The 115,343-nt window shown below is 56.4% G+C and carries 95 protein-coding genes, 3 tRNA genes and 1 riboswitch (1 of these 99 running past the window's edge); of the genes, 45 read left to right on the top strand and 53 right to left on the bottom strand.

Annotated features, from left to right (window positions below; translation table 11 throughout):
- Positions 1 to 545, bottom strand: partial view of an NmrA/HSCARG family protein gene (locus OSH04_RS17645; RefSeq protein WP_266108955.1) — the 5' portion only. It extends 331 nt beyond the left edge of the window; the window shows 545 of its 876 coding nt (coding positions 1–545); its start codon is at positions 543 to 545; its stop codon lies off the left edge, out of view.
- 90 nt (positions 546 to 635) lie between these two features.
- Here OSH04_RS17645 and OSH04_RS17640 point away from each other — a divergent pair, with 90 nt between their 5' ends.
- Together OSH04_RS17640 and OSH04_RS17635 are read left to right on the top strand one after the other, a co-directional pair.
- Positions 636 to 1,049, top strand: a complete 414-nt coding sequence (locus tag OSH04_RS17640) for a winged helix-turn-helix transcriptional regulator (protein WP_266108954.1) — start codon at positions 636 to 638, stop codon at positions 1,047 to 1,049.
- 245 nt (positions 1,050 to 1,294) lie between these two features.
- A complete protein-coding gene (locus OSH04_RS17635; RefSeq protein ID WP_083054000.1) occupies positions 1,295 to 1,774 on the top strand; it encodes a hypothetical protein in 480 nt (159 codons plus the stop codon).
- A gap of 39 nt (positions 1,775 to 1,813) precedes the next feature.
- Here the strand turns inward: OSH04_RS17635 and OSH04_RS17630 are convergent, their stop codons facing one another.
- Positions 1,814 to 3,850 carry an ATP-dependent DNA helicase gene (locus OSH04_RS17630; RefSeq protein WP_266108953.1) on the bottom strand — a complete coding sequence of 679 codons (2,037 nt, stop codon included), beginning with the start codon at positions 3,848 to 3,850 and terminating at the stop codon, positions 1,814 to 1,816.
- Between the two features lie 160 nt (positions 3,851 to 4,010).
- On the opposite strand from OSH04_RS17630, the gene OSH04_RS17625 reads away from it, so the two are divergent.
- From OSH04_RS17625 to OSH04_RS17615, 3 genes are all read left to right on the top strand, one after another.
- Entirely contained in the window at positions 4,011 to 6,359 is a 2,349-nt protein-coding gene (locus OSH04_RS17625; protein WP_060185728.1) for a Tex family protein, read from the top strand.
- Between the two features lie 3 nt (positions 6,360 to 6,362).
- A complete protein-coding gene (locus OSH04_RS17620; protein WP_266108952.1) occupies positions 6,363 to 6,875 on the top strand; it encodes a hypothetical protein in 513 nt (170 codons plus the stop codon).
- A gap of 235 nt (positions 6,876 to 7,110) precedes the next feature.
- Entirely contained in the window at positions 7,111 to 7,755 is a 645-nt protein-coding gene (locus tag OSH04_RS17615) for a CatB-related O-acetyltransferase (protein ID WP_060185726.1), read from the top strand.
- Between the two features lie 375 nt (positions 7,756 to 8,130).
- Here the strand turns inward: OSH04_RS17615 and OSH04_RS17610 are convergent, their stop codons facing one another.
- The 5 genes from OSH04_RS17610 to OSH04_RS17590 all read right to left on the bottom strand — a co-directional run bounded on the left by OSH04_RS17610 (position 8,131) and on the right by OSH04_RS17590 (position 16,544).
- Positions 8,131 to 9,453 (bottom strand): tryptophan--tRNA ligase, encoded by a 1,323-nt coding sequence (locus tag OSH04_RS17610; protein ID WP_035270809.1) that lies wholly within the window; start codon positions 9,451 to 9,453, stop codon positions 8,131 to 8,133.
- A 76-nt stretch (positions 9,454 to 9,529) separates the two neighbouring features.
- Positions 9,530 to 10,621 (bottom strand): cell division protein ZapE, encoded by a 1,092-nt coding sequence (gene zapE / locus OSH04_RS17605; protein WP_266108998.1) that lies wholly within the window; start codon positions 10,619 to 10,621, stop codon positions 9,530 to 9,532.
- 217 nt (positions 10,622 to 10,838) lie between these two features.
- The gene (gene lpdA, locus OSH04_RS17600; RefSeq protein ID WP_009457672.1) at positions 10,839 to 12,266 is read right to left on the bottom strand and encodes a dihydrolipoyl dehydrogenase; all 1,428 of its coding nucleotides are present in this window, start codon (positions 12,264 to 12,266) and stop codon (positions 10,839 to 10,841) included.
- A gap of 161 nt (positions 12,267 to 12,427) precedes the next feature.
- Positions 12,428 to 13,642 (bottom strand): 2-oxoglutarate dehydrogenase complex dihydrolipoyllysine-residue succinyltransferase, encoded by a 1,215-nt coding sequence (odhB, locus tag OSH04_RS17595; RefSeq protein WP_009457673.1) that lies wholly within the window; start codon positions 13,640 to 13,642, stop codon positions 12,428 to 12,430.
- 34 nt (positions 13,643 to 13,676) lie between these two features.
- Complete coding sequence (locus OSH04_RS17590) at positions 13,677 to 16,544, bottom strand: 2-oxoglutarate dehydrogenase E1 component (protein ID WP_035270812.1); 2,868 nt, start codon at positions 16,542 to 16,544, stop codon at positions 13,677 to 13,679.
- Positions 16,545 to 17,064: 520 nt separating this feature from the next.
- On the opposite strand from OSH04_RS17590, the gene OSH04_RS17585 reads away from it, so the two are divergent.
- Positions 17,065 to 19,359: an NADP-dependent malic enzyme gene (locus OSH04_RS17585; protein WP_026484296.1), complete on the top strand. Its 2,295-nt coding sequence runs from the start codon at positions 17,065 to 17,067 to the stop codon at positions 19,357 to 19,359.
- Positions 19,360 to 19,633: 274 nt separating this feature from the next.
- On the opposite strand, the gene OSH04_RS17580 is transcribed toward OSH04_RS17585, so the two are convergent.
- From OSH04_RS17580 to OSH04_RS17570, 3 genes are all read right to left on the bottom strand, one after another.
- Entirely contained in the window at positions 19,634 to 20,392 is a 759-nt protein-coding gene (locus tag OSH04_RS17580) for a class I SAM-dependent methyltransferase (RefSeq protein WP_266108951.1), read from the bottom strand.
- Positions 20,393 to 20,542: 150 nt separating this feature from the next.
- Positions 20,543 to 21,784, bottom strand: a complete 1,242-nt coding sequence (locus OSH04_RS17575; RefSeq protein WP_266108950.1) for a voltage-gated chloride channel family protein — start codon at positions 21,782 to 21,784, stop codon at positions 20,543 to 20,545.
- Between the two features lie 80 nt (positions 21,785 to 21,864).
- A riboswitch (Fluoride riboswitch) is annotated at positions 21,865 to 21,937 on the bottom strand.
- A 45-nt stretch (positions 21,938 to 21,982) separates the two neighbouring features.
- A complete protein-coding gene (locus OSH04_RS17570; RefSeq protein ID WP_137431269.1) occupies positions 21,983 to 23,746 on the bottom strand; it encodes an L-lactate permease in 1,764 nt (587 codons plus the stop codon).
- Between the two features lie 242 nt (positions 23,747 to 23,988).
- On the opposite strand from OSH04_RS17570, the gene lldR reads away from it, so the two are divergent.
- Positions 23,989 to 24,768: a transcriptional regulator LldR gene (gene lldR / locus OSH04_RS17565; RefSeq protein ID WP_026484289.1), complete on the top strand. Its 780-nt coding sequence runs from the start codon at positions 23,989 to 23,991 to the stop codon at positions 24,766 to 24,768.
- A 266-nt stretch (positions 24,769 to 25,034) separates the two neighbouring features.
- Here the strand turns inward: lldR and gltA are convergent, their stop codons facing one another.
- From gltA to OSH04_RS17530, 7 genes are all read right to left on the bottom strand, one after another.
- Complete coding sequence (gene gltA / locus OSH04_RS17560; RefSeq protein WP_022983549.1) at positions 25,035 to 26,339, bottom strand: citrate synthase; 1,305 nt, start codon at positions 26,337 to 26,339, stop codon at positions 25,035 to 25,037.
- Between the two features lie 18 nt (positions 26,340 to 26,357).
- A complete protein-coding gene (locus OSH04_RS17555) occupies positions 26,358 to 26,618 on the bottom strand; it encodes an FAD assembly factor SdhE (RefSeq protein WP_003802528.1) in 261 nt (86 codons plus the stop codon).
- Positions 26,619 to 26,636: 18 nt separating this feature from the next.
- Entirely contained in the window at positions 26,637 to 27,353 is a 717-nt protein-coding gene (locus OSH04_RS17550) for a succinate dehydrogenase iron-sulfur subunit (RefSeq protein WP_003802530.1), read from the bottom strand.
- 13 nt (positions 27,354 to 27,366) lie between these two features.
- Positions 27,367 to 29,145: a succinate dehydrogenase flavoprotein subunit gene (gene sdhA, locus OSH04_RS17545; protein WP_022983547.1), complete on the bottom strand. Its 1,779-nt coding sequence runs from the start codon at positions 29,143 to 29,145 to the stop codon at positions 27,367 to 27,369.
- Positions 29,146 to 29,148: 3 nt separating this feature from the next.
- Positions 29,149 to 29,532 carry a succinate dehydrogenase, hydrophobic membrane anchor protein gene (gene sdhD, locus OSH04_RS17540; protein WP_003802535.1) on the bottom strand — a complete coding sequence of 128 codons (384 nt, stop codon included), beginning with the start codon at positions 29,530 to 29,532 and terminating at the stop codon, positions 29,149 to 29,151.
- Positions 29,532 to 29,945, bottom strand: coding sequence for a succinate dehydrogenase, cytochrome b556 subunit (gene sdhC / locus OSH04_RS17535; protein ID WP_009457694.1), 414 nt, complete (start codon positions 29,943 to 29,945; stop codon positions 29,532 to 29,534). The genes sdhD and sdhC overlap by 1 nt, the downstream gene beginning before the upstream one ends.
- A 102-nt stretch (positions 29,946 to 30,047) precedes the next feature.
- On the bottom strand, positions 30,048 to 30,818 hold the full coding sequence (locus OSH04_RS17530; protein ID WP_009457695.1) for a GntR family transcriptional regulator: 771 nt from the start codon (positions 30,816 to 30,818) through the stop codon (positions 30,048 to 30,050).
- Positions 30,819 to 31,107: 289 nt separating this feature from the next.
- Here OSH04_RS17530 and OSH04_RS17525 point away from each other — a divergent pair, with 289 nt between their 5' ends.
- Positions 31,108 to 32,097 carry a malate dehydrogenase gene (locus tag OSH04_RS17525; RefSeq protein ID WP_022983546.1) on the top strand — a complete coding sequence of 330 codons (990 nt, stop codon included), beginning with the start codon at positions 31,108 to 31,110 and terminating at the stop codon, positions 32,095 to 32,097.
- Between the two features lie 72 nt (positions 32,098 to 32,169).
- On the opposite strand, the gene OSH04_RS17520 is transcribed toward OSH04_RS17525, so the two are convergent.
- The 4 genes from OSH04_RS17520 to prpR all read right to left on the bottom strand — a co-directional run bounded on the left by OSH04_RS17520 (position 32,170) and on the right by prpR (position 38,465).
- The gene (locus OSH04_RS17520) at positions 32,170 to 34,536 is read right to left on the bottom strand and encodes a TonB-dependent siderophore receptor (RefSeq protein ID WP_254002815.1); all 2,367 of its coding nucleotides are present in this window, start codon (positions 34,534 to 34,536) and stop codon (positions 32,170 to 32,172) included.
- Positions 34,537 to 34,835: 299 nt separating this feature from the next.
- A complete protein-coding gene (locus OSH04_RS17515; RefSeq protein ID WP_060185718.1) occupies positions 34,836 to 35,831 on the bottom strand; it encodes a FecR family protein in 996 nt (331 codons plus the stop codon).
- A 108-nt stretch (positions 35,832 to 35,939) separates the two neighbouring features.
- On the bottom strand, positions 35,940 to 36,440 hold the full coding sequence (locus tag OSH04_RS17510; protein ID WP_266108949.1) for a sigma-70 family RNA polymerase sigma factor: 501 nt from the start codon (positions 36,438 to 36,440) through the stop codon (positions 35,940 to 35,942).
- A gap of 108 nt (positions 36,441 to 36,548) precedes the next feature.
- Entirely contained in the window at positions 36,549 to 38,465 is a 1,917-nt protein-coding gene (gene prpR / locus OSH04_RS17505) for a propionate catabolism operon regulatory protein PrpR (protein ID WP_115634097.1), read from the bottom strand.
- A 254-nt stretch (positions 38,466 to 38,719) separates the two neighbouring features.
- Between prpR and prpB the strand changes: the two genes are divergently transcribed.
- The 11 genes from prpB (at position 38,720) to efp (ending at position 51,791) form a co-directional block, all read left to right on the top strand.
- Positions 38,720 to 39,619 (top strand): methylisocitrate lyase, encoded by a 900-nt coding sequence (prpB, locus tag OSH04_RS17500; protein WP_083054012.1) that lies wholly within the window; start codon positions 38,720 to 38,722, stop codon positions 39,617 to 39,619.
- A gap of 104 nt (positions 39,620 to 39,723) precedes the next feature.
- A complete protein-coding gene (gene prpC / locus OSH04_RS17495) occupies positions 39,724 to 40,887 on the top strand; it encodes a bifunctional 2-methylcitrate synthase/citrate synthase (RefSeq protein ID WP_009457712.1) in 1,164 nt (387 codons plus the stop codon).
- Positions 40,888 to 40,977: 90 nt separating this feature from the next.
- The gene (locus tag OSH04_RS17490) at positions 40,978 to 41,379 is read left to right on the top strand and encodes a hypothetical protein (RefSeq protein ID WP_035270831.1); all 402 of its coding nucleotides are present in this window, start codon (positions 40,978 to 40,980) and stop codon (positions 41,377 to 41,379) included.
- A gap of 11 nt (positions 41,380 to 41,390) precedes the next feature.
- A complete protein-coding gene (locus OSH04_RS17485; RefSeq protein WP_009457716.1) occupies positions 41,391 to 41,666 on the top strand; it encodes a GNAT family N-acetyltransferase in 276 nt (91 codons plus the stop codon).
- Positions 41,667 to 41,805: 139 nt separating this feature from the next.
- On the top strand, positions 41,806 to 44,391 hold the full coding sequence (gene acnB, locus OSH04_RS17480) for a bifunctional aconitate hydratase 2/2-methylisocitrate dehydratase (protein ID WP_022983544.1): 2,586 nt from the start codon (positions 41,806 to 41,808) through the stop codon (positions 44,389 to 44,391).
- Positions 44,392 to 44,715: 324 nt separating this feature from the next.
- The gene (locus OSH04_RS17475; RefSeq protein WP_009457721.1) at positions 44,716 to 45,882 is read left to right on the top strand and encodes a TRAP transporter substrate-binding protein; all 1,167 of its coding nucleotides are present in this window, start codon (positions 44,716 to 44,718) and stop codon (positions 45,880 to 45,882) included.
- A 138-nt stretch (positions 45,883 to 46,020) separates the two neighbouring features.
- Positions 46,021 to 46,653, top strand: a complete 633-nt coding sequence (locus tag OSH04_RS17470; protein ID WP_266108948.1) for a TRAP transporter small permease subunit — start codon at positions 46,021 to 46,023, stop codon at positions 46,651 to 46,653.
- On the top strand, positions 46,650 to 48,572 hold the full coding sequence (locus OSH04_RS17465; RefSeq protein WP_060185716.1) for a TRAP transporter large permease: 1,923 nt from the start codon (positions 46,650 to 46,652) through the stop codon (positions 48,570 to 48,572). The genes OSH04_RS17470 and OSH04_RS17465 overlap by 4 nt, the downstream gene beginning before the upstream one ends.
- A 236-nt stretch (positions 48,573 to 48,808) precedes the next feature.
- Positions 48,809 to 50,020, top strand: a complete 1,212-nt coding sequence (locus OSH04_RS17460; protein WP_009457724.1) for a DUF2863 family protein — start codon at positions 48,809 to 48,811, stop codon at positions 50,018 to 50,020.
- Position 50,021: 1 nt separating this feature from the next.
- Entirely contained in the window at positions 50,022 to 51,161 is a 1,140-nt protein-coding gene (earP, locus tag OSH04_RS17455) for an elongation factor P maturation arginine rhamnosyltransferase EarP (protein WP_266108947.1), read from the top strand.
- Positions 51,162 to 51,233: 72 nt separating this feature from the next.
- Positions 51,234 to 51,791 carry an elongation factor P gene (gene efp, locus OSH04_RS17450; protein ID WP_003802564.1) on the top strand — a complete coding sequence of 186 codons (558 nt, stop codon included), beginning with the start codon at positions 51,234 to 51,236 and terminating at the stop codon, positions 51,789 to 51,791.
- Positions 51,792 to 51,884: 93 nt separating this feature from the next.
- Here the strand turns inward: efp and OSH04_RS17445 are convergent, their stop codons facing one another.
- From OSH04_RS17445 to OSH04_RS17425, 5 genes are all read right to left on the bottom strand, one after another.
- Entirely contained in the window at positions 51,885 to 52,637 is a 753-nt protein-coding gene (locus tag OSH04_RS17445) for an SDR family NAD(P)-dependent oxidoreductase (protein ID WP_083054016.1), read from the bottom strand.
- The gene (locus OSH04_RS17440; RefSeq protein WP_266108946.1) at positions 52,637 to 53,542 is read right to left on the bottom strand and encodes a PPC domain-containing DNA-binding protein; all 906 of its coding nucleotides are present in this window, start codon (positions 53,540 to 53,542) and stop codon (positions 52,637 to 52,639) included. The genes OSH04_RS17445 and OSH04_RS17440 overlap by 1 nt, the downstream gene beginning before the upstream one ends.
- Complete coding sequence (locus tag OSH04_RS17435; protein WP_338150072.1) at positions 53,506 to 55,128, bottom strand: acyl-CoA synthetase; 1,623 nt, start codon at positions 55,126 to 55,128, stop codon at positions 53,506 to 53,508. Before OSH04_RS17435 ends, OSH04_RS17440 begins: the two co-directional genes overlap by 37 nt.
- Positions 55,125 to 56,294: an acetyl-CoA acetyltransferase gene (locus OSH04_RS17430; protein ID WP_266108945.1), complete on the bottom strand. Its 1,170-nt coding sequence runs from the start codon at positions 56,292 to 56,294 to the stop codon at positions 55,125 to 55,127. The genes OSH04_RS17435 and OSH04_RS17430 overlap by 4 nt, the downstream gene beginning before the upstream one ends.
- Positions 56,295 to 56,359: 65 nt before the next feature.
- Entirely contained in the window at positions 56,360 to 57,160 is an 801-nt protein-coding gene (locus OSH04_RS17425; protein WP_266108944.1) for an IclR family transcriptional regulator, read from the bottom strand.
- A 229-nt stretch (positions 57,161 to 57,389) separates the two neighbouring features.
- Between OSH04_RS17425 and OSH04_RS17420 the strand changes: the two genes are divergently transcribed.
- The 4 genes from OSH04_RS17420 to OSH04_RS17405 all read left to right on the top strand — a co-directional run bounded on the left by OSH04_RS17420 (position 57,390) and on the right by OSH04_RS17405 (position 64,468).
- Complete coding sequence (locus OSH04_RS17420; RefSeq protein ID WP_266108943.1) at positions 57,390 to 58,400, top strand: TRAP transporter substrate-binding protein; 1,011 nt, start codon at positions 57,390 to 57,392, stop codon at positions 58,398 to 58,400.
- Between the two features lie 17 nt (positions 58,401 to 58,417).
- The gene (locus OSH04_RS17415) at positions 58,418 to 60,280 is read left to right on the top strand and encodes a TRAP transporter large permease (protein WP_083054020.1); all 1,863 of its coding nucleotides are present in this window, start codon (positions 58,418 to 58,420) and stop codon (positions 60,278 to 60,280) included.
- Between the two features lie 11 nt (positions 60,281 to 60,291).
- Positions 60,292 to 61,122 carry an SDR family NAD(P)-dependent oxidoreductase gene (locus tag OSH04_RS17410; RefSeq protein ID WP_266108942.1) on the top strand — a complete coding sequence of 277 codons (831 nt, stop codon included), beginning with the start codon at positions 60,292 to 60,294 and terminating at the stop codon, positions 61,120 to 61,122.
- 238 nt (positions 61,123 to 61,360) lie between these two features.
- On the top strand, positions 61,361 to 64,468 hold the full coding sequence (locus tag OSH04_RS17405; RefSeq protein WP_266108941.1) for an HD domain-containing protein: 3,108 nt from the start codon (positions 61,361 to 61,363) through the stop codon (positions 64,466 to 64,468).
- 224 nt (positions 64,469 to 64,692) lie between these two features.
- Here OSH04_RS17405 and OSH04_RS17400 read toward each other — a convergent pair whose 3' ends face one another.
- Positions 64,693 to 65,841: an iron-containing alcohol dehydrogenase gene (locus OSH04_RS17400; RefSeq protein WP_266108940.1), complete on the bottom strand. Its 1,149-nt coding sequence runs from the start codon at positions 65,839 to 65,841 to the stop codon at positions 64,693 to 64,695.
- Between the two features lie 135 nt (positions 65,842 to 65,976).
- On the bottom strand, positions 65,977 to 67,503 hold the full coding sequence (gene exaC, locus OSH04_RS17395) for an acetaldehyde dehydrogenase ExaC (protein ID WP_035270842.1): 1,527 nt from the start codon (positions 67,501 to 67,503) through the stop codon (positions 65,977 to 65,979).
- 242 nt (positions 67,504 to 67,745) lie between these two features.
- Here exaC and OSH04_RS17390 point away from each other — a divergent pair, with 242 nt between their 5' ends.
- Positions 67,746 to 69,623, top strand: coding sequence for a sigma-54-dependent Fis family transcriptional regulator (locus tag OSH04_RS17390; protein WP_266108939.1), 1,878 nt, complete (start codon positions 67,746 to 67,748; stop codon positions 69,621 to 69,623).
- On the opposite strand, the gene OSH04_RS17385 is transcribed toward OSH04_RS17390, so the two are convergent.
- From OSH04_RS17385 to OSH04_RS17350, 8 genes are all read right to left on the bottom strand, one after another.
- Positions 69,574 to 70,050 carry a DUF1178 family protein gene (locus tag OSH04_RS17385; protein WP_026484274.1) on the bottom strand — a complete coding sequence of 159 codons (477 nt, stop codon included), beginning with the start codon at positions 70,048 to 70,050 and terminating at the stop codon, positions 69,574 to 69,576. The two genes, OSH04_RS17390 and OSH04_RS17385, sit on opposite strands and share 50 nt — an antisense overlap.
- Before the next feature lie 87 nt (positions 70,051 to 70,137).
- On the bottom strand, positions 70,138 to 71,823 hold the full coding sequence (locus OSH04_RS17380; protein WP_266108938.1) for an ABC transporter ATP-binding protein: 1,686 nt from the start codon (positions 71,821 to 71,823) through the stop codon (positions 70,138 to 70,140).
- Entirely contained in the window at positions 71,820 to 73,274 is a 1,455-nt protein-coding gene (locus OSH04_RS17375; RefSeq protein WP_266108937.1) for an ABC transporter permease, read from the bottom strand. Before OSH04_RS17375 ends, OSH04_RS17380 begins: the two co-directional genes overlap by 4 nt.
- A 7-nt stretch (positions 73,275 to 73,281) precedes the next feature.
- Positions 73,282 to 74,259, bottom strand: coding sequence for an ABC transporter permease (locus tag OSH04_RS17370; protein WP_009457740.1), 978 nt, complete (start codon positions 74,257 to 74,259; stop codon positions 73,282 to 73,284).
- A complete protein-coding gene (locus tag OSH04_RS17365; RefSeq protein WP_083054027.1) occupies positions 74,259 to 76,445 on the bottom strand; it encodes an ABC transporter substrate-binding protein in 2,187 nt (728 codons plus the stop codon). Before OSH04_RS17365 ends, OSH04_RS17370 begins: the two co-directional genes overlap by 1 nt.
- Positions 76,439 to 77,011: a thermonuclease family protein gene (locus OSH04_RS17360; protein WP_266108935.1), complete on the bottom strand. Its 573-nt coding sequence runs from the start codon at positions 77,009 to 77,011 to the stop codon at positions 76,439 to 76,441. Before OSH04_RS17360 ends, OSH04_RS17365 begins: the two co-directional genes overlap by 7 nt.
- A 102-nt stretch (positions 77,012 to 77,113) precedes the next feature.
- A complete protein-coding gene (locus OSH04_RS17355) occupies positions 77,114 to 78,715 on the bottom strand; it encodes an acyl-CoA dehydrogenase family protein (RefSeq protein ID WP_251196083.1) in 1,602 nt (533 codons plus the stop codon).
- 41 nt (positions 78,716 to 78,756) lie between these two features.
- Positions 78,757 to 79,761, bottom strand: coding sequence for a magnesium and cobalt transport protein CorA (locus tag OSH04_RS17350; RefSeq protein WP_060185703.1), 1,005 nt, complete (start codon positions 79,759 to 79,761; stop codon positions 78,757 to 78,759).
- Positions 79,762 to 79,853: 92 nt separating this feature from the next.
- Here OSH04_RS17350 and OSH04_RS17345 point away from each other — a divergent pair, with 92 nt between their 5' ends.
- From OSH04_RS17345 to OSH04_RS17315, 7 genes are all read left to right on the top strand, one after another.
- The gene (locus OSH04_RS17345) at positions 79,854 to 80,234 is read left to right on the top strand and encodes a DUF423 domain-containing protein (protein ID WP_009457750.1); all 381 of its coding nucleotides are present in this window, start codon (positions 79,854 to 79,856) and stop codon (positions 80,232 to 80,234) included.
- Between the two features lie 57 nt (positions 80,235 to 80,291).
- On the top strand, positions 80,292 to 81,329 hold the full coding sequence (locus OSH04_RS17340; RefSeq protein WP_266108934.1) for an adenosine deaminase: 1,038 nt from the start codon (positions 80,292 to 80,294) through the stop codon (positions 81,327 to 81,329).
- On the top strand, positions 81,322 to 81,939 hold the full coding sequence (locus tag OSH04_RS17335; protein WP_239055229.1) for a DNA-3-methyladenine glycosylase: 618 nt from the start codon (positions 81,322 to 81,324) through the stop codon (positions 81,937 to 81,939). The genes OSH04_RS17340 and OSH04_RS17335 overlap by 8 nt, the downstream gene beginning before the upstream one ends.
- Before the next feature lie 58 nt (positions 81,940 to 81,997).
- Entirely contained in the window at positions 81,998 to 82,312 is a 315-nt protein-coding gene (locus tag OSH04_RS17330) for an I78 family peptidase inhibitor (RefSeq protein WP_022983535.1), read from the top strand.
- Between the two features lie 6 nt (positions 82,313 to 82,318).
- Complete coding sequence (locus tag OSH04_RS17325) at positions 82,319 to 82,726, top strand: PaaI family thioesterase (RefSeq protein WP_009457765.1); 408 nt, start codon at positions 82,319 to 82,321, stop codon at positions 82,724 to 82,726.
- Between the two features lie 179 nt (positions 82,727 to 82,905).
- The gene (wrbA, locus tag OSH04_RS17320) at positions 82,906 to 83,505 is read left to right on the top strand and encodes an NAD(P)H:quinone oxidoreductase (RefSeq protein ID WP_009457766.1); all 600 of its coding nucleotides are present in this window, start codon (positions 82,906 to 82,908) and stop codon (positions 83,503 to 83,505) included.
- Between the two features lie 14 nt (positions 83,506 to 83,519).
- A complete protein-coding gene (locus OSH04_RS17315; RefSeq protein ID WP_226348594.1) occupies positions 83,520 to 84,533 on the top strand; it encodes a glutathione S-transferase family protein in 1,014 nt (337 codons plus the stop codon).
- Here OSH04_RS17315 and OSH04_RS17310 read toward each other — a convergent pair.
- Positions 84,527 to 85,696 (bottom strand): alpha-hydroxy acid oxidase, encoded by a 1,170-nt coding sequence (locus OSH04_RS17310; protein WP_009457768.1) that lies wholly within the window; start codon positions 85,694 to 85,696, stop codon positions 84,527 to 84,529. The two genes, OSH04_RS17315 and OSH04_RS17310, sit on opposite strands and share 7 nt — an antisense overlap.
- Positions 85,697 to 85,987: 291 nt before the next feature.
- Here OSH04_RS17310 and OSH04_RS17305 point away from each other — a divergent pair.
- Positions 85,988 to 86,064: transfer RNA gene (locus OSH04_RS17305), tRNA-Arg, on the top strand.
- Between the two features lie 197 nt (positions 86,065 to 86,261).
- Here the strand turns inward: OSH04_RS17305 and OSH04_RS17300 are convergent.
- Positions 86,262 to 86,735, bottom strand: a complete 474-nt coding sequence (locus tag OSH04_RS17300; RefSeq protein ID WP_035270865.1) for a hypothetical protein — start codon at positions 86,733 to 86,735, stop codon at positions 86,262 to 86,264.
- A gap of 321 nt (positions 86,736 to 87,056) precedes the next feature.
- Positions 87,057 to 89,327: a TonB-dependent siderophore receptor gene (locus OSH04_RS17295; RefSeq protein ID WP_266108933.1), complete on the bottom strand. Its 2,271-nt coding sequence runs from the start codon at positions 89,325 to 89,327 to the stop codon at positions 87,057 to 87,059.
- 116 nt (positions 89,328 to 89,443) lie between these two features.
- Here OSH04_RS17295 and OSH04_RS17290 point away from each other — a divergent pair, with 116 nt between their 5' ends.
- The 4 genes from OSH04_RS17290 to OSH04_RS17275 all read left to right on the top strand — a co-directional run bounded on the left by OSH04_RS17290 (position 89,444) and on the right by OSH04_RS17275 (position 92,566).
- Entirely contained in the window at positions 89,444 to 90,199 is a 756-nt protein-coding gene (locus OSH04_RS17290; RefSeq protein WP_035270868.1) for a response regulator transcription factor, read from the top strand.
- A gap of 3 nt (positions 90,200 to 90,202) precedes the next feature.
- Positions 90,203 to 91,648 carry a sensor histidine kinase gene (locus tag OSH04_RS17285; RefSeq protein ID WP_266108932.1) on the top strand — a complete coding sequence of 482 codons (1,446 nt, stop codon included), beginning with the start codon at positions 90,203 to 90,205 and terminating at the stop codon, positions 91,646 to 91,648.
- Positions 91,649 to 91,811: 163 nt separating this feature from the next.
- Positions 91,812 to 91,888, top strand: a tRNA-Arg gene (locus OSH04_RS17280).
- A 342-nt stretch (positions 91,889 to 92,230) separates the two neighbouring features.
- Positions 92,231 to 92,566 carry a hypothetical protein gene (locus OSH04_RS17275; protein ID WP_009457770.1) on the top strand — a complete coding sequence of 112 codons (336 nt, stop codon included), beginning with the start codon at positions 92,231 to 92,233 and terminating at the stop codon, positions 92,564 to 92,566.
- 82 nt (positions 92,567 to 92,648) lie between these two features.
- Here OSH04_RS17275 and OSH04_RS17270 read toward each other — a convergent pair whose 3' ends face one another.
- Genes OSH04_RS17270 through OSH04_RS17260 form a run of 3 tightly spaced genes read right to left on the bottom strand, consistent with a single transcriptional unit; the run spans position 92,649 to position 95,525 of the window.
- A complete protein-coding gene (locus OSH04_RS17270) occupies positions 92,649 to 94,085 on the bottom strand; it encodes an NAD(P)(+) transhydrogenase (Re/Si-specific) subunit beta (protein ID WP_088450874.1) in 1,437 nt (478 codons plus the stop codon).
- A complete protein-coding gene (locus tag OSH04_RS17265; RefSeq protein ID WP_009457776.1) occupies positions 94,082 to 94,402 on the bottom strand; it encodes an NAD(P) transhydrogenase subunit alpha in 321 nt (106 codons plus the stop codon). Before OSH04_RS17265 ends, OSH04_RS17270 begins: the two co-directional genes overlap by 4 nt.
- Positions 94,403 to 94,406: 4 nt before the next feature.
- Positions 94,407 to 95,525, bottom strand: a complete 1,119-nt coding sequence (locus OSH04_RS17260; RefSeq protein ID WP_026484257.1) for an NAD(P) transhydrogenase subunit alpha — start codon at positions 95,523 to 95,525, stop codon at positions 94,407 to 94,409.
- A 656-nt stretch (positions 95,526 to 96,181) separates the two neighbouring features.
- On the opposite strand from OSH04_RS17260, the gene OSH04_RS17255 reads away from it, so the two are divergent.
- From OSH04_RS17255 to OSH04_RS17245, 3 genes are read left to right on the top strand one after another with little or no spacing between them, the layout of a single operon-like run.
- On the top strand, positions 96,182 to 97,231 hold the full coding sequence (locus OSH04_RS17255; protein WP_035270877.1) for an ABC transporter ATP-binding protein: 1,050 nt from the start codon (positions 96,182 to 96,184) through the stop codon (positions 97,229 to 97,231).
- A 5-nt stretch (positions 97,232 to 97,236) separates the two neighbouring features.
- Entirely contained in the window at positions 97,237 to 98,904 is a 1,668-nt protein-coding gene (locus OSH04_RS17250) for an ABC transporter permease (protein ID WP_080748018.1), read from the top strand.
- 16 nt (positions 98,905 to 98,920) lie between these two features.
- A complete protein-coding gene (locus OSH04_RS17245; RefSeq protein WP_083054036.1) occupies positions 98,921 to 99,925 on the top strand; it encodes an extracellular solute-binding protein in 1,005 nt (334 codons plus the stop codon).
- A gap of 242 nt (positions 99,926 to 100,167) precedes the next feature.
- Here the strand turns inward: OSH04_RS17245 and OSH04_RS17240 are convergent, their stop codons facing one another.
- The gene (locus OSH04_RS17240; RefSeq protein ID WP_035271432.1) at positions 100,168 to 100,761 is read right to left on the bottom strand and encodes a phenylacetic acid degradation protein PaaY; all 594 of its coding nucleotides are present in this window, start codon (positions 100,759 to 100,761) and stop codon (positions 100,168 to 100,170) included.
- Between the two features lie 113 nt (positions 100,762 to 100,874).
- Here OSH04_RS17240 and OSH04_RS17235 point away from each other — a divergent pair, with 113 nt between their 5' ends.
- The 3 genes from OSH04_RS17235 to OSH04_RS17225 all read left to right on the top strand — a co-directional run bounded on the left by OSH04_RS17235 (position 100,875) and on the right by OSH04_RS17225 (position 103,618).
- Complete coding sequence (locus OSH04_RS17235; RefSeq protein ID WP_088450882.1) at positions 100,875 to 101,132, top strand: hypothetical protein; 258 nt, start codon at positions 100,875 to 100,877, stop codon at positions 101,130 to 101,132.
- A 220-nt stretch (positions 101,133 to 101,352) separates the two neighbouring features.
- Positions 101,353 to 102,423 carry a nitrilase gene (locus OSH04_RS17230; RefSeq protein WP_226348586.1) on the top strand — a complete coding sequence of 357 codons (1,071 nt, stop codon included), beginning with the start codon at positions 101,353 to 101,355 and terminating at the stop codon, positions 102,421 to 102,423.
- A gap of 211 nt (positions 102,424 to 102,634) precedes the next feature.
- Entirely contained in the window at positions 102,635 to 103,618 is a 984-nt protein-coding gene (locus tag OSH04_RS17225) for an AraC-like ligand-binding domain-containing protein (RefSeq protein ID WP_266108931.1), read from the top strand.
- A gap of 40 nt (positions 103,619 to 103,658) precedes the next feature.
- On the opposite strand, the gene OSH04_RS17220 is transcribed toward OSH04_RS17225, so the two are convergent.
- The 10 genes from OSH04_RS17220 to cysS all read right to left on the bottom strand — a co-directional run bounded on the left by OSH04_RS17220 (position 103,659) and on the right by cysS (position 112,064).
- Positions 103,659 to 104,018, bottom strand: coding sequence for a DUF4870 family protein (locus tag OSH04_RS17220; protein ID WP_009457799.1), 360 nt, complete (start codon positions 104,016 to 104,018; stop codon positions 103,659 to 103,661).
- Positions 104,019 to 104,107: 89 nt separating this feature from the next.
- A complete protein-coding gene (locus tag OSH04_RS17215; protein WP_080655542.1) occupies positions 104,108 to 105,031 on the bottom strand; it encodes a prohibitin family protein in 924 nt (307 codons plus the stop codon).
- The gene (locus OSH04_RS17210; RefSeq protein ID WP_022983530.1) at positions 105,021 to 105,161 is read right to left on the bottom strand and encodes a hypothetical protein; all 141 of its coding nucleotides are present in this window, start codon (positions 105,159 to 105,161) and stop codon (positions 105,021 to 105,023) included. Before OSH04_RS17210 ends, OSH04_RS17215 begins: the two co-directional genes overlap by 11 nt.
- A gap of 172 nt (positions 105,162 to 105,333) precedes the next feature.
- Complete coding sequence (locus OSH04_RS17205; RefSeq protein ID WP_230940584.1) at positions 105,334 to 105,894, bottom strand: hypothetical protein; 561 nt, start codon at positions 105,892 to 105,894, stop codon at positions 105,334 to 105,336.
- A 418-nt stretch (positions 105,895 to 106,312) separates the two neighbouring features.
- Positions 106,313 to 106,405 (bottom strand) — tRNA-Ser (locus OSH04_RS17200).
- A 60-nt stretch (positions 106,406 to 106,465) separates the two neighbouring features.
- Positions 106,466 to 107,719, bottom strand: coding sequence for an aspartate kinase (locus tag OSH04_RS17195; RefSeq protein WP_022983529.1), 1,254 nt, complete (start codon positions 107,717 to 107,719; stop codon positions 106,466 to 106,468).
- Positions 107,720 to 107,886: 167 nt separating this feature from the next.
- Positions 107,887 to 108,834 carry a tRNA lysidine(34) synthetase TilS gene (tilS, locus tag OSH04_RS17190; RefSeq protein WP_277614497.1) on the bottom strand — a complete coding sequence of 316 codons (948 nt, stop codon included), beginning with the start codon at positions 108,832 to 108,834 and terminating at the stop codon, positions 107,887 to 107,889.
- A 130-nt stretch (positions 108,835 to 108,964) separates the two neighbouring features.
- Complete coding sequence (locus OSH04_RS17185) at positions 108,965 to 109,930, bottom strand: acetyl-CoA carboxylase carboxyltransferase subunit alpha (RefSeq protein ID WP_022983527.1); 966 nt, start codon at positions 109,928 to 109,930, stop codon at positions 108,965 to 108,967.
- A gap of 26 nt (positions 109,931 to 109,956) precedes the next feature.
- Positions 109,957 to 110,628, bottom strand: a complete 672-nt coding sequence (locus OSH04_RS17180; protein WP_042483969.1) for a DNA-3-methyladenine glycosylase family protein — start codon at positions 110,626 to 110,628, stop codon at positions 109,957 to 109,959.
- Entirely contained in the window at positions 110,613 to 112,064 is a 1,452-nt protein-coding gene (cysS, locus tag OSH04_RS17175) for a cysteine--tRNA ligase (RefSeq protein ID WP_035270889.1), read from the bottom strand. The genes OSH04_RS17180 and cysS overlap by 16 nt, the downstream gene beginning before the upstream one ends.
- 264 nt (positions 112,065 to 112,328) lie before the next feature.
- On the opposite strand from cysS, the gene OSH04_RS17170 reads away from it, so the two are divergent.
- The 3 genes from OSH04_RS17170 (at position 112,329) to OSH04_RS17160 (ending at position 114,409) form a co-directional block, all read left to right on the top strand.
- Positions 112,329 to 112,940 (top strand): tetratricopeptide repeat protein, encoded by a 612-nt coding sequence (locus tag OSH04_RS17170; RefSeq protein WP_226348582.1) that lies wholly within the window; start codon positions 112,329 to 112,331, stop codon positions 112,938 to 112,940.
- A gap of 169 nt (positions 112,941 to 113,109) precedes the next feature.
- On the top strand, positions 113,110 to 113,619 hold the full coding sequence (locus OSH04_RS17165; RefSeq protein ID WP_045931048.1) for a peptidylprolyl isomerase: 510 nt from the start codon (positions 113,110 to 113,112) through the stop codon (positions 113,617 to 113,619).
- Complete coding sequence (locus tag OSH04_RS17160) at positions 113,609 to 114,409, top strand: UDP-2,3-diacylglucosamine diphosphatase (protein ID WP_009457818.1); 801 nt, start codon at positions 113,609 to 113,611, stop codon at positions 114,407 to 114,409. Before OSH04_RS17165 ends, OSH04_RS17160 begins: the two co-directional genes overlap by 11 nt.
- Positions 114,410 to 115,343 lie beyond the last annotated feature (934 nt).

Here is a 115,343-nt window from a genome sequence, read left to right as displayed (position 1 = left end):
TGCACCACAGTGAGTTGGATCGAATGATCACGGTGTATCAGAGAAACCAACCGCCCTTCCTCCAGGCCAAAGCCCGGCCGCACAAGCATCTCCATGAAGATCATGGGACGGATGATGGTTGCAGTCAGCGGCAGTTCGCGAATATGTGCCTCAATAAGAGGCTTGGCATCAAAGCGCGCAACACCTGTCAGTTTGTCCCCAGCGCTAGCCCCCGAGGAATAGATGAAATGCTCGACGCCATTTTTTGCCGCCAGATCAGCAAGACGTGTGCCACAACAAACCTCCTCTTCTGCTGATAGGTTCGCAGGCATCACGCTAAATACGCCATACACATCCTTCATGGCCGACGCGATAAGATTGGCATCGTCCAATGACCCTTGCACGAGTTCAGCGCCTGCTTCCCGCAGAGCGATTGAAGCCGGTTTGGATGGAGATTGCACAAAAGCGCAGACAGGCCAGTGAGCCTCCAGAAGTGCTTTGGCCACCGATCCACCTTGCCGGCCTGTGGCTCCGAAAACCAGAATGGGACGATGTACTTTATTCATGATTCAGCTCGAAAAAAAAGAGAATGTCGTATTCTTTCCTCGATATCTGAATTGCGGAAGACGGCATTTTTTTGAACCTCAGGCACAAAAATGAAACCCATAGATCCAGCAGAGTCGGATTCTCTCAAGGAGAAACCCGACAGCGACTCATCCTTCCAGCCAATTCCATTGAATGGAGTCTGCACGCGACTCGGTGACAAGTGGACCGTGCAGGTCATCTGGCGCCTTGCCATCGCGGGTGATCGTAGACTGCGATTTTCCGAAATCAAGCGTGAGGTAGAAGGAATCACACAGCGCATGCTGACGCTGACACTGCGAAACCTGGAACGAGATGGCTTGGTAGAACGCCATTATTTTCCCGAGGTGCCCCCACGTGTGGAATACGAACTGACGGAGATGGGGAAAAACATGCTCGATGCGCTGAAAGGCATCAATGTGTGGGTCAGAGAGAACCTTCCGCGTATACAGGAATCACGTCAAACGTACGATGCCAAAAAGCCTTGATGTAGAACGGAGAACGACGCGAAATTGAAGTCCAAGCTTATGATGCTGCGACTTTATACAATGTCGTGCCCCGTGCCTGGTACTGTGCAGCACCTAGCTCAAAACTCCACCGTGGCAAGCAATGGCTGAAACCTGTCCTAAGTTGTTGGCCCGTAAGACCCACTACTCCGCTTCCCGACGTCACAAGAACATGAAAACAGACATTTTCCAATGTCCAAGAATGCCCCTTTCATAAAACATACTCCATGAACCACGAACAAGCAGAAACACGGGTACTAGAAGCCATTCCTGTACTGGCAAAGGATCAAAGCATTGAGGAGTGCATCGCTCAACTGCAAGCCAGCGGCCTGTCTGAAGTCCGTGCGACCAAGCTTTGCGTGATGATTCCCGAAGCCTTCGGGCTGGCACTGGCCTGGCGCCTGGGTGCAGCACTGCCTGATGAAGAGCAGATGTTTGATGTGCACAATCGCGCAGGCGAGACGGTTCAGGTCCCCATGCTGGGCCAGCATGTGTTTTCCGTCGCGCTGGCAATGGCGGTAGCGGTGCTCAAAAAAGGCTGGTTTACGCCTATCACTCGGGAAGCGTTTGAGGCAGTCAGCAATCGCAGTGCCGTCATGTCCGTTCTTCAGCAGATAGAGGGCAGTCTGGAAGGCGCTGGCACACCCAGCCTGTTCTTATGGGGCCTGGTGGCAGAGGACATCGTCGCAGACGAGTCCTTACCCTAGTTTTAATAGACGGAATACGCTCAAGCCTGCTCCGAGCGCTCAGGTCAGCTCCACATCACTGACCTGAGCGCTCTGCCGCTTCGCTTTCTGCTCCCGCAGAAACGCCAAGGCACGAGCAGGATCACGCGTACGGGCAAAAGGTGGCAAACCACGCCATAGCAGTTTGCCGTAGGGCTTCTCGACAATACGGGTGTCGCCCACCATCAGCACGCCCCAGTCGCGCTCGGTGCGAATCAGACGCCCTGCCCCTTGCTTCAAGGCAATGGCGGCTTCGGGCAACTGGTATTCCATGAAGGGATTACCGCCCCTGTCCTTGCACTCCTTGATACGCGCTTCCAGCACCGGATCATCCGGCGGAGCAAAGGGCAGCTTGTCGATAGCAACCAGCGTCAAGGCATCACCGGGCAGGTCAATCCCTTCCCAGAAGCTGGCGCTCCCCACCAACACCGCATTGCCACGGGCACGGAACTCGTCCAGCAGAACTTGCCGTGAACGCTCCCCTTGGCGCAGCACATTGCGTTCGATGTCTTCCCGATCAAATCGGTCCCGCAGCATATCTGCAATCCGCTCGACCGAGCGCAAGGTGGTACAGAGCACCAGCACACCACCCTGACCCGCCTTGATCAGCGGAATGAGCGCATCCACGAAGGCCTGATTGAAGTTGGGATGGCTAGGAAGCGGCAAGGTGCTGGGGACGTAGAACAGCGCCTGATTCGGATAGTCGAACGGCGAAGCCCAGGCTTCGGTGCGAGCATCAAACAAACCCAGTTGACGCTTGAAGTGATTGAAATCGCCATGCACCGATAAGGTAGCCGAGGTCAGCACCCAGGACTGCTCCTTGCCTCGGTAGCGCGAGAAAATCTTGGCGACCGACAAAGGGGCACTGTGCAGGCGCAGATAATGCTGCCCACTTTCTACCCAACGCACGAACTCGTCGGGCTGGTCTTCGTCTTTTTCACTTTCTGGCAAATAGGCGTGACGGCCTTGACGGTCCGGCTGGCTCCATTGGAACAAGCGTGCACGCAATTCCAAGGCAATTTTATGTGCCGCCGCCAGATCTGGATGGCGTTCAGCCACCATGGCCAGCATCTTGATGACCTTGTCGAAGGTCTCCAGCAAATTCTCCAACGCTTCATCAAACAGCTCGGGCTCGGGCAAGGCCTGGAAAGTGGCGCGACCACCCTGTGCCGCCAGCGACGCAGTACGCAAATGCAAATCCCGAGCCGCTTGCTCCAGCTTGCGGGCCACCTGACTCCAGTCTACGGTCTCGCGCGCCTGGGCCAGACCCGCCGCTTCTATCTGCCGACACAAATCCGTCAATTGATACAAGGACACGCTACTACCCAGAAAACGGGTGGCCACGTCGGGCAGTTGGTGTGCCTCGTCAAACACCACCAGATCCACGCTAGGCAGCAAATCCGTTACGCCCTCTTCGCGCAAGGCCAGATCCGCCATGAACAGAGCATGGTTCACCACTACTACATCCGCATCCTGGGCATGACGGCGCGCCTTCATCACAAAGCAGTCGCGCACAAAGGGGCAATCCTGTCCCAGGCAATTATCGCGTGTGGAAGTGACTCGGTGCCAAATATCCGCGTCCTCCGGGACTTCGGCCAACTCACCCTTGTCGCCGCTACGGCTGCGTTCAGTAAAAAGCTGGATGGCCCGCAGATAAGCAATTTCCGCACGGGACTTCAGGGCTCGATCATCCTGACCCAATCGTTCCAAATGGTAATGACAAACGTAGTTGCTGCGCCCCTTGAGCAAGGCCACATCCACCGGCAAGGCCAGCGCTTTACGCAGGTGGGGAATATCCCGACGGAACAATTGATCCTGCAAGGTGCGCGTCCCGGTCGAGACCAAGGCTTTGCCACCTTGCATGAACACAGGCACCAGATAGGCCCAGGTCTTGCCCGTGCCTGTGCCCGCCTCGGCAATCAATACGCCGGACTCGGCGACCGTCTCGCTGATGGCTTGGGCCAGCTCCAGCTGAGCCTGCCGCGGACGATAGTGCGAGACAGACTCTGCCAGAGGGCCTTGGGGAGAAAAGATATCGGAATAATCCTGCAACAACATGGGGCAAAACCGCTCAGGGAGAGGTGACGAATGACAGAACTGTCTACAATCACAGTGGAATACATACAAGATGATACCTGCCAATTCTGGGTCGCTGCCGGTCTTTATGGCAAAATGCGGCGCTTGCAGACCCTTTTACAACGATGGACCCATAACTGAAATGACTGTGGAAACCCTCGCCCAGCAACAGGATCACCAACAGATTCTGGCGCTACTGGCCTCTGAACTGAACATCCGCATCCAACAAGCCGCCTCTACGGTTGAGCTCTTGGACAACGGGGCCACGGTCCCTTTTATTGCCCGTTACCGCAAGGAAGCGACTGGCGGCCTGGACGATAATGTCCTGCGTGATCTGGAAGTGCGCCTGATCTATTTGCGCGATATGCAATCGCGTCGTCATGCCATTCTGGAATCGATCCGCCAGCAAGAAAAACTGACGCCCGAGCTGGAGCAAGCCATTTTGGCGGCTGACACCAAGCAGCGTCTGGAAGACTTGTACGCGCCGTACAAGCCCAAGCGTCGTACCCGTGCCCAGATTGCCCGCGAAGCCGGCCTGGAGCCGCTGGCGGACGCCATTCTGGCCCAGAAGGATGCAGACCCTGTGGCGCTGGCCGAAGGCTATCTGAATGCCGAAGCCAAGATCGACACGGCCAAAGCCGCCCTGGACGGTGCCCGCGACATTCTGGCCGAACGCTTTGCCGAGCAGGCCGACCTGCTGGAAGCCATGCGCGACTATCTGTGGAAGTCCGCTCACTTGTACTCCAAGGTTGCCGAAGGCAAGGAACAGGAAGGCGACAAGTTCCGCGACTGGTTCGACTTTAACGAAGCGCTGCGCCAACTGCCTTCTCACCGCGTGCTGGCTTTGTTGCGCGGTCGTCAGCAAGGTGCACTGGACCTGCGCCTGGGCCTGAACCCCGAGCAGGATGCGCTTCTGCCCCACCCTTGCGTACTGAAAGTCGCCGAGCTGACCGATATTGGCGCTGACTTTTCCGCCGACGCCAGCCCACGCGATCACTGGCTGGCCGAGGTTTGCCGCTGGACCTGGCGCGTCAAGTTGCTGACAGCATTCGAATCCGAGCTGATTGGCCGTCTGCGCGAAGAAGCCGAGCAAGAATCCACCCGCGTGTTTGCCGCTAATCTGCGCGATTTGCTGCTGGCGGCCCCCGCTGGCAATAAAGCCGTTCTGGGCCTGGACCCAGGTATTCGTACCGGCGTAAAAGCCGCTGTGATCGATGCAACCGGCAAGGTGCTGGATACCGCCACCGTCTATCCCTTTGAGCCCCGTCGTGACCGCGAAGGCGCCATTCGTACCCTGGCCGGCCTGGCGACTCGCTACCAAGTTGAACTGGTGGCGATTGGCAACGGCACAGCATCGCGCGAAACCGAGAAACTGGTTGCCGACCTGCAATCCGCTTTCCCGCAGTTGCCTTTGACTCGCGTAGTCGTGTCCGAGGCGGGCGCTTCGGTGTACTCCGCCTCTGAACTGGCCGCACAAGAATTCCCGGATATGGACGTCAGCCTGCGCGGTGCTGTTTCCATCGCCCGCCGCCTGCAAGACCCACTGGCCGAGCTGGTCAAGATCGACCCCAAATCCATTGGTGTCGGCCAATACCAGCACGACGTGAATCAGCGCGAACTGGCTCGCAGCCTGGACGCCGTGGTCGAGGATTGTGTGAACGCCGTAGGTGTGGATGTCAACACCGCTTCTGCTCCCCTGCTGGCGCGCGTTTCGGGCCTGAACAACACGCTGGCCAAAAACATCGTCACCTGGCGTGACGAAAACGGTGCCTTCCAAAGCCGCAAGCAGTTGCGTGAGGTGCCGCGCTTTGGTGAAAAAGCCTTTGAACAGGCAGCGGGCTTTTTGCGTATTCCCGGTGCAGCCAACCCTCTGGACGCCTCGGCAGTTCACCCCGAAGCCTATCCGGTTGCCGCCCGCATTCTGGAGCGCCTGCAAACTGAAGCCAGCGATGTCATGGGTAAATCCGGCGCATTGAAAGGCTTGTCGCCTTCCGACTTCACCGATGAACGCTTTGGTTTGCCCACCGTGCGTGATATTTTTAATGAAATTGAAAAGCCCGGTCGCGACCCTCGCCCTGAATTCACCACCGCCAAGTTCCAGGAAGGCATCAACTCCCTGAACGATTTGACGCCCGGCATGATTCTGGAAGGCGTGGTCACCAACGTGGCCAACTTTGGTGCCTTTGTGGACGTGGGTGTGCACCAGGACGGTCTGGTGCATATCTCGGCCCTGTCCGAGACCTTTGTCAAAGATCCGCGTGATGTGGTTCGCGTTGGGCAGACCGTTAAGGTTAAAGTCCAGGAAGTGGATGTAGCTCGTAAGCGTATCGGCTTGACCATGCGCCTGAACGACGACAGCGGCCCTGTGCGTGGTTCCAGCAACACCAGCAACGCACCCCAGCGCCGTTCCGGAAACAATCGCCCCAACCGGCAAGCTGAACCGGCACCGACAGGTGCTATGGCAGCCGCCTTTAGCAAACTTCGGAGATAAGCCATGACTGAGACCGAGCGCCTTTCCCAACTGACGCGTCTGCTCAATCTGCTGACCGGATTTGATCAGAAGGAACAGGATATTGCAGCCATCAGCCAGTCCGTGCTGACAGCCAGCGCCAGCCCGACAGCGATGGGTGAGGCGTATGGCAAGCACGCCCAGAACTTGATGGAACACGATCCGGATGGCGCTCTGATCCTGGCCATCAGCTACGAGCTGGACGACTATCTGGCTCTGGCCGATACCGTGGACGAACTGTGGGAAGAAATTCTGGCCGCTTTTGAAAGCCAGAACCTGCCCGCCTTTCCCTACGACGACATGCCTTTTCAGGACGTGGACGGCTTTTTCCAATGGGCGAACGAGCAGCTGCAGGAGTTTCACCCCTCCTACTGCCTGCTGGAATTTGCCCAAAGCTATGACGAGGAATTTCAGCTGATCGTGGTCAAACGCGAGAACCTGGAGGAAATTCTAAATCTGTGCGAAAAGCTGGATATTCCCGCTCAAGCAGCCGAATAAGGCCAGCAATCCCGGCCCAAACACACCAAGCCCTGCGTGAGCATTCATGCAGGGCTTGATGCTTTTGGCCCGCTTGAATGCCAAGCAGCTCAAAGCGCATTAGACTAGTCCCGCCATCAACATCAGCAAGCGAGCCTCTTGTGCTCGCTTGGCCGCTTTGCCCAAACACAAACACCCACTTTGCCGGGACCGGCGCAAAGTCAGTTCCCGCGCGGCAAGGTCCAGAAGGAGAAACATGGAGCAAAAACATTGGTCGCAGGTCGAACTCCTGCACGAAACCGTATCCAATCCCAATATTCACGTACGCGGCACACACAGCTATTACAGCCATGCCTGGACAGACAGTTTTGAAGAAAGCGTAGTGCGTTACCTGTACGGGGACGAATACAGCCGCAAGGCCTGGACCTCGCAATGGCCGGTAGACCAGCTGCATATTGGCGACTACGTGTGCATCGGTGCCGAGGCTGTCATTCTGATGGGCGGCAATCACACACATCGCATGGACTGGTTCAGCCTGTACCCCTTCGTGGACAAGATTACGGAGGCTTACGTCGGTAAAGGCGACACCCATATTCACGATGGTGCCTGGATCGGCATGCGAGCCATGATCATGCCCGGTGTCGTGATTGGTGAAGGCGCTGTCGTGGCCTCGGGAGCGATTGTGACCAAGAACGTGGCACCCTACACGATTGTGGCTGGCAATCCTGCTGTACCCGTGCGAAAGCGCTTTGATGAGGCAACGATTGAGCAATTGCTGGGTCTGAAGATGTATGAGTGGCCGGAAGAGAAATTCACAGCGCTAAGGGATGTGATCTGCGCAGAAGATATTGCAGCATTGGAGCAGGCCAGCCAGGACTGGGATCAGAAGTCCAAAGCCTAAGAGCGACTGGCCCAGGCTCAAGTCCAGGTCTTAAGTCCAGGTCTTAAGTCCAAATCCAGATTTCGGGCTCAGAATTCAGAGTTCACGTTCGGATCAGATCTGGTTTGGTTTGGTTTGACCTGACCTGATTTCAAGAATGAATTCAAGGCCAAAGCCGATTACACGAGCAAGGTCAAGCCAAGCTCCAGCTTGATCTTCTGCACACGCTCGGTACAAGGAATAAAGAACAGCCCCAAAAGTGAGATAAGTCTCTCTTTTGGGGCTGCTCAATTTCAAGCAATCTTCAAGTTGAAGCGTTGCTGCTCAAAGAAGCTTACTGCCTCCACTACGGCATCAATCCTGAACAGCCGATCAATCCCGCAGTAGACAAACCACTTAGTCGCGCATCGAATCCAAAGCGGCTGCAACGGCATCACGCAGATCTGCCGATACTCGTGCCACTTCTTCACCGGCGCAATGGATTTGCAACTCCTGACCGTCCTGCTTGGCAACTTCGGCAAAAGCCGCAGTCTGCAGTGCCTTGATCGCCACACCAGCCTGTTTTGGGTCTGCGTAAGAGCGAGACAGAAACAGCTCTTGTCCAGCAGCATCTTGCAGGCGGAAACGGAAGGTGCCATCTTCGTCGCGGAAGTTCACAAAACGAGCTTTACGAGCCTTGGCTTCAGTCTTGCTAACTGCCACGCTCAAGGGGTCACGCAGGCCCACGGCCGCCTTCAATTCATGGATGAAGGGGGTAGCGTAGGCACGAGCCTTGCGCGCGCCAACTTGCAGCAAATCCTCAATATCCTGGGGACGAGCCATCAAGGCTTCGTAGCGATCGCGCATGGGCGCAATCATGGCTTCCAGCAACTGATGCAAGGCATCCTTGGCCTCGCCCCAGGCCATGCCGTCGATCAACTGCTGACGGAAGGCTTGGGTCTGCTCGGGTGTCGCAAATGCCTTGTACAAGGCCGTCAGGTGCGAATCATCGGGATCTTTAGACTCGCCGGGACCTTTGGAGTCCGTCACGATGCGGGCAATGGCCGCCTTCAGTGCCTTGGCACCACCCTCGAACAGAGGAATCGTGTTGTCGTAGCTCTTGGACATCTTGCGGCCATCCAGACCGGGCAAGAGGGCCACGTCCTCTTCCACCTGTACTTCGGGCAATACAAACAGCTCCTTGCCACGGCCATACAGGTGGTTGAAGCTCTTGGCGATATCGCGTGCCATTTCCAGGTGCTGCACCTGATCCCGGCCCACGGGTACCTTGTGGGCATTGAACATCAGGATGTCGGCCGCCATCAGTACGGGGTAGCTGAACAGGCCCATGGTGACGCCATCATCAGGCTCTACGCCCGCCGCTTCATTCTTGTCGACAGAAGCCTTGTAAGCGTGCGCACGGTTCATCAAGCCCTTGCCGGTTACGCAACCCAGCATCCAGGACAGCTCCGGAATTTCCGGAATATCGGATTGACGGTAGAACGTTACTTTTTCCACATCCAGGCCGCAGGCCAGCCAGGTAGCAGCAATCGCACGGCGCGAAATGGCTACGCGCTCCGGATCGTCACATTTGATCAGGGCGTGGTAGTCCGCCATGAAGAAAAATGCGTCGACATCGGCTTGCTGGCTAGCACGGATAGCAGGACGAATCGCCCCGGCATAATTACCCAAGTGTGGAATACCGGTCGTTGTAACGCCGGTCAGTACTCGTGTCGTCATGATAAAAAATACGCTTATAAAACTACGTGTCAGGGTTCAGGAATCAGACGCGTGGCCAGTGGCCGCGCCCAGCATCCTACAAAATAACTGCCTGGCGCCGTTCTGACTCCAGGTACTCCCGCGATTGCATTTCCATCAAACGCGAGACAGTACGGTGGAACTCATTGGCCATAGGGCCATCCACATACAATTCTTCTTCAGGCACCGCTGCGGACATGATGAACTTCACCTTGTGATCGTAAAAAACGTCGACCAGCCAGGTGAAGCGTCGCGCCGCAGAGGCATCACGCGCTGTCATGCGAGGCACATCAGACAAAATCACGGTCTGGAAGCGGTTCGCCAGTTCCAGATAGTCGTTTTGCGAACGTGGGCTGACGCACAGGGTCTCGAAATCAAACCAGACGGCTGAACCGGACAAGGCGACCGCTTTTACATCCCGGTTTTCAATACTGAGCACCGGCTCTTGAGGGGCCGTGTCCGACAAGGCCGTGAACATGGATTGCAGTTCTGCGGTGGTCTCCGGACCCAATGGCATCAGATAGGTTTTCACCTGCTCCAGAGCACGACGGCGATAATCCACGCCCGTATCCACGTTCATGATATCCATGTTCTTCTGGATCAGCGCAATCGCAGGCAAGATGCGGTCGCGGTGCAGGCCTTCCGGATACAAGGTGGAAGGCTCGTAGTTGGAGGTCATCACAAAGGACGTACCGCGCTCGAACAGCCCCAGCAGCAGCTTGTACAGAATCATGGCATCGGCCACATCCGAGACGTGGAACTCGTCAAAACAGATCAGGCGATAACGCTTGGCGATACGCTTGGCGACCTCATCCAAGGGATCACTCATGCCTTTGACCTGATTCAGCTCTTTGTGCACGCCGCGCATGAACTCATGGAAGTGAATCCGAGTTTTGCGCTTGAGCGGCACCGTCAGGTAAAAGGCGTCCATCAGGAAGCTCTTGCCGCGCCCGACCCCACCCCACAGGTACACACCACGCGGCACTTCCGGGCGGGAGAACATACGACGCAAGGCGCTGGAGCGCATTTTGCGAAACTCTACCCACTCGTCGTAATAGCGTTGCAGCCGGTCTATAGCTTGCTCCTGTGCCTGGTCGGCACGGTAGCCTTTTTCCGCTAAAGCCTGATGGTAATACTCGCGAACATTCATATCACTGAAAATAAAAGAACCTGTCCAAGACAGGTAGTGGTCTGCCAGCATGCACTGCGATCCACAGCAGCACCGCTTTTGATGCAGGGTCTGAGCATACTGCGCGGTCAATTATCTCACGCATCGCAGCCGCTACGGACTGCTGTGATCAGCCTTTCGTGACGAAAAAAAAGGCGAGCCCGTGCCCGCCCTTTTCCAACAACACCCTGAAAGTCTATCAGAAGTTCAGAGCGCGTTTGTCCACTGCCAAGGCCGCTTCTTTCAGGGCTTCGGACAGGGTTGGGTGAGCATGGCAAATACGGGCGATATCTTCCGACGCGCCACGGAATTCCATGATTGCAACAGCTTCAGCCACCAGCTCGGAAGCCACAGGGCCCACAAAGTGCACGCCCAGGACTTCGTCCGTCTTGGCATCCGCCAGAACCTTCACAAAGCCGGTCGTGTCACCCAGTGCGCGGGCACGGCCGTTAGCCAGGAAGGGGAAGCTGCCAGCGCGGTAAGCACGGCCTTCGGTCTTCAGTTGCTGTTCGGTCTTGCCAACCCAGGCGATTTCGGGCGAGGTGTAAATAACCCAAGGCACAGTGTCGAAGTTGACGTGGGGTTGCTGACCAGCCAGACGCTCGGCCACAGCCACACCCTCCTCTTCGGCTTTGTGAGCCAGCATAGGACCACGCACCACGTCACCCACCGCCCAGATACCTGGCAGGCTGGTGGCGCAATCGTCGTCCACAACCACGAAGCCGCGCTCGTCCAGTTTCAGACCGATGGTGTCTGCACCCAGACCGGCAGTGTTAGGCACACGGCCGATGGACACGATCAGCTTGTCGGCTTCCAGCTTGTGCTCGGCACCAGCGGCGTCCACGTAGTTGATGGTGACCTGTTTGGCGGACTTCTTGATTTCGCCAACTTTCACACCCACATTGATCTTCAGACCTTGCTTGGTGAAAGCCTTCAGGGCTTCCTTGGCAACGTCGCGATCCACGGCGGACAGGAACTCGGGAGCACCTTCCAGAATGGTCACTTCGGCACCCAGGCGACGCCACACGCTACCCAGTTCCAGACCAATCACACCGGCACCGATAACGGCCAGCTTCTTGGGAACCTTGGGCAGACGCAGTGCGCCGTCGTTGGACAGAATTTGCTCTTCGTCGAACTCGGCACCGGGCAAGGCACGAGCCGAGCTACCGGTAGCGATGATGACGTTCTTGGCAACCAGCTCTTCAGCGTTGGCACCGGCCACGTTCACCGACCAGCCGCCGTCCACTTTGGCGCCAAAGGAAGCGGTGCCGTGGAAGAAAGTGACCTTGTTCTTTTTGAACAGGTACAGGATGCCGTCGTTGTTCTGCTTGACGACCACGTCTTTGCGACCGATCAGCTTGTCCAGATTCAGCGATACGCCCTTGACGTCCACACCGTGATCAGCCAGATGCAGATTGGCGTGCTCGAAGTGCTCGGACGATTGCAGCAAGGCCTTGGAAGGAATGCAACCAACGTTGGTGCAAGTACCGCCAGGAGCGGGTTTGCCTTCAGCGGTGGACCATGCGTCCACGCAAGCGACGCTCATACCCAGTTGAGCAGCACGGATGGCGGCGATGTAGCCACCAGGGCCTGCACCAATCACGACAACATCAAATTGCTTAGCCATAAAAAATCCCATAAATGTGAAAAGGCACGCTGGACCGTCCAGAAGTCAGACGGGAAAGTATCAGGTGGCGAACGCCAACCCCCAGGGCCTTAAACAAAGTCGGCCAAGGCTTAGAAGCAAGCACTTGGCCGTAAACATACTAGACCGAAACTACCGCGTGCTTAGACGTTCAACAGCAGACGCTGTGGATCTTCCAAGGCTTCCTTCATGGCCACCAGACCCAGAACGGCTTCGCGGCCGTCGATGATACGGTGGTCGTAGGACATGGCCAGGTAGTTCATGGGGCGAATCACGATCTGACCGTTTTCCACAACAGCGCGATCCTTGGTGGCGTGAATGCCCAGGATGGCGGACTGAGGTGGGTTGATGATGGGGGTGGACAGCATGGAGCCGAACACGCCACCGTTGGAGATCGAGAAGGTACCGCCTGTCATTTCTTCCAGGGTCAGCTTGCCGTCGCGGGCACGGGCACCGAAGTCAGCGATTTGCTTTTCGATGTCAGCGATGGACATTTGATCAGCGTTACGCAGGATAGGCACCACCAGACCACGTGGGCTACCAACGGCCACACCAATGTCGAAGTAACCGTGGTAGATGATGTCTTTGCCATCAACCGAGGCGTTCAGTACGGGGTATTTCTTCAGGGCGGCAACAGCAGCCTTGACGAAGAAGGACATGAAGCCCAGTTTCACGCCGTGCTCTTTCTCGAACTGATCTTTGTATTTCTTGCGCAGATCCAGCACAGCTTGCATGTTGACTTCGTTGAACGTGGTCAGCATGGCGTTTTCGGACTGCGACTGCAGCAGACGCTCGGCGATGCGAGCGCGCAGACGGCTCATGGGCACGCGCTGCTCTGGACGGCCGTCCAGGGACAGGGTTGGAGGGGCAACAGGAGCGGCAGCAGGTTTAGCAGCAGCGGCGTTGGCTTCCAGAGCGTCACCCTTGGTGATGCGACCACCACGGCCGGAACCTTCCACGGAGCTGGCTTCCACACCCTTTTCAGCCAGGATCTTGGCAGCTGCAGGCGAAGCAACCGAAGAGGCGGCGGAGCTGGCAGCAGGAGCGGCAGCGGCTGGGGCAGCAGCAGGAGCGGCTTCTTGTGCAGCGGCGGCAGGAGCGGCAGCGCTGGCCTTGCCTTCGGAGTCAATACGGGCCAGCACGTCGCCGGAGGTAACGGTGCTGCCGTTGGCCTTGACGATTTCGCTCAGCACGCCCGAGGCAGGAGCGGGAACTTCCAGCACAACCTTGTCGGTTTCGACTTCGATCAGGATTTCATCAGCCTGGACCATCTCGCCAGGTTGTTTTTTCCACTCCAGCAAAGTGGCTTCGGAGATGGATTCAGAGAGTTGGGGAACCAGAACGTCGGTAATTGCCATGATTATATTTTCCGTATTTAAAATTTAGGGTGCGTTATTTGGTCAGCATGAAGCCTTTGCGAGCGCCGAAAGCCTGCTCCAGCAGCGCCTTGTGTTGTTCCTGGTGTTTGGCCAGGTAACCAACGGCAGGCGAAGCGGACGCGGCACGGCCGGCGTAACCCAGCTTCTGACCTTCGGTCATGTTCTCGTAGATGTGATGCTGAACGTAGAACCATGCACCTTGGTTTTGAGGTTCGTCCTGAACCCAGATAACTTCCTTGGCGTTGCTGTACTTGGCCAGCTCTGCCTGGAAGGCCTTGTGGGCAAACGGATACAACTGCTCCACACGGATAATGGCAATATCGTTGCGCTCCAGCTCTTTACGGTGGTTCACCAGATCGTAGTAAACCTTGCCCGAGCAAGCCAGAACACGTTTGACAGCGGCTGCATCAATCGCCTGATCGGTCTCGCCGATCACCGGCATGAAGTGACCCTCAGCCAGATCGCTCAGTGGCGAGGTAGCGTCTTTATTACGCAGCAAGGACTTGGGCGTCATGATGACCAAAGGCTTGCGGAAAGGACGGATCATCTGACGACGCAGCACGTGGAAGATCTGGGCGCCGTTGGTGGGCTGGACAACCTGGATATTGTTGTCAGCGCACAGTTGCAAGAAGCGCTCGATACGGGCCGAGGAGTGCTCCGGACCCTGACCTTCGTAGCCGTGTGGCAGCATCAGAGTCAGACCGCAATGACGGCCCCACTTGGCTTCACCCGACGTAATGAACTGGTCGATCACAACCTGGGCGCCGTTGGCGAAGTCGCCGAACTGAGCTTCCCAGATAGTCAAAATGTTGGGCTCTGCCGAAGCGTAACCGTATTCAAATGCCAGCACGGCTTCTTCGGACAGAACCGAGTCGATCACCGTGAAGTTGGCCTGGCCTTCGGAGACGTTCTGCAAAGGAATGTAGGTGCCGTCGTTCCAGCGCTCACGTTTTTGATCGTGCAGCACAGCGTGACGGTGGGTAAACGTACCACGGCCCGAGTCCTGGCCGGTAATACGGATGGCGTAGCCATTGTTCACCAGGGTTGCAAAGGCCAAGTGCTCGCCCATGCCCCAGTCCACCTGAGCTTCGCCACGTGCCATGGCACGACGGTCGTTCAGCATGCGGTTGACCAGCGGGTGAACCGTAAAGCCTTCTGGCACGGTGGTCAGTTTTTCACCGATACGTGTCAGTTCGGACATAGGCAAGGCGGTGTCAGCCTGGTCAGTCCATTTGGCGCCCAGGAAGGCAGACCAGTCGGTGGCGTACTTGTTCTTGTAGTCTGTCAGAACAGGTTCAACCGTGCGCTTGCCATCTTCCATCAGTTGACGGTAAGCCTTGACCAGATCTTCGGGTTCGTTCTCGGACAGAATGCCTTGAGCAACCAGCTTGTCGGCGTACAGTTTGCGCGTACCGTTGTGCTGACCAATCTTCTTGTACATCAGCGGCTGGGTCATCGAAGGAGTGTCTTGCTCGTTGTGGCCCAGTTTGCGGAAGCAAACAATATCAACCACCACGTCGTGCTTGAACTCGCGGCGGAAGTCCAGAGCCAGCTGAGTCACGAACACCACGGCTTCAGGATCGTCGCCATTGACGTGGAACACAGGGGCTTCAATCATCTTGACCACGTCCGTGCAATACAGCGTGGAGCGTGTATCGCGAGGATCAGAGGTGGTGAAACCGATCTGGTTGTTAATAACAATGTGCAGCGTACCACCGGTACCGTAGCCACGGGTCTGGGCCAGGTTCAGTGTTTCCATGACCACACCCTGACCGGCAAAAGCCGCGTCACCGTGAACCAGCACGGGCAGAACCTGGCTGCCGTCTTCGTCGCTACGACGATCCTGACGAGCACGGACCGACCCCTCGACCACTGGGTTAACAATTTCCAGGTGGGATGGGTTAAAGGCCAGAGACAGGTGAACCGGACCGCCACGAGTGGACAGGTCGCTGGAGAAACCGTTGTGGTACTTCACGTCGCCGTCGGTCAAGCCTTCAGCGTGACGGCCTTCAAACTCGGCAAACAGGTCACCGGGCATCTTGCCCATGATGTTGACCAGCATGTTCAGACGACCACGGTGAGCCATACCCACGATGATTTCCTGAACGCCGTTCTCGCCAGCGTGGTTGACCACTTCATCCATACAAGCGATGAAGCTCTCACCACCTTCCAGGGAGAAGCGTTTCTGACCGACATATTTGGTGTGCAGGAAGCGCTCCAGGCCTTCGGCCTCGGTCAGCTGCTGCAAGATGTTGCGTTTTTGGTCAACGTTGAAAGAACCTGTGCCATGCACCGACTCCAGGCGCTGCTGAATCCAGCGCTTGACGACCGGGTCGGAGATGTACATGAATTCTGCGCCCACCGAACGGGAGTACGTATCACGCAAGGCCTTGAGCATGTCGCGCAGCGTCATGGTGTCGGCTTTGGTGAAGTAAGTGTTGGTGGCGGAGTAGACCTGGTCCAGATCTGCTTCGGTCAAACCGTAGAAAGCAGGGTCCAGTTCAGGGATGCTGGGGCGTTCGGAGCGCTTCAGGGGATCCAGATCAGCAATGCGTGCACCCAGGGAGCGGTAAGCAGCAATCATGGACTGAATCGACACTTGCTTCATGGCAACTGTCAGGTCCGGTGCTTGGGCGCTGGTCAGGAAGGCATTGGCTTTGGCACGCTGAGCGAAGGACTCGACGATGGGAGCGTGAGCTTGATCGCGGGTGCTGTCGCGGCCGTCAGTCGCAGGCTGGTGCTGCAGCTGGTCGAAGTACTCGCGCCATTGGTCGGCGACGGAGCCTGGATTGTCGAGGTAGGACTCGTAGAGTTCTTCGACGTAAGGAGCATTGCTCCCGAACAAATAAGAGTTACTGAGCAGTTCTTTTTGCGATGACATTATTACGCTTCACCTATCCGAGTGTTTCACTCGTGTTGAGATGCAGGAAAACCTTCCGCGACACGGACCTCGCCGGTTAGCGGATAGCAGGAGCAGAAGGCAACGTAGGACGCCTTATACAAGCCGTATTGATCTAGTATAACGCCGCACACAAAAGGCGCAATTAATGACATCTAAAATGCTTGGCGACTGCGTCATACCGTTGGCATTAACAAACACATCGATCTATCACGAGGGCGAATTCTTACAAAAGAAGCGCTCCAAATCATGATTGACGCCCCTTGGCTGCCCCACATGAAGGAAAAATTCCGATATGCTAATCGGGTGCAGCAAGTACGCGCTTCGCGGGCCCCTTTTCCACCAAACCGAGCCCAGCCTGCCCTTGGTCACCTTGAGGCAGGCAACAAGCGTTGCCATGACATATGCTGCCTATAACAAATCAGCACCTACCTGGTGACTGTATTTCTTATAAATTAGATTCACTTTTACACTAGAAAATCCTATCAGGAGCTTTACCAAAATGGATGCCAACGCCGATCTGGCCAAACTTGCGCTGGACTATCACGCGTATCCCACTCCCGGGAAAATCTCGGTGGTCCCTACCAAGACCCTAGCCAATCAAGATGACCTCTCGCTAGCCTACTCCCCCGGCGTCGCATCTGCTTGCATGGCCATCCACGCCGAAGGCGAAGAAGCCGCCGCCAAGTACACCTCGCGCGCCAACCTGGTTGCCGTGGTTACCAACGGTACCGCCGTGCTGGGTCTGGGCAATATCGGCCCCCTGGCCGCCAAGCCCGTCATGGAAGGCAAAGGCTGCCTGTTCAAGAAATTCGCCGGCATCGATGTGTTCGATATCGAGTTGAACGAAACCGATCCGGACAAGCTGGTCGACATCATTGCCGCACTGGAACCCACCCTGGGTGGTGTGAACCTGGAAGACATCAAGGCCCCCGAATGCTTCTACATCGAGAAGAAGCTGCGCGAGCGCATGAGCATTCCCGTGTTCCACGATGACCAGCACGGTACCGCCATCATCTCGTCCTCCGCTGTTCTGAACGGCCTGAAAGTCGTCAACAAGAACATCGCCGACATCAAGCTGGTTTGCTCGGGCGCTGGCGCTGCTGCCATTGCTTGCCTGGACTTGCTGGTTGCCCTGGGCGTGAAGCTGAGCAACATTTTCGTGGCCGACTCGCGCGGCATCATCTGGAAAGGTCGCGACGAGAACATGGAGCCCAACAAGGCTCGCTACGCTCAAGAAACCGACGCCCGTACCCTGGCTGATGCCATGGTTGGCGCTGACGTGTTCCTGGGTTGTTCCGCTCCTGGCGTCCTGTCCGCCGACATGGTCAAGACCATGGCCGACAAGCCCCTGATTCTGGCCCTGGCCAACCCCGAGCCTGAAATCCGTCCTGAAGTAGCCAAGGCTGCCCGCCCTGACTGCATCATCGCGACTGGCCGTTCGGACTACCCGAACCAGGTCAACAACGTGCTGTGCTTCCCCTTCATCTTCCGTGGTGCCCTGGACGTTGGCGCCAGCGTGATCAACGAAGAAATGAAGCTGGCTTGCGTGAAAGCCATTGCCGAGCTGGCCCAGGTCGAGCAAAGCGACGATATGGCCACTGCTTACGGCGGCGAAGATCTGCGTTTTGGTCCTGAGTACATCATCCCCAAACCGTTCGACTCCCGTCTGATTGTTCAGATCGCTCCTGCCGTGGCCCAAGCTGCGATGGACTCCGGCGTTGCCGCCCGTCCTATCGAAGACATGGACGCCTACCGTCAGAAGCTGATCGCCATGACCTACCACACCGGCCCGCTGATGCGTCCGTTGTACATGCAGGCCAAGGCTGCGCCCAAGCGCATCATTTACGCTGATGGCGAAGACGAGCGCGTATTGCGTGCCGTGCAAACCGTCGTGGACGAGAAGCTGGCCCAGCCTATTCTGGTGGGTCGCCCCAGCGTGATCGACATGCGCGTCAAGAAAGCTGGCCTGCGTCTGGAAGCGGGCAAGAACGTGCAAATCGTTGATCCTGAAGACGATGATCGCTTCACCGAGACCTGGACTGCCTACTACAAGCTCAAGGCACGTGAAGGCGTGACTCCAGACATCGCCAAAGCCATGATACGCAAGCACAACTCGCTGATCGGCGTGATGCTGCTGCAACGTGGTGATGCTGACGGCATGATCTGCGGCGTGGCCAGCAACTACGACAGCCAGCTGCACTATGTTGAGCAAGTCATTGGCCTGAAGAAAGAAGCCCAGACTTTCGCCGCCATGAACGTGCTGATGCTGCCTACACAAACTCTGTTTGTGTGCGACACCCACGTCAACGAGAACCCCACTGCCGAACAGATCGCCGACATGACGATCCAGGCCGCTGACGAAGTCAAACGCTTCGGTGTGGTGCCTCGTGTCGCACTCTTGTCGCACTCAAACTTTGGCAGCCGCCAGACCGAGTCGTCCCGCAAGATGGCCAAGGCTCGTCAGATCCTGGCTGAACGCGCTCCCGACCTGGAAGTGGACGGCGAAATGCACGCTGACTCCGCCCTGTCCGAGAAAATCCGCCTGAAGGCCTTCCCCGACAGCACGCTGCGCGGTTCGGCCAACCTGCTGATTACTCCTAACCTGGACGCCGGCAACATCACCTACAACATGCTGAAGATGACAGGCAGCAACGGTGTGGCCATGGGCCCCATCCTGCTGGGTGCGGCTCGCCCCATCCACATCCTGACCACCAGCGCTACGGTGCGTCGCATCATCAACATGACAGCCCTGGCTGTTGTGGATGCACAGCAAGAAGCCCAGCAAAACAGCTAATCCTGTTTAGCTGAATAAAAACCGGATGCAGCGTAAAGCGGCATCCGGTTTTTTATTTCATGATGACTTTGGCGGCCTGTTGCGATGGGCAAAGCTGTCGCCTGATCCAACAGAGTATCGGTACTCAGGATCCAGCTCATTTAGCCACAACGGACACAACACAGCCGCGTCTCCTCTCTCAGGGTTGGCGGGTGCCCGGAATCTTGTGCAAGTTCGCTCCGTCAGCCGCGAAGTGTCCGAACCTGATGAGCAGACATCACACTCCAAGAGCGGCCTATTTCCGCACCCGCCCTGCTCGCACAGACAAAGGCCAACTGATTCGGCGACGCTGATCGGGATCACCCCACTGCTTGCGCAACTCCACTTCCACTGCGCTCAAGGGACTGGCGCCCAGCGCTTTTTCAGCCGCTTTCACAGCCGACCAGGTTCTGATGTATCCCAGGAGCTGTGGCAAACTCCAATCCACCTCCATGGCCAAAGGCGGCAAGCTCAGCTCCTGAAAAGGAAAGGCTAGGCTGCGATACCCCTCTTCCACATGACGGCGCTCCGGTGGCCAGTAAGCGCCGATGGTTTCATAGTAGAAATGCTGCATGACGCTATCCACTTCACCCTCCACATGCAAGACGCCATAGGTGATCAAAGCCAGCAAGGCATCGGGGCGAGCGATACGCTGAACCTCGGCATAGAAAGGCCCCAGATCCAGCCAATGAGCCGCTTGCGCGACGGTGATCAAATCCACGCTGTTATCAGCCAGACCGCTGTTGTCAGCCAAAGCCGTGCGATAGCTCACACCCTCTTGCGGCTGCGCCTGAGCAATCTGATCGGCGCTGCCATCCGTGGCAATCACTTCCTTGAATCGCTTGGCCAGCAACACAGAAAGCTGCCCAGTCCCGCAGGCACAATCCAGCGCCCTATCCTGTGCGGGACTCAGTTCGGCCAACACATCCGCCAGCTTTTGCGGATAACTGGGGCGGTAACTGGCATAGTCGGCTGCAACTTGGGAAAAGTTATCTTTGAACTGGGAGTCTGCCATCGCTTCACCTTTGTCTCTTGATATCAAGCCATATAGTAGTTTGCTAAACGCGGAGCCTGGAAACCAGCGTAAAAAAGAGACTAGTTTTAAGCAGGTACATGAGGCATCCCTAGCCACTCGCTCACCGAGTGGCTGACTGACTGACCCAGCTCAAACAGGCCGACGAAGTTTGAACTTGCGATGACCCACACGTTGCGCATGATAGATCCCTGCATGCCCCGAGAACACATAGGCTGCTACACAAGCGATCGCCGCCAAAGGCCCCAGTTCTGCACCAAACAGCTCCATCGCCATCAGTGTGCACGCAATCGGTACATTGGCTGCGCCGGCAAAGACGGCCACAAAGCCCAATCCCGTCATCATGGAAAAAGGCATGTGCAGCAAGGGAGCCAAGGCATTACCCAGCGTCGCCCCGATGTAGAACAAGGGCGTGACCTCCCCTCCTTTAAAACCGGAGCCTAAAGACAGGACAGTAAACCCCAGCTTGCCCAGAAAATCCCATGGCTGCATAGGCTCGTGGAAAGCGCGCACTATTTCCGGAACACCCAGGCCAATGTACTGGTAGGCATCCAACGCCCAGACAGCGATCGCCACCACCAGCCCGCCCCAGAATGGTCGCATGGGTGCGTACTTGATGCTCTTTTTCATCCAGGCGGAAAGCTGGTGAGTCAGCATGGCGAACAACATGCCGATCAGGCCGAACAGAACCCCGGCGATCAGCACAGCCAGCATGCTCCAGCCGTCTAGTGACACGACGTGCTCAACGACGTAATGGGTATGCTGCACCCCCCAGACCAGGCCCACCTGGTCGGCAGCAATCGCAGCGATCAGGCAAGGGAACAAGGCGTTGTAGCGCATACGGCCTATCGCCAGCACTTCCATGCCAAACACGGCTCCGGCTAAAGGCGTGCCAAACACAGATGAAAAGCCGGCACTCATACCTGCCATCAACAGAATGCGTCGATCCTCCCGGTCCAAGCGAAACACATGGGTTAGCTGGTCCGACAAGGCGGCACCCATTTGTACGGCGGCGCCCTCTCGGCCTACCGATGCACCGAACAAATGGGAAATCACGGTTCCGCCAAGTACCAAAGGCGCCATGCGCAAAGGCACCACTTTCTTGGGGTCGTGAATTTCCTCGATCAGCAGGTTATTACCTGCACTAACAGACTGCCCTACGCGTTCATACACCCAGCCTACGGCCAAACCTGCCAGCGGCAGTAGCCAAATCAGCCAGGCATGCTGTATCCGCCAGGAGGTAGCCTGCTCGAGTGAAAAAAGGAAAAAAGCGGAAGCGCTGCCTGCCAGCACGGCAATCAGGCAAGCGAGCACAGACCATTTGCCGTAATACGACAGCAGGTTTAGCGAGAGTGAGGTTTTGAGTCTGTTCATGGGTCGTAAGCTCAATGGAATCGGGCTGACCACAAACAGAAGATGTAAACGCGGACGCCTACAGCCCCGACGGTGGTCAGGTCACTGTAGACGTCATCAGCTGCTTCAGAACGAAACGGCGGTTAAAGGAGGAACGTCATCTCCAGGAAGAAATTGTACAACGACTCCTTGAAGCTGCAAATAAACAGAGCCGAATTTTCAAGCCATGGCCGGCGTCATCTGACGGCCGCGTGACAGGCTCAAGCCCCCTATGGTCAGTGCCAGGAAGACTGCGGCAGCTATCCACCAGCCCATGGCACCAGTAATCAAGGCCTGGCCGATCAGGCCTGCCTGAATAACGTAATACACCATGGGTATCAGGGTCTTGCGAACAATCTCGCCCTCACGTCCCAACATGCCGACAACCGCACCGGCAGCCACCACGTTATGGACGCAAATCATATTGCCAGCCGCTCCACCTACCGCCTGCAATGCAACCACAATAGCGGACTGGTCCACACTCAAGCCAATTTGCTGAGCGGTAGAGAACTGGAAGTACGAAAACATCATGTTGCTGACAGTATTGGAGCCCGCAATAAATGCCCCCAAACTGCCCACCCAGGGTGAAACCGTAGGCCATGCCTGCCCAACCGCCGACGCGGCCCCTTGAGCCAGCACCAGCGGCATGCTGGCAATGGAACCATCAGCCGCTGCCGAGTTGATAAACACCTGCACCATAGGCACGGCCAACAACAAAGCAGGAGCTGCGCTGCCCATGGTACGCAGCGATGCTTTCACACCGACGACATACTGCTGACTGTTCATGCGAAAAATCGCAATGCAGGCCAGTGAGACCAGAATCAAGATGGCCCCTGGCGAGAACAGCAACTGAGCCGACGTAGAAATACCAGTGCCCAAAATACCTTCCACCTTGATTGTGGCCGAAGGCCCCGTCAACCAGGCTTTTACCGCAGGAACAGTACGAGTAAAGATCAAAAGTGCAACCACCAGCACATACGGCGAGAAAGCCCGCAATACCGAAAAGCGTTGCTGCGATTCCGTGTTATCCATCGCTACTGTGCCCAGCCAGTGGGACGGCCATTGACTGCGATCCGGAAAATCAAAGGTTTTGCGAGGTGCAAACCAGCCCTTTCGAGCTGCGCTCACCACGATTACCAGTCCGACCATCGAACCCAGCATGGAGGGGAACTCAGGGCCCAGGGTAATGGCAATCAGGTAGTACGGAACGGTAAAGGCCAAGCCGGCAAACAAAGCGAACTTCCATGCCCCCAGTCCCTCGGCAAAGGAGCGGCGTTCACCGAAAAAGCGAGTCAACAAACCGCAGAGCAACAGTGGAATCACAAAGCCGGTCATGGCATGAATCAAGGCGACGTTCTCGACGATCTGCTGCAAATACTCAAGCGGCTGCAGGGGCGAAATGGCAGCTGCAACATCAACCTTGTTATCAATACCCGAACGCACTCCAACCAGCATGGGTGTACCAACCGCCCCGAAAGACACAGGCGTGGACTGGATAACCAACACAGCCATCACCGCGGCCATGGCAGGAAAGCCCAGAGCCAGCAGCAAGGGAGCCCCAACAGCGGAAGGCGTACCGAAACCCGACGAGCCCTCGATCAGGGAGCCGAACAACCAGGCAACAATAATGACCTGAATGCGACGATCCGGCGATACATCCATAAAGCCCTGGCGAATCGCACTTAATGCTCCGCCCACCTTGAGCGTATTCAAAAGCAGCACGGCACCAAATACAATGAACAGCAGGGTCAATGCGGTAACAATGCCGTTGATCGTGGCTGCAGCAATAACTTCGGCCTGGCTCCCCCATACAAATAAAGCGAGAATCGCCGTAACCAGATACGCGGCCCCCATCGATAGTTTGGCTGATCGCCCCATCACCACCATCAATAGAAAAACAACCAATAATGGCGTCAGAGCCAACAAGGTGTATAAAAGACTCATCCCGAATTCTCCTTTGTGTGACTGCACATATAGGAGGAAGAGGTTTTGTTGGTGAACAAAATGCGGCTAGGAGCCCGGCCCTGGGCAGCGCAACCACTTCCCGTTTTGTATTTTTGAGCATCATAGCGGTATTACCACCTTTGCATTACCAGCAGAAACCCTGACTAGTTTGGCGCCTCAAGGCCTTAATACGATTAAAAAACCAAGAAAGTGGTAATACCAAATTTAAAGAAGCGTCTTATATGACTATGAATCCCAGCACTCGCCTATCGGACCTGGTTGCTGAAAAAATCCGGCAACTTATACAGGATGAACAGTTGCAACCCGGTGACCGGATCCCGTCCGAGCGTCAATTGGCTGAACGGCTGGATGTGTCGCGTGTACCGATACGGGAGGCCTTGCGCTCGCTAAGCTCTGAAGGCTTGCTGGTTACCCGCCGTGGTGGGGGTACTTATGTTCAAGACAGCGAGTTGATCAACTGGCCAGCCCAGAGCATTGCGCCTCTGGAGGAGCTGATCAATGAAGACCCCTTGTATCGCTATGATGTCCTGGAGGCACGTCGTGCCTTGGAAGCCAGCACAGCCTGGCATGCGGCACAACGCGCAACAGATGCGGACAAAAAGCGCATTGAACAGTGTTTCCAAGTGATGGTTCGGCATCAACAAAACCAGGATGCAGACCTGTCTGCACGTGCAGACGCCCAATTTCATCTGGCAATTGCCATGGCTTCTCATAATGTCGTGCTGGTACAACTGATGAATGGCTTGTTCCAGTTAGTGTTCTCTACAGTGAAAGAGAACCGGCGCGCCATGTTCGAGTTCGATAATGCACGGGAAGTGGAAATTTTGACCGAGCAGCACGCGGGAGTCATGAAAGCTATTTTGGATGGTGATGCAGAACGGGCTCGCGAGCTGATCGGGCACCACCTGGATCATGTCCAGGCCAAAGTCCGATTTTCTGAAGAGAACAAAGCTCGTGAACAGCGGATTTTCCGCTTCAACAACCACCTTTCTCAGCCTTGAAACCTAGCCTGTCAGGCATTGGAGCTGCTGCATGTTGACGTGCATATGGTGGTGACAATGCCAACAGCAATGCCAGCGACTCTGGCGATGTGGGCAGTTTTGGTGATAGCTGTGGCTATGGCTGTGGCTATAGCCATAGCCATACAGAAATAACGGGCAAAAAAAAGTGCACCCAATGGTGCACTTGACCTTCCAGCTACTGCTTCATAACGCTACGGGCTACATGAACACCCGGGGCACGCCCCAGGGATCGCAGCCCGAAAGCATTAACGTTGAGCAGGTACGTCGCGCTGAGTTGGGCCCACGTACAGCTGACGTGGACGGCCGATCTTGTAATCTGGATCGGACAGCATTTCGTTCCACTGAGCAATCCAGCCTACGGTACGAGCCAGGGCGAAGATAGCGGTGAACAAGGATGTTGGGATGCCGATAGCGCGCTGAACGATACCCGAGTAGAAGTCTACGTTGGGGTACAGCTTGCGTTCGACGAAGTATGGATCTTCCAGAGCAATACGCTCCAGTTCCATGGCCAGCTTGAACAGAGGATCATTCTCCAGGCCCAGGGCTTCCAGAACTTCCTTGCAGGTTTCTTGCATCAGCTTGGCGCGTGGGTCGTAGTTCTTGTAGACACGGTGACCAAAGCCCATCAGGCGCACGCCCGAGTTCTTGTCCTTGACCTTCTCCATGAACTCGCCAACCTTGTCGATGCCGCCGTTGGCTTGCAACTCTTCCAGCATGTTCAGGCAAGCTTCGTTTGCACCACCGTGGGCAGGACCCCACAAGCAAGCAACACCCGCAGCGATCGCAGCGAAAGGATTGGTACCCGACGAACCGCACAGACGCACGGTGGAGGTAGAGGCGTTTTGTTCGTGATCTGCATGCAGGATGAAGATACGGTCCAGAGCGCGCTCAACCACTTCGTTGACCTTGTAGTCTTCGCAAGGGGTAGCGAACATCATGCGCAAGAAGTTGCCGGTGTAGGACAAATCATTCTTGGGATAGATGAAAGGCTGTCCCAAAGAATACTTGTACGCCATCGCAACCAGAGTAGGCAGCTTGGCGATCAAGCGGATAGCCGACACATGACGGTGATGAGGATTCGTGATGTCCGTGGAATCATGGTAGAACGCCGACAGGGCACCGACCAGGCCGGTCAGTATTGCCATGGGGTGAGCATCCGGACGGAAGCCGCGCAGGAAGTGCTGCATCTGTTCCTGAACCATGGTGTGGTTCGTGACCAGGGAGTCAAATTCCTGCTTCTGATCTGCGTTGGGCAACTCGCCGTTCAGGATCAGGTAGCACACATCCATGAAATCGCACTTTTGTGCCAACTGGTCGATCGGGTAACCACGGTACATCAACTGGCCCTTGTCGCCGTCAATGTAGGTGATACCGGATTCGCAAGCCGCCGTTGCCATAAAGCCTGGGTCATAGGTAAACATACCTGTCTGACCGTAGAGCTTACGGATATCGATCACGTCCGGACCTACGGTGCCCTTGTGTACAGGGAACTCAACCGAAGGGCTACCGTCGGAGAAGGATAGCGTGGCTTTTTTATCTGACAATTCCATCACTTTTTTCCTCAATGGTTATAGCTTTCGCATAATGTCTACTAGTCGCTGAATGTCCGGTGTGGCGTACTGCCCTTCTGGCTCGGAGCGAGCCAGAAGGACATCCAGCAAAACTGTATCGTCCATTTCGAACAAGCGGGTCAGGGCCGAGACGTCCTGATCAGTCAGCTCGTTTTCGTATTGATCCAGAAAACGGGTGATCATCAAGTCGTTTTCAAGCAAGCCCCGGCGCGCACGCCAGCGCAGGCGCGCACGCTCCAATTCCGTCAATGTTCTCATCGGTACATACCCACCTTTTTAGATACTGCGACGCACCAGCATTTCTTTGATCTTGCCGATGGCATGCGACGGGTTCAGTCCTTTTGGACAGACGTCCGTGCAATTCATGATCGTGTGGCAGCGGAACAAGCGGTATGGATCTTCCAGATTGTCCAGACGCTCGCCCGTTGCTTCGTCACGCGAGTCGGCAATGAAACGATAGGCTTGCAACAAACCAGCAGGACCGACGAACTTGTCGGGGTTCCACCAGAACGATGGGCAAGAGGTCGAGCAGCAGGCGCACAGAATGCACTCGTACAGACCATCGAGCTCCTCACGGGCTTCAGGCGTTTGCAAACGCTCTTTCTCTGGAGGAGGAGCATCGTTGATCAGGAACGGCTTGACCGAATGGTACTGATCGAAGAAGTGGGTCATGTCCACGATCAGGTCACGGATAACCGGCAGACCTGGCAGTGGGCGCAGAACCACAGGCTCTTTCAAGTCGCGCATGTTGGTGGTGCAGGCCAGACCGTTCTTGCCATTGATGTTCATGGCATCGGAACCGCACACACCTTCACGGCAGGAGCGACGCAGCGCCAGGCTGTCGTCCATGTCGTTTTTAATGCGCAGGATCGCATCAAGCAGCATCTTGTCGGTGGGCTCCAGCTCGACTTCGATCTTCTGCATGTAGGGACGCTCGTCCTTGTCAGGATCGTAGCGGTAGATTTCAAATTTGACCTTACGTTTTTGGCTCATGTCAGTATCCTGCTTAGAAAGTCCGGGCCTTGGGCGGAATCGTTTCGGCTGTCAGAGGCTTCATCTGGACAGGCTTGTACTCCAGACGGCTGCCTTCCGAGAACCACAAGGTGTGACGCAGCCAGTTTTCGTCGTCACGTTCTGGGTGGTCGTTCAGGGCATGAGCACCGCGACTTTCAGTACGATTGGCGGCCGACTTCGTCGTAGCGCGAGCCACTTCGATCATGTTGGCCACTTCCAGAGCTTCAATACGGGCGGTATTGAACACCTTGGACTTGTCTTTGAAGTAAATATCCTTGACTTCGGGAACCAGGGATTCGATCTGGTCGACACCCTTGTGCAGCAGATCCAGGGTACGGAACACACCGCAGTGAGCCTGCATGGCCACACGAATCTTGTTACCCACGTCCTGTGCCTTTTCGCCCGATGTACGGGATTCCAGACGGTTGACGCGGTCCAGCGAGTACTCGATGGAGGACTCGTTGATTTCCTGGTGAGCGTGCGTTTTCTCGGGGTGCGAATCCACAATGTGGTTGCCCGCAGCGCGACCGAACACGATCAGGTCCAGCAGGGAGTTCGTACCCAGACGGTTGGCACCGTGCACAGAGGTAGCGGCACACTCGCCGATGGCGTACAGACCGTTGACGATCTTGTTCTCGCCCGTTGGCGTTTGGGTCACAACCTGACCGTAGTAGTTCGTGGGGATACCGCCCATCTGGTAGTGGATGGTTGGAACCACAGGGATTGGGTCTTTGATCGGGTCCACGTTGCCGAACTTGATCGCGATTTCGCGAATCGAAGGCAGACGTTTCTTGATGACGTCAGCGCCCAGGTGATCCAGTTTCAGAACCACGTAGCTGCCGTCGCCACAACCACGACCTTCCTTGATTTCCTGGTCCATGGAACGGGACACGAAGTCACGTGGGGCCAAGTCTTTCAGGGTGGGAGCGTAACGCTCCATGAAGCGCTCGCCGTCTTTATTGAGCAAGATACCGCCTTCACCGCGTACGCCTTCGGTAATCAGCACGCCAGCACCGGCTACGCCAGTGGGGTGGAATTGCCAGAATTCCATGTCCTGCAAAGGCAGACCAGCACGAGCAGCCATACCCAGGCCGTCACCCGTGTTAATGAAGGCGTTGGTGGAAGCAGCCCAGATACGGCCAGCACCACCGGTAGCCAGCACCACGCGCTTGCCTTCCAGAACGTAGATTTCGCCGGTTTCCATTTCCAGAGCGGTTACGCCCAGAACGTCGCCCGCTTCGTTACGCAGCAGGTCCAGCGCCATCCATTCCACGAAGAACTGGGTGCGGGCTGCAACGTTACGCTGGTACAGGGTGTGCAACATGGCGTGGCCGGTACGGTCAGCAGCGGCACAGGCACGTTGAACAGGTTTTTCACCGAAGTTGGCGGTGTGACCACCAAATGGACGCTGGTAAATCGTGCCGTCCTGGTTACGGTCAAACGGCATACCGAAGTGCTCGAGCTCGTACACAGCGTGTGGAGCTTCACGGCACATGAATTCGATGGCGTCCTGGTCGCCCAGCCAGTCCGAACCCTTAACGGTGTCGTACATGTGCCAGTACCAGTGATCCTCGCTCATGTTACCCAGGGAAGCACTGACGCCACCTTGAGCCGCCACGGTGTGGGAGCGGGTTGGGAACACCTTGCTGAGCACGGCCACGGACAAGCCAGCCTGAGCCAATTGCAGGGAACAACGCATACCGGCGCCACCGGCACCGACCACCACTACGTCAAACTGACGGCGGGGCAAAGATTTTGTGATGGAAGCCACGGTTTAGAGACTCCAGATAATTTTTGCAAAAAAGACGACACTGGCAACCAGCCACAGCAAGGTCAACACTTGCAGGAACAAGCGCAGACCAGCGGGCTTGACGTAGTCCATCCAGATGTCACGCACACCAATCCAGGCGTGCCAGGACAAAGACAGGAAGAACAAGGTTGCCAGCAACTGACCCAAAGGCAGGGAGCCGACCGTGAACGAGAACAGGCCGCGCCAGGTCTCGAAATTCAGTTCACTGCTAAACAGGATGCCGCCGATGATGACCAAGGTGTAGATGGCCATGATGACTGCGGTGACACGCTGTGCCAGAAAGTCCAAGGTACCGTAGTGGGCACCCACTACCAGGCGGTTTGCGCCAATGCGCTCACGATTTGCCATTACCACACCCCAAACAGTTTCAAACCAAACACAACGGTCAGCGCCAGGCTGACCCCGAACACCATACCGGCCGACTTCTTGGCGGACTCTTTGTCATTACCCAGGTGCAGGTCCAGTGCCAGATAGCGGATGCCGGCACAGAAGTGGTGCAGGTAGCCCCAGATCAGGACCAGAAGGATCAGCTTACAGACAGGGTTGTCGACGTAGCTGCGCAAGGTCTCGAAGGACTCTGGAGAGCTGACGCTCAAAGAGAACAGTGGCAATAGAACGAGCGGCAGGCAAAGAAACAGCAATGCACCACTGACACGATGCAAAATCGACGATTTTGCAGCCAGGGGCAAGCGGTAGCTCAATATCTGCGGCACGCTGATATTGCGATACTGCGGACGCTGCTTGGGTGCGGTATCAGACATGATGGCCTCGAAGTAGATAAAAAAAAGTCATAAAATTTTTAACCTTGGTATTTTCACCTATTTGACACTACGGTGCAGTATCAAATACCGTATGCCGCCGAACTAGCTGAGCGTGTTTCGGTAATGGAAGCGCTCAGTCAGGTACAAGCCCCGGCGCAACTCCATCGGTCGATCACCATAGGTATAGGACACGCGTTCCACGTGCAGGAGCGGCGAACCGGCAGCGACCTGCAAGACCGAGGCGGCCTCTTCGGTGGCACTGACAGCACCAATCTTTTCATCGGCGCGCACCATGCTCACGCCGAATTTGCTCTCGAACCAGGCGTACATCGGGCCCTTGTTCTGCTCAACGGCCTCCAGGGTCAAACCCTTGAAGACGGAGCCAGGCAGCCAGATATCGTCATAAATGGTCGGGACCTGATCAAAGGACAGAACCCGGCGCAGGTTCACCACCATGTCGGAGGTGCGCAAATCCAGCAGCACGGCAACATCCGTAGGCGCTTTCATTCGACGCACATCCAGAATACGGCTCTGGGAAGCCACAGGCTTGCCATCATCCGGGGCCAGGCGCAGGAAACGAAAGCGCACACGAGCTTCGTGATGGGTGGCCACAAAGGTACCCTTGCCTTGACGACGGATCAGGAGGTTATCGGCGGCCAGCTCATCAATGGCCTTGCGCACCGTGCCCTGGCTGACCTGAAAGCGGGCAGCCAGCTCCAGTTCACTGGGGATGGCTTCGCCGGGCTTCCACTCGCCACGATCCAGCCCCTGCAGCAACAAAGCCTTGATCTGTTGATACAGAGGGCTATAGGCCGCGCTAGGAGCGGATTTTTCGATTTCCTGGGTGCGTAGCGGCGGCACGTTATCAGACATGGGGCTCATAAAAAATGCGCGACAGATACAGCTTGGAACGCGCATTTGTTCATAAAATAGACAGTGCACTAATTTTCGCATGACCGGCCCCGAATGTCTAACGCTCTTATGTCTTATATAAGATATAAGACGTTTGACGCCGCTATCGTTTTGGTCTAGTCTGCGCAGTGAAAAAAGAGGCTTTTCCTCTTGCGAAAAACCGTTTTCCACGCCAGCCGCCCGGTCTGCAAAAGATTTAAACTGTGTTTTTCGTCACCGTCTTCAAACCCAAAAACGGAGTCTTACTCTCATGTCCAAACCCGCAATGCGCGTCGCCGTTACCGGCGCTGCTGGCCAGATTGGCTACGCCCTGCTGTTTCGCATCGCTTCTGGCGAAATGCTGGGCAAAGACCAGCCTGTAATCCTGCAGCTGCTGGAACTCGCCGACGAGAAAGCCCAAAAGGCCCTGAAGGGCGTCATGATGGAACTGGACGACTGCGCCTTCCCGCTGCTGCAAGGCATGTCCGCCCACAGCGATCCTGAAACCGCCTTCAAAGATGCTGATATCGCCCTGCTGGTCGGTGCCCGTCCTCGTGGCCCAGGCATGGAGCGTAAAGATCTGCTGGCCTTCAACGCCCAGATCTTCACAGCACAAGGCCGTGCCCTGAACAAAGTGGCCAGCCGTGACGTGAAAGTGCTGGTGGTCGGCAACCCAGCCAACACCAACGCCTACATTGCCATGAAGTCCGCTCCTGACCTGCCAGCGAAGAACTTCACCGCCATGCTGCGCCTGGACCACAACCGCGCCCTGTCGCAGTTGGCGACCAAGTCCGGCAAGGCTGTTGCTGACATCGAGAACCTGATCGTTTGGGGCAACCACTCGCCCACCATGTACCCTGACACCCGTTTCGCTACCGTGAACGGCGAGAAGATCGACGCGATCATCAACGATCAGGCCTGGAACCGCGAAACCTTCATCCCCACCGTGGGCAAACGTGGCGCCGCCATCATCGAAGCCCGTGGCCTGTCCTCGGCTGCTTCGGCTGCCAACGCCGCCATCGACCACGTGCGCGACTGGGTGCTGGGCTCGAACGGCAAATGGGTCACCATGGGTGTTCCTTCGGACGGCTCCTACGGCATTCCTGAAGGCATCATCTACGGCGTGCCTGTGACCACCGAAAACGGTGAGTACAAGCGTGTTGAAGGCCTGGAAATCGACGCCTTCTCGCGTGAGCGCATGGACCACACCCTGAACGAGCTGCTGGAAGAGCGTGACGGTGTGAAAGACCTGCTGGGTTAATTGACCCGCTAGTCTGCAAAATCCCCGCCTGATTGGCGGGGATTTTTTTGCCTGAGGGCTAGCCTGCCTGCATCAGAAGTCGTAACGCAGATTCAGGAATGCACTGCGTGGCGCACCGTAGTGGCCGTAGCTGCCGCCCATGCCCTGATAGTAAGTCTTGTCGAACAAGTTATTCACGTTCAGAGTCGCCGCAAATTTCTTGTTGAACTGATAGCGCGCCATCAAGTTCACCACCGCATAACTGTCCTGCTCCACGGTGCTGTTGTAGCGGCTAAAGCGTAAGGAGGTCTTGGAGTTCCAGTTGACACCCCCGCCTACCGTCAAGGCACTCCATTGGCCTGGTAAACGGTATGTCGTCCACAAGCGCAAGGTGTTCACGGGCAGCACTGTCAGCAACTGCTCGCCTTGGGCATCTTTGGTCTTGGAGTGGCTGAAACCGAAATGCACATTCCAATCCGGCGTAATCTCCCCAGCCAGTTCCAGGTCAATCCCCTTGGTCTTGGCCCCATCCACAGAACGAAAAGCCTGGGTATTCTGACCTGGCACCGTAAAGCCCGCGTCTTCCTCGGCCACATTATCTTTTTGGGACTGATAAAGGGCGATATTCGCGTTCAGACGACGATCCAGAAACTCGCCTTTCCAGCCAAGCTCCTGATTCTTGCCAATAATTGGATCCAGGACCTTGCCATTACGATCCTGCGCGGACTGAGGCTGGAAAATATCCGTGTAACTGGCATAAATGGTTTGCTCAGGCGTCAGGTCATAAACCAGGCCAACATAAGGCGTGATTTGGTCACGCTCACGCATGCCATAGGTCTGCAAGAACTTGTCAGTTGGGCTGGCGTAATAGTAGTCGTAGTCATAGCTGGAAACCCGCGCACCCACAATCAAATGCGTCCTTTCAAGCGGATTGAAACGCACCGCAGCATAAGCACCTGTCTGGCGAGACTTCACATTAAAAATCTCTCCTACCTGCCCCGTATTCGCAGGACGTTCCAGCTCGTTATTCCAGGTATAGAAATTGACTTTGGAAACGCCCACATCCCAGCCCGTATGCTTGTTTTCATAGTTCTGGAAATTGAATCCGGCAATGAAATCGTGTTGACGCCCGCCCAGCTCGAAAGGCCCTTGCAAGGTAACATCCACGCCTTTCTGGCTTTGCGTAGCCCCTGCGCGGTAGCGCAGCATTCCTGCACTGCCTGTTTCCTTATCCAGGAAAGAACGACCCGAGCCGACCTGGTAGGAGCCATTCAGATTATCCCGGTCCACATCCATGTAATTGGCCGCCACCTTGAACTGCCAATCATTGGGTAAATCCTGTTCCAGGTTCAGCGTGTAGTTGGTCGTTTTGAACTCGTCATACATCCACCGGGCACCCGTGCTGGTCGAGCGCGAGAAATCGGTTGCTTCACCATTGGTAAAGATCAAGGGTACGCCAGGCGCGCCCTTGGCCTTGTAGCGCTGATGATCCACGCTAAGGCGTAGCAAGGTGGTCTCTGTCAGGTCCGCCTCCAAAGCGCCATAGAACAGATCCTTGTCCTGCTTGTAGGCATCCATAAAGCTGTTGTTGTCCTGCTTGGCAAAAACCAGTCGCCCTCGCAGATTGCCGCTTTCAGTCAGGGGCCCGGATACATCCGCTTCTGCCCGATAAAAATCCCAGGAGCCCGCCCCCAGCTGCACGTGGGCCTGGAACTCCTTCGTTGGGCGCTTACGTATCAAGTTCACCGTTCCGCTGGGGCTGCCCGCTCCCGTCATCAGACCGGTTGCCCCGCGCACCACCTCTACCCGGTCATACAGCGCCATATCCAGCAAGGTGCTGGGCATGGTGCGTGTCTGATTCACTTGCGTCGTGGTCACACCATCGAGCTGATAGGTATCAATGGCACTACCACGCGAATAAATATTGAAGCGCTGGCCACCGTCCTGCGCCATGGTCACACCCGGCGTCTGCCCCAGGACATCCGTCATCGTATTCAACTGCTGATCTTCCATCTGCTGACGAGTAATCACGCTGATGGATTGCGGCGTATCCTTGATCGACAAGTTCATCTTGGTTGCGGTGTTGGTCAGCGGCGTTGTGTAGGAGCCCGTGCCTTCCGTGGTCGGGTCCAGGCTGGCCTTGACCTGAATAGGCGCCAGCTGTGTAGCCTCGCTCTGAGCAGGACGCCGCAGCGATACATTTTTTCCGGATCGCACAAACTCGATTCCGGTACCCGCCAGAAGGCGACGCAACCCTTCCTCGGGAGACAGGCTGCCTGTCAGCGCCGGAGCGCTATATCCCTGCACCACATCCTGGGAGAAGAAAATCTGCAAAGAGGCCTGCTCACCAAATTCCAATAGCGCCTTGCTCAATGACTGAGCCGGTATGTGGAACTGAATGCTTGCTGATTGAGCGACTGCAGCTTGAGGCAGCGTACCCAGCGCAAGCGCAATAGACATGACCAAGGCCGACATGCTGAACTGCATGCTCGATAAGGGCGTGCGCGATGCCGCACGTAATGATGCCGTTTTCACAATCCTGCAAATTCCATAAATGAAGTTTCGCGTCTGACGCAGATATCCCTTTGGCCAAAGGTGTTTTCAGGGGACTGTGCGCAAATCGCAAATCCTCCCCCCTCATGTCTATAGACGAGCCAGCCCCGCAAACATCGGATGGGAAATGAGAATCATTTTCGAAACAAAGTGTAACGGCAGACAAGAACAGAAAGCTCACACCACGGCTCGCGCATTACAGGAAATTATTTGGCGACGATGCGCAGGCGCCCATCCGGGGCACGCACCACAAGCACCGGAGCGAAAACCGGCAGCATCTCAAGAAACGATTGGGGGTCATCCACACTGAAAATACCCGCGATCTGATGATCTCGTAGTGTCGGTGCATCCAGCACTACGGGACGATCCAGATAACGGTTGATCTCAGCAACAGCGCGGAACAAAGGCGTATTTTCAAAGACGATCTTGCCGCGTCGCCAAGCCAGCGTGCTGTCCAGGTCAGGCAGGTGCACCGGCCCCAAGCCCAACTCGTCCGACACAGCCAGCCCCTGCCCTTTTTCCAGAGCTCGTGACTGACGATTCCACCACGGCCCATTGGACACATTGACCGAGCCCGACTCCACACTGACTTGCGTGGTCTGAGCGTCGTAACGCACATTAAAGCGCGTACCCGTTACCACGATTCGGCTCTCGCCCGCCTCCACCACAAAAGGGCGGGATGGGTCATGTTGCACGGAGAAGAAGATCTCCCCTTCAAGCAGCTGAACCACACGTTTGCCTTCGTAAAGGCGCGCTGTTGCGCGTGCACCCGAGTTCAGCTCCAGCACGGAACCGTCTGGCAAGCTCATCTGCTTTTGCTCACCACGCTGGGCAAATAAGCTCATGGTCTGTTGCGGCGACTCCAACCAGCCACCACTCAGGGCCACGCTTCCTACCACGGCCGCGGTACACATGCCCGCCAGCCCCCAGGCAAAGCGTCGACGCGTCAGTGCAGGGACGGGCTTGGGGGCCTCGCGGCGCGATAGAATTTCGCTCCATTCTTCCTTGGGAATATGCAGACTTGCATCCCAAATACGCTGCACATTGCGGTACTGCCGGTCATGCTCGGGATTCGCCTGTCGCCATTGCTCGAACGCACGCCAATCCTCCGACGAAGCATCGTCAGAATGCAAATAGGCAAACCATTGAGCGGCAAGCTCGTCCGGTTCTACCGAGGAGGAAGAAGCGTTCGGTGGTTTCATCACAGCACAACAAGAGAGCAAGCTGCACAACAAAGCAGTCGCATGGAAATATACCCCTTCATACCTATAGACGTTCGAGAAGGGGTAAGACCCGAACAATTTGTCGGTTCAAGAGGCATATTTCTGTAACTTTTTATTCAAATGGCGCAGCGTGCGGCTCATGTGCTTTTCGACGACCGAGCGGGAAATGCCCATGGCACTCGCGATCTCCGCATGCGTCCAGCCTTCAATGCGATGACGCACATAGACCTGCTGACACACCAAAGGCAACTCATTCAGAGCGCTTTTCAAGTCTGCCAGCATTTGCCGCGAGACCAACTCCGACTCCAACTCCGGGGCCTGCGGATGCTCATGCTCGTCCAGTTCGTGCAAAGGAGTGGTAGGCAAAATCGCCTGGCGGCGATAACGGTCAATAACGCCGTTGGCGGTGCTGCGCTTCAGATACGCGCGCGGATTTTCAACCGTAGCCGCAGCATTTTCCAATAAGCGCAGCGCTGCATCCTGCATAGCGTCTTCGCTATCTTCATGAGGTGCTTTCCGACGCCACGCCGCAACCAGCTCAATGTAATGAGCGAGCCACGTTTTCTTGGGCGCGGATGATCGGGGCATACGGAACAAGCTGCAAAAGAATGAAAGTCGACATAATAACAATGATTCTCATTCATAATGAGCTGACGTATCAATTTATCATTTCCGAGCACAGGAGCGACCCGATAGCTACTCCGTTTTACGCAACTTCCGCCACAAGGTACTACGGCTAATCCCCAGCCGCTGTGCCGCCAAGGCGCGGTTGCCACCACACTCTTCCAGTACTTTGGCCAGATGCTCTTGTTCACTGCGCTCCTGCTGATCACGCAAGGCTGGCAAGGCGGGCTCGCTCACCACGGCCCGCAACTCAGGCGCAATATCTTCCAGCACCACAGCCTGATCGCCTTGCACTGTGCCCAGGACCATCAAGCGTTCGATCAGGTTTTCCAGTTCGCGAATATTGCCCGGCCATGTGTAGTGGCGGCCTAGTTCGAGCAGCTCCGCCATCCACTGCGAGTTGAGCGTGATTGCACCACCCAGACGTTGGGCAACCTTGGCCAATAAATGCTCCACCAACTCCGGCAAGTCCTGGGTGCGCAGACGCAAAGGCGGCAAACGCAGCACCAGGATGTTCAGTCGATAAAACAGATCCTGGCGGAACACGCCTTCTTTAACCTGCGCGGCCAGATCGCGGTGAGTAGCCGCAATCACGCGCACATCTACCGGCGTTGGCTCAATCGCCCCGATACGCAGCACTTCTTTTTCTTGCAGCACACGCAGCAAACGGGTTTGTAGCGGCAAGGGCATTTCGCCGATCTCGTCCAGAAACAGGGTGCCGGTGTGGGCCGCTTCCACCAGCCCCACCTTGCCACCTCGACTGGAGCCGGTAAATGCCCCCTCCACATACCCGAACAGCTCGCTTTCCAACAGGCTGTCCGGGAAAGCCGCGCAGTTCACGGCCACAAAGGGTTGCGCGCGTCTGGCGCTGGCGCTGTGAATGCCTTGAGCCAGCAATTCCTTGCCTGTGCCGCTTTCACCAATAATCAAGGTTGTGGCTGTACTTTGGGCGCAAGCCTGGGCTTGAGCACGCAGCTTGCGCATGGGCGAGCTTTGCCCCACCAGATCAGATAGCTCGTAACGGGCATGACGCGATGCGGCTTGCTGACTGCGTGAACGCAAGCTGCGGTCCAGTCGTTGAATCGCTGCCGGGTCCTGGCAAAGTAGCACTGCCCCGCTCAAGCGCCCCTGCTCCAGAATCGGCATACGGGTCACGATCGCGGTACGTCCACCTACTTGCTGCACCGTATCCAACTGCACCTCCAGACTGCGCAGCGTGCCAGCCAGATCCAGCTCGGGATACAAGGAACCCAAACGACGGCCAATCATGGCTTGAGCCGGTTGGCCCAACCAGGCTTCCATCGCCGGGTTCACGGTTTCAATCCGCTCGTCCCTGTCCACTGACACCACGCCGTCACGCAACTGCGCCAGAATCGTATTCAAGCGATCCCGGCGAGCAGCCTCAGCGCGAGCCACACGAGCCAGTTCGATAGCGGATTCCAGAGCCTGTCGCACCGCTCCTTGTGAATACAGCAACACGCCTTCCATCTGATTCTCGCGCGCCAGATCCACCACCAGACCGGGTGCCAGCACCCACTCCACTCCCAACTCTTTCAAATCCTGGACACAGCTACGCGCATCAGCCTCGCTGCGATAGCTACGTAACTCCACAGGCAGATCAAAACGCTGCACGAACTCCATCAGCTCCAGCGGCATTTCACCATAGGTCACCACCGCTTTGCGCTCTGCCTGTGCCGAGGCCAGACTGCCCATAATGTCGAAGCCACCGGGATGGACCAACACCACCGGCAAGTCCAGATGTTCGCGCAAATAACTGCCGTTGGAACCGGCAGACACCAGCACGTCAATTTCGCCTGTTTGTCGCAAAACCTGCACGGCCTCCACGGCCTCTCCATAGGCCTTGTCCACAATCAGTATTTCGGCCTGAGCGCGAAACTGCGGCACCAGCTCTTCCAATAGAGAACGCAGTCCATGCAGGCCAAAAGCTACCAGACGCAGACGCGCAGGCGGGGAGGAAGGATAAGGCATATGGTTTCACCCGGGCTTCAATAATGCGACACTGTTTCAAATTACGTTTCAATATTGAAACACAAAACAGGAAAAGACAATATTCCTGGAAGGGAGCGACGACATCACACCACGCGAGAAATCCCCGCCTCCTCTGGGTTCAGGCTTTTCATCGCCCCCATATTTGAACTTGGCACAGCATTTGCTTTAGTAGAACCAACCCATCGCAGCACTACGCTGACGACATTTTTATATCTTGTGATCTGGAGCCCCAAATGAGCCAAAACCAACTGACATCGGCAGGCGCCCGTTTCCGCCAGGCCCTACGTGAAGAACAGCCTTTGCAAATCATCGGCGCCATCAACGCCAACCACGCTTTGCTGGCCCAACGCGCCGGCTACCGCGCCATCTACTTGTCGGGTGGCGGTGTCGCGGCTGGCTCTTTGGGTTTGCCTGATCTGGGCATTAACACGCTGGACGACGTGCTGACCGACATTCGTCGCATTACCGATGTGTGCGATCTGCCTTTGATGGTGGACATTGATACCGGCTTTGGCGCTTCGGCCTTCAACATTGCCCGCACGATCAAAAGCCTGATCAAGTTCGGCGCTGCCGCTTGCCACATTGAAGATCAGGTTGGCGCCAAGCGTTGCGGTCACCGCCCCGGCAAAGAAATCGTCAGCACTGGTGAAATGGCCGACCGCGTGAAAGCCGCTGTTGACGCCCGTACCGATCCCGAGTTCTTCATCATGGCTCGTACAGACGCGATTGCCGTCGAAGGCGTAGACGCTGCTCTGGAACGTGCCCAGGCTTGCGTGGAAGCAGGTGCAGACGGCATTTTTGCTGAAGCTTGCTACGACCTGGACACCTACCGTCGCTTTACCGAAACGCTGGATGTGCCCGTGCTGGCCAACATTACCGAGTTCGGTCAAACCCCATTGTTCACGGTGGAAGAGCTGGCTTCGGCCAATGTCGCCATGGTGCTCTACCCCCTGTCTGCCTTCCGCGCCATGAACAAGGCCGCCGAAACTGTCTACCAGGCGATCCGTCGTGACGGACATCAAAAAAATGTCATCGATTTGATGCAGACTCGTGAAGAACTGTACGATCGTATCGGCTACCATGCTTACGAGCAAAGCCTCGACAAGCTGTTCCAGAAAAACAAGAAGTCCTGAGCCACCACAGGCTCCCACCCGGCCCCTTGACTGGGCCGTCGCGCGGGTAATACCCCATTCAGCAGCCAGCCTCGTGCTGGCTGCCCAGCAACCAGGAGACCTTTATGAGCAGTACTGAGAACACCCCTAGCACTGGCTTCAAGCCCAAGAAATCTGTTGCCCTGTCTGGCGTTGTTGCAGGCAATACCGCCTTGTGCACGGTCGGTCGCAGTGGCAATGATCTGCACTACCGCGGCTACGATATCTTGGACCTGGCCCAGGCTTGCGAATTTGAAGAAGTGGCTCATTTGCTGATCCACGGCAAACTGCCCAACCGCGACGAACTGCGCGCGTACAAACAAAAGCTCAAGCGTCTGCGTGGCCTGCCTCTGGCCCTGCAAACCGCGCTGGAAACCCTGCCTGCCCACAGCCACCCCATGGACGTGATGCGTACTGCCGTGTCGGTTCTGGGCTGCGTGCTGCCTGAAAAAGACGACCACAACCTGCCCGACGCACGCGACATCGCCGACCGTCTGATGGCTTGCCTGGGTTCGGCCCTGCTGTACTGGTACCACTACAGCCACAACGGCGAGATGATCGACGTACAGACCGACGACGACAGTATCGGCGCGCACTTCCTGCACCTGCTGCACGGTGAGAAGCCATCGGCCGAGTGGGAAAAAGCCATGCATGTCTCGCTGAACCTGTACGCCGAGCACGAGTTCAACGCCTCCACCTTTACCAGCCGCGTTATCGCCGGTACAGGTTCGGACTTCTACTCCGCGATTGCCGGTGCGATCGGTGCCCTGCGCGGCCCCAAGCACGGTGGCGCAAACGAAGTGGCTTTTGAAATCCAGAAGCGCTACGAGAACCCCGATCAGGCTGAAGAAGACATCCGCAAGCGCGTGGAAAACAAGGAAGTCATTATTGGCTTCGGTCACCCCGTCTACACCATCTCCGACCCACGCAACGAAGTGATCAAATCGGTGGCCAAAGAGCTGGCCGTGGCCGATGGCAACACCCGCATGTTCGACATTGCCGAACGTCTGGAAAGCGTGATGTGGGAAGTGAAGAAAATGTTCCCCAACCTGGACTGGTTCTCGGCCGTGTCCTACCACACCATGGGTGTCCCTACTGCCATGTTCACGCCTTTGTTCGTGATCGCGCGTACGGCTGGCTGGGCGGCTCACATCATTGAGCAGCGCGTGGACAACAAGATTATTCGTCCTACCGCCAACTACATTGGCCCTGAAAACCAGAGCTTTGTGCCTCTGGATCAGCGCCCATAAGTCACAGATCCTGGGCTATTATTTGCCTGTGATCTAACCCACACGGCCCCGCTGCATTGCGCACGCGGGGCCGTCTTGCTGGTGACTTCCATGCTCTCTGAATTTGTACGCTACGCCCTGCCGCTGGCCGGCACCTTGATGATTGCCTGTGCCTTGACCAGTCTGGTCTCCGGCGCTTATTTACTGCTTTTCAATCTGCGCCGCAGCAACCAGGTGTTGCGTCATCCCTATCTGGATCAGTACCCCTGGGAAAAACTCAGTTTTTCGCTGAAGGCAGGCGTACTGCTGGATTATTTTTTACGTCTGAATTTCCCCAAACGCCAAAACTCGCTGTTTGGCAATGCCAACCGGCTACTCAAGCACGTGCAACCCGATGATGTCCCCATGGGCATCAAATGGCCCCTGATGGGGCTGTGGGGCGGCTGCTTTCTGGGCATGATCGCCATGCTGGCTGTTTGGATTCTGATCGCCCTGCACTCCAACCCCACTTGAAGGAGTCTGCCATGACTACCGAGATCCACCACGACCCGCAAGCGCGTCTGTTTTACTGCGACATTGAAAACCGCCGCAGCGTGATCGAATACGAACTGGACGATGCTGTCATGAGCATCACCCACACCCGTGTGCCGCCCGAGCTGGAAGGCCGCGGCATTGCGGGGCAACTGACCCGCTTCGCATTGGAAACGGCAAAAAACCAACAGTGGAAAGTGCGCCCCGTTTGCAGCTATGCCGTGGTCTATTTCCGCCGCCACCCTGAATACGCCGACTTGCTGGCCTGAGCCCGGCAATATTCAGGTTCCCGTAAGTCTTATATAAGATATAAGACCATTGCTTCGCTGCGCGCTTCAAATTACAATTGGGGCAACACGCGATTTATTGCATTTTCATATCAACCATTTACCGATAGGCACCCGCACTATGCTGGACTCTTACCGCGAACATGTTGCCGAGCGCGCTGCTCTGGGCATTCCCCCGCTGCCTTTGTCGGCTCAGCAGACCGCCGAGCTGATCGAGCTCATCAAGAACCCACCTGCCGGTGAGGAAGCATTTCTGGTCGACCTGCTGACGCACCGCGTCCCCGCCGGTGTGGACGATGCTGCCAAAGTGAAAGCCTCCTACCTGGCCGCCATCGCGCTGGGCACAGAAACCTGTGCTTTGATCAGCCGCGAGCGTGCCACTGAGCTGCTGGGAACCATGCTGGGTGGCTACAACATCAGCCCGCTGATCGATCTGCTGGATTCGCCCGAACTGGGCCAGATCGCCGCTAACGGCCTGAAAAACACCCTGTTGATGTTTGACTCTTTCCACGACGTTCAGGAAAAAGCCGAAAAGGGCAATGCCTTTGCAAAAGAAGTGCTGCAAAGCTGGGCCGACGGCGAGTGGTTCACCAGCCGTCCTGAAGTTCCAGAAAGCCTGACCGTGACCGTTTTCAAAGTCACCGGCGAGACCAACACGGACGATCTGTCCCCCGCCCCTGACGCCTGGAGCCGCCCGGACATTCCGCTGCACGCTCTGGCCATGCTGAAGAACCCACGCCCAGGTATCGAACCTGAAGAGCCCGGCAAGAAAGGTCCTGTCAGCTTTATCGAATCCCTGAAAGAAAAGGGCCACCTGGTTGCCTACGTGGGCGACGTGGTCGGTACCGGTTCTTCGCGTAAATCGGCCACCAACTCCGTGTTGTGGTTCACCGGCGAAGACATTCCTTTCGTTCCCAACAAGCGCTTTGGTGGCGTGTGTCTGGGCAGCAAGATTGCTCCTATCTTCTACAACACCATGGAAGATGCCGGCGCTTTGCCTATCGAACTGGACGTTTCCAAAATGGAAATGGGCGACGTGGTGGAACTGCGTCCCTACGAAGGCAAGGCCTTCAAGAATGGCGAACTGATCTCCGAATTCCAGGTCAAGTCCGACGTCCTGTTTGACGAAGTGCGCGCCGGTGGCCGTATTCCCCTGATCATTGGCCGTGGCCTGACCACCCGTGCTCGCGAAGCACTGGGTCTGCCCCCAACCACCCTGTTCCGCCTGCCACAAAGCCCTGCCGACTCCGGTAAAGGCTTCTCCCTGGCCCAGAAGATGGTTGGCCGTGCTTGCGGTCTGCCTGAAGGCCAGGGCGTGCGTCCCGGTACCTACTGCGAACCACGCATGACCACCGTTGGCAGCCAGGACACGACTGGCCCAATGACTCGCGACGAACTGAAAGACCTGGCTTGCCTGGGCTTCTCGTCCGATCTGGTAATGCAGTCCTTCTGCCACACCGCTGCTTACCCCAAACCTGTTGACGTTAAGACTCACCACGAACTGCCTGCTTTCATCAGCACACGCGGTGGTGTTTCCCTGCGTCCAGGCGACGGTATCATCCACTCCTGGCTGAACCGCATGTTGTTGCCCGATACCGTGGGCACTGGCGGCGACTCGCACACCCGTTTCCCTATCGGCATCAGCTTCCCCGCTGGTTCCGGTCTGGTGGCCTTTGCCGCTGCTACCGGTGTGATGCCTCTGGACATGCCAGAATCCGTGCTGGTGCGCTTCAAGGGCGAAATGCAGCCCGGCGTCACCCTGCGTGACCTGGTTAACGCCATTCCTCTGTACGCCATCAAGCAAGGCTTGCTGACCGTTGAGAAAGCCGGCAAGAAGAACATCTTCTCCGGTCGCATTCTGGAAATCGAAGGTCTGCCCAACCTGAAGATCGAACAGGCTTTCGAGCTGTCCGACGCTTCGGCCGAGCGCTCCGCTGCTGCATGTACCGTGCGCCTGAGCAAAGAGCCCATCATCGAATACCTGAACAGCAACATCACGCTGCTCAAGTGGATGATTGCCAATGGCTACGAAGACGAGCGCACTATCTCCCGTCGTATCAAGGGCATGGAAGCCTGGCTGGCCAACCCGGAACTGCTGGAGCCCGATGCAGACGCTGAATACGCCGCTGTGATCGATATCGATCTGGCTGAAATTCACGAACCTATCGTGGCTTGCCCGAACGACCCAGACGACGTGAAGACGCTGTCCGACGTGTCCGGCACCGTGATCGACGAAGTGTTTATCGGTAGCTGCATGACCAACATCGGTCACTTCCGTGCTGCCTCCAAGCTGCTGGAAGGCAAGCGCGACATTCCAACCCGTCTGTGGGTCGCTCCTCCGACCAAGATGGACCAGCAACAACTGAGCGAAGAAGGCCACTACGGCGTTCTGGGCGTAGCTGGTGCTCGTATGGAAATGCCCGGTTGCTCGCTGTGCATGGGTAACCAGGCACAGGTTCGCGAAGGCGCCACCGTCATGTCCACCAGCACCCGTAACTTCCCCAACCGTCTGGGCAAGAACACCAACGTGTTCCTGGGTTCGGCTGAACTGGCTGCCATCTGCTCGCGTCTGGGCCGCATCCCGACCCGCGAAGAGTACCTGGCCGACATGGGCGTTCTGCAAGCCAATAGCGAAGACATCTATCGCTACATGAACTTCGACCAGATCGAAGAGTTCAAGGAAATTGCTGACTCCGTAGGTCTGTAAGCCCTAGCGCTTGCAAAAAACGCCTTCGCCGCTTCATGCGGCGAAGGCGTTTTTCTTTGCCTGTTTGAAATGACTTCCCTCTCAAGAGGCCTGTAAAAAGCCTGTTCAGCACAGCCCGCCCGTCGCTAAAGGTGCACTCACTCACGCTTATCTGCCCACGGGTATACCCCTATCATCATTGTGGTTACTCCTTATGTACGGCCAGTGTTCGAATCGCATATAAAGCTGAAAGCAAACTGAAAGAAGACTGAAATAAAGCTGAAAACACATCAGATTGCTGCAGTTTGCTCTCGAACGCTTACAGCCACTTCGGAGACACACCTCATGAGAAACAGGATCAAAAAAAGCACCGCGCCTCAAGCACAAACTGGCGCATCCCGGCGCAAGTTCCTGAGCGGTGCTGCAGCCGGCACCGCGGCTGCAGCAACGATGGGCTTTCCTGCCATCGCTCGCGCGCAGGGTCCCATCAACTTCCGCTTCCAAAGCACTTGGCCCACCGTCGACATCTTCCACGAATTCGCTCTTGATTTCGCCAAGAAGATCAACGACATGACCGGTGGAGATCTGAAAATCGAAGTTTTGCCGGCAGGGGCTGTTGTACCGGCCTTTGGCCTGCTGGATGCCGTCTCCAAGGGAACGCTGGACGGGGGCCACGGCGTGCTGGGTTACAACTACGGCAAGCAGAACGCCCTGGCCTTGTTTTCGTCAGGACCGGCCTTCGGCATGGACGCCAATATGGTCCTGGCATGGCACAAGTATGGCGGTGGCAAGGAGCTACTGGCCAAGCTGTACGATGCCATCGGTGGCAATGTCGTCTCCTTCCTGACCGGCCCGATGCCCACGCAACCGTTCGGCTGGTTCAAAAAGCCCATCACCAAGACTGAAGACCTCAAGGGTCTGAAGTTCCGCACTAATGGCCTGGCTATCGACCTGTTCACTGAAATGGGCGCGGCCGTCAATGCTTTGCCGGGCGGTGAAATTGTTCCGGCACTGGACCGCGGCCTGCTCGATGGTGCGGAGTTCAATAACGCCGCCTCGGACCGCGCTCTGGGCTTTCCGGACGTGTCCAAGGTCTGCATGTTGCAAAGCTTTCACCAGGCCTCGGAAACCTTCGAGATCATGTTCAACAAGGACAAGTACAACGCCTTGCCGACACAGCTGAAAGCCATCGTCGACAACGCCGTGGAGGCCGCATCGGCCGACATGTCCTGGAAGGCGGTGGACCGTTATTCGCAGGACTACCAACGCCTGCAAAAGGAAGACGGCGTCAAATTCTACAAAACGCCCGACACCATCCTGCAGCAACAACTGGTCGTGTGGGACCAGATCGTTGCCAAGAAGGCCGAAACCAACCCCCTTTTCAAGGAAATCGACGCATCGCAACGAGCGTTCGCGGCACGCGCCATGGCGTGGGACATGGACACCAACAATAACCGCCGTATGGCCTACAACCACTACTTCGGTCGCAAGGCTCCCCAAGCAAAGAGCTGACCCCTAACGGCAATTGCACTGCGTCATCCCGTCCAGCCGGATGTGGATGACGTCTCCTTCCCCACTCCAGGCCGGCCGCGCCCCAAGCCGCAGCCGACACGCATCAGACCCTTTCCGCGCTAGCAAGGTGAACCTACCATGCAGAAAATTCTGGTCTTTATCGACCGGTTCAATACGTGGATAGGCCAGTTGTTCGGCTGGCTAGTCCTGGCATTGACCCTGTTCGTTTCCTTCGAGGTCTTCTCTCGATACGTGCTCTCCAACCCGCACGCCTGGGCCTTTGACATGATGAACATGCTGTACGGTGGCCTGTTCATGATGGCCGGTGCCTACACGCTCTCCAAGAACGGCCATGTACGCGGGGATGTGCTGTACGGCTTTTTTCCACCCCGTCTGCAGGCAGCCCTGGATCTGATCCTGTACATCCTGTTCTTCATCCCTGGTGTGGTCGCCATGTTCTGGGCCGGTTACTACTTCGCAGCCGAGTCCTGGGCCATCACGGAGCACTCCAATATCACGGCCAACGGACCGCCCATCTACCCGTTCAAGGCCATCATCCCGCTGGCCGGCTTCTGCCTTCTGCTGCAAAGCTTCGTGGAAATGGTGTACTGCGTACGCTGCCTGCGAAACGGAAAATGGCCTTCGCGCGACAAGGACGTTGAGGAAGTCGATGTCGACAAGCTCATGGATATGGTGGACGTCAAAAGCGATGACATTGAGAAACTGGATGCCTTTGTCACAGGCGACGGCAAGAAAGGGAGTCCAACATGAGAAAAGAAATCTGGTTCGGGCTCACCATACTGATCGGCATTGTCCTGAGCATTGCCATCTTCATGCCAGCGCCAGCAGACATGAGCAACGGCCATTTGGGCCTGCTCATGCTGGCCCTGATTGTCGTCACCATCATGCTGGGCTTTCCCACTGCCTTCACCCTGATGGGGATGGGGGTGATCTTTACCTGGCTGGCCTATCGCGACATGGGCACGCAGCAAGCAATCCAGCAGACCCTGGACCTGATGGTTCTGCGCACCTACGCCGTCATGACCAACGACGTGCTGATTGCGGTGCCTCTGTTCATCTTCATGGGTTACCTGGTTGAACGCGCCAACCTGATCCAGAGCCTGTTCCAGGGCATGCACCTGGCCATGGCACGAATTCCAGGTTCGCTGGCTGTAGCCACCATTGCCACCTGTGCCATCTTTGCCACGGCCACGGGCATTGTGGGGGCAGTGGTGACTCTGATGGGGCTACTGGCCATGCCCGCCATGCTGCGAGCGGGTTACAGCGTGCAGCTAACGGCTGGCTCCATTACCGCTGGGGGCTGCCTGGGCATTTTGCTGCCCCCCTCCGTACTCCTGATCCTGTACGGCGCCGTCGCGGGTGTCTCGGTCGTGAAACTGTATGCCGGGGCCTTCTTCCCCGGCCTGATGCTGGCCGTCCTGTACGTGGTGTACGTCATCATTCTGGCCAAGCTCAAGCCCAGTGTCGCGCCTCCGCTTTCCGCGGAAGACCGGATCGTGCCTCTGCCAGCCTTCGCACAAACCATCAAGGAGACCATTACAGACCGTGCTGTACCCGGCCTGATCAACGCCATGAAGGGGCCTCGCAACGTCGACGTGCCCATGAAGCTGCTGGTCAAGAATCTGGCCGTGGCCTTGCTGCCCGCTGTGATCTTCATCGCTGTCATGGGCTTTAGCTACCAGTCGGTCACTGCACCCAAAGTAGCCGAGCACTACGAGCTGCAGGAAATGGGCGGCGGTTTCAATAACTTCGACAGTGACTACAGTGGCGGTGGGCTGGCAGAACCTCCGGGTGCTGGCGGTTTATCCGAACCTGAAGGCAGCGAGCCACTCGTGGCGCTGGGTGCCAGCGAACCGGGCGCAGAAGCTCCCGCAGCTGCAGCAGAGGCAGCCGAAGAAACCACTACGGCAGAGCGCCAAGCCGCGCCAATGACATTCTGGATCTTTCTGATCGTGGGCAGTCTGGCCTTGTTGTGCTACTACGCCATGCTGAACTTCGCACGGCTGGAAATCTTCAAGATGCTGCTCAGTTCCTTCTTTCCGCTGACCATGCTGATCCTTGCCGTACTGGGCAGTATTATCGTTGGCCTGTGCACTCCCACCGAGGCGGCGGCCTTGGGTGCCTTGGGCGGCATCCTGCTGGCCTTCGCCTATCGCCGCTTGAATTTCTCCATGGTGCGCGAATCGGTGTACCTCAGCGCCAAGACCAGTGCCATGGTCTGCTGGCTGTTCGTCGGTTCCAGTATTTTCTCGGCCGCCTTCGCCCTGCTGGGTGGTCAGGAACTGATCAATGGCTGGGTGCTGTCCATGGATCTGACCCCCATTCAGTTCATGATCCTGGCGCAGATCGTTATTTTCCTGCTGGGTTGGCCGCTGGAATGGACAGAGATCATCATCATCTTCATGCCCATCTTCCTGCCACTGCTGGCGCACTATCAGATCGACCCCCTGTTCTTCGGCCTGCTCGTCGCCCTGAACCTGCAAACCGCATTCCTGTCACCACCGGTTGCCATGTCGGCTTTCTACCTGAAGGGCGTCTCGCCACCCCATGTCACCCTGAACCAGATTTTCCTGGGCATGATGCCCTTCATGGGTATCCAGATCCTGGCGATCATCATCCTGTACCTGTTCCCTGGCATCGGCCTGTGGCTACCTAGCGTGTTGTACTGATCGCAACCTGCCAACATCGGACCGGGCCCGGCGCCTCCCCCGCTATCACAGGGGAGGCGCCGGGTGCATGGAGGCGGCACCTCGCGTACATGCCTGATAAGTCACAAATTATCGCCAGCCTCTATTTTGCAAGCACCAGAACTCTACCAGCCATCCCCTAGGGGCTACCCTCATTCACACACCCCGGTCGTGGCAAAGGGTAAACTAGCTTGTCCCTCTCTCGGTTTTGTATGTCCATGTCGCAACTCAATTCCAAACTGCTCGCCCAACAACCCAAAGAAATCCAGCGTCTGATCAATTACACCGACGCACTGGTACGTTCCGGCTCGCAGATCGAAGATCGCTATTGGCAAGGGCTGACCGCTCAATTGCTGGACAAGCTCTATAGCGGGCGCCGCAATACAGCGGTTGAACAGACACTGGAACTGCTGGGCAGCCAGCAACAAAACCAGCATTACGAAATCCTGATGGAACTGGCCGAGTCCCACGCCGAATGTCAGCAAATCGAGCATGACGGTGTGCTGTACGACGCCCTGCTGTTTTCGGCCCCGCTGACCGCCTGGACACGCTATCAACTGCCCCAGGGAGTATTGAAACCCCAGCAACACAAGGAACTGGAAGAGGCCTTGCGCGCCACGGTTCTGGCCGAAGGCACAATGTGCGCCCTGCTGCCCAATCTGGTCAATTACGACGAGATGCCGCAGACCTACCAGCAGGCTTACGCCTGGACGCGCAGCCTGACTGCGCAAGCTCTGGGCCGCAGCCAGGAGCCTGCTCCACTGAACAAACCCGAAGAAGCCAGCAGCCTGTTGGCCGACGCCCGCTTTCTGATTGGTGTGGTTATGGCTCCGGTCGGTCAGCCCCTGTTTCGCTGGCAACAATCCAGCGACAATCTGCAAGCCGACCACCTGCGCTGGGTAGAGCAATGGGTGGAGCGTTACTCCGCCATCGTCACGCCGTTGTTTACCGGCTGCCAGCTGCAGTTTCTGGCTCCCAACGCTTATTACGTCAATAACCGCGAGTCGGACCGCGAGATTCGCCCACTGGCCCTGAAGGCCGGTATCACCTGGCTGCAAACAGCCGTGAAGCTCTCGCCCGACCATTTGCGTGCGGTCATCGTTGCTTGCGGTGAAGAACAAGTCGAAGAATATCGCGTGGGCTTTAGCACCATTTCCTCGCCCACCGTGATTTATGGCTGTATCTGGCCTGTATTGAGCCAGGAAGAGGCCGAGTCCTCTTTCCACAGCGACGACCATATCGACATTCCGGACGTGATTGCCGCCCTGCTCAGCACCCTGGGTCTGGTCCAGATTCAGCGCCTGCCCGGCCTGCACTCCACCGAGACCTGCGACGATTGCAACGCGCCCTTCTTCCCGGACATCAACGGCGAGATGCAGCACCCGGAACTGCCGGACGAAATCGATCTGGACCCCGTACAGCTGCACTAAATTGAACACCGCTACTGCTTCCCAACCTGTATCCATAGACCTGTTTTGCCGTGTTATCGACAATCTGGGGGATATAGGCGTGTGCTGGCGGCTGGCCCGTCAGTTGGCGGCCAAACCCGAGGTCGCCCAGCTACGCCTGTGGGTAGATGATCTGCACAGCTTCAGCCGTATCCAGTCCGAAATTCAAAGCGAACGGCAAAGCCAGCAACTGCAGGGCGTAGATATTGAGCATTGGCACAACGCGCGCCAAGATTACCCCGTAGCACATCCCTTCGTGATCGAGGCCTTTGCCTGCGAACCGCCCGAAGCCATGACACGGCAACTGACGGCAGATAGCCATGTGTGGATCAATCTGGATTACCTGAGCGCCGAACCCTGGGTACAGGGCTGCCACGGCCTGCCCTCCCCACAAGCCGGTGGTGCGAACAAATATTTTTTCTTTCCCGGCTTTGTCCCGCAAACAGGGGGGCTGCTGCGTGAAAGCGATCTGCTGGCCCGTCGCGATGCCTTTCAACAGGACGATGTCGCCTACCAGGCCATGCTGAGTCGTCTGGGCGTGGCGCAGGAGCACATTCAAGCTCTGCTCCAGGGCGAGATGCAGCAAATGTTCCTGTTCTGCTATCCCGATGCGCCCGTCCTGGCCCTGCCCGAAGTGCTATCCACGCTAAAGCAGAAAACCCTGCTGCTGGTGCCCGAGTCTGTTGCCCAAGGTATCCCGGATCTGGAGCAAGGCCACTTGCAAGTTCAGCGCATCCCCGCTGTGAATCAGGCCGATTTTGATGCCCTGCTCTGGCGTAGCGCGCTGAATATTGTGCGTGGCGAGGACTCCCTGGTACGCGCCATCTGGGCCGCTCAGCCCATGCTGTGGCAGCCTTACGTACAGGAAGAACAGGCCCATCTGGACAAGCTGCAAGCCTGGCTGGATACCAGCAATTTGCCCGAGCCGGTTCAAGCCCTGCATCTGGCCTGGAGCAGTGCCGATCAGGCCGGTGCCGTCACTGCCTTGAGCCGCTGCCTGGACTCCAAGGTGTTGCGTCTATGGCAACAAGAAGCCCGTGCTTATAGTGGAAAACTGGCCGAACAAGCCGATTTGGCCAGCAGTTTGCTGAGTTTTTACACCCAAGTCGCCCGAAAACGCTAAAATAACGGATTACCTCTTAAAAGCTCCCTGACACTGCGTTTGGCGGAGCCTGTCCCATTCGGAGTTTTTTTAATGAAAACCGCACAAGAACTGCGCGTTGGTAACGTCGCGATGGTTAATGGCGACCCTCTGGTCGTTCAGAAAACGGAATACAACAAATCCGGTCGCAACTCCGCCGTTGTCAAATTGAAGTTCAAGAACCTGCTGACCGGCTCGAACAGCGAAGCCGTGCACAAAGCTGACGAAAAATTTGAAGTGGTCCAGCTGGAAAAGCGCGAATGCACTTACTCCTACTTTGCTGACCCCATGTACGTCTTCATGGACGAAGAGTACAACCAGTACGAAATCGAAGCTGAAAGCATGGGCGACGCCCTGGATTACCTGGAAGAAAACATGTCCGTTGAGGCCGTTTTCTACGAAGGCCGTGCTATTTCGGTTGAACTGCCCACCATCATCGTGCGCGAAATCACCTACACCGAACCTGCCGTGAAAGGCGATACCTCCGGTAAAGTGCTGAAGCCTGCCAAGATCAACACGGGCACCGAAATCAGCGTGCCTTTGTTCTGCAACATCGGTGACAAGATCGAAATCGACACCCGCACTGGCGAATACCGCAGCCGCGTGATGTAAGAAAGACGTCGTACCGTCCAGTGCGGTACGCGCAAAAAAAGGGGCTGTTTTTACAGCCCCTTTTTCCTGCCTGCTCGAATCACCACATCATCCTCAGGCCAGCAGGCCGGTATTCACAAAACCACCGTCCACGCTGATGATCTGCCCGGTCATATAGGCTGTTTTTTCGGTATCCAGCAAAAAGCAGATCGCCTGCGCTACCTCACGCGGCGTGCCATAGCGATGCATGGGCACGGCAGATTTCCAGGTTTCCTGCACCTGCTCCGTGTGCACCTGCATGGCCAATGGCGTCATGATCGGACCAGGACACACACAATTCACCCGTATGCCTTCCTGGGCCAGCTCATTGGCCATGACCTGCGTCAGGTTGATCAAACCCGCCTTGGTAATGCCATAGGCGGCACGCCCACGATTACCAAGCAGACCCGACACCGAGGAAATATGTACAATCGCGCCCTGCTTGTACTCGCGCATCAACAAGGCCGCTTCCCGGCTGATGCTGAAAGCCGCCAGCACATTGACCTCGAAGGTTGCCCGTAGCAAGGCAGAGTCCGTTTCCAGAAACGTCACATCACGTCCAAACCCGGCAGAATTCACCAAGCCGCCTACAGGACGTTGGGAGTGATAGCGCTTCAGCAAAGGAGCAATACGCGCTTCGTCGGTAATATCCAGCAGCTCGGCGGCCAGATGATCACCATAGTGCTTGAACTGCTCCGTCAAAGCGGCCAGTTTCTCGACATTATTATCCAGAGCCAGCACATACGCGCCCTGCTCCAGCAACAGCTCAACGGTTGCCAGCCCAATACCGGAAGCCGCCCCCGTCACTACCATCCAGGAATGTTGCATCAGGCTGCCTCCAGAACCATTTCAAAAGTCACCAGCACAGAGTTCACCTCCGGTTTCAAACGACCACGATGCACGCCATGCTGATAATCAATAATGATCACGTCCAGTTGCACTTGTTGCTCGGCGGGCAGGCTCAGGTCAATCCGCCCTTCCTCAATCAGCACCTCAGTGACGAAAGGTTCGACAACGATCTCAGGCTCCAGGATCGCCCCGACCAAACTCCCGACACCACCGCGGATGACGGCACGCGTCAGGCCCAGCTCCTGACAGATAGCCCGCAAGACAGCCGAGATATTCTGGTTCGGGGCCAAGGTCACAATCCAGCTTTTCGGGCTTTCAGGCTGAGCCTGGACTGACAAGTGCTCGGGTCTGGCGACAGGCGTGAACAAGCTGAAATTCGTTTCCGGGCAAGGCAGCGTCTCAAAGGCTGCGCCGCGGACATAGCTAATATCCAGCTCCGGCGAACCACCCAAAATCGTTTGGTCCGGGAGAATATGCCCGGCCTGCAACTGTCCTTCAGAGTCACGCCAGGCGGCATGACAGTGCAGCCATAACTGGCCATCTGGTTTGCGCCCCAGAGTCACACTGGCCTGCTCAATCTGAACCGGACCGGGGTGTGTATAAAGCTGGCTGTAGTACACCGAATGATCGGGCGAGGAAGACAGCGCCGGCATCACATAATGCAGGTCCGCAAACTGCCCGCCTTTGAAACGCCCGACCGCGCTGTACAGATCATGCGCCTCCCCCGCCAGGCGAAAGGCATCCAGCAAGGAATGCCCGGCCCGCAAGGTATGGGTATGACTTTCCGTCTGGCAAGGGGCCAGCATATAAGGCTGAGCCCGCTGAACGCCAGGATGCTTGACCTCTCTTAACATGGTGCCTCCTGCGCCAACTGAGGCAGACATTTCATCAGCTCATCTTTCACCATGCGCTTGGGCACCTTGCCGTAACCGGACTTGGGCAGGGAATCCCAGAACTGGATGTACTTGGGCATTTTGTAGCGAGCGATGCGCTCGCTCAGCCAGCTGCGCAGCTCAGTCTCCGTCAAGGCGACCCCTTCTTTCAAGACACACACTGCCACTCCGACTTCACCCCACTGACGATCCGGCACACCCACCACCGCCACTTCAGTAATTGCACCGTGCAGCAGGATGTATTCCTCAATCTCGCGCGGGTAAATATTGGAGCCACCCGAGATGTACATATCGGAAGCACGCCCGGTCAGGTACACATAGCCACGCTCGTCCATATGACCGATATCGCCCGTGCGAAACCAGCCATTGCGGAAGGACTCGGCATTGGCCTTGGGATTGTTGTAGTAGCCCGCAAACACGGCTGGGCCAATTACGCAGACCTCGCCAGTTTCGCCATACGCCACTTCCCGACCTTGTTCGTCCTGAATGGACACCTGCATGCCCGCACGCTCGTAGCCACAACTGGCGGGATGGCTGATACGACCATCGGCATCTTGATGATCAAAAGACGGCAGCACGGTGATATTGCCCGTCACCTCGCCCAGGCCGTAGTACTGCACCAGCACCGGACCGAACTTCTCCAGCGCCAGACGCAAATCCGCCTCGTACATGGGTGCACCGGCATAGATCACATGACGCAGGCTGGAGTGATCGTACTGATCGATATGCGGGCACTCGGCCAGCAACTTCAAAATCGTCGGTACTGTGAACAAGGTGCTGAGCTTGTACTTTTCGATCAAGGCAAAGGCTTGTTCGGTACTGAAGCTGTCGCCCGGCAAGAGCACGGTTTTTGCGCCACGCAACACCAGATTCAACTGATGCACACCTGCACCATGCGACAAGGGAGCCAGCACCAGACCACCATCTTCGCTGCGAGTACCAGGCAAGAGATCAGCCAGATGATTGGTCAGGACAAAGGCCATTTGCCCGTGCGTCAACACAGCAGCCTTAGGCTTGCCCGTCGTACCGGAGGTAAACAGCAGCCAGCAAGGTGAGTGGGAAAATACATCGGCATTCGGCGTAACGGCACCCGCATGATCCCTTAACAGATCTGCCACCAAGGGGCGCGAATCGGCTGGTGCTGGTGTACCGCGCAACCACAGCAAGTCCATCTGCGGGAAATGCTGGGTGACGGTTTCCGCATGTTCAGGGAAGTCCGTCTGGCACAGGAATACCGTGCTGCCAGACACCTCCACCATATGCAGCAACTCTTCGGGCTTGACGCGGAAGTTGGTCGGCACCCAGATCGCCCCCAGACGGAAAGCAGCGAACATGGAGAGGAACATCTCGTTGCTGTTTTTGGAGTGCACCAGAATCGCACTGCCAGCCTGCACGCCACGGGCTTTCAGGCCCGCCGCTAAAGCTGACACCTGGGCATCCAGCTCCTTCCAGCTCCAGCTTTCCTCACCCCAGATCAACGCGGGCTGATCCGGCAGACGACGCGCATTCTGGGTCAACAGGTGCGACAAGTTCATGGCCCGATTCGACATGGGCTGTACCACGGCATTTGTCATCATTTCAAGCGTTCCAGAATCGACACATAGTTAGCCACAGCCGCACCACCCATATTGAAGATGCCGGCCAGTTCCGCCTGCGGCAACTGCATGTCACCCGCTTCCTGAGCCAGCTGCATGGCGGCCATCACGTGCATGGAAACACCGGTTGCGCCCAGAGGGTGACCGCGAGCTTTCAGGCCACCGGAGACGTTCACCGGCAACTGACCATCCTTACGGGTGCGACCTTCCAGAATTACCTTCCAGCCCTCGCCACGCGGAGCCAGACCCATGGCTTCGTACTCCAGCATTTCGGCGGTAGTAAAACAGTCGTGCGTTTCCACCAGATCCAGATCCAGAATGCCTACACCGGCTTTGGACAGAGCCTGCTGCCAGGCACGATGCGCCCCTTCAAACGCAATCGGGTCGCGGCGCGACAGAGGCATGAAATCATTGACCTGCACTCGGGAGCGGAAGCGAATCGCGCGGCGCAAGGCACGGGCGGTTTCTTCATCGGCCAGAATCAGCGCGGCAGCCCCGTCGGACACCATGGAGCAGTCGGTGCGGCGCAGCGGGCCGGCCACCAGAGGGTTCTTTTCCGAAACCTGATCGCAGAACTCCAGGCCCAGATCACGGCGCACATGGGCGTAAGGATTGGCCAGGGCATTCACGTGATTCTTGGCCGCAATCTGCGCCAAAGAGTGGCTCTGGTCGCCATAACGATTAAAGTAAGCCTGGGTGATCTGACCAAAAATCCCCGCAAAGCCCAGCGGATTGTCCTCTTCCTTGCGATAGCAGCCGGAGCTGAGAATTTCAGGAATACGGCCAGGAGGCACGCCCGTCATTTTTTCCGCACCGACAGCAATACCAATGCGGGCACGGCCGCTTTCAATCGCATCCATCACGCTATGAATAGCGGCACTACCCGTGGCGCACGCATTTTCTACGTGCACGGCAGGTGTGAAACGCAGATCAGGCTGATGCAGGGACAGCAATCCGGCCTCGAACCCTTGGGGATTCAAGCCATTGTTATAGACACCCACGGCCGCAAAATCGATGTCGCTAGCCTGTATGCCGGCATGCGCAATCGAATCCCTGACCACGGCTTGAATCAATTCTTCAATGTCGATGTTATCCAGCTTTCCAAACGGGGTATGTGCCCATCCCACAATACATGCGTGTCCAGACATAGTTTTCCTTGAACGTAGAAATTTGATCAATGAATCGCTCGCCCCTGAAAAGCTGAAATAGCTGCTCAAGGGCCCGTAACTTGTTCCCCAATCTTCAAAGACTCGATGTACGCCTTCTCTTCCAACAAAAGCGCCACCAGCTCCTCATGTCGCTTGTTGCGCAAGCGGCTCTCTACACTGGCGATGGCCAGAGAAGCCGGCATGCCACTGGTGGGATGAGAAACGCAAACCGCCACCCCCCAGGAACCTTCAAAAATAAAACCACGGTTAAAGGCATAGCCTTGCTCACGCGTCTCGGCCACCAGATCCCACAGAATGTCGGTGCTCAACTGGGGGTACTGGCGCAGGCGCTCGGCATTGGCCTCCAGCGCTTCGCCAATCTGCTCATCCGTCATGGCCGCCAGAAATGCAATCCCACTGGCGCCACAACCCAAGGGGTGGCGATCCCCCGGCTGCAACACATGCGAGCGCAAGGGATGATGCCCTTCCTCGCGAGCCAGACAGACGGTTTCATAGCCGCGCTGCACGCTGAGCAGCGCGCTGTCGCCCGACACCTTGGCAATACGCGCCAAGCTGCGTTCGGCAATGCGCTGAATGCCAAAACGATGCGCTGCCATCAACCCCAAGGAATACAGCTCGGGGCCGGGAAAATATTTGCGCGATACCTGGTCCTGCTCAATCAAGCCATTGCCCATCAAAGCCAATAACAGGCGACGGGTGGTGGGCTTGGTCAGCTCAACCTTTTTCACGACATCACTCAAGCCTATGCCCTGGTTACGCAGGCCTACGACCACCTGCATGACTTGCACGGCCCTATCCAGGGTTTGGCTGGAAGAAATCGACTCTGGGCTCTCTTTGGAATCCATTTTCACACTCTTGATAATATAGGTCCGCATATTGGACCACTTAGTGATTCAGATTGGAATACGTGAACCGCCCTTTAGCGAAGTATTTTGGGCAGTATATTAAATATTTACGTAAATCCTGTAGGTAAAAATACTAGGTTGTCCTAATTTCAGGCCTGTCTTGTAATGCAGCAGGTCAGCTTACATAAATCTATAGGTCCATTAAATGGACCCCACAGGAGATTAAAAAATGAAGCGTCGCACATTTCTGAAAACAGTTGCTGCCAGCAGCACCCTGCCCTGGGCATTGAGCTTTTCCAAATCTGCTCAAGCTGCCGAATTCGAGTATCGCATTGCGCACAGCGTGCCCACCCATCACCCCTTACATGTCCGCATGGTTGAAGCCGCAGACCGCATTCGGGAACAAACGAATGGGCGCTTTGACCTGCGCATCTTCCCCTCGGACCAATTGGGTTCGCAGACCGATGTGATGAGCCAGATCCGCTCGGGCGCTATTGATTTCCTGTGCTTGTCCGGTGTGGTGCTCTCTACCCTGGTTCCCTCCAGCGCCATCAGCGGCCTGGGCTTTGCGTTCAAAGATTACGACCAGGTCTGGAAAGCCATGGATGGCGGTCTGGGCGAGTTCATTCGTGCCGAGATCGCCAAAACCCGCTCCCTGTTTGCCTTTGAACAAATCTGGGACAACGGCTATCGCCAGATCACCAGCTCGGGCCGCGCCGCCGCCACTCCGGCTGACATCAGCGGCATGAAGATTCGCGTTCCGCCCTCCTCCATGTGGACCTCGCTGTTCAGCTCCTTGGGTGCTGCTCCGGCCACCATCAACGCCAACGAGCTGTACTCCTCCTTGCAGACCAAGATTGTCGATGCCCAGGAAAACCCGCTGGCCGTGATTTCCACCCTGAAGCTGTACGAAGTGCAGCAGTACTGCGCCATGACCAACCATATGTGGGATGGTTTCTGGCTGCTGGCCAACCGCCGCAACTTCGACGGCCTGCCCGAGGACATTCAGGAAATTGTGCGCAAGAACCTGAACCAGAGCGCCGTACAGGAACGTGCCGACTTGCTGGCCCTATCCGAGCAATTGCAAAGCGATCTGGAAAGCAAAGGCATGCAATTCGTCCAGGCCGATACCGCCGCCTTCAAGCAGCGTCTGATTGATGCCGGTTTCTATGCCGAATGGAAGAAGAAGTTCCCGGCAGCAGGTTGGGAGCAATTGGAATCCGTCGTCGGTAGTTTATAAGCCAGGGGAACAGCACAATGACAAATGACAGTCAGAACCTGCAGATACAGGAACAGCCACCGCTGTGGCAGAAATTTGAAACTTGCTTGTTTAAAGCGACGGCCTTTATCAGTGCGATTCTGCTGGCCTTAGTCATTGTTCTCTTGCTCTCGGGCGTGGTGTCGCGCTATGTATTGCACGCACCACTGACCTGGTCCGACGAGCTGGGCGGCATTCTCTTCCTGTGGCTGACCACCTTTGGGGCCGCCCTGGCCACCTATCGCTTTTCCCATATGCGCATGACCGCCGTGGTTTCGCGCCTGGGCAGTGAATGGGAGCCCTTCTTTACCGCTTTTGCTATCACCGCCACCACACTGTTCTTCGCCCTGATCCTGTACCCGGCGATTGATTTTGCGATGGAAGAGGCCTTCATCACCACCTCTGCCCTGGAAATCTCCAACGCCTGGCGTGCCTCGGCCTTGCCGGTCGGTTTCGGGCTGGCGCTGATCTTTGGTCTGGGTAAGATGGCGGAAGTAATACGCCAGCCTAAAGCCATTTGGGCTGTCTTGAGCGTATTGGCTCTGGCTTTAGTGGTCTGGCTGATCAAGCCTTACCTGCAAGGGCTGGGCTACCTGAACCTGGTGATCTTCTTTGTACTGATTGTGGGCGTCAGCGTCCTGACCAGTGTACCTATTGCCTTTACCTTTGCCCTGGCCACACTGGGCTATCTGGCCCTGACCACCCGCGTTCCCGTCATGACCCTGGTTGGTCGCATGGACGAGGGCATGTCGCATCTGATGCTGCTGGCCATCCCCACCTTTATTTTCCTGGGCCTGCTGCTGGAGATGACCGGCATGGCACGTGCCATGGTGCAGTTTCTGGCCAGCCTGTTAGGTCATGTAAAAGGTGGCCTGTCTTATGTGCTGATTGGTGCCATGTATCTGGTGTCCGGCATCTCCGGCTCCAAAGCGGCTGATATGGCCGCCATCGCACCCGCGCTGTTCCCGGAAATGACCAAGCGCGGCGCCAAGGAAGGCGAACTGGTCGCCCTGCTATCCGCAACTGGCGCGCAAACAGAAACCATCCCACCTTCCATTGTGCTGATCACGATTGGCTCGGTTGCCAGTGTCTCTATTGCCGCCCTGTTTACCGGCGGTATGTTGCCCGCCTTGGTGCTGGGCATCGGTCTGTGTGTAGTCGTAGGCTGGCGCAATCGCCACGAAGACTTGTCCAACATTCAGCGCACACCCGCCAAAGAAGCCCTGAAGCTCTTTCTGATCGCCCTGCCTGCACTGGCCCTGCCCTTCGTCATCCGCGCTGCCGTTGTTAAAGGCGTGGCCACGGCAACCGAAGTCTCCACCATCGGCATCGTCTACGCCATGATCGCGGGCCTGGTCATTTACCGCCAATTCGACTGGCGCAAGCTCTACCCCATGCTGGTAGATACCGCTGTGCTGTCGGGAGCCATCCTGATCATCATCGGTGCAGCGTCCGGCATGGCCTGGGCCTTGACCCAATCCGGCTTCTCCCGCGAGCTGGCCCAGTTCATGCAAACCCTGCCCGGTGGTCGCATGGGCTTCCTGATCGTGTCGGTAATTGCCTTCATCATCCTGGGCAGCCTGCTCGAAGGCATCCCCGCCATCGTGCTCTTTGGCCCGCTGCTGTTTCCCATCGCCCGAGTCATGGAAGTGCATGACGTGCACTACGCCATGATCGTGATTCTTTCCATGGGTCTGGGCCTGTTCGCGCCACCCTTCGGCGTCGGTTACTACACCGCCTGCGCCATCGCCCGCGTCAACCCGGATGAAGGCATCCGACCGATCTGGGGCTATATGCTGGCCCTGCTGATTGGCCTGGTCTTTGTAGTCGCCTTCCCCTGGATTTCGATTGGTTTTCTGTAAGAGATATGGCTATGACACAGCAGCACAACCCCGCCGTTTTTACGCAAAGCTTGCAAGGCAAAACCGTATTGGTTTTTGGGGCGGGCGCGCCTTTAGAGGATTGGAATAACGGGAAAGCGGCGGCGGTGGCTTATGCCAGGGCCGGGGCACAGGTGGTTTGCGTGGATAAGGATTTGGCAGCGGCTAAACGCAGCGCGGATCATATTCTTGGGGAAGGCGGGGAAGCGCTGGCTTTGGAGGCAGATGTTTGTGATACCGAGATAGTAGAAAAAACAGTGGCCTTAGCTATAGAGCATTTCGGAAAAATCGATGTCCTGCATAACAACGTGGGCATTGCACCCGCTGGTGGCCCACTAGATATAGACGATGCACTTTTTCAGCGGACCATGGATATTAACGTCGGCTCTATTCTTCGCACCACTCGCGCAGTATTACCGCACTTTCTGAAACAAGGTTCGGGAGTGATTACTAATATATCTTCCCTGGCTTCAATCCGTTGGAGTGGCTACTCTTACTTCGCCTATTACGCGTCTAAGGCTGCGCTGAATCAGGCTACTGTTGCTACGGCATTGGAGTTTGCTGATAAAGGAATCAGGGCGAATGCCATTTTGCCAGGGGTGATTGATACGCCGCTGGTTTATCAGCAGATTGCTGCTCAGTATGACTCGATTGAACATATCAAGGAGCAGCGGGCTAATGCGGTGCCGATGAAGAGGACGGGAACACCGTGGGATATTGCGAATGCAGCGGTGTTTTTGGCTTCGGATGCGGCGGGGTTTATTACCGGGGTTTGTCTGCCGGTGGATGGAGGGCATTCTTGTGCTATGCCGGGGATGAGGTGAACGGTTAGTTCCGAGCGGTAGACATATACTTCACAACAGTCCGCAATCGACCAGAAGCTGTCGTCCAATGAGTGGCCGCAAATGGAAGGTCAGGCAGATTGCAAATGTCCTCTTCAAAAATGCAAAGATTGTTCCGGCCGAAAGCACATATATCATGGAAATACGCACATTAGCGTTACATAGACCCACTAGATGTTGCGACTGATACAGAAAATTTTAAAGATAAGAGGACTGCCAGATGGCCGACTTGTTAACCGAGCATTTGAAGAATAAATCAGAGAGCGATTCATCACTCCAATTGCTGTTCAGCCAATGGGACTTTGATCGAAAATTGATTCCAAAAGCTTTGCAAACAGTTGGCAATCTTTTCCCCCACTACAGTAGACATGACGAATCGCATAGTCGGCAAATTCTGGTCAATATCGAACGCTTGCTAGGAAATAATCTAGCGTTGCTAACAGCAACTGATATTTGGTTATTATTAGAGGCCGCCTATTGGCACGATATCGGAATGGTTGTTCCGCAGCGAGATTTTGAAGAAGCACTGTCTGATCCGGATTTTGATGGCTTTTTGCAAACTTTCGTGTCGCAGCCACATCACGAACTACACACCATTGCACTCGCTCTCAATGAGAAATCAAGTTCATTTCAAATTTTCTTCAATGAAACCCCTCTAGTCTCAGTGACACGATTTCGTGAACTGATGGCTGAATGGTTTCGCCTAAAGCATCCTGCTCGAGCAGAACAGATAATAAATACGCCCTATTCCAGTGTAGGACTTAGTTCGCCACGAACAGAATTAATTCCAGCCCGTCTTTTTGGTGTCCTAGGTCGAATTTGCAGTATGCATGGTGCATCGTTCGAAACGCTGGTCGGCGCAGAAGGGCTCTCATTCCGCGAAGCGGGCATGGGGCGTGATGACTGTCACCCACGGTTCGTGGCATGTCTGCTGCGTCTTGGTGATCTGCTGGATCTCGATGACAACAGGTTCTGTCCCGTTATGCAGGGTATTGCAGGAGAGGATCGCCCCGCCTTAAGCATGGCACATGAGGATAAGCATGCTGCAATACGGCACCTTCGGATTGACCAGGAACGGATTTCAATAGAGGCAGAATGCCAAACTGTCGACGGTTATCTGGAGGCTTTCCGTTGGTTCGGGTGGCTCAAAGAGGAAATGCAGGCGCAGATGTCTCGATGGCGTGATATCGTGCCCAATCGGGAATTAGGTTTGTTGCCTATGCTGGGGCCGGTTTCAGTTCGACTCGCAGGCAATCTTAAGATCCTCAAAAATGGCGAGCGCCCAGCCTTCACTCTTGATACGCAGAAGGCCATTGAATTACTGCAGGGCAACAATCTTTATGAGAGCGAGTACGCCTGCATTCGGGAGCTGCTTCAAAACTCAGTGGATGCAACTCTGCTGAGGATCTGGATGACCCACCGAGCTACGCTCGGAAATAACTCTTGGAAGTCTCCAGATGAAGAGGCTGTACAAGGGCTTTTGGCGAATGCAACGATTAAGGTGTCACTGGCCGAGTCAGAAGAAGATGTTACCGATGCTGGCGAGATGTCATGCTGGACCTTAACAATTCAAGATACTGGTACGGGAATCAGCCTCAATGATCTTCAGCACATGCTTCAAATAGGCGGATCTCATCGCAATAAGGCTCGTCGACGAGAAATTAATACCATGCCTGAGTGGATGAAGCCATCGGGTGTCTTTGGCATCGGCTTACAAAGTATCTTTATGCTTTGTGATCAAATTTCATTGAAAACAAAAAGTTTGCTCACGAACGATACTCTCGAAATTACGATGTATAGCCCGACCTGCTCTCGTGAGGGGCTAGTTGTCATACAGCTGCTTGATCCTAACGTGTCAGAGCCAATTGGAACGACTATCAAACTCCGCTTTAAAAGAGAGATGTTCCCTACAACGTGGTCTGTGCCGTTCAGCGATGATGGCTCGATCTTGTTCAAAGTATTTAATTCGCTCGATCCTGTTTTAGATAAAAATTTTCCCTTTGCTGTCGCGAAGTTGGCCGACCATGTCCGTGAATTTGGCGAAAACTCGATGATTCGTATTGAAGGTGAGCTACAAACTCTATCTGGTTCTTACCCTCTTCATCGAGAGCGGGATGAAGCATGCTTAAATCAAGCAAAAAACCGTTGGCGCTTTGTTCAGACTCAGAGTTCCGAAGTAAGAATTCGATATTTTCCACGGATCGGACGCAACTCCCTCGGGGAGATTAAGGCATTCTACCGGGGGCAGAGTTTTGAAGTAAAAAACATTTCCTTCCCGAATGTTGATATTGAAATAGATTTACTATCGGGTTCTGCAGGGAGCTGGCTTAATTTCAGTCGTGACAAGATTTCTGCCGCTGGCAGAGAAAAATTTCACTCCACCGTTCTGGAAAGCTTAGAGACTGCAGTGCGTGAGGATTTATCTGCATTTAACGAATCTGAGTCTGAAACCCCCTGGGAATTCCAAGAAAATATACGGAAGGAGACCTCATTTTTTCTTAAGTCGATGGCACTGAAGTTCGCTGGCTCTTGGATTGATCTATCGAAGTATTTGGATGGCGAGTGGCTCGATCTCCCATGGGGGGAAAATGGCGAAAGCTTGAAACCTTTTTTCGAGAGAGAGGAATGGATTCTAGGACAAAATGATCTGCTAAATAATAAAAACTTAATAGGCCCACACGATGTTTCAATCAATGGAAACCTTAATTTACTAACCTTGATTGCTTCTGAATGGCTAAACAAACCAAATAGGTCATTGCAATTTTTGGGCAATGAAAAAACTATTATTAATAAGTCGAGCAATATCGTTGCTACAGATGAAGCGTCAAACCGAACCATTCAAAGGAAAATCAAAAATGAGTGGCATCTTCCTAGGGTTCGCTTTGCAAGCGGGAAGGTTAATCCATACGACGATGCAGCCTTTGCAGAAGCTCTCGCTCAAATGATAAACCATCCATTTGGCAATCAACGCGTAAAATCATATTTGTGTGATCGGTTTGCTGGATTGGTGCTTGCGCCTGATACTAGGCTGAATGCTCGCAATTTATTTCCATTGGTTGCTGCCAGCGACACAGATGTGCTACTTCCCTTTTTGTTTAGAGGGGCATTGCATGGCAACGGCGTGTCGATTGAAGCGACTTCGGAGCAACTCGAGCGTTTATGCAACTGGGTCACACCACGACTGAAACACCCTAGTAACCTCGAATCGATCCAACAGTTGTACAAAGACTTGATCAATTGGATCGACAACGAAGTTATGGGCGCTACGATTTTCTCTGAAAGATGGCTTCAGGCAAGGGGTTTGAAGCCGACAGCGCTTACCGAATAGTTTTCTCTCAGGTATTACTTCTATCTATTTTTTTAGACAATTCCTGCGCATCAGAAATCTATCTCCCATCGTGTGAATGCGAAGGGCACCAACGGCTACGAAAGCGGAAGTTGCCTGAAATAGCTTAACTGGCAGCAATGGGTCGAAAGCAGTCACTGCTCTTTCTACTACCCCGTGATTCAACCTAAAGAAAGGAAGAGCTATCAGCTCTTCCTCCTTCACGGCTACCTCACCCCAAACGCCTCCTCAAAAATCCCCATAATCGTTTTCTTATCCGTCTGAATCGGATTAGTCGCACCACAGACATCCTTGAGTGCGTTATCTGCCAGAACCGGGAAATCTTCCCGCTTCACACCCAGTTCTTCCAGCGACTTCGGAATCCCCACAATATCGGCCAGCTTTTTAATCGCCGCGATGACATCCAGGCCTTTCAGATCTGCATTGTTATCCGATAGCAGCTTGCCGATTTCATTCAAACGCTCCCCTGCCACCTGCATATTGAAAGCCTGTACATGCGGCAATAGAAGTGCATTACAAACACCGTGCGGCAGGTCGTAGAAACCGCCCAGTTGGTGCGCCATTGCGTGAACATATCCCAGCGACGCGTTATTGAATGCCATCCCTGCCAGGAACTGCGCATAGGCCATTTGTTCACGGGCTTTTTTGTTATGCGGCTCGCGCACAGCAACAGGCAGGTATTTGGCGATCAGCTCTACCACCTTCACCGCACAGGCGTCGGTGATAGGAGTGGCGATCGTGGAAACGTAGGCTTCGACTGCATGGGTCAGAGCATCCATACCGGTGGCAGCGGTTAAGGATGCAGGCATCCCATCCATCAGGTCGGAGTCGTTCACTGACAAGAAAGGAGTGATGTGGCGGTCGATGATTGCCATTTTTACGTGGCGGGTTTCATCGGTGATGATGGTGAAGCGTGTCATTTCCGATGCCGTGCCTGCAGTGGTGTTGATAGCCAGCAATGGCAGTTGCGGCTTGGCGGATTTATCTACGCCTTCGTAGTCCGCAATCTTGCCGCCGTTACTGGCGACCAGGGCTACGCCTTTGGCACAGTCATGCGACGAACCACCACCCAGGGACACGATCAGGTCTGCGCCGTGCGCTTTCAAGGCATCCAGGCCTGCATTGACGTTACCTACGGTGGGATTGGGCTGCACCTTATCAAAAATCGCGGTGTCGATGCCCTGTGCGGTCAGCTTGTCGGCTACCAATTGGGCCATACCCAGTTTGGCCAAATCGGCATCGGTGATGATCAAGGCTTTTTTGAAACCCATTTTCCCGACAATCGGCATGGCCTGATCCAGCGCGCCAGGACCCAGGATATTGTGGGATGGGATAAAGAATTCCGAGACTGTCATTGTGCGTATTCCTTATGGATGATCGAAGAGATTCCTTGCGGCCCTCTGGGATAAACACATAGCAAGCGCGCAAGAAGGGCATCCCCCCATATTGCATGGGGGGAGGTCTTACAACACTACGAATAGATCAAAGGATCAGAAGAAACCCAGGGCGTTCGGGCTGTAGCTGACCAGCAGGCACTTGGTTTGCTGGTAGTTATTGAGGGCCATCTTGTGGGTTTCGCGGCCGATGCCGGATTGCTTGTAGCCACCGAAGGCGGCGTGGGCGGGGTACAGGTGATAGCAGTTGGTCCAGACGCGGCCAGCTTCGATGCCACGGCCTACGCGGTAGGCACGCGAGCCGTCGCGGCTCCAGACACCAGCGCCCAGGCCAAACTCGGTGTCGTTGGCGATGGCAATGGCTTCTTCTTCGTCCTTGAAGGTAGTGACGGCAGCCACTGGTCCAAAGATTTCTTCCTGGAAGGTGCGCATGCTGTTCTTGCCCAGCAGCATGGTAGGACTGATGTAGTAGCCATTATCCAGACCCTGGCCCAGACGATTGCGTTCGCCGCCAGTCAAGGCTTGTGCGCCCTCTTCCCGACCGATATTGATGTAGCCCAGGATGCGCTCCATCTGTTTCTCGGACACCTGCGCGCCCACCATTGTCCCGGCGTTGAGGGGGTTGCCGGTCTGGATACGTTTGACTCGCTCGACGGCACGCTCGATAAAGCGCTCGTAGATGGATTCCTGAATCAGGATACGCGATGGACATGTGCAAATCTCGCCCTGGTTCAGAGCAAACATGCTCAAACCTTCCAGGGCTTTGTCCAGGAAGGCATCATCAGCCTGCATCACGTCTTCAAAGAAGATGTTGGGGCTCTTGCCGCCCAGCTCTACCGTAGCGGGGATCAGGCGGTCGGCTGCGGCGTGCAGGATTTCACGGCCGACGGGGGTGGAGCCAGTGAAGGCGATTTTGGCGATGCGCTTGGAGTTGGCCAAGGCATGGCCTGCTTCTTTACCGTAGCCGGTGACCACGTTCAGTACGCCAGCGGGCAGCAAGTCACCGATGATTTCCATCAGCAGCAGGATGGAAGCGGGCGTTTGCTCGGCGGGCTTCAGGACGATGGGGCAACCGGCAGCCAGGGCAGGGGCCAGTTTCCAGGCGGCCATCAGCAGCGGGAAGTTCCAGGGGATGATCTGGCCGACCACGCCGATAGGCTCGTGGAAGTGGTAAGCGACCGTGGTACTGTCCACATCCGAGATGCTGCCCTCTTGGGCGCGCAGGCAACCGGCAAAGTAGCGGAAATGGTCGACGGCCAAAGGCAAGTCAGCCGCGCGGGTTTCACGGATGGGTTTGCCGTTGTCGATCGTTTCGGCAACCGCCAGACGTTCCAGGTTTTGTTCGATACGGTCAGCAATGCGCAGCAAGACGGCGGAGCGCTCGGCAGGCGGGGTATTGGCCCACTGGTGGCGCACCTTGTGCGCGGCGTCCAGAGCCAGGTCAATGTCCGCTGCACCCGAGCGGGCTACCTGGCAAAACACCTGCCCGGTGACGGGCGAGACGTTATCAAAATACTCGCCTTCGACCGGCGGCACCCAACGTCCACCAATGTAGTTGTCGTAACGGGATTTGAAAGGGAATTCCAGATCCAGGCCCATGGATTTGAGATCGGACAGATTCATGATGTCTCCTTATTGATTTAGTTCGGTGCCACAAGACGTGCACCGCAGGGAAAGGTTAGGGGTGCCTTTATCCTGATTTAACTAAAGCAAATAACGTGCCAAACTAGCTAGCGATTGTCCCGACTCGATCCTGAGCTCGCCCGCCTCCATAATGGAACGACCTCCAGTCGCAGGCTGCGACAACTACTGTCGCAAAACGCGAGCACTGTCGCAGAATGCGACACCCCTCCCGGAGCACACTCATGACTTCTCTACACTCGTTTTGCCCGCAGACCAACGAAACCATGTGGCGTCAGTCCTGGGAGCGCTGTCAGACGATGGAGTCGGAGTTAAGCGCGGAACCTCGGGACATGAGCCAAGGTGCGCTGCGACAGTTGCTGGAACAACAGCATCACTTGTTGCATCACTCCTCGGCAGCGGTACAGGATCTGGCGGCGCTGGTGCACCCGCATCGCAGTCTGGTTTTATTGTGCGACGCACAAGGCACGGTGTTGCAACAGGCGGGGGACCCACACTTTCTGCAGCGGGCCGAACAGGTTGCCTTGCGTGCGGGTGTGAGTTGGGCGGAGAACCATCGCGGCACCAATGCTATTGGTACAGCTCTGGTCTGCGCACAGCCCATCAAGATTCACGGCAGCCAGCACTATCTGCCTGACAACCGGATTCTTAGCTGCCATGCCGCCCCCATTTACGACCCTTACGGCCAGATTATTGGAGTGCTGGATATTTCCGGCCCTTCGGAGCTGGAACATCACTACGCGCTGGATTTGGCGCAGCTGTACGCCCGCCAGATCAGCCGCCAGATGCTGGAGTCACTGTGCACGCCATCGCGCCGCCTGCTGCATCTGCATACAGACCCCAGTCTGCTCAATAGTGCTTTTAGTGGTCGACTGGTTCTGGAGGACGACACCATTGTGGCGGCCGATGAGTTGGCCGCCCGCATGTTGCGCCAGGACTGGCAGGAGCTACCCGGCCAGGACTTAAGTTCGGTACTGGAACAGGCGAAAAGCACGAGTCGACCTCTGACACTGCACCTGAGCACAGCAGCTAAAACCCCGGCTCCAGCCCGCGCGGTACAGGCTCGGACTGAGACGGCAGAAACTACACAACTGTCCCCTCAACAGGAAAAAGCTTTGGAGCCGGCTTTGCGCGCCATGCAGATGGGCTTGTCCATCTTGCTCAGCGGTCCTAGCGGCTCGGGCAAGGAGCGCATGGCGCGTGAGCTGCATCGTCGTCACAAATCGCAATCCGGTCCTTTTGTGGCGATTAACTGCGCCGCCCTGCCCGAAACCCTGATCGAAGCCGAGCTGTTTGGTTATGAAGCCGGTGCGTTTACAGGTGCACGCCGTCAGGGCTATGCAGGCAAATTGCGTCAGGCCCATGGCGGTGTGCTGTTTCTGGATGAGATTGGCGATATGCCTGTAGGCTTGCAAAGCCGTCTGCTACGGGTTCTACAAGAGCGCGAGGTGCAGGCACTGGGCTCGGAACGCACACACAGGCTGGACTTCCAGCTGATCAGCGCCAGCCATCAACCGCTGGAAAAACTGGTGCGTGATGGCCGCTTCCGTGCCGACCTGTACTTCCGACTGCAAGACTATATCTGCACAGTCCCCAGCCTTAGGGAACGCAACGATCTGGGCGACTACATTTCCAAAGAACTGGCTATTCTGGCACAAGGCCAAGCTGCGCCCCAGCTACATCCCGAAGCCCTGCAAATACTGCAGGACTACGACTGGCCAGGCAATTACCGCCAGTTGCGATCGGTGCTGCTGCAAATCATTGTGCAAGATTCTCCGGGGCGGCTCTGGTTGGCCCAGGACCTGCCTGCCTTGCCATGCTTGAATGCAGAACACCCGGTGCTGGTCCAAGAGCCTGCCATCCCGGAGGTCCGGAGCAGTACGGAAACCAGCTCCCTTGACTCCCCCAAGCCACAAACCCTGAAGGAACAGGAATACGCTGCCGTGCAGCAGGCTTTGAAACAGCATCAGGGAAATATTTCACAAGCGGCGCGCGCCTTGGGACTGCATCGCAGTACCTTGCACCGCAGGCTGAAAGAAATGTCGCAGTTATTTACTGCAGGCGGTCATCATCCAAAAAGTCCGGAATCGGCATGGCAATAATGCCGTCGTCGGCCAGTTCCTGATACTCCTGCACCGTGGCCTGACCACGGATTGCGCGCGGCTCAATGTCGCCCTCGTGCATGCGGCGTGCTTCCTGGGCAAACTGGGTGCCCACATTGTCTGACTTGCGTATCACCGAACGCAGCTCTTGTAAAAGCTGACCTTGAATCGCCCGCATTTGCGCTTCGGTAGGCATGGTTGAAGGCAAGGGAGGCGGAACTGGAGCACTGGCAGGAGCGCCAAGGCTTTCCTGCGCACCTACATTGATACGTGGAGCCGAAAGTTTGCGTTTGACCTCGTGGCTGTCGCAGACGGGGCAACACAAAAGCCCACGACTGATCTGCTCATCGTAACTTTCGCGTGAGCTAAACCAACCCTCGAACACATGGCCGTGTTCGCATTCAAGATCAAAAACCTTCAGACTCATAATGTGTTTATCAATGGGCGGACAGACCGCCGTATTGTGACATAGAAGTGCCGGACTAAATATGGCACGTCCGGCATGTGGCGCGGCTTAACGGGGAACAGCGGCCAGTAGACGCTGCGTCAACTCTTCCTGCGGATGGAACAGAACGTGCTGTGCGCTGCCCTGCTCCACGATGCGTCCCTTGGCCATGATAGCAATTCGATCGGCCAGATACTCCACAACCCCGAAATTATGGGTAATGAACAAATAAGCCAGACCCAGTTCCATTTGTAACTCACGCATCAAATCCAGAATCTGCGCTTGTACGGACACGTCCAGGGCCGAGGTCGGTTCGTCGCAAATCAGAACGGCGGGTTCGACTGCCAAAGCCCGCGCAATGGCGATGCGCTGACGTTGCCCACCAGAGAACTCATGCGCGTAACGATCCAGGGCGTTCTTGGGTAGACCGACTTGGTCCACTAAAGTTTCAATTCGTTTGCGACGCGCCTTGGCATCCAACTCGGGACGCAGCGCCGTCAGACCTTCCAGGAGGATATCGCCCACCATCATGCGTGGGTCCAGGGACCCATACGGGTCCTGAAAAATGATCTGCAAGCTTGAGCGCAATTGCCGCAAGGCCTTGCCTTTCACTTGCAAGACGTTCTGCCCCTGCATCTGCACCTGCCCGCTGATCTGAGCCTGATGATCCAGCAAGCGCATCAAAGTACGTGCGACCGTGCTTTTACCGCAGCCCGACTCGCCGACCAAAGCCAGGGTTTCGCCTTTGTACAGCTGCAGGCTCAAGTCTTTGACCACGGGAATAACAGGCAGGCGTCGCCACCAGGAGCCAGCCTGCTTATAGGAAACAGACAAGCCCTGAATATCCAGCACCAGCTCTTTGCCGCTATTGCGCGGGGGGACTGCTTCAATGGGCGCAGGGGCACGGGACAAGGGACGCCCACGTTTCTCAAAAGTGGGAATGGCATTGAGCAATTCACGAGCATAAGGATGGCTAGGGCGTAAAAAGAACTGGCTTGCCAGCCCGGCTTCCACTATTTGTCCGTGCCGCATCAAGGCCACATAGTCGGCATACTGTTTGACCAGCAGCAAATCGTGCGTAATCAGCAAGATAGCCAGGCCCATCTCTTTCTGTATATCGGCCAACAACTGCAGAATCTGCGCCTGAACCGTTACATCCAGCGCGGTGGTTGGCTCGTCAGCCACCAGCAAATCAGGTTCCGCCGCCAAGGCAATGGCAATCATGATGCGTTGCTTCTGGCCGCCGGAGAACTGGAATGGAAAGTCGTCGTAACGCTGTGCGGCACCGGGGATGCCGACACGTTCCAGCCATTTGATGGCCCTTGCCCTTTCCTGCCCCGCAGGAGCCACACCATGACGACGAATCACCTCGCTGATCTGCCGGCCAATGGACATGACCGGATTCAGGCTGGTGGACGGCTCCTGAAAAATCACGCTGATGCGTTTACCGCGCACATCCTGCATTTGCTGCTCGGGCAAAGGTGGCAGTTCCAACCCGTCCAAGGCAATTTGACCGGACTGCATCCAGGCGGCTTCGGGCAAGAGGCGCAGGATCGCCATGGCCGTCATGCTTTTGCCGCAGCCGGACTCCCCCACCAAGGCAAAGGTTTCACCGCGCTGCACGGCCAAAGACAGATTACGCACCACACTTTGCACACCGGCATCGGACTGTACACGCAGTTCCAGACCCTCGATATTCAGCACGGCAGGCGTGGCAGCGGGCTTCACGGCGGAGACATTTTCAAGCTCGCTCATACCTTGGCTCCTCCTGGACGACGTACTCGCAAAGCCTTGAAGCGACGAGTACGAGGGTCAAACGCCGTTTGCACCGCATCGGCAAAAATGTTCGCAGACAGAACCAAACCCAGCATCATCACAAAAGCCCCGGCCAGGCCCCACCAGATGATCGGGTCACGGGACAGCTCGCTACGGGCGGCGTCAATCATGCGCCCAAAGGATGGCATGCTGGGGTCCACACCAATACCCAGATAAGACAACACAGCCTCGTACAGCACCAGGCCGGAGAACTCCAGAATCAGGGTGATCAGCACAATGTGCATGACGTTAGGCAGCAGGTGACGGAACATGATGCGCAGATGACCGACACCAAAGGCTTGGGCTGCCTGAACGTAGTCCAGCTCGCGCAGCTTCAACACCTCGGCCCGCAGCAGGCGACACAGGCCCGCCCAGCCGGTCAAACCCAGAATCAGGCACAGCATGAACAAGCGCAGATCTGCGCGAGCGGCCACGGTGTCGAAGCTGTCGGGATGGGTGTCGATATAGACCTGCATCATCAACACGCAAGCGGCGATCAGCAGCACGCCAGGGATGGAAGTCAGCGTGGTGTAAATATATTGAATGACATCATCCACCCAGCCCCGGAAGTATCCAGCGGCCAAGCCCAGAATGATGGCAGGTGGCAGCATGGCGAAGGTGGTCAAGGTGCCAATCACCAAAGCCGTGCGCACGCTTTTCAAGGCTTGCCAGATGATGTCGTTACCCGTGCGATCCGTGCCCAGCACGTAGTAATTCGCGCTCAGGCTCAGTACCAGGCATAGCAGTATCACCAGCACGCAGGCACTGAACCAGACCAATCGCCAATTCACCAAACCCTGCCCTTGCCACCAATAACGCCAAGCCGCGCCCCAACCCGGCTCCATGGATTGCTTGCGCCCCCAAAGCGTCAGCAGAGCAGCCAGTAGCACGCTGCCCAGCACACCCCAGGCCAAACCTTTGGCGCCTAGCTGCAAAATATCGTGTCTATGCGCGGCAGGTGTATCCATACCCACCCCGGCATTGACCAGACGCGGAAAGTCCCGCACGGGCTTGCCATCTATCAGCATGCTTTCTTTGGTCAGTTGAAAGCGGGCCAAGGGAGCAGAATAGGTTTTCTCCACCTCGGCCAGCCCGGCTTTCTTCAGAATATCATCCAGCGCAGAGCGGGCGACGGGGGCATAGCTGGCTGTGCTGGCTTCCTGCCCAGGGGCAGCCGGCAATAAAGGCCGGTAGTGAATGGAGTCCAGTAAACCGATCAGCAGGAAAAAGACCAGAAAAACAGCAGCGCACATGGCCGAGGGCGTACGTGCCACACTGGCCCAGGCCGAGCGCAAGGCAGGCCGCTTGACGACGCGCCAGGTGTAGAGCGCCATGGCTAGAAACAGTGCCAGCACAAAGGTATCGGTCCAGAGAAAGACGAACTGTGGCATGGCGGGCTCAACTAAAACGAATGCGGGGGTCAACCAGGGTGTAGGAGATATCGGCCAGAATCAAACCGGCGATATAAAGCATCGATCCTAAAAACACCATGGCACGCACAATGGAGAAGTCCTGGGCATTGATGGCATCAATGGTGAAGCTGCCCAGACCCGGAATACCAAAAAAAGACTCCGAAATCAGGCTGCCCATGAACAGCAGGGGCAAAGCCGATACGGTACCCGTCAGAATGGGCAAGAGCGCATTGGGCAAGACATGGCGGAACAAAACGGTAGATTCCGCCAGCCCCTTGGAGCGCGCCGTACGCACATAATCACGGCTGGCCTCTTCCAGAAACAGGCTGCGATAAAAGCGCGATTCCGCCCCGATACGCGACAAAATCCCCACCAGCACCGGCAAGACCAGAAAGCGCCAGTTATCCATCCCTTCTACCCAGCCCGAAAACGGCACCCAGCGCAGCACCCGTGCAAACAGCCATTGCCCGGCAATGATGTAGAACAGGCCCGAAATGGACATCAACACGACGCACAGCACAACGGCGGAAAAATCCAGTCGGGTTCCCCGAAAGAACACCATCAGCAAGGCAAAACTGATACACACCCATAAGCCTAAAAAGAAGGTGGGCAAGGCCAGCGCCAAACTGGGCCCCATGCGTTGCTTGATCTGATAGGCAATATCCTGCCCCTGGTCTGACAAGCCAAAATCCAGGCGCAACAAAGGAACCGAGCGCTCGTAGAAAATCGTGTCGGTAAAGGTTTTGGAACCTTCCGCCTGCGCGTTATAAAACAACGGCTTGTTATAACCGCGCTCTGCCTTCCAGTTTTCAATGGCCGTCTGGCTGACGCGCTGCCCACCAATGGACAAACGGGCCATATCGTCAGGCGTGTTCACGGCAAAGAACAACACAAAGGTCAGCAGATTGACCCCTATCAGAATCAGCACGCCATACAGAATGCGCCGCAGCATATAGGAAAACATCAGTCTTTCTCCTTGCGCAGAGCCACATGGCGACGACGCGCCTGAGCCTGCGAGCGCACCACCCACACCAGAATCAAGGCCAGCAAGCCCAGCGGAATGGCGGGCCACCAGACGGGGCGGTTCCAGCGATCAATGCGCTCCACACGCTGTTCGGGGTCGATACGGTAATACTGGATGCTGTCGCGCACCATCATGGACGGCTTGGCATTGCGCACCCAGCTTTGGTAGGCACCACCCGCATTGGGCACATAGCCAAACATCCAGGGGGCATCATGCTGGACCAGATGGATCATCTGCTGCACCACCGCCTGTTTGTCCGGGCCGTCGTTCAGAAAGCGCATTTGCTCGTACAGGCGATCAAACTCCGCGCTTTGGTAATTGGCGGCGTTCTCACCACCAAAATCCTTCTTGGCCTGGGGGCCATACAGCAAGGTGAAGAAGTTTTCGGCATCCGGGTAGTCGGCTACCCAGCCCCACAGAAATAGCTGTGCCGCGCCCCGCTTCATCTTGTCCTGAAAGCGGTTGTAATCGGTAGCGCGCACCTCCAGCTGCAAGCCTACCTGGGCCAGCTGACGGCGCATCCAGTCCACCGTGGCATCCGAGCCCATACCCATCATGGAGTCGTAATACAGAATCAGGGGCTTGCCGGTACGGCTGTCCCGTCCATCGGGATAGCCCGCCTGTCGCAGCAAATCACGCGCTTCGTCCAAGCTGCGGCGCTTTACCACGCCATTGTCCTTGGTGTAGACGTAGGGGTTGGCACCTTGGGGCAGCGGCTGGTAACCCGGTACGCCGGGCGGCAAAGGACTATGCGCGGCTTCCCCCTGGTCGTTCATGAAAATGGAAACGTACTGCTCCCAGTCGAACACAATGCTGATGGCCAAACGCAGCTTGCGGTTTTTCTCGAACTGCTCGGGCGTGTCGCCCTGACCGACCACCGGGTCGTGCCAGTTAAAGCCCATATAAAACAATTGCGCTTCGGGAGCCGTGCGCAATTGCAGGCCGCGCTCCTGATACAGATTGGCTTTGTCGACCGAGTCCTGCGCGGCCACTGTCATGGCGACACCGTACTCGCCCCGCTCCACCTGCGGAATGTCGTAATAGCCCTGCAGGAACTTGCCCATCAAGGGGACGCCCTCTTTTTCCAGAGAGAACACCACTTTATCCAGGAAAGGCATGGGTTTGCCGCAATCTTCCAGTAAACCAGCAGCCTGGTCGCCGGGCTCGCCCACACAAGGGTATGGCTCCCCCCGGTAATTGGGGTTACGGCTCAGAACGTGACGACGATTGGTCAGGGATTCCGTCAGCATGAATGGGCCTGTACCCACGGGCCAGCTATCCAGTGTCAGATTGTGCTGCGCCATGCGCGGCTGGCTATAAAAACGCTCGGCCTCCCAGGCCATGGGCGCGGTAAAGGTCATGGCCAGCCAGTACTTGAACTGTGGGTACTTGCCATTCACCTCGATGCGCAAGGTGTGTTTATCCAGCGCTCGCACACCCGGCAAGGTGTAGGGCCGCAAATCCAGCCATTGTGGACGCGGCTCCTGCTTGTCGATACGGGCCAGCTCTTCACTGAACTCCTTGAAGCCCCGGATGTGCTCGGCCATCACACCCAGCACAGGAGAGGCCAAGCGCGGGCTGGCCAAACGCTTGAAGGCGTAAACGTAATCGTGAGCCGTCAGCTCGCGCGAGCCGGTATGGGCGAAGTCGGCAATGCTGAAAGCATCGTTCAGGTCCGGCGCCCGCATGGGGTAATAGCGGTACTCGCCCTGTTCATCCAAGGCAAAGGCCGGATGCGGCTGAAAGCGAATGCCTTGCTTGATGGGAATATCGTAACGGCTGACTGCCACCTGCTCGCCCGGCACATCAGCAGGCAAACGATTACCCTGCTCATCAAGGTATACAGGCTCTACCAGCTCGGCCGCCGCCTTGGGAATCAGGCGGTAGGGACGGTCCAGATAGTGATAGCCGTACAGTGGCTCGTAAATCGAGTAGGTAAACGGCGTCTCGTCACCGGAGTAGGACAAGGCTGGGTCCAGGTGATTGGGAGAACGGGTCGTGAACGCGCTGTACAGCGTGTTTTCTGCTGCACTGTGTTCGTGATAAGGGCTGTTAACGGGCTTGGAGCAGGCTGCCAATCCGACGCACAACAGAGCCAGTCCGAGCCGCCGCAAAGGGCTTAGCATTGCCCTTGCTGCCAGCAGTCATAACGCCATTTCCATGGCGGAACAGGATTGGGCTCAGACCAGATGCCTACACCGGCTTCCTTGGCTTCGCGCTCCAGCTGATCAATACGAGGGTCGCGCAGGAAGCGGCCGCGTTTTTCACGATTGGCCATGGCCATTCCAGCCCGTACCAGTTTCTGGTTGGCGGTTTCGCCATCGGCCAAAGGCACATCGCATACCGCGCGCCCATGGCGGTCGCTCTCATAGCAGGACAGGGTCAAGTGTTTACCAGACACCAAATCCGACAAGAAGCGCCGCGAGGCCACCGCAAAGGGCTGACCAGGGCGACGGCTGTCTTTGGTGGTTTCGGGGGCATCAATACTGGCCAGACGCACGCGCACCTGCCTGTTATTGCTGGGTAAAATCGTCAGCGTATCGCCGTCGGCCACCCGCACCACCCGCCCTGTCAGCTCGAAGTCTTGAGCCTGAACAGGCAAGGCCCCGACAGCCATCACAGCCGTCAAGCCAGCACAAACGGCTGTGCGCCGCGTCAAAGAAGAAAAGCCGGACAGGGAAAACACAGTCATGATGCGGACAACACTCCAGGCGGGTAGCAGAAACTAGGCTAACAAATTATAGATACTGCGCACCGCCTGTCCAGAGCAATGTCCCTAGTAGGCAGGCCTGCGTCAAGACGCCTGCAGGCGGGGCCAGATGCGATGCAAATACCAGGAAGCTTGCTCCACACCTTCCAGCCCGAATACGGTAGCCGGACCTTGTTGCAGACGATGGGTCGCGAACAGATCCGCGACGGCATCGGGAGCCACGTGGCGCATCAGGCAGGCTTGGTACAGAAGAGCCAGTTTCTGCGTCCAGACACGGCCTCCGGCCTGGGAAACCGTGCTCAACAAATCCTGTGCAACCTGACCCAGTTCCGCATCATCCCCGGTACGAGCTCGCAAGTCTGCCTGCAAGGCCTCCAGGACGCCTTCCTGACTCAAGGCGCGCTGCACATCCAGGCACATCACATTGCCGGAGCCTTCCCAAATCGAATTGACAGGAGCTTCGCGCAGCAAGCGCGGCATGGGGCCATCCTCGATATAGCCGTTGCCGCCCCAGGTTTCCATGGCTTCGGCACACAGGGCGATGGCCCGACGACATACCCAGAACTTGGCAGCCGGGGCCAGCACGCGTAGCACCGCCTGCGCCACGGGATCATCAGCCCGCTCCTGCAAATCCACCAGGAACAGGGCCAGATGGGTGGCCGCTTCGCTTTCCAGACTCATATCCAGCAGTACTGCCTGCATCAAGGGCTGCTCGATCAATTGTTTGCCAAAGCAGCGTCGGTGCTGACAGTAATGCAGGGACTGCACCAAAGCCTGCCGCATCAGGGCGGCACTGCCCAGCACGCAATCAATACGGGTACGGGCCGCCATTCCGGCCAGCAGAGCAATACCGCGACCGGCTTGGCCCACGCGCCAGGCCAGCGCACCATCAAAATCAATTTCGGCACTGGCGTTGGAGCGGTTGCCCAATTTGTCTTTCAGCCTGCGTATATACCGGCGATTCAAGCCATATTCGGTATAGCGCGGCATCAGGAAACAAGAAAACTGCTCGTGCTCACGAGCTAGTACCAGATGCCCGTCCGCCTGCGGCACGGAGAAAAACCATTTGTGCCCGTAAAGACGAAACGCCTGAGCCTGAGGATGCGCTTCAGTGGTGCAGCCGCGCAGATCAGAGCCGCCCTGCATTTCCGTCATGCCCATGCCCAACAGCACGCTGCTTTTTTCTGTCATCAACTGATCAGAAGAGTCGTACTGATTGATGTCCAGCTTGGCCGCCCATTCCTGAAACGGATCAGCCTGCAATAAGGGCGCAGCGGCGCGCGTCATGGTCAAGGGACACAAGGTGCCCGCCTCAATCTGACCATGCATGTAAAAGCCCATGGCTCGTTGCAGGTGCTGGCCAGGTTCGGACTGATGAGGCCAGATATGCAGGCCCTGCTCCATGCCCAGGCTCATCAATTGATGCCAGGCGGGATGAAAATCCACCTGATCAACTCGTTGCCCTTGGGCAGACCAGCCTCGCCATTGCGGCGGCTGGCGATTGGCCAAGGCACCTTGTTCGCGCCAATGGGCAGAGCCCAATTTCTGGCCGTAGTCCGCCAGCGCTTGCCGGGCCTCCTGGGAGGCCAGCTTGCTTTGCCAATGTTGTAAAGCCGGATCTTCGCCAAACAGATCGTCATTCATCAAATCCGGCACCTGATTCTGTAACTGCTGTTCCAGACCCATCTCGCCTCCTTGATTCCGGCCGTCTTGCCCCGTCTCTTAATCTAGAGCCATTTGGCCTTTTTGAATTTCCAGTACAAAAATCCGCACACGCTGCCCATCAGGCCCAAGGCCAGGGGGTAGCCCAGCGTCCATTCCAGCTCGGGCATGAATTTGAAGTTCATGCCGTAAATCCCCGCCACCGCGGTCGGCACGGCCAAAATGGCCGCCCAGGCCGCCAGCTTGCGGGTAGTGTCAGTCTGCTGCATCTGCCCTATCATCAAGCCACCTTCAAAGGCGAAGGCCAGGGCTTGCCGCAGGCTGTTAATAAATTCGGAAGTGCGGGCAATGCGGTCTGCCACTTCACCGAAATATGCCCGACTTTCCGCATCCACATACGCCAGCTCGATGCGCGACAAACGACGGCTTAGCTCCGCCAATGGCGTTACCGCGTTATACACGCGCAGCAAATCGCGCCGTAAACGGTAAATACGCCGTACATCGTTTTCCTTGAAGCCCCGAATCAGAAATTGCTGCTCAATGGCTTCTACAGCTTTTTCGGTTTGTTCCAGGCAAGTCTGGTACTGGTCCACAATCAGATCCAGCAACTCCGAGGCGACAAAATCACTGCCCCGCTCCAGCAAGGCCGGTGTGCTTTCCAGACGGGCACGCAGCTCTAAATAGCTGCTGTTGGAACCACGCCGCACCGTCAGCAACAAGCCGTGGGCAATCAGAATCTGCGTAGTACCAAAAAGTGGGCGCAGATCTTTCAGGCCCAAGGTTACCGCCACCACAATCAGGCAATTGCTGAACTCCAGCAATTTGGGACGACGATGAGGGGCAATCAATTCTTCAACGGCATTGTCTGGCAGACCCAGTTGCGCCCCTACTTCGCGCAAGGTTGCCTCGCTGGGGTCTTTCAAACCAATCCAGATAAAGCCGTCCTTCAAGGGATTGTGTACAGGCAGGTGATGAATATCCAAAGCCTGTGCTGGCTGGCCAGACTGATAGCGATACGCGGCCACCACAACGTCTTGTGCATCAGGGGCGACCGGAGCTATTTCTTGCATGCTGTCTCCTTGCAGACAAAGCCAATTTTTTTGTTCGATAATAGCACTGGCCTCCCTCCGCGCTGCGACCGCAGCGACTTGCAAGGAACGACATGAAATCACGATCCATTCTGTGCCTGGGCACACTGATTATGGCCTTGGGCGTAGGCCTGGGCGCGTTTGGTGCCCACGCCCTGCGCGCCATGGTTGACGCTTCGGCATTGGCAACCTGGCACACGGCCGTACTGTATCAATTGCTGCATGGTCTGGGCTTGCTGCTGATTGCCGCGTTGGGCTCGCAATTGAATGCGACCTGGCAGTCGCGCAGCGCAATTCTGATGCTGGCTGGCGTACTGATTTTCAGCGGCAGCCTGTACATTCTGGTGCTTAGCGGCGTGAAATGGCTGGGCGCGATTACCCCTATTGGCGGAGTAGCCATGATTCTGGCCTGGCTCTTTCTGGCCATTGCCGCCCTGCGTGGCAAGGACGCCTGACCCCAGGCCTTTGCCTTCGTATAATGGGGCGCATATTCTGCCTACCAGGAGCGCCCCGTGTCTGATTCCGCCTTTTCCCTACGCGAATTTACCCGCCAACTGCCCAAGGCTGAACTGCACCTTCATATCGAAGGCACGCTGGAACCGGACTTGATCTTCAAGCTGGCCCAGCGCAATCACATTACGCTGCCCTATCCCGATCAGGCCAGCCTGCACGCCGCCTATCAGTTCACCGACTTGCAGTCCTTTCTGGACCTGTACTACGCCGGGGCGGGGGTTCTGATCACCGAGCAGGATTTCTTTGACATGACCTGGGCCTACTTTCTGCGCGCCCAGGCCGATGGCATTGTCCACACGGAAATCATGTTTGACCCGCAGACGCACACGGCACGCGGGATCGCCATGGAAACCGTGTTTGCCGGGATTGCCCGCGCCGCCCGCCAGGCCAGATCCGAGTTGGGGATCAGCAGCTATCTGATCTTGAGCTTCCTGCGCCACCTGAGCGAAGCCGAGGCGTTTGACACCCTGGAAGCCGCCTTGCCCTTGCGCAATCAGTATTCCGACCTGTGGATTGCCATTGGCCTGGACTCCTCGGAAAAGGGCAACCCGCCCGCCAAATTCGAGAAGGTTTATGCCCGTTGCCGAGAGCAGGGTTTCCGACTGGTCGCCCACGCGGGTGAGGAAGGCCCGGCCAGCTATGTACGCGATGCCCTTCAGCTTCTGAAAGTAGAACGCATCGACCATGGCGTGCGCAGCCAGGACGACCCGGCCCTGATGCAGTATTTGGCCGACCACGCCATTTCCTTGACGGTCTGTCCGCTGTCCAACATCAAGCTCAAGGTTTTTGATAGCCTGCACCAGCACAATCTGAAGCATTTGCTGGATCGCGGCCTGAATGTCTGCGTGAACTCGGACGACCCAGCCTATTTTGGCGGCTATCTGCTGGACAACTACCTGCAAACCGCCCAGGCCCTGAATCTGCGGGAGGCCGATTTACGCACTCTGGCAGCCAATAGCTTGCGCTCCTCCTTTTTACCCAAGGAGCAAAAGCAGGCCTGGTTGAACAAGCTGGAGCAGATTCCCGGAAATGACTGAATCCGCGCTGTACCTGCCACGTGCGTTCTTTGCCCGTGATCCGCGTTACGTTGCCCTGGAATTGCTGGGCAAAACCCTGGTTTTGAATGACGAGCGCGGGCAGCGCTGCGCCACCATTGTAGAAACCGAAGCCTATCTGGGTCCCCAGGATCAGGCCGCCCACAGCCGACGCGGTATCACCGAGCGCACGCGACTGATGTTCGGCCCGGCAGGCTACGCCTATGTGTATTTGATCTACGGCCTGCACCACTGCATGAATATCGTCAGCGGTGTTGAAGGCGATGGTACGGCGGTCTTGCTGCGGGCGGCGCAATGGACGTCGCCTGAGGATGGCCCGTCCCTGTCAGGCCCCGGACGATTGTGCAAAGGGATGGGTATAGACAAAGCTTATAACGGTGCAGATGCCTGCGCCCCTACCATGCATTGGCTGGACGCCCCCGCCCTGCCGCCGGAGCAAATTCTGATCAGCCCACGCATCGGCGTAGAGTACGCGGGCGCCTGGGCCAAGGCCCCCTTGCGCTACTCGATTGCCCAGCATCCCGAGGTGTCCGTCAAGCCGGGCAAAACCACCACAAAACGCAGTGTCAAAGGCCTTAAACGCCCCGCCTAGAACAGGTATTATTAATCCTTCAAGCTGAATGCTTCCCAGCTGCTTTTAAGGATTTCCCATGCGACTCTCCGTACTACTTAGCGTCCTTCCCGCCGTTTTGCTGGCTGCTTGCACGGCCACGGGCAATAGCGCGCAAACAAGCTCGACTTCTTCGTTCAGCGACTCTTCTGGTGGTCTGTGCAATGCGGACGCCTTGAATCCAGCCGGTCAAACCGCCAGCCAAAGCCAAGTTGAACGTCTGGTCAAACAGGCCGGTGCGGCAAAAGCCCGCGTCCTTGCCCCGGACCGCATGTACACCACGGACTACGATCCCACCCGTTTGAACATCCGCGTGGACGAACAAAACAAAATTACCTCTGTTTACTGCGGCTGATCCCTGATGACTCTTGAGCAAAGCCAACACTTGCTGGACACGCTATTTGCCCCTTGGGTGCAAGCCCTGAAATTGCGTGTAGAAAGCATGAATGAAGACGGCGTGGTTCTACGCCTGCCTTTTTCAGATCAATTGACGCACGTGGCCGGTGTGGTCTGCGGTCAGGTGTATATGGCGGCAGCCGATACCGCCATGGTGCTGGCCGTCAGTCAAAGCCTGGGGGAGTTTCGCCCCATGACTACAGTTTCACTGAACACCAGCTTTGTACGCCCGGTTAGCCAGGGGGATGTGCTGGTACACGCCCAAGTGCTGAAACGTGGCAAAAGCATGGTCTTTGGCGACATCAAGCTGCTGGACGAGCAAGGTCGACTGGCCGCCCACGCCACCACCACCTACGCCCTGCTGCCAGGCTGATGCTCCTCGGGACGGCCACCCGCTTTGCAAGACAGACTCTGACACAAAACAATCCGTCCAGGGGTTTGGCAGAGCGGGCGTGGCACGACTATCATCGTCATAGCAGCTGCGCCCCGGCTTAGCCCTGTGGCCGCTGCCCCGTCCGATTCCTTGTTGATCGCTTTTCTGGAGAAGTTCAAATGGCAAAAGTCCTGGTTCTCTATTACTCCGCCTATGGCCACGTAGAAAAAATGGCCCAAGCGGTTGCCGAAGGTGCACAAAGCGCTGGCGCGACGGTGGACATCAAGCGTGTCCCCGAACTGGTCCCGGAAGCCGTGGCCCAGAAAGCGAATTTCAAGCTGGATCAAGCCGCCCCGGTAGCCACTATTGGCGACCTGGAAAACTACGACGCCATCATTGTCGGCACCGGCACCCGTTTCGGGCGCATCAGCTCGCAAATGGCCAGTTTTCTGGATCAGGCCGGTGGCCTGTGGGCGCGCGGCGCACTCAATGGCAAGGTAGGCGGTGCCTTTACCTCTACCGCCACCCAACACGGTGGGCAGGAGCTGACGCTACTGTCTATTATTCATAACCTGATGCACTTTGGCATGATTGTGGTGGGCCTGCCTTACAGCTTTGCAGGCCAGACACTGCTGAACGAAGTCACTGGCGGCAGCCCCTACGGCGCATCCACCATTGCCGGTGGCGACGGTTCACGTCAGCCCAGCCAGAACGAGCTGGACGGCGCCCGCTACCAGGGCCGTCATATCGCTGAAATTGCAATCAAGCTGAAAGGCTAAAACGGAGTACACAGATGGGCATGATGATAGATGGACAATGGCATAGCAAAGAGCCTGTCAGCAGCACCCAGTCCGATACATTTCAACGTGCCCAGTCTGCCTTCCGGGACTGGATTACCGCCGACGGCGGCCCCGGCCCGGACGGCCAGGCAGCGCAGCCTGCCCAGGCCAATCGCTATCATCTGTATGTCTCGCTGGCCTGCCCCTGGGCGCATCGCACCTTGATCATGCGCGAATTAAAGGGGCTGCAAAAGCTGATTTCAGTGTCGGTGGTGAACCCCATCATGGGCGATCAGGGCTGGACCTTTGAACCGGCGGAGGGCGTGGTGCCGGACCCGGTCATGGATGCGCAGTTCCTGCATCAGCTCTATGCCAAGGCGGACCCGCAATTTACGGGGCGCATTACCGTGCCCGTACTGTGGGACAAGCAGCGCGGCACAATCATCAATAACGAGTCGGCCGAGATCATGCGTATTTTCAATAGCGCCTTTGATACTTTGGGCGCGCGCAGCCTGGATATGGCACCTGCCGAGCTGCTGGGCGAAATCGACCAGATCAATGCCCATGTGTATGACACCGTCAATAACGGGGTCTACAAAGCAGGTTTTGCCCGCTCACAAGCCGCCTACGACACGGCAGTTCATGCCCTGTTCGACAGTCTGGACGGGCTGGAAGCTCGCCTGAGCCAGCAGCGCTACCTGACGGGCACGCAACTGACCGAGGCCGACTGGCGCTTGTTCACTACCCTGATTCGCTTTGATCCGGTCTATGTCGGCCATTTCAAATGCAATCTGCGCCGTCTGATTGATTATCCGAATCTGTGGAACTACATGCTGGAGCTGTACCAAATGCCTGGCGTGGCCAGCACGGTCAGCCTGGATCACATCAAGACCCATTACTACAGCAGTCACCGCCATCTGAACCCGACGGGCATTGTGCCGGCTGGCCCTGTACTGGATCTGAACGGGCCCCACGGACGAGGTCATTTACCCGTCCAGCCAGGGCCCTTGCATATCGGGCTTCAGTAACCGGGGCGATCAAAAATATCGGGATTGAGCAAGATGGAGCGGTCTACCTGATTGATATCGGTACGACCGCAAAACGCCATGGACACGTCCAGCTCATTCGCCATCAGTTTCAGCAAACGGGCCACACCGGCCTGCCCCGCCGCACCCAAGGCATACAGGAAAGCACGGCCAATCATGGCACCTTGAGCGCCCAAGGCGCGGGCACGCAACACATCCTGACCGCTGCGAATACCACCATCGACCAGCACTTCGATCTTGTCACCTACCGCCTTGCTGATCGCAGGCAGGCAGGAAATTGAGGATGGTGCGCCATCCAGCTGACGGCCACCGTGATTGGACACGATCAAAGCATCGGCACCGCTATCCACGGCGTAACGGGCATCGTCGGCATCCATAATGCCTTTAACAATCAGCTTGCCGCCCCAGGCATTCTTGATCCACTCGATATCTTTCCAGTTCAGGCTCGGGTCGAACTGCTCGGCCGTCCAGGTAGACAAGGAGCGCAGATCCGACACTCCCTTGGCGTGGCCGACGATATTGCCAAAACTGCGACGATGCGTGCGCAGCATATTGCGGCACCAGTACGGCTTGGTCGCCAGATTCAGCAAATTAGGAATAGTCAGGCGTGGAGGCGTGGTCAGGCCATTTTTAATATCTTTGTGACGCTGCCCCAAAACCTGCAAGTCCAGGGTCAGGACCAGCGCCGAACAATTAGCCGCCTTGGCACGCGCAATCAGGTTTTCAATAAAGCTGCGATCACGCATCACATACAGCTGGAACCAGAACGGGGCACGGGTAGCCTGGGCAACGTCTTCCAGCGAGCACACGCTCATGGTGGACAGGGTGAAAGGAATACCAAAATCCCGTGCGGCCAAAGCCGCCAGCATTTCACCATCGGCGTGCTGCATGCCGGTCAGACCGGTAGGGGCAATAGCCACGGGCATGGCCACATCCTGACCCAGAAGCTTGGTCTTCAGACTGCGATGGTCAATGTCCACGGCCACGCGCTGTTTGAATTTCAGCTTGTGAAAATCCTGCTCGTTCGCATGATACGTGCCCTGCGTCCAGGAGCCGGAGTCGGCGTAGTCATAAAACATCTTGGGCACGCGGCGTTTGGCCGCCAGGCGGAAATCTTCAGTGCAGGTAATTTTCGACAGATCCATTACATTGGGCTCCAAAACAATGGCGTAATAATGCGACTTTGTGCCCTGTGGGGCAAGTCATCCGGGGCAGACTGTTCGAAGTTTCTGTCTGGCGCGCCTCAAGGACCACCAAGACGAGCCCCCAAGACCAAAAATAAAGAGATTCACTGTTGTCCCGCTGCACGCCTTGCCATCTCTGGCTTTAGAGCCTGCCCGCCGACCCCGAAAACCATAAAAAAAGGCGATTTCAGTAAAATTTGTTGATATTTTGGTGACAAGTAAAAATAGCCGTGCTATATTTCTACTTCTTTAGCGGCTGTAGCTCAGTTGGATAGAGTACTTGGCTACGAACCAAGGGGTCGTGGGTTCGAATCCTGCCAGCCGCGCCATATTCAGTAAAAAAGCCATTTCTTCGGAAATGGCTTTTTTGCTTTCTGCTCTCGGACAACAGGCAGGAAAAAGACCCACTACGCTGCCAGCCACCACCCAAACCCCACCCACAATAGCAATACGAGCAGGCTGGAACGAAGCAATAGAATGAGCAGTAGTGGCTTTTTATGTAGACAGGAATAACTCCTGCACGGCCTTATCGCCTTTCTGACAACTCAATACCCTCACCGTCCCCAAAGCCATCATGCACCCACACCGTCACGGGGACGGCATAGCTCCATCCACCCGCTTTCCACCAGCATTCTGCAAACCACGCTTTGGTGGTGTTAGCCGCGATACTCAGTCCATCCAAGCCTTCATCCAGGAAATAGTCTTCGTGGAAGGCGTCCATCTTGTCCAAACCCAGAGACAGTTCCAGGGCTCTACCGGGAAAGATGGAAGGGTCACTGCTATCTACTTTATTATTTTCACCGCTGTAGTAAATCCATGCCGACGGGGTTTCCAGGCCATCTTCACCAAAAAAAATTTGCACCTGGGCATCCGCAACGCTATCTGGCACAGGCAAGGCGAACAAGGTACGTAACTCGGTAATGAGATGCTTTGAAGCTCGTTCCAGACACCGCCTGTAACGCTGCTGAAACTGTGCCGGACTTAAGCCGAATGGGACCATACCTGTAACTCCTGGGGCTTTGAAACTGCAACTAATTGACTTGGGGCTGCGTCATCATCACGCTTGATGTTGACGCAGCCGCCACGAAGAATAATAGTTCCTCTCCCCAGTCAGCAAGCCACTCTTGCATTGGCAAGACTCTGAATGCCACTGCTCACTCCTGATCTCGGCTATAGCTCAAATCACTCAGGTACCTGGCGACGAATCGGAGACCTGGGGTCACGTCCTGCCAGATGGACTATCCCTACAAACAAATAACAGACGTGCAAAAGCGGCGCTACCTGTTAGCGCCGCTTTTTTTACAACCCAAAGCAGACGCGCTTAGAAGCGGGCTTGCACATTCACCATAAAGTTACGTGGCTCGCCATAAATCAGGCCGTTATAGAAACCGAACTCTCGATAGTATTCCTTATCGAACAGATTATTGACGCGTGCCGTCACGCTCAGATTCTTGTTCACGTCATAACGCGCCATCACGTGGGCCAGCATGTAGCCGGACTGACGAATCGGGCTGTTATCAAAGCCGCCGCCCGCCAAGGGACGACCGGGCATAGGCGTGGACGTCGTGGAGCTGTCGTAGCTGATACTGGTCCCCAACGTCAGCTTGTCGGCCAGCACGTTCGGACGATACGTGGTGCTAACACGGAAGCTGTGACGCGGGTCCTGACGTGGACTGCTATTGGGACTGGAATCCACCACATTCATATAGGTGTAGCCAGCATACACATTCCAGCGATTGGTCAGTGCCCCCGCCAGTTGCAAGTCCAGGCCAGTAGATTTGATACCCGTAGCATTGGCCACATACGCCTGATCGCCGGTATCCAGTACGGTACGATCATCATCGGCCTTGGCGACGTTGGTCTGCTTGGCATGGAACACCGCTACGGTGCTGGACAAGCGATCATCCAGCCAGGAGCTCTTGATACCCGCCTCGTAGCTGGCCCCCGTAATTGGCTTGATGATATTGCCTGCCACATCGCGCTGGCTTTGCGGTTTGAACACGTCGGTATAGCTGGTGTAGAGCGTGTGATTCGGCGTGACATCAAAGGTCAGGCCTAGATAGGGTGTCCATACCTTCTTGTCCAGCTCGGAGCGACGGGCGCTTTTGACATTGTCCTTGTCGTAATCGTAGGCATAGGTTTTGTAGTAGCTATAGCGCGAACCCAGAATGACTTTCAGATTGTCAGCCAGCTCCAGACGGGTGGCGATGTACGGGCCGTAATTGGTCGTCCGTGTCACACCACGCGCATCGGTACGGAAGGTTTGCGGCGCACCGTACTCATTACCATTCCAGGTCTGCCAGTTGGCAGGCAGATCCAGACGGTACTGACATCCACGCGCTGGCACATGACCATCAATATGGCAGTTCCCCAAGGCTCCGCTGAACTGATAGGAAGTCTCCTCTGAGCGCTGGCCGTTAAAACCCAGAATCAACTCATGCTCGCGACCCAATAGTTTGAATGGCCCGGTGACATTCAAGGAAAAGGCATGCTGCGTGCCCTCGCTCTCCGAATGCAGGCTGTTCAAATACGCCAGGCCCGTTTCTCTATCAAACAGGCCCCATTTGGAACCGGCGCTATTGGCTTTCAACACCCCAAAGCTGTTGATGCTTTCCAGATCGCTATAGCTGTAGTTGGCGTCGGCATGCCAGCCACCGCCCAAATTCTGCTCCAGGTTCGCAAACCAGGTGTGATTCTTGCGCTGGGTGTAGCTCCAGTCCGCAACCGGGTGATAGCTGCGATCGAAATCCGTACGAGTGCCGTCCGAGAACCAGATAGGCACGTTCGTGCCCCAGGATGTGCCCTTGTGCTTTTTATAGGTGTACTCGTAACCTGCCGTCACGCTGGTGTCGGGCGAGAAATCGTAAGTCACGGTAGCCAGCAGGCCAAAGCTCCTGGGGTTCTCATTGTCGCGGAAGGTATGGCTGTCATCCCCGCTAAGCACCAGACGCGCCCGCAAATCCCCATCTTTGCTCAGGGGAGTATTGATATCCCCCATCAGGCGTCGTTTGCGCCAGCTACCCAGCTCGACATTGCCTTGCAAGCCAAATTCCCGGTACGCCTTTTTACGGGACAGGGAAATACTGGCCGACGGATCACCCGTACCGCCCAGCAAGCCGTTGGCCCCGCGCAAGACGCTGACGTCTTCGTACAGGTCCATATTCACCGCCCCGCCTATACCGGAAAAACCGGACTCGCCATTGAACTCCAGGCCATCAATCTTGTAGTTATTGATGTTGAAGCCACGCGCCCGGTAGGTTGTACGCGAACCAATATCCACCTCATTGACACTGATACCCGACACCGAGGTCAAGGCATCGTCCAGCGACTGAATGTTTTGATCCTCCATTTGCTGGCGCGTAATGTTGGTGATGGCCTGCGGCGTATCTTTTTCTTCCATGCGCAGCCCGGTCGAGCTTTTGCTGTAAATCTTTTGGTAGCTGTCTTCGGGCTCTGCCTGCTCGTGCCCCTTGACCGTAATGGGCTTGAGCATGGCGGGCGCATCTTGTGCCCAGGCTGCCTGCCCACTCAGGGCAAGAAGAATCAAGGCCGCAAGAGGCTTGAGTGGTGGACGGGATGAAGGGAACGGCAAAACATGACTCCTGTTTAATAATGAGAACAATTCTTGTTCGCCGTAAGATTAGCGTGTATGGTTTCAGGCGATGTTTCGCCTTATGTTCCCGCCCAATCGCAATGTAATGGTATGTAATGACAGGTTTTTCCAGCCCCCAACGCCGTGTATTAATCATTGAAGATGATGTAGAACTTGCCGAGCTGACCGCCCAGGAATTGAGCTTTGGCGGATTCACCACGTACATCGCCGAAAGCGGTGCTCAAGCATTTGAACTGCTCAAGCGCCACCCGATTTCTCTGGTCTTGCTGGACCTGATGCTGCCCGGCGAGGATGGCCTGGAACTGTGCAAACAATTGCGCGGCATCGACGATCCTCCAGCCATCATCATGGTGACAGCCCGTAATGAACTGGCCGACAAGGTGGCGGGTCTGGAGCTGGGCGCGGATGATTACGTGGTCAAACCCTTTGAATCCCGAGAACTATTGGCACGCTGCAAGGCGGTGATTCGGCGCCATGCAGCTCCACAGGCCCAGGCAGAAACCGCCATCGCGGATGCTCCGCCCTCGCGCTATCACTTTCTGGGCTGGCAGCTGGACCTGAATGCACGCCAGTTGTATTCGCCCCAAGGCGTCACCATCTCCCTGCCCAATTCAGACTTCCATGTGCTGCTGTCCTTGCTGGAAGCCCCCAATAAAGTACTGTCACGCGCCCTGCTGCTGCGCCGCGCCTTTGGCCGCAATCTGAACTACGAAGACAGGGCTATTGATGTGTGCATCAGCCGTATCCGCCATTACATAGAAAAGGATCGTTCCAAGCCGGAGATCGTGCGCACCGTCCGCAACGAGGGCTACATCCTGTACATAGACCCGCAATCCCTGCACGCTGAATAAAGCATGGCTGTTTCACCCTCAAGCACGTGGCCGGAGAAACTGCGCCGCACCTTCTGTTTTTTCTATCCCGAACGATTACGCAGCAAGATCACTCTGGTCGTAGTCGTGGGGCTGCTGGTGGCCCAGATTCTGACCGGCACCATGTGGTCGCAAATGCGCCGGCAGGTCTTGATAGAAACCCCGGCCCGTATTGCTGCCGTGCGTTTTTCAGACTGGTATCTATATGCCGAGTCCCAGCTAGCCCATGGCGCGGACATTGACCCCAGCCTTCTGTCAGGCGTATCCGCCACACCCGTCAGCGCAGATCTGCCACTGGATTACCAGTCCAATATGGGGGAGGACTTTGGGCTGTTCTTTGAAAAAGTCTTTCAAGAGCGCACCGGAGCCTGCAAGAATTTTCATCTGCTGTCGGTGAACAAGGCCAGACCTACAGACAAGGAGGCGGGCATTCCTTTGCTGGACGCCTTTTCGCGCGAACTGAATCTGGTGGATGTGTCTTTCTCCGCCGTATTCAAGCTGTCCAATGGCCAGCACTGGCGACTGCATGTGGTGGAAAACCAGGGCTGGAGTTCCATCGGCAATCTGAAATTCACCTACGACTATTTCCTGCGCATCTATTTCTTCCGCCTGATTCTGGTGGTCATCGCCCTGACCCTGTGCCTGAACTTCATTTTTCGGCCACTGAAAAAGCTGGAAAAAAGCGTGCTGGAAATGGATGTGAACCGTAATCAGGAAAAGATACAGCTGGGCGGCTCCAAAGAGTTCAAGCGGCTGGGCGTGGCCTTTAACAATATGGTGGAGCGCGTACAAAAACATATTGAAGAGCGCGCCTATTTCTTCTCGGCCGTATCCCATGATTTGCGCACACCCATCACACGCCTGAAGCTGCGCGTACAGAAAGTGCAGGACGAGGCCTTGCGCCTGAGCCTGAAGCGGGATGTGGAACAGCTCAATGAACTGGTCAACTCCACGCTGGAACTGATGAGCTTTCAGACCTCTGACGAAGCCTTTGCCGAAGTCGATCTTGCCGCCCTGCTGACGGCAGTCAGCGTGAATCGTCAGGACCTGGGAGAAAGCATCGCGCTGGCAGAACTGGAGCCAGCCATTCTGAACATACAGATTCAGCGCTTTCGCCGTTGCCTTGAAAACCTGATCTCCAATGGCTTGCGCTACGGGCAGCACGTATACATCTCCGCACAGAAAGCAGCGACGGAATACATCATTACCGTGGCCGACGAGGGCCCCGGCATTCCTTTGGACGAGCAAGCCAAGGTCCTGCGCCCTTACTACCGCCTGGAGACCTCTCGCAATCGCTCCACCGGGGGCTATGGTTTGGGCTTGAGTATTTGCGATGAAGCCCTGCGCGCCCATGGTGGACGGCTGGAGTTTGGACACCAGGAACAGCGTTTTTGTGTACGCATCCATCTGCCCTTGCAGCCAGCAGGATAAAGACATTACAAAGTGCCGGGTTAAATCTGCGCCGCAAGTGGCTCTGCCACCTCTTCAAGCCTGATTCTTGGTACTTTCCCAAACTATTTTGCATTTATTTCTAGAAAAATGCTTTTTAGGCTTGCCATGCTGATAAATAGTCTGCTATAGTTTCACTTCTTTAGCGGCTGTAGCTCAGTTGGATAGAGTACTTGGCTACGAACCAAGGGGTCGTGAGTTCGAATCTTGCCAGCCGCGCCATATTCAAGTTGATTTCTTTACCGAGATCAGCGACCAGAGTTAGAACTCGTGGGGTCAAACCCAATGGATGAGACTCTGAAAAGATCAGCCCTGATGACATCGTCATCAGGGCTTTTTCTTTGCCTGCTGCTTTTGTCTCGCCTACCGCGGCTTACCCACAAGCAGATCACCCCCCCATCACTCAGAACCGGGCACAATCTCTGTTGCACTTTGCTGCCCCTGCGGCCTCAACCGCAAGGAGACAAGCAGTGTAAAGTAGCGACTTCCGCCCAGACAGAGCCTGCCTGCTCTTGTTAGACCACAGCGTCTGCGCGGACCTCTTCTTAATCGACAGGATTGACCATGTTTGAGCGCACAAAACTTCTTTTGCCTTTAGCGGCCCTCCTTCTGGCCAGCGCCAATAGCTACGCCCAGGATAGCGGCCCTGCCATTCAGCTGGCGCAAATGGGCGGAGCCATGCACGCTGCCGCCGAAGTTTGCGGTGACTACAGCCAGACCCAGCTTGATGAGATGAAAAAACAGCAGAAATCCTCTATTCAAAGCATGGGCCTGAACGACGAGGACTTTGATAAAGCCTTTGAGCAAGGTCTAGACCGCGGTCGTCAGGATCTGCAAAAAGCCACTGCCGAACAGCGCAATCAGATGTGCGAGCAATTGCGCTCCGGCCCCAAGTTCTAAATTCGCTCTGCCCAACAAGAAAGCGCTCTGGCCCGCAAGGAACCAGAGCGCTTTTTACTGCCGGCGCAAAAACCCAACGGTCTTACAGCGCCTTGACCATATCCTCGATGGTCTTTTTGGCATCGCCAAACACCATCATGGTCTTGTCCATATAGAACAGTTCGTTATCCAGACCAGCATAACCAGCAGCCATGGAGCGCTTGTTCACGATCACGGTGCGAGCTTTGTAGGCCTCCAGAATCGGCATGCCCGCAATCGGCGAAGCCGGATCGTTCTTGGCGGCCGGGTTGACCACGTCGTTGGCACCCAGTACCAGCACCACGTCCGTTTGAGCAAACTCGCTATTGATGTCGTCCATTTCAAAGACCTGCTCGTAAGGCATTTCGGCCTCGGCCAGCAAGACGTTCATATGGCCAGGCATACGACCAGCGACCGGGTGAATGGCGTAGCGCACATTCACACCCTGGCTGGTCAGCTTGTCCGACAGCTCTTTCAAGGCGTGTTGAGCACGGGCCACGGCCAAACCATAACCAGGCACAATCACCACGGACTCGGCATTGCTCATCATGAACGCGGCATCTTCAGCACTGCCGGATTTCACCGAACGATTGCCCTGATCTGCACCACCCGCAGCCGCTTCCGGATTGGCACCAAAACCGCCCAGAATCACGTTGAAGAAAGCGCGATTCATGGCCTTGCACATGATGTAAGACAGAATCGCACCGGAGGAACCCACCAGCGAACCGGCAATGATCAGCATGGAGTTGTTCAGGGAAAAACCAATCCCTGCTGCTGCCCAACCCGAATAGCTGTTCAGCATGGACACCACCACGGGCATGTCTGCGCCGCCAATCGGGATGATCAGCATCACGCCCAACAGGAAGGACAAGGCCAACAGCACGCCAAAGGCCCACCATGCTTGCGTCATCACAAAAACCACGCCGCAAGCCAGGGCCAGCAGACCCAGCAGCAGGTTCAGCATGTGCTGACCTTTGAAGGTGACGGGGGCACCCTGGAACAGTCGGAACTTGTACTTGCCCGACAGCTTGCCAAACGCGATCACCGAACCGGAGAAGGTAATGGCACCGACCAGCGCACCCAAAGCCAGCTCCACACGGTTACCCATGGGCAGAGCCACCTCGGCCGAGCCAATGCCGAAGGCCACGGGTTCCAGCACCACGGCAATCGCAATGGCCACCGCCGCCAGACCAATCATGCTGTGCATGAAGGCCACCAGTTCCGGCATCTTGGTCATCTCGACACGGCGTGCCATGACGGTACCCAGCACGCCACCAATCACCAGACCAATCAGAACCCGCAACAGGCCCGAGAGCTCTTTGCCTTCAGGGGCCAGGCTATAAATCAGCACGGCTGTGGTCGCAATGGCCAAGGCCATCCCCACCATGCCGAACAGATTGCCGCGACGCGAACTGGCTGGATGCGACAAGCCTTTCAGGGCCTGAATGAAACACACCGAGGCCAGCAAATAGCACAAGGTAACGGTATTCATGGAAATCATGATTGCCCTTCCTTGGGCGTATTTTTAGCGCCCTTCTTTTTGAACATTTCCAACATGCGGCGGGTTACCAGGAAACCACCAAACACGTTTACCGAAGCCAGCGCGGTGGCAATAATGCCCATCGCCTGCGCCCAAGGGCTTTCGGTCAGGGCCGCTGCCAGCATCCCGCCCACAATAATGATGGCCGAAATCGCGTTGGTCACCGCCATCAAGGGCGTGTGCAAAGCGGGCGTTACTGTCCAGACCACGTGGTAACCCACGTAAATGGCCAGCACAAAGATGATCAGGTTAATGACCAGGGGAGAAATAATATCCATGGCGTCAGGCTCCCTGCTGTGGAAAGAGTCGTTTGCCACCCTGTACAACACGGCTGGCATTCACAATGTCGTCGTCCGCAGGGATATGCAGCTCGTCAGACTGATCCTTGAGCATCAAACCCAGGAACTGTTGAATATTGCGTGCATACAAGGCAGACGCATCCGCAGCCACACGGGCCGGGAAGTTGGTCTCGCCCACCAGGGTCACGCCATATTTCTCCACAATCTGGTCGGCTTCGGTCAAGGCGCAGTTGCCGCCACGGGCCGCAGCCAGGTCAACAATGACCGAACCTGCCCGCATGGACTGCACCACTTCCTCGGCAATCAGACGCGGGGCGGGCCGCCCCGGAATCAAGGCCGTAGTAATGATGACGTCGGCCTGGGCACAACGTGCCGCCACCACCGCCGCCTGCCGTTGCAACCAGGAAGCGGGCATGGGACGGGCATAACCGCCTACCCCTTGTGCCGCTTCGCGCTCTTCATCGGTCTCGTAGGGCACATCAATAAACTTGCCGCCCAGGGACTCGATCTGCTCACGCGCGGCAGGACGCACATCAGAGGCTTCTACCACCGCCCCCAGACGACGTGCCGTGGCAATCGCCTGCAAACCGGCCACACCCGCGCCCAGCACCACGACACGGGCCGCTTTGACGGTACCCGCCGCGGTCATCATCATGGGAAAGAATCGGGGATATAAGGTGGCTGCTTTCAGCACAGCGGCATAACCCGCGATATTGGCCTGCGAGGACAGAACGTCCATGCTTTGCGCCCGCGTGGTACGCGGGATCAGCTCCAGGGCGAACGCCTGGCAGCCCGAAGAAGCCAGCCTGTCCAGACCCTGACTCTCGTAAGGGTCCAGCATACCGACGACCACATGCTCGGCACGCAAACGCGCCGAATCCACATCAGCCGGGCCCACTACCAGCAGCACGGTGGCTTGATAGGGATCTCCTATCGTTGCCCCTGCTGCCTCGTAATCGGCATCCGAGCTGGCAATCCCCTGTCCGGCACCCGCCTCGATAATCACATCATGGCCCGCCTTGCGGTAAGCCTTGATGGTATCGGGCGTGGCCGCTACCCTCTTTTCCCCGGTCCCCCGGGGGCTTAGTACACCCAGTCGCATCTTCAATCTCCAGTTAATTAACTAACTTCTACGATCTCTGACGACGTGCAGTACCCGGATGGGTGAGTCTGTCACCACGTGGACACGACCCAACGACCTCTCCGGCCCGGTGTGTGTTTGCCCTCAACACCGGAACACCATCTATAAATTCGGATGTGCAAAAAACAGGCCTGGTGAAGACCGGCCTGAACAGGATAGAAACCTACCCTTTAGTGTCCCTCTCCCACTCCTGCCCCTTGCAGGAAACTGTCATTCTTTTTGAACTCACTATAAGGGCCTTTATTTGACACAAGAAACCCCGACCCGCACTAGACCGCTTTAGACGAAAAAGCAAGACACATTACTACCACCTGATTATCGCAATATGATGCCTGTCCGACGGGATTTTTTTTGCTTGCCCACTGGGTAACACTGAGTAGATCAGCCTTTGCTACGGACTTAGACGCCTGATAATTAAAACTACAAGCATTGGCCTGCTGCTAAGATAGCAACTTCCTATAAAACTTGTCACTAACTTGTAATTAATGTTCGTGTTCACGCCCCGGTGATGTTTGCGTCGCTACTGGCCGCTGAACCACTTCTTTTTAAAGCCTAGGCAACCGCCCCCTTGATGCGCGGTTTACCTGCACTACTCAGTCCCAGGCTGATCTATCCCCATGGCAGACATCCACATCGATCACGTAGTGAAACGCTACGGCAACAATACCATCATCAATGAACTGAGCCTGCAAATCCGGCATGGCGAGTTCTTCACTTTATTAGGGCCCAGCGGCTGCGGCAAAACAACCTTGCTGCGCATGATTGCCGGTTTCATCATCCCCGATGAAGGCCGCCTGTTTCTGGACAAGGAAGACATTACCTACCTGCCCGCGCACAAGCGCGAGACCGGCATGGTGTTCCAGGACTATGCATTGTTCCCCGATAAAACCGTGTTTGACAATGTGGCTTACGGCTTGCGGGTACGCAAAGTCAGCAGCAGCGAGATCAAGAAAAAAGTCGCCTACATTCTGGAGCGTGTGGAACTGGGTGGCATGGGCGAGCGTTACCCGGCTGAGCTGTCCGGAGGCCAACGCCAGCGTGTAGCCCTGGCCCGCGCCCTGGTAATCGAACCCCGTGTTCTGCTGATGGATGAACCTTTGTCCAACCTGGATGCCAAGCTGCGTATTCAAATGCGCCAGGTCATCCGCGAATTGCAGCAGGAATCCAATATCACGGCTATTTTCGTGACGCATGATCAGGAAGAAGCCCTGTCCATGTCGGACCGTATTGCCTTGCTGCGTCAGGGCCGTATCGACCAGCTCGATACCCCCGAAGCCATGTACTCCACACCACGCACTGCCTATGCTGCCGACTTTATTGGTGCGGCCAACCTGATCGACACCCTGGGCGTGCATGTGGAAGCTGATCACACCACCGTCAGCATTGCCGGTGGACACATCATGGTGAACAACCCGCCGCCTGCCGGCCAGGTACTGCTGGCAGTGCGCCCGGAAAACATCACTTTGCATACCGAAGCCCAGGCTAGCAGCATTCCGGCCCAGATTGTCGCTCGCCAATATCTGGGAACCAAAACGGCCTACAGCCTGAAACTGAGCGATGGTAAGCAAATTATTGCCGACGTTGCCGCTGCCCAGGACCCGCATCTGTCTGCAGGTGCTTCGGTGAACCTGAGCTTTAGCCCTGAATGTCGACTGGTCGAGGCGTAAGACCCATGGCTATTGCTGCAAGACCCCTGGCCCTTCGTTCTCCCTGGTTCCTGCCCGCCCTGGTCTGTCTGGTGGTGCTGGTGTTCTGGGTTGTATGGCCACTCGCCTCCCTGTTCTATCAAAGCGTGATCGACCCGGCAACGGGCATGCCCAGCCTGCACGGCTTTGAGACTTTCTTTAGCGACCCACGCTATGTTGAGGCCTTCTTCAACACCATCAAGCTGGGGCTGATCTCCACGATAGGGACGCTGCTGCTGGGTGCGCCGCTGGCCTATGTGGTGGCTCGCTACGACTTCCCCGGCAAGGCCATTGTGGCCATCCTGCCCCTGACCACCATTGTGCTGCCGGACATCATCGTCTCGCAGGCCTGGCTGATGCTGCTGGGCAATAACGGAGTGGTGCGTCTGGCCCTGGAAAGCATTGGTATTGACCTGCCCAGTTTCTACGGCTGGTTTGGCATGTCCTATGTGCTGATCCTGAACGATTACACCTATGTGTATATCGGCATGCTGGCTGCGCTCAAGGCCATTGACGGCACGCTGGAAGAAGCCGCCGTGAACCTGGGTGCCAGCAATTTCAAGCGCGCGCTCAGCGTCACCTTCCCGGTGCTGATGCCTGCCCTGCTGGTCAATGCCATGATTGTGTTCACGCTGGCCGTGGACAACTTCTCCATCCCCATGATTCTGGGCGGTCAGGTCGATGTGCTGTCCTCGCTGACCTACACCACCTTCCTGTCCGAGATGAGCGGTAACCCCACCATGCAAGGTGTGCTGGCCGTGGTGTCCGTGATTCTGGTCGGTGCGGTGCTATTCATTCAGAAACGGGTACTGGAACGCAAGACCTTCCAGATGCAGCAAGGCCGCGCCCCACGTCCGGTTCGTGCTCAAGGGCTGGCCGGCATCTTGCTGACCGTTGGTGCGGTGCTGTTTGTGACCTTCTCGCTGATTCCGGCCTTTATCGTGCTGATTGGTGCCTTCACCAAAGCCAGCGGCCCGGTCATGCAATACGGAACCTTCACGCTGGACAATATGGAGCGTGCCCTGCGCTACGCTCCCGAGCCCATCTTGAACTCGTTGATGCTGGCCAGTGTCGCCACTATTGCAGGCACCTGCTTTGCCACGATCTGCAGTTACCTGATCGTGAAAAAGCGCCTGTTCGTGGTCACCGCGCTGGACTATATGGTGATGCTGCCTCTGGCCATTTCCGGCACCGTGCTGGGTATTGCCCTGATCCAGACCTACAACAGCGGCATGCTGGTACTGACTGGCACCTGGGTGATCATGGCCGGCGCGTACTTTGTGCGTAAAGTGCCCTTCTCCATTCGCTCGGCCTCGGCCTCGCTCTACAACATTCCCGACTCTATCGAAGAGGCCTCCATCAACCTGGGTGTCAGTCCCTTCCAGAGTTTCTTCAAAGTGGTTCTGCCCTTGATGAAACCCGCCATTCTGGGTGCGGCCATCCTGATGTGGGTCACTTCGCTGGCTGAAATTTCCGCCACTATCGTGCTGTATTACGGTGGTATGGAGACCATGCCCATCCAGATGTTCCGTCAGATCGACGCTGGCTTCCTGGCCCGCGCTTCGGCCTATGGGGTGATCTTGATGGTCGTGATTCTGGTGCCGATTTATCTGGCTATCCGTTTTCTCAAGCTGGATCTGTTTTCCAGCCGCTAATCTAAAAAGGCTCACTATGCTGACTACACGTTTTCTGAAAACTGGTCTGGCACTCTCCCTCAGTGTCGGCGCCCTGTCCCTGTCCGGTGCCGCCATGGCCGCCAATGCCGTGATGTACACGCCCAATAATGTGCAAACCATTGATACGGCACTGGAAATTGCTCGCAAGACCGCGTCTGACCTGTCCATTCAACAAGTGACCTCGGGCGCTGGTGCCTTGATGAAACGTATCGAAGCCGAAGCACAGAACCCGCTGGGTGACGTGGTCTGGGGCACTGGCTACGGCACCATGGCGGCTTTCCAGCAGAACTTTGAAGCCTACGAATCGCCCGAGAACAAGGCCATTCCTGAAGCCTTCCACGGCAAGGACAGCCTGTGGACCAGCTCCAACGCCCACGTCATGGTCATCATGGCCAACGAGCGCCAACTGAAAGGCCAGGCCGCTCCAAAAACCTGGTCCGATCTGTTCGATCCTCAGTGGAAAGGCAAGGTCATTATTGGTGACCCCGCATCATCGGGCAGTGCCTACGACCAGGTTTATGGCATCTACCAACTGTACGGTGCAGAAGGCCTGCAAAAGCTGGCAGCCAACGTGATCGTGTCCAAGAGCTCGGGCCAGGTCTACAAAAGCGTGGCTAACGGCGAGTACCCCTTGGGCGTGACCATGGAATACGCGGCCTACGCCTACGTGGCCGGTGGTCAGAAAGGCATTGAGCTGATCTACCCTGAAGACGGTACCTTCATTGCTCCTGAAGGCGTGGCCGTGATCAAGAACCCCAAGAACGGCCAGGAAGCGGCTCGCAAACTGGTCGACGTTCTGCTCTCCAAAGAAGTACAGGAAGCTGAACTGGTGGAGAACTTCCGCCGTCCTACTCGCAGCGACATCAATGTGGCCGAGCTGACCAAGTTGCCTAACCTGGATCAGATCAAAGTGGCCAACATCGATCCTTTGAAGGCTGCTGCCGAGTACGAAACGGTCATCGAAGCCTGGAAACAGGCTTTGGCTGCAGCTGGCAAATAAGCCGGAGAAATTCAGAGCGCAATAGCAATGCGTGGTGGGCCTGCCCCACCCGCCTGCTGGTTCGCACTGAATGGACAAACCCCTTGATGCTGGATTCTCATCCGGCCCTCAAGGGGTTTTTTATTGCCTGAAATACGTGAGTAAAAACGGCTGCTGGGTGACATATTGCAAGCACTTTCAGACCGGCTCCGAAACTGCGTTGCGCTTGGCAAGCAACAAGCCTGTAGAAAGACAGAGCTGCCTTATTTATCCACTGGATAAATCTGATCTTCACGCAGGCGTGGGCGATCGGCTTCCACTTCGGTCAAAGGCTCCACACGCTGCATGGTTGCCAGTGAACGCTGGGCCAGACGCTGGTACATACGTGTGCCGAAAAACTTGCCATCAATGGCTTTTTGATCCAGCTCCTTGACCACCGTCGCGGGAGAACCGGCCACCAGACTGCGGGGCGGCACTTGCATCCCTTTCTTCACAAAGGCCATGGCGCCAATAATGCTGTCTGCACCAATATCCGCCGCATCCATGACGACCGCATTCATGCCCACCAGCACATTGCGACCAATGACGCAGCCATGCAGCACGGCACCGTGCCCGACGTGGCCATCCTCATGCACCACCGTGTCCTGATAAGGCGTGCCATGAATAACACAGGTGTCCTGAATATTGGAGCCGGCCTTCATGATGATGCGCCCGAAGTCCCCGCGCAAACTGGCCAAAGGACCGATATACACGCCCTCGCCAATAATGACGTCACCAATCAGTACAGCGGTAGGATGAACATAGGCCGTGGGGTGAACCACTGGCACCAGCCCATCAATAGAATAAATATTTTGCATACCTGCCTCGTACAAAAAGCCTGCACCCACAGCCGGCCCAAGGTCCGGCCAAAAATACGATCATAGCTGCTGCAGACCGATATAATGCGCCGTACTCTTTCTTTTTGCATCCTATGAGCATGTTGTATTACTGGCTGGCCTTTTCCCTGGGCATGGTGTTTTACGCCGCCTACTTGTCGCAGTCCTTTTTGCTGTCGCAAGGCATTATCTATATGAAGGAAAAAGATCAATCGCCGCCCCTGCTCTGGCTGTTCACCCGCCTGATCGGCTTTATCCTGCGTGCCATTCCCGGCCTGCTGATGCGCCCTGTCCCCCTGATTTTGTGGGTCGTGGGCCTGGGGCTGACGGTGCAATACAGTTTCGCGCTTTAAGCCAGACGGGCCGCACTTTTCTCGTTCACTGCACGGACATCCGGGTCAGGATTGGGGGCTTCCTGCCCCCACGTCTGCGACTCCCAGTCAAGCCTTCTGCGCCTGTCAGTCAATTCAGCACTGTCCTCCCCTCCTAAACTGACACAAAACAGGATGGCCGGGCTCTGTAAGCAGCACGGCCTGGCGATCAAGATCGCGGATACCGCGACAAGGAGGATGTATGCAGACAAGGAAAATCGTCCGGGCAGCCGCCGTACAGGCCGCCTCTCCCAACTACGACCTGGCAGCAGGTGTTGATAAAACCATTGAACTGGCTCGACAAGCGCGTGATGAAGGCTGCGACCTGATCGTATTTGGTGAAACCTGGTTGCCAGGCTATCCCTTCCACGTCTGGCTAGGTGCGCCGGCCTGGTCACTGAAATACAGTGCTCGTTACTATGCCAACTCACTCTCGCTAGACAGTGCAGAGTTTCAGCGCATTGCCCAGGCTGCGCGAACCTTGGGCATTTTCATCGCATTGGGCTATAGCGAACGCAGCGGTGGCAGCCTGTATCTGGGCCAATGCCTGATCAATGACAAAGGCGAGATGCTATGGTCACGTCGCAAACTCAAACCCACGCATGTAGAGCGCACCGTATTTGGTGAGGGTTATGCCCGTGATCTGATTGTGTCCGACACAGAACTGGGACGCGTCGGCGCTCTATGCTGCTGGGAGCATTTGTCGCCCTTGAGCAAGTACGCGCTGTACTCCCAGCATGAAGCCATTCACATTGCTGCCTGGCCGTCGTTTTCGCTATACAGCGAACAGGCCCACGCCCTCAGTGCCAAGGTGAACATGGCCGCCTCGCAAATCTATTCGGTGGAAGGCCAGTGCTTTACCATCGCCGCCAGCAGTGTGGTCACCCAAGAGACGCTAGACATGCTGGAAGTGGGTGAGCACAACGCCTCTTTGCTGAAAGTGGGCGGTGGCAGCTCCATGATTTTTGCACCGGACGGACGTACACTGGCTCCCTACCTGCCTCACGATGCCGAGGGCTTGATCATTGCCGATCTGGATATGGAGGAGATTGCCTTCGCCAAGGCGATCAATGACCCCGTGGGCCACTATTCCAAACCTGAAGCCACCCGTCTGGTGCTGGACTTGGGGCACCGAGAACCCATGACTCGGGTGCACTCCAAAAGCGTGACCAAGGCAGAGGCTCCCGAGCCAGGTGTGCAAAGTACGGCTACCTCAGTCGCTATCAGCCATCCACAGGACTCGGACACACTGCTCGTGCAAGAGCCGTCCTGATCCCAAGAGATGACAAGGCCCGGACAGCTTGCCCGGGCCGTGATTCCTTCTGCCCCCCGGTCCTGCATCCGCGTCGTCCTGGTCGGAAATTATCGTCCCCCGCCACTCTTTCTGGTCTGGCTCAAACCAAAGATCTTGCCTGATACTTAGTCAGTCCAGTTGATCGCAGTCCCTGCCGTCAGCCTTTGGACCCACGACGGAGAGATCATCAATGGAGCAATGGTCCACCACGGCAGTTCCCGCTACCCGGCGCGCCCCCTATTGGATGGAGGCCGTCAACAAAGCTTATGTGCAGCTGGAATGCGCCGTCCCCTCCCGTTCCGCTACCCCTTTCTTCGGGGCCATTACGCGACGTGAACTGGCAGAGGTCAGCCTATCTCGTATCTCCTCGACCACCCAGACCGTACTGCGCACGCCACTGCAAATTTCCAGGGCATCCGAGGATATTTTTCTGCTCAGTATTCAAGTGGCAGGAGCAGGACAACTAGTTCAGGATGAAAAGATCGCCAAGCTGAAACCCGGCGATCTGGCCCTGTACGACTCCACCCGCCCCTATCAACTCCTGTTTGACCAGGACTTTGAGCAGTATGTCCTGTCTTTGCCCGGCTCCATCCTGCGCAAGCGTTTGCGCAATGCCGAAGATATGACAGCCTGCAAAATAACCAGCGCCCAATCCGGCACGGCACGCCTGCTCGCCTATATGGTGAGCGAACTGATGGCCTGCCCGCCAACCGGCGGACCTATTGTGGATCTATCACTTGCCGACAGCCTGGTCGGTATTCTGGTGGCAGCGCTGGCCGAGAATCTGGGCAGCCCGTCCTTAAAGGACGATACGGGAACCGTACGGCGCGACCGGATCAAAGCCTATGTATTGGAGAATCTGCGCGACCCCGAGCTGAATATAGGCAAGATTGCCAATCGCCTGGGCCTGACAGCCAGCACTGTGCATCGCGCCTGGGAAGGCGAGGCCGATTCACTGACAAACTGGATTTGGTTCATGCGCCTGCAAGGCGCTGAACAGGATTTGCGCCGTCTAGCCCATCACCACAAGACCATCACTGAAATTGCGTATCACTGGGGCTTCAGCAGCTCTGCCCATTTCAGCCGGGCATTTCGGCAGCGCTTTGGTGTGCCGCCTAAAGAGGCCCGCGAAAGTATGCGGGCCCAGGTCCAAACAAACACGATGCCTATCTGATCCGGCGGTCCGGCGATCCGGCGGTCCGGCGGTCCGGCGATCAGGCAATCGCCTTGCCGTCATTCAGAGCCAGCAGACCCTTGATCAGACGGTACAGAATCCACACGCTGACAATCACGATGGTCACGAAACCGACCAGAATCGCCATCAACAAGAAAGACAGCGCCACACCAAGCAATCCCCACCAGAACGTACGGATTTGCCAATCAAAGTGCGACTCCAGATAGGTGCCGCGCACTTCATCGCGCTTGATGTAGTTGATGATGATGGCGACCAGGGCGGTGATGCCGCCAAACATGGACAAGATGTACAGCGCGTAATTGATCAGAGTCAGATTACGCAGACTGACCAACTGGTTTGTACCGTCGCCTTGTGGGACCGGGTTCCTTTCCTCATTCATCCGTAACTCCTTGGAAAAATAAACGGTAGCGTTACCTATCCCGTAACGCTACCGAAGAAAACCTGTTCAGGTCAGTGACTGCCTGGAGATCAACGCAGTCCAATAAATGGCATGGCGGAACCGGGAACCAGACTTTCTGGCAACTTACCGTCCCATTTTTCCACCGCATTCAAATTGACCAGATTGGTATTCTGGGCCAATGCCTGGGCCCTGGCAGAAATGGCCTTGGCTTCGGCGTCACCACGCAGGCGAATACCGTCAGCTTCGGCCATGTAGCGTTCGCGCTGAGCGCGGGCTTCTGCTTCAGCCTGAACCACTTTGATTTCAGCCTGAATGGAAGCAGTTTCTTTTTGCTGGCGGGTGGTTTCAATTTGAACCTGAGCCAACATGCGGTTTTCAATCGATTGCTCGTAGGCTTTGGAGAACGACACTTCCTCAACCTGCACACCCATCATTTGCAATGGAGCGGACTCCAGGGTCACGCGCATGGCTTCGTTGATGTCAGCACCCAGCTTCTCGCGATTCTGAATCGACTGAGCAGCAGTGTACTTACCAAACACGTTCTTGATCACGTCCAGAGCCTTCCGTTCCAGCAAGCGGGCTTCCAGGGCATCGAGTGAACCGTACTCGGAATACAGCTGAGCCACATCAGTTTCAGGCACGCGGTACGTTACCGAAGCCACCATGGAGGCGGACTGCTGGTCAAAACTGTACGCCTCAAGCTGCATGCGAACCGTGTGATCACGTACCGAAATGGTACGTACCGTGTCAAAGAACGGAACCTTGAAGTCCAGGCCAGGTTCGGCCACGCGAACCAGCTTACCGTTACGCAGCACCACGCCACGTTCACCCTGGTCTACCTGCAAGAACGAGCCCATGGAGGCCACGATCAGGATCAGGAAAATAACAACCGCCGCTCCCAGGAAACCCAGTCCCTTGGAGTAGTTGGCAGTGCCACCTTCTGGCTTTGTTTTAGCAGCCAATTTAGTAAATGGATTTTTATCAGTGCTCATCACGGCTTCCTTTATGTGGCTGACGCGTCTGGTCTTTTAATTGACGACGTTCCACCATCAGTTGCCGTATGCCTTTGGCAATCAGGTAGGCCAGCACAGCGGCCCCCAACAAAATCAAGATGATACGCATGACGCTTCAGTCTTCCCACTAGATTTCAGTCAGAGCGCAATTATCCCCGATTCCTTCTGTCACGCTCAGAAAAGAAGCGTCAAAATATGACAAATGGACAGTATTGCTAGTAACAAATCTTGAACAGGCGCCATTGCGACGCCCGAGAAAATGGAAAAAGCGGATTAGTTGCTTATTCGAGGGAAGCCAGGGCAGCGTCCAGTTCAGCCAGATGAGCCTGTACCGGCGGTACATCGCTACGGGTTGCAACCAGGCGCAGAATATGGTTTTTACTGATCTGGAAGGTACGCATCAACTGCTCCAGTTCAGCCGTGGAGTATTGGCGTGCGTTATCGCGCAAGGCCGCTTCCAGCGCATCCAGCTGCTCGTAAACCGAGTCCAGATCTTCGCGCTCCTGGATATAGAGACGGGTCAGCCAGATATGGCGTCCCACGCTATCCCATTGCTCCAGTCCGGCAAAGCCATACTTTTGCGTCAGGCTGTTCAATTGACGGTAAATGTCCGAACCGCGCTCGACCTGATCCACCTCCAGCATGGGTGGGAAACCGTCTGGCAGCCCGCCATCCCAAACCGGCTCGCTACGCTCCACGGTTTGCAGCACCGGCAAGATTTCACCCAGGCTTTGCACATAACGAGTCACGACCTGGTCATCCAATGCCAGCTCAGTTGACGATGCCAAAAAAGGCAGGCCCATCAAGGCCATGCTACAGATACAGAGGACTCGTTTAATCATCGCTCGCCCTAAAAAACAAGACCACCCGTCTTGAACGACGTAAAACACATTGGTCGATTGTAAGCACGGGAATGACTGCTTTTCTTTGCCTGTGCCAAAAACGACACAGCCTTTTCAATCCTCAACAGTCTTGGACTGAAAAGCCTTGCGCTTTAACAATCCATGCTGTTTGAAACGCTGCTGCCCAAGGACGCTCTACCGTTTCACTTCGCCTGAGTGGGCAAAATAAAAAAGTAACAATTATTTTTTGTTCTTGTGTTTGGAAAAGCGTGATGCCCGTCTTGTTGTCGCCATTGCTGCCTGAACCAGGACCGGGTTTGCACAAAGCCAAGCTTGAGCGTGGGTCCGAACATTGGCGACACTATGCGTCAGACAATAAAAAAAGCCCTTGAAAACAAGGGCTTAATTTAATTCCAGCTGGCGGAGACGGAGGGATTCGAACCCTCGATACGGGTATAAGCCGTATGCTCCCTTAGCAGGGGAGTACCTTCAACCTCTCGGCCACGTCTCCAGCTCTAGGAAAGAAGTAACTATAGCATTTTTAAAAAACCAATGCAAATAGCTAAAGGGATTATTTTTCCTGATCCAGCTCGAACGTCTTGTGCAGAGCACGCACCGCCAATTCCATGTACTTGTCGGCAATAATCACCGAGGTCTTGATCTCGCTGGTGCTGATCATCTGGATGTTGATGCCCTCTTCGGACAAGGCGCGGAACATGGAGCTGGCAATACCAGCGTGGTTACGCATGCCGATACCAACGATAGACACTTTGCACACGGCTTCATCAAACACGATTTCGCCAGCGCCCACAGCCGGGCCGACCTGGTTCATCAGCAGTTCCTTGGTACGCAGCGCGTCGTTGCGGCTGACGGTAAAGGAAAAGTCTGTGGTGCCCTGAACCGACAGGTTCTGCAAAATCATGTCGACTTCGATGTTGGCCGCTGCGATGGGGCCCAGAATGGAATAGGCCACGCCGGGGGTGTCGGGAACGGCACGCAGGGTGAACTTGGCTTCATCACGGCTGAAGGCGATGCCAGAGACAACGGCAGCTTCCATTTTTTGGTCTTCCTCGAAAGTAATCAGCGTACCCGAAGACATTTCTTCTTCGAGCGAAATCATGGGGTCGGTCATGGAGGACAAGACGCGCACAGGCACCTTGTACTTGCCAGCAAATTCCACAGACCGGATTTGAAGAACTTTGGAGCCCAAAGAGGCCATTTCCAACATTTCTTCAAAGGACAGCACTTTCATGCGACGTGCTTCGGGCACGACGCGCGGGTCGGTGGTGTAGACACCATCCACATCGGTAAAGATCAGGCATTCGCTGGCCTTCATGGCAGCGGCAACAGCCACCGCGGAAGTATCCGAGCCACCACGACCCAGGGTCGTGATATTGCCTTCATCATCCACCCCCTGGAAGCCGGTCACAACGACCACACGGCCTGCGTCCAGATCCTGGCGAATGCGGGTGTCATCAATAGAACTAATGCGGGCACGAGTGTAGGCATTGTCGGTCTTGACGGGAACTTGCCAACCGGCGTAGCTGCGGGCGGGAACGCCCTGGGCAGCCAAGGCCATGGCCAACAAAGCGCTACTGGCTTGTTCGCCCGTAGCGGCCAGCATATCCAGCTCGCGCGGATCAGGCTGAATACTCAGTTCTTTGGCCAGGCCTAGCAAACGGTTGGTTTCACCGGACATGGCCGAAGGAACCACCACAACTTGGTGCCCGGCGGCATGCCATTTGGCAACCCGACGCGCCACATTCTGGATGCGCTCGATCGAGCCCATCGACGTGCCGCCATATTTATGTACGATCAGGGACATCTTTTACTCTGCATCAAAGGGCTAAGGTCTGGGATAGACACAAAACCCAACTATTCTAACGACTTTCTGTGCCCCAAGCGCAGGCTCTACCACATACACACGCAAAAAAACACATACTTTGTCGACTCAACACCATAGCCCACGCTCCTGCCACAGGCCACCCCAAACTACTTACTTGCTTGATCGGCCACCCGGCCTGCTTGCTGGTCGCCTGGACCGGCAGATTCGATCTGCACCCGGCCTCGCACACAGCGCACCAGGTTCTGTCCATGCTTCCACATCAAATTTCTGTCGTGCCCCCGGGCATGCAGCCCGCGCAGTTGCTTGAGCAGTTCTGCCAGACGCGCTTGCGTAGGCAAGCCAGCGCCCTGCTCCTGCAACCAATAACGGAGCACCAGGCTTTGCCGCGCTGGCTCCAGACTACGCCAGGCCACCAAACTGAAACTGCGTCCTGTTTCATCAGGTTCCAGTGTCAGCCAATCCTGGCTGGCCACACTATCCAATACTTCCTGTGTTTCGCGGCTTAGCTGGGCTTGACGCTGCAAACGGCTTTGCCAGCCCGGCCAGCGCGCGTCGAGTACAGGCGTGAGCAAATCGCGTACTGCACCACGGGTGTAATCAGGATTGATATTGGTGGGATCTTGTACCGCATACCAGCCTGTGGCTGCGGCAAACGCATCACTGGCTTGAAGAATAAGTGCCCTGGGCTGCTCCAGCCAGGGTCGCCAGTACTGCAATTGATCGCGCTGCATACGGGGTGCCATCGCCCCCAGACCGGTTGTACCCGTGCCTCGCAGCAAACGCATCAGAACCGTTTCGGCCTGATCGTCTTGATGATGAGCCAGCAGTACATGCTGCAAGCCAACAAAATGCGCCAGTTCAGCCAGGCCCTGATAACGGGCATCACGCGCGGCAGATTCCATACCATCAGCGCTTAGACGGTGAGACTGCACCTGGACCCGCAAGCTGTGACAGGGTCGCTGCAAACGCGCAGCCAAGTCATGCACATGCGCTTGCCACTGATCGGCAATGGCTTGCAGGCCGTGATGAATATGGAAAAAATGAAGTGTGACTTTGCGGCGGCTGGCCCAAAGATGGGCATGTACCGCCAGCATTGCCGAGTCCGCACCACCACTCAAGGCTACCGCGACTGTGTCGCCGCTTTTAAAACTTAGGTGATGGTTAAGCGCCTCCAGCAGCGGGGGTGAGGGGCTAAAGCCCCCCAGCTGACTGGAAGGCAATGGATCAGGCACGAACTTCCTGATAACGGCCGTAGGCCAGGAGACGTTCCATACGCTGCGCCAGCAGTTGTTCGGTGCTCAGGCCCGAGACCTGACGCAAGGCATCAGCCAGGGCACGGCCCAATTGGCGCGCCATCATGGTGGGATCGCGATGTGCGCCACCAATGGGCTCGTTGATCACGCGATCGACCAGGCCCAGTTCTTTCAGACGGGGAGCGGTAATGGCCAGGGCCTCAGCCGCCACGGGCGCCTTGTCCGCACTACGCCACAGAATCGAGGCACAACCTTCGGGCGAGATCACGGCGTAGGTGGAGTATTGCAGCATGGAGACCACGTCACCCACGGCAATCGCCAACGCACCACCCGAACCGCCTTCACCAATAATGGTGGAGATGATAGGTACACGCAGTTTGGCCATGGCAAACAGGTTATGACCGATTGCCTCGGACTGGCCACGCTCTTCAGCGCCAATACCAGGGTAGGCGCCGGGAGTATCAATGAAGGTAAAGACAGGGATACCAAATTTTTCCGCCAACCTCATCAAGCGCAGGGCTTTACGGTAGCCTTCGGGGCGCGGCATGCCAAAGTTGCGACGGGCGCGCTCTTTGGTATCACGACCTTTCTGGTGACCAATCACCATGCAAGGCGTACCGTTGAAACGGGCCAGACCACCCACAATTGCCAGGTCGTCCGCATACATGCGATCGCCATGCAGTTCGTGAAAGTCCGAGAAGATCTGGTTTACATAGTCCAGGGTGTATGGACGTTGTGGATGGCGAGCAACCAGGGCCGTTTGCCAAGGCGTGAGCTTGGCGTAAATGTTCTTGGCCAGCGTCTGGCTTTTTTGCTGCAGACGGCTGAGTTCCTCTGAAATATCCACAGCGGAATCAGATTGCACATAGCGGAGCTCTTCGATTTTGCCTTCGAGCTCGGCCAAAGGCTGCTCAAATTCCAGGAATGTATTTCGCATGTCGGTTCTTAAGGTTTAGGCCTAATTTAATATCGTACCGCAACTGTGTTCAGACTGCGCCACAGATGCCAGGTAGCCACCGTGCACCACGGTGCCCACGCTTGAGCAACTTCACGCGCCTCGAACCGGGATACCGGCTCGCCGCTGAAATAGTGCTGAGAGATTGCCTTGAGCAGGCCCGCATCATCCAAAGGGAGAACATCGGGTCTGTGCAAGTTGAAAATCAGAAACATATCAGCCGTCCAGCGGCCTACACCACGAATGGCGCACAGGTCCGCAATAACGGCTTCGTCAGACAGGGACTGCCATGCCTGGGGGTCGATTTTACGAGCATCAAAGTGAGTCGCCAAATCAACAATATATTCGGCCTTGCGTTTGGGCAAACCCAAACCATGCAGGGCCTCGTAACCCAGTTCCAAAATAAGTTCAGGCGAGAGCGCCTGGCCGCAGCCGTCCAGCAGTTTGCGCCACAGCTGGTCCGCCGTACGCGAGGCCAGTTGCTGGCCCACGATGGAACGCACCAAAGTGGTGAAAGCCGGTGCCTGATGTTGCAGCCAGTAGTCGCCATGCTGGGGGATGAGCTTGCGCAAGATACGATCGCGCTTCATCAGCTGGGCGCAGGCGTCGTCCCAGTAATCAGGTTTGCCCACCAAACGAACTTGAGGGCCGGATTGAACGCCGCTTAGGCCCTGCGCCATTGTGTTGCTCCACCTGGCCGATCTTCCAGCTCTACGCCCTGCTCTTTAAGCTGCTCACGGATGGCGTCGGCGCGCGCAAAGTCGCGATTCTGTTTAGCCTGGCCGCGTTCCGCCAGAAGCTCGTCAATCTGGGCGTCGCTCAAGGAATCGGCACCGGCCACGCTGGCTGCCTGACCAAAGCGTGTGCTGGCGCGCCAGTAGACGGCCGGGTCCACTTGCAACAGACCAATCACGCCACCCAGAGCGCGCATCAAACCGGCGGCCTGCGCATCCTTGTCGCGGTTGGCCTGGCCAGCCAGCTCAAACAGAACGGCAATAGCACCGGCCGTATTGAAATCGTCATTCATGGCTTCGGCAAAAGCCAAAGCGGGGCCTTGAGTCCAGTCAATTTGGACGTCGGCGGCAGGAACATGTTGAAGGGTCTGGTACAGACGGTCCAAAGCCTGCTGAGCATCGCGCAGATTATCTGGTGCGTAGTTTTGCAGGCTGCGGTAATGGTTGCGCACAATAAAGAAGCGCAACATTTCAGCTTCACGCGGATTGGCGATGTAGCTGCTTTCTTCGTCGGCCAGACCTTCGGGCGCCACGGTATCGCGGATGCGACGGAAGTTGCCCAGGGACTTGGACATTTTCTCCGAGTCCACCATCAGGGGGCCGCAGTGCATCCAGACATTGGCCAACTGACCGCCAAAAGCGCCTTCCGTTTGGGCAATTTCGTTTTCGTGGTGAGGGAACTTCAAGTCCGGGCCACCGCCGTGAATATCCAGGGGCAGGCCCAGCAGCGCCTTGCTCATGGCCGAACATTCGATGTGCCAGCCCGGACGGCCCAGACCGTAGGAGGACTCCCATTTGGATTCGGCAGGTTCGTCTTCTTTAGCCGACTTCCACAGCACAAAATCCAGAGGGTCACGCTTGGCCGAGTTCAGGGCAACACGCTCACCGGCACGCAGATCATCCAAAGAGCGACCCGACAATTTGCCGTAGCCGGGGAACTGACGCACGGCGTAGTTCACATCACCGTCTTCGGACTGATAGGCCAGGCCGTTTTCTTCCAGCTTGGCAATAATGCCCAGCATATCGGGCACGTGCTGCGTGGCGCGTGGTTCCGAGTCAGGGCTTTGCACACCCAGGGCCTTTTCGTCGGCATGCATGGCGGCAATATAGAAGTCCGTTACCTGAGACATCAGTTGCTTGCGCTCGACGGCACGGCGGATGATCTTGTCATCAATATCGGTAATATTGCGCACATAGGAGACGCGATAGCCGCTTGCTCGCAACCAGCGCTGCACGATGTCAAAGCTGACCAGCATACGAGCGTGTCCCAGGTGACAGAAGTCGTACACCGTCATGCCACAGACGTACATACGCACGTGGCCCGGTTCAACCGGAGAAAACACCTCTTTAGAGCGTGACAACGAGTTATAAATGCGCAACATGGCCTGTAATCGTCATAAAATCGGAACCTTGTGCCAGAACAATTGCCCTTGGATCAGGTTCCGTATTTCCCGCCCGGCAAGAGGCAAGGTTAGAATGATGGTCAATAAGTATAGCAAGCAGACCTCGTTAAAGGCAGCAATCTACCAACCTTCCTGGTCTTCAAGCCAGATTTTATAGGCGCCCCCTCTGTGTTCAGTACACCTAGACGGACTCGGTTTCTCGCTCCTTGCACCCTGGCCCTTTTTCTGGCCCTGGGTCAAAACGTGAGCGCCCAATCCCTGCCCGATTTGCCCCCGCCCAGTGCGCGGGTGAACGATCCCTTGCTGGATATCGCTCCCGAACCTGAACGTGGCTGGAAGGGTCTGGCCCGTGCTCTGGACGTGCTGGCCCCCAGCGTCGATACCTCTTTGCCGCTTAGCGCCGCTGAAGTCAGCCAGCGCATCAGCACCTTGATTGCCCAGGGCCGTCATGCCGACGCCTTGCAGGCGATCGAAAAACAGCTGGAGCAACGCAAGGACCGGGGCGAGCCCGGTGCCAATGTGCAGTTGCTGTTTTTGAAGGCACGCGCCCTGTCGGCCAGTGGTGACCACAATGGCGCCATCAGCCTTTACCAGAACATGACCACCTATTACCCGGAGTTGCCCGAGCCCTGGAATAATCTGGCGGCCGAGTACATTGCGCAGGACAAACTGGATCTGGCCCTGGAAGCCCTGAAAATGGCTTTGACCGCCGATCCCTCCTATGCACTGGCCCGCGCCAATATGGGTGAAGTCCAACTGATGCTGGCCAATGACACCTACCGTCAGGCCGCCGCCAGTGGTGTGCCCAAAGCAGCCCAGCGTGCGCAACAAACTGGCCAAATTCTGCAACAATAAGATTTTTCTTTGACTGGGTTGTCCCTATCTTATGTTTGCAAGCACATTTCAATGGTGTGATCAGGCTCGCAGCTTGCGCACCCTGCTTATTGCTGCCTGTATGGCTATGCCTATGATGAGCAGTCCGGCTATGGCAGCAGATTCTTCCACTTCTTCTGAAGGCACTTCTATGAGCACCTCTCCACGCGTCCAACTGCAGACGAACCAGGGCACCATCCTGATCGAACTGAACGCAGAAAAAGCCCCCAACACCGTAGCCAACTTTGTGGACTACGTGTCCAGCGGTTTTTACGACGGCACCGTGTTTCACCGTGTGATCAACAACTTCATGATCCAGGGCGGCGGCTTTGAGGCCGACATGAAGCAAAAAGCCACCAACGCTCCTGTCAAGAACGAAGCCGACAACGGTTTGAAGAACGACAAGTACACCCTGGCCATGGCTCGCACCTCCGACCCACACTCGGCTACGGCTCAGTTCTTCATCAACGTGGCTGACAACGACTTCCTGAACTTCACCGCTCCTACCGCCAATGGCTGGGGCTACGCCGTATTTGGCCGCGTGATCGAAGGCATGGACGTGGTCGACAAGATCAAGACCGTGCGCACCGGCAACAAGGGCTTCCACCAAGACGTGCCCGTTGAGGACGTCGTTCTGGAAAAAGCCACGCTTGTCGAATAAGCTCACGCTTGCGGGCAACATCTGGATTGCTGCGGACCTGCATCTGGGTCCGGACAATCCAGACACCGTCCAGGATTTCCTGCAGTTTCTGCACTCCGCCCAGCATCAAGCTCATGCCTTGATCCTGGGCGGTGATATTTTCAATGCCTGGATTGGTGACGATCAAATCGCCCACCCTGCTCCCTGGCTTGCTCAAGTCAGTGAGGCGCTGCGCACATTCGCGCAGCAGCATCCGCTGTATCTGATGCGCGGCAATCGCGATTTCCTGCTGGGCCAAACCTACGCCCGCCATGTTCACGCCACGCTATTGCCCGATCAAGTCGTTCTGGACACTTCTGCCGGTTTGATTCTGATGTCGCACGGCGACGAGTACTGCCTGGACGATCTGGCCTATCAACGCTTTCGCCATTGGGTACGCAAACCCTGGCTCCAGAAACTCTATCTGGCCTGCCCTTTAAGCTTGCGTCAGCGTATTGCCGATTCAGCCCGCGCCGGTAGCCAGCGCGGCAAGCAATACAAGTCCAAAGACATCATGGATGTGCAGCCTGCAGCTATTGTGGCAGCCTGCGAGGCGCATCCTGTGCAGGCCATGGTTCATGGCCATACACATCGCCCTGCAGTACATGACATTCCCGGCTTTGAGCCGGTACGCCGCTGGGTACTCCCGGATTGGGAATCTGACTCCTCGGAAGGAGGACGACGGGGCGGCTATATCAGCATTGAAGGTGTACAGCTCTGCCTGCACCAGTGGGGGCAAGAGGATCAGTGTCAGACACTGGGACCTCAGTAAGAGTGACTTCACCTACAGCCAGCTAGGTTTAAGCTCCACGTCTTTTTATACCTTCTTGCGATAAAACCTGTTTTTCTTCACACGGTGCTGGTGGCAGGAATCAAGGTGGCTGCATAAGCATTTTTGAGGGGGCAGTTGGGCTCGACTTGGCGGGTCTCCGGCCCGTGCTGCGCACGGGTTCCCTGGTCTCTTGCAGTATCCAGGCGCCCTGTGAACTAGCGGGGTGGCTCGTCCCCCGGACGAACCACAAGCGCCCCGCTCAAACAGCACAGGGCTTGCAACCTGGATACTGCAAGAGCCTGCGGCCAGAGCCCTGACTCGCCCGTCGAGCCCAACTGCCCCCTCAAAAACGCAAAAAAGACCGTGATTTTTGCCAACAAGATACTTTCGCTCGCGGCAACCAAAGCGGACCACCGAAGGCTGGTCTCGTGCCCGACCACCGACTCTTGGCGCCATGAGCAGCAAGGCTGCTTGTCCCTTCCTCACTGTGAGCCTCTCGGTTCGTCTGCCCCGGTATCCGGGCGGTTCAGACTGCTTGCCGCAGGCGGTGTTTGGATACGGGGTGCAAGCGCCCTTCTGTTTGAGCGGGGCGCTTGTGTCTTGTCCGGTGGACAAGACACCCCGCGAGTTAAGGGCGCGCCCGTATCCGAACATCGACCAGGGTACCGGTGCGCAGCACCGGCAAGTAGTCAGCCCGGATACCGGGGCAGACGAACCGAGAGGCGTCTTGCTGAGACCAAGCTCCTTTCAATAAGCAGCAGCGTATCGAAACCGAACCAGGCCAGACCAAATGACGGGCGACAAACCCGCTATTTGCCAACAAACCCTTGAACACAATAATCACCAAAAAAGTGCCTATCAAATTGGTACATCGCTAGATACGCGGACAGACAGACGGATAGACAGCTAGACAGCTAGACAGCTAGACAGATAA

The sequence above is a fragment of the Alcaligenes nematophilus genome (assembly GCF_026344155.1).
GTDB lineage: Bacteria > Pseudomonadota > Gammaproteobacteria > Burkholderiales > Burkholderiaceae_B > Alcaligenes > Alcaligenes phenolicus.
Note: the sequence above shows the minus strand (reverse complement) of the source record. Positions and strands in the feature narration are given on the sequence as shown.

Bases quoted from the DNA above. Each gene is read 5' to 3' on its own strand.
- wrbA (WP_009457766.1), top strand. From the start codon at position 82,906: ATGGCAAAAGTCCTGGTTCTCTATTACTCCGCCTATGGCCACGTAGAA.
- gltA (WP_022983549.1), bottom strand. From the start codon at position 26,339: ATGGAATTGTCAGATAAAAAAGCCACGCTATCCTTCTCCGACGGTAGC.
- OSH04_RS17310 (WP_009457768.1), bottom strand. From the start codon at position 85,696: ATGGATCTGTCGAAAATTACCTGCACTGAAGATTTCCGCCTGGCGGCC.
- OSH04_RS17635 (WP_083054000.1), top strand. From the start codon at position 1,295: ATGAACCACGAACAAGCAGAAACACGGGTACTAGAAGCCATTCCTGTA.
- OSH04_RS17460 (WP_009457724.1), top strand. From the start codon at position 48,809: ATGTCGCAACTCAATTCCAAACTGCTCGCCCAACAACCCAAAGAAATC.
- OSH04_RS17350 (WP_060185703.1), bottom strand. From the start codon at position 79,761: ATGCAAGAAATAGCTCCGGTCGCCCCTGATGCACAAGACGTTGTGGTG.
- OSH04_RS17445 (WP_083054016.1), bottom strand. From the start codon at position 52,637: ATGCAACATTCCTGGATGGTAGTGACGGGGGCGGCTTCCGGTATTGGG.
- OSH04_RS17430 (WP_266108945.1), bottom strand. From the start codon at position 56,294: ATGTCTGGACACGCATGTATTGTGGGATGGGCACATACCCCGTTTGGA.
- OSH04_RS17415 (WP_083054020.1), top strand. From the start codon at position 58,418: ATGACAAATGACAGTCAGAACCTGCAGATACAGGAACAGCCACCGCTG.
- OSH04_RS17525 (WP_022983546.1), top strand. From the start codon at position 31,108: ATGTCCAAACCCGCAATGCGCGTCGCCGTTACCGGCGCTGCTGGCCAG.
- OSH04_RS17610 (WP_035270809.1), bottom strand. From the start codon at position 9,453: ATGACGACACGAGTACTGACCGGCGTTACAACGACCGGTATTCCACAC.
- OSH04_RS17270 (WP_088450874.1), bottom strand. From the start codon at position 94,085: ATGATTTCCATGAATACCGTTACCTTGTGCTATTTGCTGGCCTCGGTG.
- OSH04_RS17385 (WP_026484274.1), bottom strand. From the start codon at position 70,050: ATGAGTCTGAAGGTTTTTGATCTTGAATGCGAACACGGCCATGTGTTC.
- zapE (WP_266108998.1), bottom strand. From the start codon at position 10,621: ATGAATGTTCGCGAGTATTACCATCAGGCTTTAGCGGAAAAAGGCTAC.
- OSH04_RS17210 (WP_022983530.1), bottom strand. From the start codon at position 105,161: ATGCGTATCATCTTGATTTTGTTGGGGGCCGCTGTGCTGGCCTACCTG.
- efp (WP_003802564.1), top strand. From the start codon at position 51,234: ATGAAAACCGCACAAGAACTGCGCGTTGGTAACGTCGCGATGGTTAAT.
- OSH04_RS17520 (WP_254002815.1), bottom strand. From the start codon at position 34,536: ATGTCTATTGCGCTTGCGCTGGGTACGCTGCCTCAAGCTGCAGTCGCT.
- OSH04_RS17185 (WP_022983527.1), bottom strand. From the start codon at position 109,930: ATGCGAAATACATTCCTGGAATTTGAGCAGCCTTTGGCCGAGCTCGAA.
- OSH04_RS17345 (WP_009457750.1), top strand. From the start codon at position 79,854: ATGAAATCACGATCCATTCTGTGCCTGGGCACACTGATTATGGCCTTG.
- OSH04_RS17515 (WP_060185718.1), bottom strand. From the start codon at position 35,831: ATGAAACCACCGAACGCTTCTTCCTCCTCGGTAGAACCGGACGAGCTT.
- OSH04_RS17555 (WP_003802528.1), bottom strand. From the start codon at position 26,618: ATGAGAACATTGACGGAATTGGAGCGTGCGCGCCTGCGCTGGCGTGCG.
- OSH04_RS17435 (WP_338150072.1), bottom strand. From the start codon at position 55,128: ATGATGACAAATGCCGTGGTACAGCCCATGTCGAATCGGGCCATGAAC.
- prpR (WP_115634097.1), bottom strand. From the start codon at position 38,465: ATGCCTTATCCTTCCTCCCCGCCTGCGCGTCTGCGTCTGGTAGCTTTT.
- cysS (WP_035270889.1), bottom strand. From the start codon at position 112,064: ATGTTGCGCATTTATAACTCGTTGTCACGCTCTAAAGAGGTGTTTTCT.
- OSH04_RS17355 (WP_251196083.1), bottom strand. From the start codon at position 78,715: ATGGGTCTGGAACAGCAGTTACAGAATCAGGTGCCGGATTTGATGAAT.
- OSH04_RS17335 (WP_239055229.1), top strand. From the start codon at position 81,322: ATGACTGAATCCGCGCTGTACCTGCCACGTGCGTTCTTTGCCCGTGAT.
- OSH04_RS17640 (WP_266108954.1), top strand. From the start codon at position 636: ATGAAACCCATAGATCCAGCAGAGTCGGATTCTCTCAAGGAGAAACCC.
- OSH04_RS17180 (WP_042483969.1), bottom strand. From the start codon at position 110,628: ATGGCGCAGGGCCTAAGCGGCGTTCAATCCGGCCCTCAAGTTCGTTTG.
- OSH04_RS17620 (WP_266108952.1), top strand. From the start codon at position 6,363: ATGACTGAGACCGAGCGCCTTTCCCAACTGACGCGTCTGCTCAATCTG.
- OSH04_RS17220 (WP_009457799.1), bottom strand. From the start codon at position 104,018: ATGAATGAGGAAAGGAACCCGGTCCCACAAGGCGACGGTACAAACCAG.
- OSH04_RS17400 (WP_266108940.1), bottom strand. From the start codon at position 65,841: ATGACAGTCTCGGAATTCTTTATCCCATCCCACAATATCCTGGGTCCT.
- OSH04_RS17315 (WP_226348594.1), top strand. From the start codon at position 83,520: ATGGGCATGATGATAGATGGACAATGGCATAGCAAAGAGCCTGTCAGC.
- OSH04_RS17485 (WP_009457716.1), top strand. From the start codon at position 41,391: ATGACTACCGAGATCCACCACGACCCGCAAGCGCGTCTGTTTTACTGC.
- odhB (WP_009457673.1), bottom strand. From the start codon at position 13,642: ATGGCAATTACCGACGTTCTGGTTCCCCAACTCTCTGAATCCATCTCC.
- OSH04_RS17475 (WP_009457721.1), top strand. From the start codon at position 44,716: ATGAGAAACAGGATCAAAAAAAGCACCGCGCCTCAAGCACAAACTGGC.
- OSH04_RS17285 (WP_266108932.1), top strand. From the start codon at position 90,203: ATGGCTGTTTCACCCTCAAGCACGTGGCCGGAGAAACTGCGCCGCACC.
- OSH04_RS17360 (WP_266108935.1), bottom strand. From the start codon at position 77,011: ATGACTGTGTTTTCCCTGTCCGGCTTTTCTTCTTTGACGCGGCGCACA.
- OSH04_RS17420 (WP_266108943.1), top strand. From the start codon at position 57,390: ATGAAGCGTCGCACATTTCTGAAAACAGTTGCTGCCAGCAGCACCCTG.
- OSH04_RS17255 (WP_035270877.1), top strand. From the start codon at position 96,182: ATGGCAGACATCCACATCGATCACGTAGTGAAACGCTACGGCAACAAT.
- OSH04_RS17390 (WP_266108939.1), top strand. From the start codon at position 67,746: ATGACTTCTCTACACTCGTTTTGCCCGCAGACCAACGAAACCATGTGG.
- OSH04_RS17380 (WP_266108938.1), bottom strand. From the start codon at position 71,823: ATGAGCGAGCTTGAAAATGTCTCCGCCGTGAAGCCCGCTGCCACGCCT.
- OSH04_RS17260 (WP_026484257.1), bottom strand. From the start codon at position 95,525: ATGCGACTGGGTGTACTAAGCCCCCGGGGGACCGGGGAAAAGAGGGTA.
- OSH04_RS17465 (WP_060185716.1), top strand. From the start codon at position 46,650: ATGAGAAAAGAAATCTGGTTCGGGCTCACCATACTGATCGGCATTGTC.
- OSH04_RS17325 (WP_009457765.1), top strand. From the start codon at position 82,319: ATGACTCTTGAGCAAAGCCAACACTTGCTGGACACGCTATTTGCCCCT.
- OSH04_RS17615 (WP_060185726.1), top strand. From the start codon at position 7,111: ATGGAGCAAAAACATTGGTCGCAGGTCGAACTCCTGCACGAAACCGTA.
- OSH04_RS17625 (WP_060185728.1), top strand. From the start codon at position 4,011: ATGACTGTGGAAACCCTCGCCCAGCAACAGGATCACCAACAGATTCTG.
- OSH04_RS17405 (WP_266108941.1), top strand. From the start codon at position 61,361: ATGGCCGACTTGTTAACCGAGCATTTGAAGAATAAATCAGAGAGCGAT.
- OSH04_RS17205 (WP_230940584.1), bottom strand. From the start codon at position 105,894: ATGATTAAACGAGTCCTCTGTATCTGTAGCATGGCCTTGATGGGCCTG.
- lldR (WP_026484289.1), top strand. From the start codon at position 23,989: ATGACTATGAATCCCAGCACTCGCCTATCGGACCTGGTTGCTGAAAAA.
- OSH04_RS17580 (WP_266108951.1), bottom strand. From the start codon at position 20,392: ATGGCAGACTCCCAGTTCAAAGATAACTTTTCCCAAGTTGCAGCCGAC.
- OSH04_RS17410 (WP_266108942.1), top strand. From the start codon at position 60,292: ATGACACAGCAGCACAACCCCGCCGTTTTTACGCAAAGCTTGCAAGGC.
- OSH04_RS17530 (WP_009457695.1), bottom strand. From the start codon at position 30,818: ATGTCTGATAACGTGCCGCCGCTACGCACCCAGGAAATCGAAAAATCC.
- OSH04_RS17225 (WP_266108931.1), top strand. From the start codon at position 102,635: ATGGAGCAATGGTCCACCACGGCAGTTCCCGCTACCCGGCGCGCCCCC.
- OSH04_RS17235 (WP_088450882.1), top strand. From the start codon at position 100,875: ATGAGCATGTTGTATTACTGGCTGGCCTTTTCCCTGGGCATGGTGTTT.
- OSH04_RS17230 (WP_226348586.1), top strand. From the start codon at position 101,353: ATGCAGACAAGGAAAATCGTCCGGGCAGCCGCCGTACAGGCCGCCTCT.
- OSH04_RS17590 (WP_035270812.1), bottom strand. From the start codon at position 16,544: ATGTCATCGCAAAAAGAACTGCTCAGTAACTCTTATTTGTTCGGGAGC.
- OSH04_RS17275 (WP_009457770.1), top strand. From the start codon at position 92,231: ATGTTTGAGCGCACAAAACTTCTTTTGCCTTTAGCGGCCCTCCTTCTG.
- OSH04_RS17570 (WP_137431269.1), bottom strand. From the start codon at position 23,746: ATGAGTCTTTTATACACCTTGTTGGCTCTGACGCCATTATTGGTTGTT.
- OSH04_RS17510 (WP_266108949.1), bottom strand. From the start codon at position 36,440: ATGCCCCGATCATCCGCGCCCAAGAAAACGTGGCTCGCTCATTACATT.
- OSH04_RS17630 (WP_266108953.1), bottom strand. From the start codon at position 3,850: ATGTTGTTGCAGGATTATTCCGATATCTTTTCTCCCCAAGGCCCTCTG.
- OSH04_RS17585 (WP_026484296.1), top strand. From the start codon at position 17,065: ATGGATGCCAACGCCGATCTGGCCAAACTTGCGCTGGACTATCACGCG.
- OSH04_RS17470 (WP_266108948.1), top strand. From the start codon at position 46,021: ATGCAGAAAATTCTGGTCTTTATCGACCGGTTCAATACGTGGATAGGC.
- OSH04_RS17370 (WP_009457740.1), bottom strand. From the start codon at position 74,259: ATGTTTTCCTATATGCTGCGGCGCATTCTGTATGGCGTGCTGATTCTG.
- OSH04_RS17240 (WP_035271432.1), bottom strand. From the start codon at position 100,761: ATGCAAAATATTTATTCTATTGATGGGCTGGTGCCAGTGGTTCACCCC.
- tilS (WP_277614497.1), bottom strand. From the start codon at position 108,834: ATGCTGGCGGTACATGCCCATCTTTGGGCCAGCCGCCGCAAAGTCACA.
- OSH04_RS17245 (WP_083054036.1), top strand. From the start codon at position 98,921: ATGCTGACTACACGTTTTCTGAAAACTGGTCTGGCACTCTCCCTCAGT.
- OSH04_RS17365 (WP_083054027.1), bottom strand. From the start codon at position 76,445: ATGCTAAGCCCTTTGCGGCGGCTCGGACTGGCTCTGTTGTGCGTCGGA.
- acnB (WP_022983544.1), top strand. From the start codon at position 41,806: ATGCTGGACTCTTACCGCGAACATGTTGCCGAGCGCGCTGCTCTGGGC.
- OSH04_RS17290 (WP_035270868.1), top strand. From the start codon at position 89,444: ATGACAGGTTTTTCCAGCCCCCAACGCCGTGTATTAATCATTGAAGAT.
- OSH04_RS17265 (WP_009457776.1), bottom strand. From the start codon at position 94,402: ATGGATATTATTTCTCCCCTGGTCATTAACCTGATCATCTTTGTGCTG.
- OSH04_RS17250 (WP_080748018.1), top strand. From the start codon at position 97,237: ATGGCTATTGCTGCAAGACCCCTGGCCCTTCGTTCTCCCTGGTTCCTG.
- OSH04_RS17375 (WP_266108937.1), bottom strand. From the start codon at position 73,274: ATGCCACAGTTCGTCTTTCTCTGGACCGATACCTTTGTGCTGGCACTG.
- prpB (WP_083054012.1), top strand. From the start codon at position 38,720: ATGAGCCAAAACCAACTGACATCGGCAGGCGCCCGTTTCCGCCAGGCC.
- OSH04_RS17165 (WP_045931048.1), top strand. From the start codon at position 113,110: ATGAGCACCTCTCCACGCGTCCAACTGCAGACGAACCAGGGCACCATC.
- prpC (WP_009457712.1), top strand. From the start codon at position 39,724: ATGAGCAGTACTGAGAACACCCCTAGCACTGGCTTCAAGCCCAAGAAA.
- OSH04_RS17575 (WP_266108950.1), bottom strand. From the start codon at position 21,784: ATGAACAGACTCAAAACCTCACTCTCGCTAAACCTGCTGTCGTATTAC.
- OSH04_RS17490 (WP_035270831.1), top strand. From the start codon at position 40,978: ATGCTCTCTGAATTTGTACGCTACGCCCTGCCGCTGGCCGGCACCTTG.
- OSH04_RS17195 (WP_022983529.1), bottom strand. From the start codon at position 107,719: ATGTCCCTGATCGTACATAAATATGGCGGCACGTCGATGGGCTCGATC.
- OSH04_RS17425 (WP_266108944.1), bottom strand. From the start codon at position 57,160: ATGGATTCCAAAGAGAGCCCAGAGTCGATTTCTTCCAGCCAAACCCTG.
- OSH04_RS17550 (WP_003802530.1), bottom strand. From the start codon at position 27,353: ATGAGCCAAAAACGTAAGGTCAAATTTGAAATCTACCGCTACGATCCT.
- OSH04_RS17215 (WP_080655542.1), bottom strand. From the start codon at position 105,031: ATGAGCACTGATAAAAATCCATTTACTAAATTGGCTGCTAAAACAAAG.
- lpdA (WP_009457672.1), bottom strand. From the start codon at position 12,266: ATGGCTAAGCAATTTGATGTTGTCGTGATTGGTGCAGGCCCTGGTGGC.
- OSH04_RS17330 (WP_022983535.1), top strand. From the start codon at position 81,998: ATGCGACTCTCCGTACTACTTAGCGTCCTTCCCGCCGTTTTGCTGGCT.
- sdhD (WP_003802535.1), bottom strand. From the start codon at position 29,532: ATGGCAAATCGTGAGCGCATTGGCGCAAACCGCCTGGTAGTGGGTGCC.
- OSH04_RS17440 (WP_266108946.1), bottom strand. From the start codon at position 53,542: ATGTCTGCCTCAGTTGGCGCAGGAGGCACCATGTTAAGAGAGGTCAAG.
- exaC (WP_035270842.1), bottom strand. From the start codon at position 67,503: ATGAATCTGTCCGATCTCAAATCCATGGGCCTGGATCTGGAATTCCCT.
- sdhC (WP_009457694.1), bottom strand. From the start codon at position 29,945: ATGTCTGATACCGCACCCAAGCAGCGTCCGCAGTATCGCAATATCAGC.
- OSH04_RS17300 (WP_035270865.1), bottom strand. From the start codon at position 86,735: ATGGTCCCATTCGGCTTAAGTCCGGCACAGTTTCAGCAGCGTTACAGG.